Raw genomic sequence first — 112,885 nt, 5'->3', positions numbered from 1 at the left:
CCCGCTGTGCAGGGAAGCGTAGACCCGAATGGCAGGAGGGGAAAGTTGTGCATTGGAGGGGATGTGACAAAAGGTCGCGAAGTGTCGGTGGGTGAAAGGGCGATTATTCGTCCCAGGGGGTGATCACCGTCACGCCGCTGGATTTGAAGTCACTGACATTGCGTGTGATCACGGTCAGTCCGTGTACCAGTGCGGACCTGCTGGCAGGGCTAGCAAGACAGCGCCCAAAAAGCGTTGGCGAACACCAGACCAGATCTATTTATGCGTGAAAACTCTTCATGGATTGGAACCGTCTAGGTCTTTTTCCCACATAGGAGAAGCAAATAGGCAGTAGGACTTCCAGTTAAGGAGAATTTGATGAGTGTCAACGCAACGTCCAACAACGCTATGCACGCCATGCAGCCGGCGTCGCAACGTTCGGCAAGAACGGACACCGACAAGCCGTTCGCGCGAATGAGTGAGGCGGAATTAGCCAAGCATCTCTACGCTAATTTCGACAGGTTTACTGACCCTGATCAGCCAGGTGTTGTCACGCGTCAATCCCTTGAGCGCATCGCGTATAGCTCCACGCAGTCGGGTGTCAGCACCGAAGACTCGCAGTTTGCACGTGCGCTGCTGGAAAGCCATGGCCTCATGGGCAAGCTCGACAGCTATGGCAAGTTCAGACACGACGGGAAAATTGAACGGGAAAGTGTCCTTAACGTTGCCTCCCCTGAGCACCAGCGGTTCAGTAACATGAACGATAAGGACATGGCGGCCTACTTGATCGCTCATTTCGATACGTTCAAGGAGCGCCCGGACACGTTTAACGCGTCCGGGTCAGATCTGGGGGTGACTATTTGGTCACTTGAAGATGTAGCCCGTTCGCAGGCGTCGTCTCCTGAGGCGAAGATGTTTGCGCGTGAGTTGCTGGATCGCCCCGAGCTGATGAATCGGCTGGGATTGAAGGATCGGGGCAGCCGAGTGACCCAGCAATCTCTCGTGATCTCTCAGTCCATTGGCCCGTAAGTGCAAGAAGCAATGCTTGCCGGTGTGATTGAAGCCACTGCGTCCTGATAAAAAAGCCCCGCTAGTATGCACCGTGCGGGGCTTTATGGTGGGCGAGGGCTGGTTACTCCTGCGTCTTCTGGTCCCCATGGGACAGGCTGTAAACATAAGCCGCCAACAAGTGCACTTTGTCATTGCCCTGCAGCGCTTCCTGCGCCGGCATCTGGCCTTGGCGGCCGTGGCGGATGGTCTGCTGCAACTGCGCCAGGCTGGTGCCGTAGATATAGCCGGCCGGCTTGGTCAGGTCCGGGGCGCCCATGGCTTCCATGCCATGGCCTTCCGGCCCGTGACACGCCACACATGTGGTATTGAATGCGGTTTTACCCGCGCCCAGATCGGCCGAGTTGTCGGCCGGCAGTGGCAGCTTGGCCAGGTCGTGGCGCACGTAGGCGGCGACGTTCTTCACACCCTCGTCGCCAAGCATGTCACCCCAGGCCGGCATCGCCGCGTGGCGGCCGTTCAGGATGGTGGCCTTGATCGCCTCGGCCGAACCGCCCCAGCGCCAGATGTCGTCCGCCAGGTTCGGGAAGCCAAACGCGCCCTTGGCATCCGAGCCGTGGCACACCGCGCAGTTGGAGGCGAACAGGCGACCGCCCATCTTCAGCGCTTGCGGGTCCTTGGCCACTTCTTCCACGGGCATGGCCGAGAATTTGGCGAAGATCGGCCCGAACTTGGCGTCGGCCTTGGCCATTTCCTTGTCCCATTCCTTTGTCTGCGTCCAGCCGTCTTCATAGCCCGGCAGCACGCCTTTCCAGTTGCCCAGGCCCGGGTAGAGGATCAGGTAGCCGACTGCAAACACCAGGGTGCCGGCGAACAGCATGAACCACCACTGGGGCAGCGGGTTGTCGTATTCCTCGATACCGTCGAAGGCGTGGCCCATGGTCTGGTCCACGCTGCCCTTGGTCTCGCCCTTGCGGGTGCCCACCAAGAGCCAGGTCAGGCCGATCAGGCTGCCGAGGGTCAGTACGCAGATCCATGTACTCCAGAATAGGGTCATGGCCGATTGCTCCTTGTTGCAGGCTCTTCTTGAGCGTCGGATGGGGACGGTTCATCGGCGAACGGCAGCAGGCGTGCCTGCTCGAATTCCGCATTGCGCCGGTTGTTGAACACCCACAGCGACAGGCCGATAAAGGCGATGGCGACCACCAGCGTGCCGAGGCCGCGGATGGTGCCTGTATCGAATTCAAATCCCATGGCTCACCTCTTGCTCTTGATGGCAGTGCCGAGCACTTGCAGGTAAGAAACCAGCGCGTCCATCTCGGTCTTGCCCTTGAGGCTGGCCACGGCGCCACTGATGTCGTCGTCGGTGTACGGCACGCCGAGGGTGCGCATCACGTTCAACTTGGTCTCGGTGTGGCTGCTGTCGACTGGGGCGGTCACCAGCCACGGGTAGGCCGGCATTTTCGACTCGGGCACCACGTTGCGCGGGTTGTACAAGTGGGCGCGGTGCCAGTCGTCCGAGTAGCGCGCGCCGACGCGGGCCAGGTCCGGGCCGGTGCGCTTGGAACCCCACAGGAACGGGTGGTCCCACACGCTTTCGCCCGCCACCGAGTAGTGGCCGTAGCGCTCGGTCTCGGCGCGGAACGGGCGGATCATCTGCGAGTGGCACTGTACGCAGCCTTCGCGGATGTAGATGTCGCGGCCTTCCAGTTGCAGCGCGGTGTAAGGCTTCATGCCCTCGACCGGCTTGTTGGTCACGTCCTGGAAGAACAGCGGGACGATCTGGGTCAGGCCGCCGATGCTCACGGCGAGCACCATCAGCAGCATGAGCAGGCCGACGTTCTTTTCAATCGTTTCGTGTTTCATCACAGACTCCTCAGGCCATCTGCGCTGCAGTGGTGACTTCGGCCGGTTGCGCCGAACGCACGGTGCGCCACGTGTTGTAAGCCATCAGGAACATGCCGCTGAGGAAGATGGCACCGCCCACCAGCCGCACGATGAAGCCTGGGTGGCTGGCCACCAGGGTTTCGACGAAGGAGTAGGTCAAGGTGCCGTCTTCGTTGACCGCACGCCACATCAGGCCCTGGGCGATGCCGTTGACCCACATCGAGGCGATGTAGAGCACGGTGCCGATGGTGGCCAGCCAGAAGTGCGCGTTGATCAGGCCGAGGCTGTACATCTGCTCGCGCCCGAAGACTTTGGGGATCATGTGGTACAACGCGCCGATGGAGATCATTGCTACCCAACCGAGGGCGCCGGCGTGTACGTGGCCAATGGTCCAGTCGGTGTAGTGGGAGAGGGCGTTGACGGTCTTGATCGCCATCATCGGGCCTTCGAAGGTCGACATGCCGTAGAAGGCCAGGGACACCACGAGGAAGCGCAGGATTGGGTCGCTGCGCAACTTATGCCAGGCGCCCGACAGGGTCATCATGCCGTTGATCATGCCGCCCCAGCTCGGTGCCAGCAGCACCAGCGACATCACCATGCCCAGGGACTGCGCCCAGTCCGGCAGCGCGGTGTAGTGCAGGTGGTGTGGGCCGGCCCAGATGTACAGGGTGATCAGCGCCCAGAAGTGCACGATGGACAAGCGATAGGAATACACCGGGCGTTCGGCCTGTTTCGGCACAAAGTAGTACATCATCCCCAGGAAGCCGGCGGTGAGGAAAAAGCCTACCGCGTTGTGCCCGTACCACCACTGCACCATGGCATCCGTCGCACCGCCGTAGAGGGAGTAGGACTTGGTCAGGCTGACCGGGATTTCCAGGTTGTTGACGATATGCAGGATGGCCACGGTGATGATGAACGCACCGAAGAACCAGTTGCCGACGTAGATGTGCTTGGTGGTGCGCTTCATCACCGTGCCGAAGAACACAATGGCGTAGGCCACCCAGACGATGGTGATCAGGATGTCGATCGGCCATTCCAGCTCGGCGTATTCCTTGGAGCTGGTGTAGCCCAGTGGCAAGGTGATTGCGGCCAAGAGAATGACAAGCTGCCAGCCCCAGAAGCAGAACGCGGCGATTTTCGGCGCGAACAGCTGCGTCTGGCAGGTGCGTTGCACCGAGTAGAAGGAGCTGGCGAACAGCGCGCAGCCGCCGAAGGCGAAGATCACCGCGTTGGTGTGCAGCGGGCGCAGGCGGCCGAAGCTGGTCCACGGCAAATCGAAGTTGAGTGCAGGCCAGACCAATTGGGCGGCGAGAAAAACCCCGAGCCCCATGCCGACGATGCCCCACACCACCGTCATAATGGCGAATTGGCGGACCACCTTGTAGTTATAGGCGGTACTTAAAGTAGTGTTCATGGTTCCCCATCCACGGTTCAACCCAAGCAGATGCGGCACTTGGGCTGGAGTTATAGGCAGACTAAAAAGCGAGGCAAGCATGGGAGAAGAGCACAAGGCCAGTATTGACGGGGATCAATGGGCGCAGTGTGTGCGGGAACATGGGTGGTTGTGGGATGTCGCCTCGCCCGCTGCGGGACGCGAGCCTGTGACGCTGATCCTGGCCCACGGCGCCGGCGCGCCGATGGACTCAGCTTTCATGAACGACATGGCTGCACGCCTTGTCGGGCATGGCGTCAACGTGGTGCGCTTCGAGTTTCCGTACATGGCCCAGCGCCGTGTGGACGGCGGCAAGCGCCCGCCGAATCCGGCGCCGAAACTGCTGGAAGCCTGGCGCGAGGTGTATGCGCAGGTGCGACGTCATGTCGCTGGGAAACTGGCGATTGGCGGCAAGTCCATGGGCGGGCGCATGGCCAGTTTGTTGGCGGATGAGCTGGGTGCCGATGGGCTGGTGTGCCTGGGGTATCCGTTCTATGCGGTGGGCAAGCCGGAAAAACCACGGGTCGAGCATCTGGAGGGGTTGAAGACGCCGACCTTGATTGTGCAGGGCGAGCGGGATGCGTTGGGGGATCGGGCGGCGGTGGAAGGGTATGCGCTGTCGCCGAGCATCGAAGTGATGTGGCTGGTGGCGGGCGATCATGACTTGAAGCCGTTGAAGGCGTCGGGGTTCAGTCATGAGCAGCATCTGGAGGCTGCGGCGGTGAAAGTGGCTGGGTTTCTTATGAGCACTGAGTAAAACCTGTGGCGAGGGAGCTTGCTCTCGCTGGAGTGCGAAGCGCTCCCAAGATTTTGGGGCCGCTGCGCAGCCCAGCGGGAGCAAGCTCCCTCGCCACAGTGGTTTACCGGTTGAAACGCTCTACCAGCGAATACTGGGTATTGGCGGTATGGGTCAGCTCTTCACTCAACTGCGCCGAGTTCAGCGCCTGCTCCGACGTCTGATCCGCCAGCAACGCAATGGTGCTGATGTTGCGGCTGATCTCTTCGGCCACCGAGCTTTGCTCTTCGGTCGCTGCTGCGATCTGGGTGGTCATGTCGGTGATATGGGCCACCGCTTCGCTGATGCCCACCAACGCCTGATCCGCTTCCGTCACCCGTGCCACACCTTCTTCGGCCTGGCGATGCCCGGCGTCCATGGTTTGCACGGCAGCGGCAGCCGTCTGCTGCAACTTGGCGATCAGGGCGTGGATCTGCCCGGTGGATTCGGCGGTGCGTTGCGCCAGTTGGCGTACTTCGTCCGCTACCACCGCAAAGCCTCGGCCCATCTCACCGGCGCGTGCCGCTTCAATGGCCGCGTTCAGGGCCAGCAGGTTGGTCTGGTCGGCAATGCCTTTGATCACGTCGACAACGCCGCCGATCTCATCACTGTCCTTGGCCAGTTGGGTGACGGTCACGCCGGTTTCACCCACGGCAACGGACAGGCGCTGTATCGCCTCGCGGGTTTCTCCGGCGATATCGCGACCACGGCCGGTCAGGCGGTTGGCCTCCTGGGTTGCGTCGGCTGTGCGCTGCACGTGGCTGGCGACTTCCTGGGTGGTCGCGGCCATCTGGTTGACGGCGGTGGCCACCTGTTCGGTCTCGACGCGCTGGCGTTCCAGGCCACTGGAGCTGTTGTGCGCGAGGGTGTTGGACTGTGCGGCTTGATCGTTCAGGTGCTCAGCCGTGTCCTGCAAGCGTGTGAGACACGTCTTCAGGCGTGCCTCCTGGCTGAGGATCGACATCTCCAGGCGCGCTTGTGCGCCACGGCTGTCGGTGTACATCTGCGCGATCAACGGGTCGGAGGTGGTCTGCTCGGCCAGGCGCAACAAGCGCTTGAGGCCGCGCTGCTGCCAGCTCAGGCCCAGCAGGCCCAACGGCACCGACAAACCTGCCGCCAGGGCAAAGCCCCAATGGGAGTTCAGCGACGCGCCGATCATGAAGCTCAACTGGCTGACCAGGATAAACGGCAGCCAGTCCTGCAGCACCGGCAGCCACTTGTCCCGCTGGGGAACGGCAGACTTGCCCTGGTTGATGCGTTGGTAGAGCGCTTCGGCCCGGCGGATCTGCTCGGCGGTGGGCTTGATGCGCACCGATTCGTAGCCGATCACCTGGTTACCGTCGAAAACGGGGGTCACATAGGCGTTAACCCAATAGTGATCACCGCTCTTGCAGCGATTCTTGACAATGCCCATCCATGGCAAGCCTTGTTTGAGCGTCGACCACATGTGCGCGAACACCGCCGGCGGAACGTCCGGGTGACGCACCAGATTGTGCGGGGCACGAATCAGCTCGTCGCGGGTGAACCCACTGATCTCGACAAACGCGTCGTTGCAGTAAGTGATGACACCCTTGGCATCTGTGGTGGAGATCAACCGTTGCTGAGCGGGGAAGGTACGTTCGCGCTGGGTAACGGGTTGGTTATTACGCATGATTGTTCAATCCACAAGGCTTTCAGGGGGTATCGGCAGGCGCGAGCAATTGTTGAGAAAATTTTCCAGCAGTGAATTGCGTCATGGCAATGCTTCGTAAATACGACAGCATATTCCTGTGGTGTGCGCTCTAAGTAAATGGATTGTAGGACTATTCCGAAAGTTGGTCGTGGGATTAAGGCGAGAAATCGACATGTTTCGTGAGAAGTTTAGATTTTTCGACGAAGAAGAATGCTTTTGCGGGGTGAGGGGTGTTTGTATTTTTCTAGACATACCCTGACATTGTGCTAAAAGATATCAGCGCTAATGTTTCGCAATAATATGTAATTCCCTGAAATAGCATCTTAGAACATTGATTCGCATGATGGCATAAAGACTCTACGCTAGTTCGCATGATGGCATAAAGACTCCACGTTAGTTCGCATTTCGAATGTGCGATGTCCTGTGGGTGAGACTTCGATCGAGATAATGTGAAAATGTGTAAAAAGGAGACGAATGTGACACTTGTTCCGGTCATTATCTGCGGTGGCTCCGGCAGCCGGCTTTGGCCTGTTTCACGTTCAGCACATCCCAAACCATTTATCGAGTTGCCGGACGGAGGCAACCTGATACGTAAGACCTACAGCCGCGCCCTGGCTTTAGCGACGGTCAATGAAGTTTTGACGATTACCAACCGTGATCTCTATTTCAAGACATTAGATGAATACGCTGCGCAAGCACCGCAGTTTACGAATATGAGCTTTGTACTTGAGCCTTTCGGGCGTAATACCGCCGCTGCGGTTTTTATGGCAGCTAAAGAGGTCGAGCGTGTACATGGGGCGGATGCCATCATTTTGATACTTCCTGCTGATCACCTTATTGAGAAGCAAGTGGAATTTTCCAGCGCGGTATCGGCGGCCTCAGAATTAGCAAAAAATGGCTGGCTGGTGACGTTCGGTGTACGCCCTGAGTATCCGGAAACCGGCTATGGCTATATTCAGAAAGACGGCGATAAACCCTTGGGCGCAGGCTTCGAAGTAAAACGTTTTGTAGAAAAACCAAGTATCGAGGTTGCCGAAGGATATCTGGCTTCAGGCCAGTACTTCTGGAACTCCGGCATGTTCTGTTTTCGTGCTGGCACATTGATTGAAGAAATGACGCTGTGGGCGCCAGAGGTGGCGAGTGCTGTGGATCGCTGTCTTGTTGCGTCAGGAGAGATGCAAGGTGAGAGCCATCGTTGCTTGCACCTGGAGCCCAATAGCTTCGCCAAAGTCCCGGATATCTCGATCGACTTCGCGTTGATGGAGCGCTCCAACAAAGTGGCTATGGTGCCCTGTGATATTGGTTGGAGTGACATCGGTTCATGGATAGCCATGAGCGAACTGTCCCCAGCCGATGAGCACGGTAATCGTATAGAGGGAGACGCTGTGCTGCATGCGTCCCGCAACAATTATGTGCGCGTTCAACGTCGGTTGGCCGCATTGGTGGGGGTTGAAGACCTGATCATTGTCGACACACCTGACGCCTTTCTGGTCGCTCACAAAGACCACGCTCAAGACATCAAGGTCATCACGGCCCAACTCAAGAAGAGTGGACACCGTGCTCACTTGGACCATATGACAGTTCGACGTCCATGGGGAACCTATACAACGCTGGAAGAAGACTTGCGTTTCAAGATCAAGCGCATAGTGGTTAAACCGAGGGCCTCGTTGTCGTTACAGATGCACCATCACCGCAGTGAACACTGGATCGTGGTCAGTGGTACGGCACGCGTTGTTAATAATGATCGTGAGTTTTTACTGAATACCAACGAGTCGACTTTTATTCCCGCAGGCAACACTCATCGTTTGGAAAATCCAGGTGTCATCGACTTGGTATTGATTGAGGTGCAGAGCGGCGATTATTTGGGAGAAGACGATATCGTTCGGTTTGAGGATATCTATGGCCGAGCCCATGTTTGAAAGGTACTGCTCAAGCGGCTAAAGCATTCGCGCAACGGTAAAGGCAGATATTGAAGACGGCTTTTGCTTCCAAATGGGAAGTGAGGGAGGTGTGAGCGCTTGCTTCTTTGAGAGAGGTGGTTGCTCAATTAGTTGAAAAATGGTGAAAAAATGAGTGGCAAAAAAGTAGCATTGATTACAGGTATCACGGGGCAAGATGGCGCGTACCTTGCTGAGTTTTTGTTAAAAAAAGGCTATTCGGTACATGGCATCAAACGACGTAGTTCCATGTTCAATACTGCTCGTATTGACCATCTTTACCATGATCCGAATTCGACAGGTTATGACCTGACATTGCATCATGGTGATCTGACCGATTCCAGTAGCTTGATGCGCATCGTCCAGAATGTACGACCGGATGAAATCTATAATTTGGCAGCTCAAAGTCATGTTGCCGTTTCTTTCGAGGAGCCTGAGTACACCGCCAATTCCGATGCCTTGGGGGCACTGCGCCTTCTTGAAGCAATACGAATCGTTGGGTTGGAAAAGAAAACCAGGTTCTATCAAGCATCAACTTCAGAACTGTACGGTTTGGTACAAGAGATCCCGCAGAAGGAAACCACACCTTTCTACCCGCGCTCACCGTATGCGGTCGCCAAACTTTATGCTTACTGGATGACCGTAAACTACCGTGAGTCGTACGGCATTTATGCGTGCAACGGTATCTTGTTCAACCATGAATCGCCTATTCGCGGTGAGACATTTGTCACTCGTAAGATCACCCGAGCATTGGCGCGTATCAAGCTGGGCGAGCAAGAGTGTTTGTACCTCGGCAACATGAACGCCCTGCGCGACTGGGGGCATGCCCGTGATTACGTTGAGATGCAGTGGCTCATGCTGCAGCAGGACGTGGCTGAAGATTATGTGATTGCAACGGGCGAACAGCACTCCGTTCGTGAGTTCGTCGAACTTGCGGCAAAAGTAATCGGCATCAATATTCGTTGGGAAGGCGCTGGGGTTGAGGAAAAAGGTTACGACCTCGCCACCAACCGATGCATCGTTGCCGTGGACCCGCGCTATTTCCGCCCCGCCGAAGTTGAAACGCTACTCGGGGACCCGAGCAAGGCCAAAACCCAATTGGGTTGGGCACCGACAACGACGTTCGCTGAACTCGTGGAAGAAATGATGCATGAAGACATGCGTGAGGCCGAGCGCGACCAATTGGTCCAGGCCCACGGATATAAATACTTCAAGGGCCAGGAATAGGGGGCGCGGATGATTCCGGTATACCAGCCCTTCCTGGGCGGACGTGAAAAGGAATATGTAAACCAGTGCCTGGATTCGACCTGGATTTCTTCTCGCGGAGAGTTTATCTCTCGCTTTGAAAACGAATTTGCCCGATACATTGGTGCGAACCATGCCACGACGGTGAGCAACGGTACCGTCGCCCTGCATCTGGCCATGGCCGCGCTTGGGCTAGGGCCGGGTGACGAGGTCATTGTTCCAACGCTGACCTATGTGGCGTCCGTCAATACCATCCTGCAAACCGGTGCCAGCGTTGTATTCGCCGAGTCATTGGCAGATACCTGGAACGTCAGTATCGAAGACATACAAAGCCGGATCACGGAAAAGACCAAGGCGGTGATGGTCGTGCACCTCTATGGTTTGGCTTGTGACATGGAGGCGGTCGTTGCCTTGTGTCGCGAGCATGACGTATTGCTGATCGAGGATTGCGCCGAAGCTTTCGGGTCTTTGTATAAAGGTCAGCATGTAGGGACGTTTGGAGATGTCGCGACATTCAGCTTTTTCGGCAACAAGACCATTACGACCGGTGAGGGTGGGATGGTTGTGTCCAAAGACAAGGCTTTGCACGACAGAGCCTGTCACCTGAAGAGCCAAGGCGTGTCCAAAACTCGGGAGTATTGGCACGATGAGCTGGCGTTCAACTACCGAATGACCAACATTTGTGCGGCCATTGGTCTCGCCCAGTTGGAGCGGGCAGACGAGATCATCGCGCTCAAGCGTCGAGTCGCCGACTGGTACCGCGAAGCACTCAAGGGGCTTCCCCTGCGGATGCACGCTGAGCAGCCCGGGACCCGCCATTCGTACTGGATGTGCTCGATACTGTTGGATGATTCGCGCCAGCGTCAGCCGTTGCGTGATCACCTGACCACGCAAGGTATAGAGACCCGCCCTTTGTTTGCGCCTGCGCACACCCTACCGCATTGCATGACAGACCAGCACTTCCCTATCGCACAAGATCTCAGCGCGCGCGGAATAAACCTCCCCAGTTATCCAACGCTGAACCGTGAACAAGTAGAGCGCATAGCAGAGGAGATCAGACACTACTTCGCCGATTAAACCGAAGGAGACCCGGGCAGCCGAGTAGCCGTTGCCCTCCAAGTGGAGTTCAGAGATTCAAGTGAGTACTGAATGTTTGGATCTAATACATTTACTCAGGTGAAGTGATGCTCTCTTATTTTACGCGTGTATGGGATGCCCGTTATTTTTGGATCCACCTTTCATTGGCAGATCTCAGATCGCGCTGGCGGCGCTCATTTTTGGGCATGGCGTGGTCGGTGATCCAGCCATTGGGCTTGACGCTGTTGCTGACGCTGGTATTCAGCAGGCTCTTTAATGCGGATATCGTGACGTACGCGCCTTACATTCTGTCGGGCATCATTGTGTGGGAGTGCATATCTGCTAATACCGTGGCGGGCTCACTGTCATTTGTCCAGGCGGACGCCTACATAAAACAATGCAATCACCCTTTGGCGATATATACGCTTCGAACGGTGGTAGGTAGCAGCATTGTTTTGATGTTAGCCAGCATATCCTTGTACGGATGGGTGGCCGTCGTGCTCCCGCAAAACTTTGGCTGGAGCTGGTTGGCTTCTCTTACCCTGTTTCCGATACTCGCATTGATCGCGTGGCCGGTGTCTACGTTGCTTTCTTACGTAAGTACCCGCTTTCGAGATATTCCTCATGCGTTAGGTCTGATCATGCAATCGTTGTGGTTTATCTCGCCAGTGTACTTTGAAGCGAAGATGTTCAAGAACGGCGGCCTGCACGCACTGGTTGATTACAATCCTATTTATCACATCTTGCAGTTAATACGGGCCCCCTTACTTCAGGGAGAATGGCCAACGTGGCAGAACTACGCGTTCAGTATCGGGACGGCCGTGTTTTTTGGAGCGCTGGCGGTAATGGTGGGTAGCAAGGTTGAAAGAAAAGTGATTTTTTACCTATGAAAAATAATCGAATTTCACTTAACAACGTCAACCTTCATTACGCCTCCGTTGCCTATAAGGAGCGTTCATTGAAGTCCCTCATGGCAGGTGTGTTCAGCCGTAAGGCGCAGCGTTCAAATGTCGCGGATATTCATGCGCTGAAAAATATCACTGTTGAAATAACGAGTGGTGAGCGTGTGGGACTTCTCGGACACAACGGGGCGGGCAAGAGCACGTTCCTGAAGATGGTAGCCGGGCTATATCCCGTGTCGAGCGGTGTGCTGAATGTAGAGGGGCAAGTTCGCTCTCTGTTTGATTTGAGCTTGGGCTTTGAGCCAGACGCTACGGGCAGGGAAAATATTTTATACCGAGGCCTGTTGTTGGGTCTGTCCCCCAAGTTCATGCGTGACAAAGCAGAGGAAATCGTCGAGTTCGCCGGGCTGGGAGAGTTTATTGACTACCCCATAAAAACCTATTCGGCCGGTATGCAAGTCCGGCTCGCGTTCGCAATATCGACCACCGTGGGAGGGGATATTCTGCTTCTGGATGAGGTCATCGGTGCTGGTGACGCGAATTTTATGGCTAAAGCCAGGGAGCGTATTACAGGCCTTATTGAGCAGGCAGAAATTCTGGTGTTGGCAACTCATGATTTCAGTGCGTTACGTTCGATTTGTAATCGTGGTCTGGTGTTCCATCACGGTGAACTGGTTTTCGACGGTGCCTGTGATGAGGCCGTTGCTGAATATAAAGTTATAAATGGATTGAAATAATTTTGAAAACACTAAGAGTCCTTTGGTTGCTTAACCATACGACATTACGGAAATTCGAAGTTGATCAGCTCAAGGCGCTGGGCGTGAATGAAATTTTCATGCCGAAAAGTTTTCCTTATGACGAGGGCAATCTTTCTGCCAGCGTCGATTTCAGTTTTGACGCCGCGTTGACCATCCCTAAGGATCAGCTGGATGTCTTGAATGCGCAGGATTGGTATGCGGGCCCATGCGAGGAGGCCTGGCGGATTGCCAATTTGTACTTTGATGTGGCGATTGTTGGTTTTTTTCCAACTCAAATTAAAAGTGCTGTGCGTCATTTCAAGGGTGCTATTGTTCTGCGAGTTTTTGGTTTGTCAAAGGGCTATTCTTATTCTCAGTTGTTTTACGAGGAAGCTGAAGAGTCCTTGGTCCGTAGTATCAAGGCAATGGGCGCGCGATTCTGGTTTGGCGCAGGCTACGACCATTTGAAAGACTCCGAACAGAATTTTTTAGCCAGTAGAAACTGCTACCTGCCTGTCGGTTTGAAGGGCGAGGCTGCGCCTGATTTATGGGAAGGGACGCTCAAGAAGATTTTGTTTGTCTGTCCAAGAATTGGGTCTTCTCCATACTTTGAAAATATTTATAAAAGCTTTATTCATGACTTTTCGGGGAGCGAGTACACCATTGGCGGTGCGCAACCGATTGCGGTGCCTGATAAAAATGTACTGGGATTTGTGTCCGCTGAAGAGCATGAGTACAACATGAGGCAACACAGGGTGATGTTTTATCACTCTACTGAGCCCAACCACATTCATTATCACCCCTTTGAAGCCATTCGTGCAGGCATGCCCTTATTGTTCATGGCGGGCGGCATGCTGGATAAAATGGGGGGGATCGGTTTGCCAGGTCGCTGTAAAACAGTGGCTGAAGCCAAGGCTAAAACTAAGCAGTTGATGAGCGGTGATCAAAAGCTGATCCAAAACATCCGCGAATCGCAAATGGTTTTGCTTGAGCCTATGAAAGCAAAAAATTGCGAGCAAGCCTGGCAAGCTGGCTTCAAAAAAGTGCTGGCGGAACTTGAGACAATCAAAAAAGAAAGTGTTGAGCGCCCTGTTCGCAGAAAGCGAATTGCCGTCATCGTTCCTGTAGAGTACAGGGGCGGAAGCCTGAGGGGAGCAAAGCTTGTAGCTAATGCCTTGTATCACGGCAGTCGCCAGATGGGGGAGGCTGTTGATGTCGTGTTCCTGCACTTAAACAGCGCCGAAAGCTATCCGCCTGAAGAGTTCATGGACCTTGAAAGCGAGATCTCGATTCGTTCATACAAATGGAACGTTTTGGATGCAATGCCCGCACGACGAGCCATGCGCTACTCCGGGCATGAAGGTTGGGAACCGAAGTGTCCGCGTTATCTGGTTATCGATGATGGAATAAATAACCTCCAGGATTGTGATGTCTGGCTGGTCATTTCCGATCGTTTAAATGGGCCGCTTCTGCCGATGCGACCTTCGATACTCATGGTGTATGACTACCTGCAGCGGTATGTGCCGATATTACCATTGGGTGCAGATCAGCCTTATATAGATGCGGCCAGGGCTGCGTCGAAGGTCCTGGTGACCACCGCGTTTACACAGCAAGACGCGTTGAATTACGCAGGGGTACCAACGAATAAGGTATTCAAGTTACCCATGCTGGCTCCCGACTTTTCCCGTGTAAAAGGCAGTTTTGCCGATCGCTCGAATTATTTCTTGTGGACCACCAATACGGCGATACACAAAAATCATTTGAATGCCGTGAATGCGTTGAAGTTTTATTATGAGGAGCTCGGTGGTGTATTGGAATGCCGGATTACGGGCGTCAATACCAAGGGCCTGTTTAAAAGTAAGTTGCCCCATCTCAAGCCGTTAAACGATGTATTGGGGAAAAGTCGATTATTGAAAAAAAATGTGAACTTGTTGGGTGAGCTGCCAGATAGAAATTATCAAAGTGAACTCGCAGGCGCTGCTTTTTTGTGGCATGCAGGTACGATTGATAATGGTACGTTCAGTGTCGTCGAGGCGGCGGGTCTAGGTGTTCCTTCATTAAGTAGTGACTACCCGGCCATGAGGGAAATTGATCAGCAGTTTTCCTTGGGGTTGAGTTGGATGAAGTCGGATAAGCCAAAGCAAATGGCCAGCCAACTTAAAGAGATGGAACTTTCCTATCTGGAACGCCGCAATGCGTTGCCTTCCAGTGACGTGTTGGCTGAGCAGAGTGTCGAGAAACTGGCGAATGCCTATTGGCAGGTTGTCAGGGAGTGCTTATGAAAAAGTTTGGTATCTATCTGGCCTACGCTCCAGGGCTGGACCTTCGGCACGAGGGGCTGGGCCGTTATCTTGCGGCATTCCTCAAAGGTGCGGAAGGGCGAGACGATGTGAAGTTTACATTGGTATGCCCGAGTTGGACTAAGAAAGCGCTGCATGATCTGTTTCAGAGTGAAGGCGTTCAGGAGGATGTGTTTGAAATCGTTTCACCTGCCAGTGTTCCCATGATCTTGCGGTGTTACGAGGAATACATAGCTCGGAAAAAGAAACAGAAAAAAGTTCCGTTTAGAGAGCGGCTGGCCAAAAAGCTATTTCATTGGAAGGCTATCGTGCTCGGTAAAATTGAGGAGCGTTTGATTACGGTTGATTCCTATACGGGACTGATCCGTTTAGGGCTCGAAGCGGTTGCCCTTTGTTTGTTGTTATTGTTGTTCAGCCCGTTGCTCATTTTACTGCCTGTTTATGCGCTTTATCTGAAAGTTCGTGTGATTGTGCGTAAACTTTTTCGTCCCTTAAAGCGGCTGGTGAGTCGCTTGCAGACGGCGGTAGGTGCGCCGAAAGAAGATAGTTTAGTGCTTCGTCTGTATCGTCGTTTGGAACAAGTTGAATCTGATCGTATGTTGCAACTTATCAATAAGATGACGGAGGTGAAGGCGTGGTATAGCCCAACTGCCTTCTGGCCTGCATTCAATCAAATTCAAGCGCCACGTCTGATGTGTGTGCCTGACGTCGTGCTGTCAGATTTTCCTATCGGCTTTTCGGAAGTAGGGGGCGAGCGATTTTTACAAGTTTATGAAAGGGTTGAAGCTGCCATTCACGGTGGTCAGCACTTTGTGACGTATAGCAAAAATGTTAAGTGGGAAACATTGGTCGAGCGGTACGCCCTAAGGCCGTCACTCGTTTCAGTTGTTCACCATGCGCCCAATGACTTGAGCAGCAATGTGGCTGTGAAGGGGTTGTCCGACGAAGCGGCGTCTTCAAAAAACTATTGCATGATTCTTTTCCAAAGGGCTTTGAAAAAGTCTTCAAATCCCAGCTATTCATCTGCATTTCTTAACGGTGATGCGCAGTTTATCTTTTATGCCAGCCAGTTTCGGCCCAATAAAAATATGATTTCTTTGCTGAGGGCGTATGAGTACCTTTTGCGAAACGATTTTATTCGCCACAAATTAATACTCACCGGGCACGCGGCGGGCTTTCCTCTTGTGAGGGAATTTATTCGCGAAAATCATCTGGAAAATGATGTGCTATGTATTCACGGCTTGACCGTACAGGAGCTGGCTGCGTGCTATAAGTTAGCGGATCTGGCCGTTAATCCGAGTTTGAGCGAAGGCGGCTGCCCGTTTACGTTTACTGAAGCATTGTCCGTTGCAACGCCCGTAGTAATGGCCCGTATACCGGTCACGGAAGAAGTGTTGGTAGATGAAACGTTGCAACAAATGACGTTTTTCAACCCCTATGACTGGCGAGACATCGCCAGCCGTATTCAGTGGGGCATCCTTAATCGTGATGAGTTACTGGCCGTTCAATTAAAGACCTATGCTTTGTTGTCCAGACGCAACTGGACGGATGTTGTAAATGAGCACATCGATATATTGGATACGATTTCGAGAGATATCAATTGAGTAGAGTAAGGCCTATGCCCCCCCTGACTGGTTTGCTCATCCTTGGCTTCGGTGGCCATGCCCGTGCCGTTGCTGATGTTGCGTTGGCAATAGGGATAAAGCAACTCTGCTTTATTGATATCAATGCCCGCCCAGGTGAAACCTTTGGAACGTTTCCCGTCTTGCCGAGTTGGGATAAAGGTCGCTTGGAGGGATGGTCTGTCATGCCTGCTTCAGGCGACTGCGTCCAACGGCATGCGCAATGCGAATGGGCTGCCCAGCTGGATTGGCCTTTAGCCACGCTCGTCTCGCCCACTGCAACACTGGGTTTTGGCGCGACGGTAGGGGCAGGGTCTTTCGTTGGCCACCACGCCCACGTAGGCCCTATGGCATCTGTTGGGCAGGGGTGCGTTATCAATACGGGAGCCATTGTCGAGCATGAATGCACGGTAGGTGACTTTACCCATATCTCTATAAAGGCGGCTGTTGCAGGACGATGCCAGATTGGAAAGGGTTGTTTCATAGGCGCTGGGTCAACGGTTATTGATGGGTTGATTGTGAGTGACGGCGTTACGTTAGGCGCAGGCGCCTGCGCTCACCGTAACTTGACCGAACCTGGAGTCTATGTGGGAGTGCCAGCGAAGCAGATAAGAAGGGAAGGGCAACGTTGAAAGTTCTCCATTTTTTCAAGACCTATTATCCGCGCACCATGGGCGGGGTGGAGCAGTTTATTTTTCAACTGTCGGAAGGTGGTCGTGCGCATGGAATTACTGCACAAGTACTCTCATTGAGTGAGCATGGCGCTTCCCGTAATGTCGAGGTGGGTGAGCACTTGGCTCACACATCAAAACTGGATTTGAATATTGCTTCGACGGGCTTTTCGTTGTCAGCGTTTAAAGACTTTCATGAGTTGGTCGAAGGTGTGGATATCATCAATTATCATTTTCCATGGCCTTTTATGGATGTGGTCCATTTTGCTACTCGTGTGCGCAAGCCAACGGTGGTGAGTTACCACTCGGATATCGTGAAGCAGAAGACACTGTTGAAGTTTTATCGCCCGTTGATGAATAAGTTTTTAAGCAATGTCGATCGTATTATTGCCACGTCTCCGAAGTATGTAGAAACCAGTCCGGTATTGCAGCACTTCCTGGATAAAGTAACGGTGATACCGATTGGCCTGGGGAGAGGGACTTATCCGCAGGTGTCGCCGGAAAAGTTGAAGCATTGGAACACTATATTCCAAGGACGATTTTTTCTTTTTGTCGGCGCCCTGCGTTATTACAAAGGTTTGGAGTATTTGCTCGAGGCTGCTCGTACAGTGCATTTTCCAATCGTTATCTTGGGGCAAGGCCCGATGGAGCTGCAGTTAAAAGCCCAGGCGATAAAACTCGGTCTTACGAACGTGCACTTTTTGGGAGGCTTGCCTGATGAAGATAAAACTGCGCTGCTGACGCTTTGCTTTGGCCTGGTGTTCCCTTCTCATCTGCGTTCTGAAGCATTTGGCGTTTCGTTGCTGGAGGCCGCGATGTTCAGTAAGCCTCTTATTTCTTGTGAAATCGGCACCGGAACGACGTATATAAACATTGCAGGAGAAACGGGGTTGGTGGTTCCACCGGGTGATACACATGCGTTGGCACAGGCAATGATCTGGTTATGGGAGAACCCTGTAGAAAGCCAAGCGATGGGGGTTCGAGCAGCCTTGCGTTTCGAAAAGGAGTTTACCGCGAATCAAATGGTCGACTCTTATGCTCAGGTCTACCGTTCTTTGCTGTCAACGGCCTGACGAAAGTCAGCAGAACGCCATGCGTCCGTTTCAATCTCCTGGCGTTCTGGGTCGCTCTCGGGGCATCAACTCAGCATCGGGTACGTGAACAACCCGAAGTGAAGCAGATTCAAACCGAAGTGTGTGGCGATCGCCGCCCCCAATCCGCCAAACCGATAAGCCAGGCCATAGCCGACTCCGGCGATACTCGCCAGCAGTACCCAATGCCAGCCCGCGCCCAGGTGCACCAGGCCGAACAGCAATGAGGCGAGCAAGAGTGCGAGGTTCTCCCCGTAGGGCAGGTGCTTGAAGCGTTGGCTCAAGCCCCCTTGGACGTAGCCGCGAAACAGCGCTTCTTCTACCAAGGTCACCAGCAACAGGTTGTTCAGTACCCATAGCCAGGCCTGTTCCGGCCATTTCGGCGCCCAGCTGACAATCCCCAGCAATGCCGCCCCACCCAGCGCCGCAACCGCCGTCAGGGCCAACGCCAGTGCTGCCACGCAAATGGACAGGCGCAACGTGCGCCGTGCCACGATCCACGGGCAGGCCAGCAGCAGCCAGAATCCGATCAGCGGCTTGTCCTGGTTCAGGTACATCGAGAACGGTACGGCGTCCGGGGTAAATCGTTGCGGGTCGATGCCGCGCCCGTTATAGAAACCCGGCAGCCAGTGCATCGCCAGGCCCAAGGCCAGGACGATGAACAGGCCATGGCCAAGGTAGCGCGCCCACGGCGTGCGTTGCTGGCGCACCGCGTAGCCGGCGATCAGCAACAGGCCGACCGAGACGGCCGCGAGCAGGCCCAATTGCCCGTAGATCAAGGCCACTGAGTAGCCAATGGAGAGAAGCACCAGGTACAGCCAGGGCAGAGCGATCATGTGAAATCCTTGGAAAAACCCGGCGGCATTATAGCGACCGGTGTTTTGCCGCCGCATGAAAACTCCTCCACGCAAAAAGACCCGGAGGAGTTATTGCAAAATATGTTTGCGGCTGGTTATAGTCGCGGCGTCTTCATCCCTTCAAAAGATCAGCACATGCCAGCTTCCCAGCGCATAGCGGTAGTCGATTCAGCGGTCAACGCTGTGGTCGTGCCGTGCGGGGAAAAGCAGCCTGCGCAGATCAGTCATTACCCGCCTCCTGTCAGCAGCACGTCGGTGTACGCAGTCGTATCACCGCCGGGTGTTGGCATTTCGGGCTGATCAGCTTCGCTGCTCCCGTCTGCCCGCCTGAAAAAAACCTAATGCATTTCAGCGTCTGCTGAATCGGCTTTTTTTGCCTGATGACAGGTGGTAACCATGTCTGTTCTTTCGAAACAATCCGTGGCCGCGGCGGCCTCGACGAGCCTGTTTGTCCTGCTGTGGAGCAGCGGGGCGATTTTCTCCAAGTGGGGGTTGGCCCATGCGTCACCCTTTGCGTTCCTGCTGATGCGCTTTGCCATCGCCCTCGCGGGCCTGGTGATCCTGGTGCCGGCTCTCAAGTTGAAGTGGCCGCGCCCCGGTAAACCCCTGCTGTATGCGGCGGCGACCGGGCTGGTGCTGCTGGGGGCTTATCAGATTTTTTACCTGCTGGCCCTCGACCTCAAAGTCACGCCTGGGGTGATGGCAACCATCATGGGCGTGCAACCGATCCTCACCGTGGTGCTGATGGAGCGCCAACGTTCCTGGCGCCGGATGTTCGGCCTGGGGCTGGGCCTGGCGGGGTTGATCATGGTGGTCTACCAAGGCATCGGCATGTCGGGGATGTCCTTGGCGGGGATGCTGTTCGGGCTGCTGGCATTGGCCAGCATGACCTTTGGTTCGATCATGCAAAAGCGCATCACCGATAACCCCTTGGGCACACTGCCGGTGCAATACCTGGCTGGATTGCTGTTGTGCGCGGTATTCGTGCCGTTCCAACCCTTCCACTTTGAGCAAAGCACGGGCTTTTTCGTGCCGGTGCTGTGGATGGGGTTGGTGGTGTCTTTGCTGGCAACGCTGTTGCTGTACCGCCTGATCGCCCGGGGCAACCTGGTGAATGTCACCAGCCTGTTCTACCTGGTGCCGGCCGTGACGGCGGTGATGGACTACCTGATCTTCGGCAACAAGCTGGCGATGTTGAGCCTGCTGGGGATGGGGTTGATCATCATCGGCCTGGTGTTCGTCTTCCGTAAAAACTGACACCACCCTCCACTGTAGGAGCCCGGCGTGCCGGCGATGGCGTCATTTAGATCGCTATCGCCGCGGTGCGACGATTCGACAAGCCGGGCTCCTACAAGATTTTTTTGGGGCGTAGCACCAGCCAAAGCGCCCCCGCAATTAACACCCCGCCATACAGATGCGCCATCGACAACGGCTCATCCAGCAACAACGCCCCCCACAACACGCCAAACGGCGGAATCATGAAGGTCACTGTCATCGACTTCACCGGCCCGATGGACGACAGCAGTCGGAAGTAAAGAATGTAGGCAAACGCCGTGCACACCAGCCCAAGCCCCAGCAACGACAACCACACCTGCCACCCACCCCAGCTGGCGGGCGGCTGTTGGATGGCGCTGTAGGCAAAGAACGGCAGCAGGAACAACGTCGCGCCGAGCATGCTGCCCAACGCTGACAGGCGACTGTCCAGGCCTCCGCGCTGATCCAGCCAGCGCCGCGCCAGGAACCCGGCAAAACCGTAGCACGTGGTCGCCAGCAGGCAGGCCAGCGCGCCCATCAACAATTGCAGGTCAAACGCCACCGGTCCGGCGCGGGTCAGCACGCCTACGCCAAACAGGCCCAGGGTCACCCCGGCGATCTTTGACGGGGTGAGGCGCTCGCTGAAGAACAGCCCGCCGATCAACACACCCATCAACGGCGTGGTGGCGTTGAAGATCGCCGAGTAACCCGCTGGCAGCACCTGGGCTGCCACCGAGTACATGGTCGCGGGAATTCCGGAGTTGATCACCCCCAGCAGCAACACTGTCTTGAACTTGCCCTGGAAATCCCAGTTCACCCGCATCGCCGCCAGGATCACCAGCAAACCGGCGGCGGCAATCGACACGCGAAAAAACGCCGTCGGCACGGTGCCGATCTCGGGCGCAATGATGCGCATGAACAGGAAGCTGGCGCCCCAGATAGCAGCCAGCCCCAGCAGGTACAGGGTGTCGACAGGTCTCACGAAATACTCCTACATCCATCAGGCGGCGAGTGTTGCACGACGCCTTGACGGATTACAGGACAAACCGTGTGACCAGCCCATTCAGGTCGACCGCCAGGCGCGACAGTTCCTGGCTGGCGGCCGAGGTCTGCGTGGCGCCGGCAGCCGTTTGGGTGGACAGATCGCGGATGTTCACCAGGCTGCGGTCCACTTCGCGGGCGACCAGCGCCTGCTGCTCGGCGGCACTGGCGATCACCAGGTTGCGCTGGCTGATCTGCGAGATGGCGGCGGTGATTTTTTCCAGGGCGCTGCCGGCGCTGTTGGCCCGCTGCAGAGTCTGGCCGGCGTGTTCGGCGCTGCTGTTGAGCGCCTCGACGGTGCCTTGGGTGCCTTGCTGGATACCGGTGATCATCTGCTCGATTTCTTCGGTGGAGTCCTGGGTGCGTTGTGCCAGGGAACGCACCTCATCGGCGACCACCGCAAAACCGCGCCCGGCTTCACCGGCGCGGGCGGCTTCAATCGCTGCGTTCAATGCCAGCAGGTTGGTTTGCCCGGCGATGCCACGGATCACTTCCAGCACCTTGCTGATGTCCTGGGCCTGCACGGCCAGGCCTTCGGCCTTGGTTGAAGCACCGAGCACTTCGTCCACCAGGTTCTGGATCGAACTGATGGTTTCGCTGATTTGGTAGTGGCCGTGCTTGCTGTCTTCATCGGAGGCCTTGGACGCCTCGGCGCTGGACACCGCATTGCCTGCCACCTCGTCCACCGCCGCACTCATCTCGTTCACGGCCGTGGCGGCTTGTTCGATTTCATCGTTCTGCGCCTGCAGGCCGCGGGTGCTCTGTTCCATCACCGAACTCATCTCTTCGGCGGCAGAGGCCAGCTGCTGCGCCGACTCGCTGATGCCACGGATGGTGGTTTGCAGTTGCACCTGCATGGTGGAGAGTGCGGTCAGCAATTGCGCCGGTTCGTCCTGCCCGTGCACTACGATCGGCTGGCTCAAGTCGCCCCCGGCGATGGTGCGGGCCACGGCCAAGGCTTGGCCGATGGGCGCAGTGATGCTGCGGGTCAGCAGCCAGGCCAGTAAAAGGGTGGCAATCAGGGCGCACACAATGATCAAACCGACTACCCACTGGGCGTTGGTGTACATCTGCGCGGCCAGGCCAGCGGCGTCTTCCACGCCTTTCTGGTTGAAGGTGATCATGTCCTCCAGGCTTTTATTGAGGACCGTGCCCTGGGGCGCCAGGCGGCTGGTGAGCAAGTCGATGGCGTCCTGCTGCTGGTCCTTGTCGACCAGGGCGACCATCTGCCCGACGATGGTCAAATAGGTGTTCACGTTGGCCTTGAGTTGCGTAAGCATCTCGCGTTCTTCATCGCCGCTGAGCAGGTCTTGATGGTGATCGAGCAGGGTTTGCAGTTCGCTGCGCTGGCGAGTGATCAGGCTTTTGCTGTTATCGCGTACCCGGGACTCGTCGGTGGTCGCCAGGCGCAAGGCCTCCAGGCGGATGCTGGCGATACAGGCGGCGGCGTCGTGGATGCTCTCGATGCTCGGCATCCACGAATCCTCGATGACCAGCGCACTTTCGCGCAGCTTGGCCATCTGCCCCAAACCAAACAGGCCGACAATCACCAGCATGCTGGCCAAAACCCCAAAACTCAGACTGGCACGCAATCCGATCCTCATGTTCCTCAATGACATCTCAATGCTCCTTGGGCGATTAGAACCTGTTCCCGGATCGGTCTTCAGACCTTGTTAGGGTGGGAGAGGGCGCGCTATATATCAAAGTGCCACTAAGGTGGTAATCAGGGTTTCCCTTACGCTGTATCAAGATGGTTACAAACGGTTAACCTCAGTGACATGGCAGGTTTTATTGCGCAAAAGCGCCAAGCCACGTCATTCCAGGCGTACAGGCGAAGGCGGGTAGCGATTCGTGCGACTTTTTGGTGCGTTTTCTGACCGAGTGGTCGAATTGTGAAAATTGAAAATAAATGTACGAAGTGCGCAAACCTGTACAACCTGCCGCGAAAAATCCTCCTTCTCCTGCTTCTATTCACTGGCTAAGCTCAAGGCTTCCAGATGCCCGCCAGAGGTTTCCCGCATGTCGCAATCTGCTCCCGCCATCGCCCGGATGATCCTCGATGGCTTCGACGACTACCGTGAGCATTTTCGCCAGATCACCGACGGTGCCCGCGAGCGGTTCGAGAAGGCTCAGTGGCAGCAAGGGCAGGCGGCGTCGGCGGCGCGGATCAACCTGTATGAAGAAAAGGTCGGTGAAGTCACGGCGCGCCTGCGAGCCAGCTTCGATGACGCGGTGCTGTTGGAGGTGGATGCCTGGCCCCTGGTCAAAAGCGCCTACATCGGCCTGATCGACTTGCGCTTTGACGATGAATTGTCCGAGACCTGGTACAACTCGATCTTCTGCGGCCTGTTCAGCCACGACCTGATCAGCGACGGCTGCATGTTCATCCACACCACCCGGCCCAGCCTGCGCCGGGCGCGGGCGGCGCAAACCCGCACCTACACGCCAAATGGCAAGATTGCCCAGATGCTGGCGCAGGTGTTTGCCGACTACCGCTTCAGCGAACCCTACGCCGACCTGCCGGCTGACTTGCGCCGCCTCGAAGCCCAGCTGCGGGAAAATCTGCCGGACTGGGTGTGCAAGGACCCGGATCTCAACGTCGAGCTGTTCTCTTCGGTGCTCTACCGCAACAAAGGCGCCTACCTGGTGGGCCGCCTCTATACCCGCGACGAACAGTGGCCGCTGGCGATCCCGTTGCTGCACCGCGAAGGGCACGGTATCCAGATCGATGCCCTGATCACCGACGAAGCCGACGTGTCGATTATCTTCTCGTTCACCCGTTCCTACTTCATGGTCGACGTGCCGGTGCCGGCGGAATTCATCGGCTTTCTCAAGCGCATCCTGCCGGGCAAGCACATCGCCGAGCTGTACACCTCCATCGGCTTCTACAAACACGGCAAGTCGGAGTTCTACCGCGCGCTGATCAACCACCTGGCCACCACCGATGATCGCTTCATCATGGCCCCGGGCGTGCGTGGCATGGTCATGAGCGTGTTTACCCTGCCGGGCTTCAACACGGTGTTCAAGATCATCAAGGACCGTTTTTCGCCGTCGAAAAACGTCAACCGTGCCACGGTGATCGAGAAGTATCGGCTGGTTAAAAGTGTCGACCGGGTCGGGCGCATGGCTGATACCCAGGAGTTCGCCGATTTCCGTTTTCCCCTGAGCAAGTTCGAACCCGACTGCCTGGCCGAGTTGCTGGAAGTCGCGGCCGGCACCGTCGAAGTAGAAGGCGATACGGTGCTGATCCGCCACTGCTGGACCGAACGGCGCATGACCCCACTCAACCTCTACCTCGACAACGCCAACCCCGCCCAGGTGCGCGAAGCCCTGGAAGATTACGGCCTGGCCATCAAGCAATTGGCGGCGGCGAATATCTTCCCTGGCGACATGCTGCTGAAAAACTTCGGCGTCACCCGCCACGGTCGCGTGGTGTTCTACGACTACGACGAAATCTGCTTTCTCACCGAGGCCAACTTCCGCCATATCCCCGCGCCGCGCACCCCTGAGGACGAAATGGCCTCCGAGCCCTGGTATTCCATCGGCCCGCTGGATGTGTTCCCCGAAGAATTCCCGCCGTTCCTGTTTGCCGACGCCAGCCAGCGCCAGCTGTTCGATGAGCTGCACGGCGAGTTGTACAACGCCGACTACTGGAAGGGGCTGCAGGAGGCGATCCGCGCCGGCAAGGTCATTGATGTGTTTCCTTACCGGCGCAAAGACCCTCTGTAATACCTACCCTTCTGTGGGCACAGGCTGGTGTGGGAGCGGGCCCGCTCCCACATTTGAGTCGGTTTATCCTTGATGCCGCTCAGCCGCCTGCCAGACGAGGCGCTTTTCTGCCACACTTGGCGGCCGTGCCTATACAGATGACCGCCAAGTAGCTGATGACTGACCAAGCGCCCACTATCGACCAACTGCTCAAAACCCTCGATCACGCCATGCTCGCCGACCGCCACCGCTTGCGGCGGCAATTGCTTGAGCTGCGCAAGAAGCCCGACGAGGACAAGTTGGCGCAATGGGTCGCGCGCATGCAGGCCTCCTGCGCTCAGGTCACGGCGCGGCGTGCCAGCCTGCCGGTGATCCGTTACGACGACAGCCTGCCGATTGCCGCCAAGCGTGATGAAATCAAAGAGGCCCTGAACAAGCATCAGGTGCTGATCATTGCCGGTGAAACCGGCTCGGGCAAAACCACCCAGTTGCCGAAGATCTGCCTGGAAATCGGCCGTGGCCAGTTCGGCCTGATCGGCCACACCCAGCCGCGCCGGATCGCGGCGCGCAGCGTGGCCAGCCGGGTCGCCGAAGAGCTGGGCACACCGCTGGGCGCGCTGGTCGGCTACCAGGTGCGCTTCGAAGACCAGAGCGATTCCAACACCCTGATCAAGCTGATGACCGACGGCATCCTGTTGGCGGAAACCCAGAACGACCGTTACCTGGAACGCTACGACACGATCATCGTCGACGAAGCCCATGAACGCAGCCTGAACATCGACTTCCTGCTGGGCTACCTGAAGACCCTGTTGCCGCGTCGCCCGGACCTCAAAGTCATCATCACCTCGGCGACCATCGACCTGGAGCGCTTCTCCAAGCATTTTGACGACGCACCGATTGTCGAAGTGTCGGGCCGTACCTTCCCGGTCGACACCTGGTATCGCCCGCTGACCCTGGAACAGGACGAGGAGGGCAACCGCGTCGAGGACGACCTCACCGTCGACCAGGCGATCCTCGCCACCCTCGATGAAATCGCCGCCTATGAGCGCAGTGAGCGGCGCAGCCCGGGTGACGTGCTGGTGTTTTTGCCGGGCGAGCGCGAAATCCGCGACGCCGCCGACATGCTGCGCAAGGCCCAACTCAAGCACACCGAAATTTTGCCGCTGTACGCGCGCCTGTCGCCGGCCGAACAGCAGCGCATCTTCCAATCCCACCCGGGCCGCCGCGTGGTGCTGGCCACCAACGTTGCGGAAACATCGCTGACGGTGCCGGGCATTCGGTATGTGATCGACAGCGGCACCGCGCGCATCAGCCGCTACAGCTACCGCGCCAAGGTGCAGCGCCTGCCGATCGAGGCGATTTCCCAGGCCAGTGCCAACCAACGTAAAGGCCGTTGCGGCCGGGTTGAGCCGGGCATTTGCGTGCGCCTGTACAGCGAAGAAGATTTTATCGGGCGCCCGGAATTTACCGACCCCGAGATCCTGCGCACCAACCTCGCCGCCGTGATCCTGCAGATGCTGCACCTGCGCCTGGGCGAGATCACCGACTTCCCGTTTATCGAGCCACCGGATGGCAAGGCCATCAGCGACGGTTTCAACCTGCTGCAAGAACTCTCGGCGGTGGACCGCAACAGCCAGCTCACGCCACTGGGCCGCCAACTGGCGCGCCTGCCGGTGGACCCGCGCATGGGCCGCATGCTGCTCGAAGCGGCCAAGCTCGGCAGCTTGCAGGAAGTGTTGATCGTGGCCAGTGCCATGTCGATCCAGGACCCGCGCGAGCGCCCACCGGAGCGTCAACAGGCCGCCGACCAGGCCCACGCGCAGTGGAAGGACGCCGACTCGGACTTCGCCGGCCTGGTCAATTTGTGGCGTGGTTTTGAAGAGCAACGCCAGGAATTGACCGCCAGCCCGCTGCGTAATTGGTGCCGCAAGAATTTCCTCAATTACCTGCGCCTGCGCGAGTGGCGTGACTCCCATCGTCAGTTGAGCCTGATCTGCCGTGATATGCAGCTCTCGATCAACAAGGACCCGGCCGACTACCCGAAACTGCACAAGGCCGTGCTCTCCGGCCTGCTCAGCCAGATCGGCCAGAAAACCGAAGACGGTGACTACCTGGGCGCGCGTCAGCGGCGCTTCTGGATTCACCCGTCGTCGGGCATCGGCAAGAAGCGCCCACAATGGCTGATGACCGCCGAACTGGTGGAAACCACCAAGCTCTATGCGCGCATGGTGGCCAAGATCGATGCCGACTGGATCGAACCGTTGGCCGGGCACCTGATCAAGAAGAACCACTTCGAGCCCCACTGGGAGAAGAAGCGCGGCCAGGTCGTGGCGTTTGAACAGATCACCTTGTTCGGGCTGATTGTGGTCGGGCGCCGGCCGGTGCATTACGGGCCGGTCGACCCGGTGGTGTCCCGCGAGTTGTTTATCCGTGAAGGCCTGGTGCGGGGTGAAATTCAGTCCCGCGCCAAGTGCCTGACGGCCAACCAGCAACTGCTGGAGCAACTGGACGAGCTGGAAGCCAAGGCGCGTCGCCGCGATATCCTGGCCGACGAAGAAACCCTCTACGCCTTCTACGACGCGCGGCTGCCGGCCGAGATCCATCAGACCGCCACGTTCGACAGCTGGTACAAGGTCAACAGCCAGAAGAACCCGCAGTTGTTGATCATGCGCGAAGAAGACGTGCTGGCCCGCGAGGCCAGTGAAGTCACCGCCCTGCATTACCCGGACACCCTGCACCTGGGTGACCTGGAGCTGGCGTTGAGTTACCACTTTGAGCCCAACCACCCCCGCGATGGCGTGACCTTGCGCGTGCCGGCGCCGCTCTTGCCAGCCTTGCCGCCAGAACGCCTGGAATGGCTGGTACCGGGCGTGATCGAAGCCAAGTGCATCGCCCTGGTGCGCAACCTGCCCAAGGCGCTGCGCAAGAATTTCGTGCCGGTGCCGGACTTCGTCAAGGCCGCGCTGCAACGCATCGAATTCGGCCAGGGCTCGCTGCCCCTGGCACTGGGTCGCGAGTTATTGCGCATGACTGGCGCTCGGGTCAGCGACGAAGCCTGGGCGGAAGCGGCGCAACAGGTGGAAAACCATCTGAAGATGAACTTGGAAGTGGTCGACGGCCAGGGCAAGTTCCTCGGCGAAGGCCGCGACCTGGCCGAGCTGACCGCGCGGTTTGCCGAGGCCAGCCAGGCTGCGTTGGCCGTGCCGCAAACCGCCAAGAGCCAGCAGCCGGTGGAGGCCAAGGTGTTCGCGGCAGTGGCCGAGAAGACCCAGCAAAAGATCGCCGGCCTGTCGATGACGGTGTACCCGGCATTGGTGGAAGAAAACGGTACGGTCAAGGAAGGGCGTTTCTCCACGGCTGCCGAGGCCGAATTCCAGCACCGCCGTGCGTTGCAGCGTTTGCTGATGCAGCAACTGGCCGAACCGGCCAAGTTCCTACGCGGCAAGCTGCCGGGCCTGACCGAGCTGGGCCTGATGTACCGCGAACTGGGGCGCATTGATGCGCTGGTGGAAGACATTCTGCTGGCCAGCCTCGACACCTGCGTGCTCGAAGGCGAAGCCAGCCTGCCACGTGATGGCGCCGGTTTGGCGGCCTTGGCCGAGCGCAAGCGCGGCAGTTGGACCGAACACGCCGAGCGCCTGGCGCGCCTGACCCTGGACGTGCTGAAACTCTGGCACGGCCTGCAGAAGCGCTTCAAGGGCAAGATCGACCTGGCCCAGGCCGTGGCCTTGAACGATATCAAGCAGCAGTTGAGCCACCTGGTCTATCCCGGTTTTGTGCGGGAAACCCCGGCGCAATGGTTCAAGGAGTTGCCGCGTTTTCTCAAGGCCATCGAACTGCGCCTGGAGAAGCTGCCGAGCCAGGTGCAAAAGGACCGGGTGTGGAGCGGCGAGCTGGCCGGCCTATGGACCCAGTACGAAAACCGCCTGAAAAAGCATGCCCAGGAAGGCAAGCGCGACCCCCAGCTGGAGCTGTACCGCTGGTGGCTGGAGGAATACCGGGTGTCGCTGTTTGCCCAGCAGTTGGGCACCAAAGTGCCGATTTCCGACAAGCGCCTGAGCAAGCAATGGAGCCTGGTCGAAGCCTGATACACAACACAAATTCCCTGTGGGAACGGGTTTGTGTGGGAGCGGGCTTGCTCGCGAATACGGTGAGTCAGTCAACAGATGTACTGACTGACACTCAGCTTTCGCGAGCAAGCCCGCTCCCACAATTGAATGCATGCCAAGGCAAACCGGTGTTTGTCCGCAGATAGCGCCAAATATTGAGGTTTGTGGCAAACTTCGCGCCTATAAATGCCGGGATCGTCGTGACAGGCTGGTGCGCAGCCACGGCGCGATGGAATAAAGCGTTGCCAGTTTGATGCCCGCTGGACGGCATCGAACGACTTAAAGTTTGGTACGACGGTACCAATATCTTCTGCCTGACAGATTTAGAGGAACGACCGTGCATAACGTCGTCATCAGCGGCACCGGCCTGTACACCCCGGCCAACAGCATTTCCAACGAAGAGCTGGTGCAGTCTTTCAATGCTTACGTGCAACAGTTCAACAGCGACAACGCCGCCGCCATCGAGCGCGGTGATGTGCAGGCGCTGACCGAATCCAGCGCGGCGTTCATTGAAAAAGCATCGGGTATCAAGAGCCGCTTCGTGATGGACAAGGACGGCATTCTCGACCCGCAGCGCATGGCCCCGCGCCTGCCCGAGCGCAGCAACGACGAGTGGTCGGTGCTCTGCCAGATGGCCGTCGGCGCTGCCGAACAGGCCCTGCAACGTGCCGGCAAGACCGCGGCCGACATCGACGGCGTGATCGTCGCCTGCTCCAACCTGCAGCGTGCCTACCCGGCCATCGCCATTGAAGTCCAGGAAGCCCTGGGCATCGAAGGCTTCGGCTTCGACATGAACGTGGCGTGCTCGTCGGCCACCTTCGGCATCCAGAACGCCGCCAACAGCATCCAGCTGGGCCAGGCCCGTGCGATCCTGATGGTCAACCCGGAAGTCTGCACCGGCCACCTGAACTTCCGCGACCGCGACAGCCACTTTATCTTTGGCGACGCGGCCACCGCCGTGGTCCTGGAGCGTGCCGACCTGGCGACCTCCGAGCACCAGTTCGACGTGGTGAGCACCAAGCTGCTGACCAAGTTCTCCAATAACATCCGCAACAACTTTGGCTTCCTCAACCGCACCGCGGAAGAGGGCATCGGCGCGCCCGACAAGCTGTTCGTGCAGGAAGGCCGCAAAGTCTTCCGCGACGTCTGCCCGATGGTGGCCGAACTGATCGGCGTGCACCTGGAAGAAAACCAGCTGAACGTGGCCGACGTTAAACGCTTCTGGCTGCACCAGGCCAACCTGAGCATGAACCACCTGATTGTGAAGAAACTGCTGGGCCGCGAAGCCACAGTGGAAGAAGCGCCGGTGATTCTCGATACTTACGCCAATACCAGCTCGGCCGGTTCGGTGATTGCCTTCCACACCTACCAGGACGACCTGCCCAAGGGCTCCGTCGCGGTACTGAGCTCCTTCGGTGCGGGTTATTCGATTGGCAGCGTGATCCTGCGCAAACGCTGATCCATCAGCCGGTCACGGTCCAATGCGGGAGTTGGCTGGCCTGCGATGACGAGGGTGAATTCACCGCCGCTATCGCAGGCCAGCCAGCTCCCACAGGTATCGGATTTCCACAGCAGGATTGAGGTAAACGATGGCAGCAGCGGACGACACGCACCTGCTTGAACGGCTGCTCAAGGGTGAGCAACGCGCCTACAAGGAGCTGGTCACCACCTACCAAAGCGCCATGCGTGCAGTGGCCTACGCCATCGTCGGCCAGCGCCATGCCGATGAAGTGGTGCAGGACGCTTGGCTGTCGGTGGTGCGCAACCTGGCCAAGTTCGAAGGGCGCTCCAGCCTCAAGACCTGGCTGCTGACCATCACCGCCAACTCTGCCAAGGGCCGCTACAAACAGAATCGCCGCGAAGTGCTGCTCGACGACTTGCCGTCACCCCACGGCACCATCGGCGATGACCGCTTCGTGCCGGACGACGGTCATTGGGCGGTCGCCCCGTATGCCTGGCACCAGGACACGCCCGAGGCCCTGTTGACCGAGGATGAACTGCGCAAATGCCTGGAACATACGATCCTGAGTTTGTCCGAATTGCAAAGCAGCGTGTTGGTGTTGCGTGAACGCCAGGGGCTGGAATTGGAAGAGATCTGTAATCTTCTGACGCTCTCGCTCTCCAATGTCCGTGTGCTGTTGCATCGAGCACGGCTTAAAGTCTTCGCCACGGTGGAGCATTTTGAGGAAACGGGCGAATGTTGACCTGTAAAGAACAAGTGGCGCGGTCCAGTGATTATCTCGACGGGCAATTGACCTTTCGCGAGCGTCTGCTGGTGCGTCATCACTTGATGTTCTGCCCCAACTGCCGGCGTTTTATCCGCCAGATGCGCCTGATGCAGGCGACGCTGAAGATCATGCCGGAGGAACCGGTCAAGGATGTGGATGCGCTGGCTGAACGCCTGGCGGCCGAGCGGCTGAAGGATCAGTAAAGGCGGGGGGTAAAGGCAGACTCGCGTGACGGAGTCGAACGGATGATGGGGACCGACCCATTCACGCGAGGCTGTGAAAGGCGCCTCGGGCCGTCCTGGCCCAAGGCGTGTTACGTGCTGAATCAGAACTTGGCTTCAGCATCCAACTGCAGGGTGTTGGTGTTGGCGTCGCGCTGAGTACGGCTGGAGAAGTCAGCCTTGGTCAGGAAGTACGTGGCGCCCAAGGCGAAGTTCTTGTCGATGTCGTAGCTGACCTTGAACTTGTGGCCACGGGAACCGGTGGTGCCGTTGGCGAAGTCAGAATCGGTGAAGGCACCCACGACCGCGTTACGCTGAATGTCGCGGTAGTTGTAGTCCAAGTTGAAACCGAACACCTTGGACTTGGCACCCAGCAACCAGGCAGTGTCCTGGTCGGTCACAGCGTCGTTGTTCTTCACGTACTGGCCGTAGAACGCCAGCGGCACTGCCAGGCCACCGATGTCAGCTTGGGCAAACCCTTCGTACAGACGGAATTCGTTGTCCGCCGAGTTGCCGTTGACGGCCAATGCACACGGCGTCGTGGTGGTGGTGCAGCGGCTGTCCTTGTCGTTCTGGTAGGCGTAGACGCTGCCGCCCAGGGTCAGTTTCAGGTTGTCGGTGACCGAGAAGCGGGTCCCCAACTGGCCGGATGTCAGGCGCAGGTCGTGACGGAATTGCACGCCGTCGCCGTCGACGTTGTCCTTGAGGTTGTAGTTACCGATGCTGCCGAACAGCTCGGCGCTGCTACCCAGAGGGTATTTGTAGGTCAGTGCCAGACCTTCAGGGTTGATGTCGCTATCCCAGATCACGTCGCCCATGTTGACCCACGGTTGCAGCATCTTGCCGCCAATCACGTGCAGGTTCTTAATCTGGTCAGGGTGGTAGTCGATGTAGCCGAGGTCCAGCCAGATCGACTTCTTGTCGAAGTAGTTGTCCTGGTCCTGGTTGGTGGAGCGAGCGTCGTCGCTGCTGCCGGTGGCGATACGGATGCCGGTATCAACTTGGGAGTTGATTTCGGTGTACGCGCCCAGGCGGGCACGGATGCGCTGACGGTCCTTGTCGCGGCCGCCGTTGTTGGATTCGCCCTGGATCTTCACGGTTTCCTGACGGAAACGCACGTCACCCTTGAACTGAGTCTTGGCAGCCCAAGCGAGCTTCTGGTCGAAGCTGCTCAGCTCGTTGGTTTTTTTCGCGGTGGCCGCGATCTGCTCGTTGGTCTCTTGTTGAGCTTGCTGTGCGATCTGCTTTTCTTTCTGGTCTTTGGCCAATTCCGCTTGCAGCTCGGTGTACTGCGAAGCGGTGATCTGGCCGTTGGCCTTGAGCATGTCGAGCAATTTAGCGTCGACTGCGGCGTTGGCCGGAATGCTCAGGGCCAGTAGCAGGCCGCCGCACAGGAGCGCCGCAGTTTTAGTGGAAGCAAGACGCATATCAATCTCCGAAAGTGAGGAGGGATGGCAAACCATCCAGGACACAACCGACCGATTTCGGACGGACAAGTAGCCGCTCGGTATAACCGGGCGCTCTAAAAACAGGCGTCAGTATCACGATCGTTTATGACGGAGCAGTGGCTAAGTGATGTCATGTAGATGACAAATTATTTAATAAGGAACTAACTGGCATGGGTTTTGTCGCGCCATTTGAAGGTGTGCGAACCCCGGCGATAAGCGATACTCGCCAGGCTTTCACGCCCCGACGTAGTGAGGATGCCGATGCCGTTGCAACGCCTGGACAGCCTGTCCGAAATCGCCCCGCAGGCCTGGGATGCCCTGGTGCCGCAGGCCCAGCCGTTTGTGCGGCATGCGTTCCTGAGCGCGCTGGAAGACAGTGCCAGCCTGGGCCCGCAATCGGGCTGGCAGCCGGAGCATTTGCTGCATCGGGAGGGCGAGCGCCTGGTGGCGGCGTTGCCCAGTTACCGCAAGTGGCATTCCTACGGCGAGTACGTGTTCGACCATGGCTGGGCGGACGCCTGTGAGCGCGCCGGTATCGACTACTACCCCAAGCTGCTCACGGCGGTGCCGTTCAGCCCGGTCAGCGGGCCGCGCCTGCTGGCGGCGAATGCCCAGGACGGTTTCGAGTTGCTCAAGGCGTTGCCGGGTTATCTGGAAATCGAAGGGCTCTCCAGCGCTCACATCAACTTCACCGATCCATTGGCTGACGAAGCGCTGGCACAACAGCCGGGCTGGTTGCAGCGCCTGGGTTGTCAGTTTCACTGGCAAAATCGTGGCTATCGCGACTTCCAGGATTTTCTTGATGCGTTGAGTTCACGCAAGCGCAAACAGATGCGCAAAGAGCGCGAGCAAGTGGCGGGGCAGGGCATCGCGTTTGAATGGCTGAAAGGCCATGAACTGAGCGAGGCGCAATGGGACTTTGTCTACGCCTGCTACGCCAATACCTACGCGGTACGTCGCCAGTCTCCCTACCTGACCCGCGCGTTTTTCAGCCTGCTGGCTGAGCGCATGCCCGAAGCGATCCGTGTGGTGCTGGCCAAACAAGGCTCGCGCCCGGTGGCGATGGCGTTCAGCCTGATTGGTGGCGACAGCTTCTACGGCCGCTATTGGGGTTGCCTGGCTGAGTTTGACCGTCTGCATTTCGAAACCTGTTTCTACCAGGGCATGGACTACGCCATCGCCGAAGGCTTGCAGCGCTTCGACGCCGGTGCCCAGGGCGAGCACAAGTTGATTCGCGGCTTCGAGCCGGTGATCACCCGATCGTGGCACTACCTGCGCCATCCCGGGTTGAAGAATGCCGTGGAGGATTTTCTCGAGCGTGAACGCGTGGGCATTCATGCCTATGCCGAAGAGGCGCGGGCAGCGCTGCCCTACCGACAGGCATAAGGTGAATGTAGTGAGCGGGCTTGCCCCGCGCCGCGGTGTGTCAGTTACATCACGGCGCGGGGCAAGCCCGCTCACTACAGCGCCCGTATGCTCAGGCCGGCTCCTCCTTGCCGAGCCATCGATAGGTCACGCCGCCAATCACCGCACCCAGGATCGGCGCGAGCCAGAACATCCACAACTGCTGGATCGCCCACCCGCCGACGATCAGCGCCGGGCCCGTACTGCGGGCCGGGTTGACCGAGGTGTTGGTCACGGGAATGGAGATCAAGTGGATTAACGTGAGGGCCAGGCCGATGGCGATGGGCGCAAGGCCCGGTGGGGCACGACGGTCGGTGGCGCCGAGGATGATCAGCACGAACATCGCCGTCATCACCAGCTCACAGACAAACCCCGCTGCCAGGGAATAACCTCCCGGCGAATGCTCGCCATAGCCGTTGGACGCCAGGCCGCTGGCCAGTTCGAAGCCTGGTTTGCCGCTGGCGATGAAGTACAGCAGCGCAGCAGCGACGGTGCCGCCGATGACCTGCGCGACGATGTACGCCGGTAATTCCCGGGCAGGAAACCGCCCGCCCACGACCAGCCCCACCGACACCGCCGGGTTGAGGTGACAACCGCTGATATGGCCGATGGCAAACGCCATGGTCAGCACCGTGAGCCCGAACGCCAGGGCCACACCCAGCAACCCGATCCCGACTGCGGGAAATGCTGCGGCCAACACCGCACTCCCGCAACCGCCCAACACCAGCCAAAACGTACCTAACCCCTCCGTCACTGAACGTTTGAACAAAGACATGAAGCCCGTCCTTGATAGATCGCTCTACCGAATCAGTAAATCAGTGATGCTCCCTGCAGATTTACTTCAGCACCCCTCTGGGCACTGCTGTGAGTACAGCATGGTTACGCCACAATTCCAGGCCATAAAAAAGCGCCAGGCCCTTTAAAACCGGGACCTGGCGCTATTTAAACTGTAGGAGCCGGCAAGCCGGCTCCTACAGGGGTCAGTCGATGCCGACGAACCCCCCGGTCTGGTGATGCCACAATCGCGCATACAGCCCGCCATGGGCCAGCAGATGGGCATGGCTGCCGCTCTCGGCGATCTGGCCTTTCTCCAGCACCACCAGGCGGTCCATGCGCGCAATGGTCGACAACCGGTGCGCAATCGCTATCACCGTCTTGCCTTGCATCAGGGTTTCCAGGCTCTCCTGGATCGCCGCTTCCACTTCCGAGTCCAGGGCCGAGGTGGCTTCGTCCATGATCAGGATCGGCGCGTCCTTGAGCAGCACGCGGGCGATGGCAATGCGCTGGCGTTGCCCACCGGAGAGTTTCACCCCGCGTTCGCCCACGTGGGCGTCCAGCCCGGTGCGGCCTTCGGAGTCGGACAATAATGGGATGAACTCATCGGCCCGCGCCTTGTGCACGGCGGCCCAGAGTTCTTCGTCGGTGGCGTCGGGCTTGCCGTACAGCAGGTTGTCGCGAATCGAACGGTGCAGCAGCGAGGTGTCCTGGGTGATCATGCCGATCTGCTCGCGCAACGACTCCTGGGCGACTTCGGCAATGTTCTGGCCGTCGATCAGGATACGTCCGCCTTGCAGGTCGTAAAGGCGCAGCAGCAGGTTGACCAGGGTTGATTTACCGGCGCCCGACGGGCCGATCAAGCCGATCTTCTCGCCGGCCCTGATTTCAAGGTTCAGGCCGCCAATGATCCCGCTCTTCTTGCCATAGTGGAAATCCACCTGCTCAAAACGTACTTCGCCGTGGGGCACGCTCAGGCGCGGCGCGTTCTCGCGGTCGATCACCGCCAGTGGCTGGGCGATGGTCTTCAGCCCGTCCTGCACCTGGCCGATGTTTTCGAAAATGCCGTTGACCACCCACATGATCCAGCCGGACATGTTGACGATACGGATCACCAAACCGGTGGCTAGGGCGATGGCGCCCACGGAGATCAGCGACTGGGTCCACAGCCACAAGGCCAGGCCGGTGGTGGTCACGATCAGCAGGCCGTTCATGCTGGTGATCACGATGTCCATGCTGGTCACCACGCGGCTGGCCAGCTGGGTTTTCTCGGTCTGCTCGACGATCGCTTCCTTGGCGTACTCCTGCTCATAGCTCGTATGGGCGAATAGCTTCAGGGTGGTGATGTTGGTGTAGCCGTCGACGATGCGGCCCATCAGCTTGGAGCGCGCCTCGGAGGAAATCACCGAGCGTTCCTTCACGCGAGGCACGAAGTAACGCAGCGCCAGGCTGTAGCAGATGATCCAGGTCACCAGCGGGATCATCAGGCGCCAGTCGGCTTCGGCAAACAGCACCAGGGAACTGATGGCGTAGATCGCCACGTGCCAGATCGCGTCCACGGCGGCCACGGCGGAGTCGCGCAGGGAGTTGCCGGTTTGCATGATGCGCTGGGCGATACGCCCGGCGAAGTCATTCTGGAAGAAGTTAAGGCTCTGTTTGAGCACATAGCTGTGGTTTTGCCAGCGAATCAGGCTGGTCATGCCCGGGCTGATGGTCTGGTGCACCAGCAGGTCGTGCAGGGCGCCGAAGATCGGGCGCAACAACAGGGCGACCACGGCCATCCAGATCAGCTCGCTGCTGTGGATCTGGAAGAAGTCCGCAGGCGGCGTGCCCTGGGCCAGGTCGATGATGCGGCTCAGGTAGCTGAACAGCGCCACTTCGATCAGCGCGCCGATCAGGCCCACCACCAGCAGGGCGGCGAAGTGCGGCCATACTTGGCGCAGGTAGTAGAGGTAGAAGGGCAGGACTTTATCGGGAGGGGCCGCGCTGGGAGCGTCGCGGAAGATATCGATCAGTTGTTCAAAACGACGATAGAGCATTAGGGTTGACGCCCGCCTGGCGGGCTCTCCTGTTCAAATGCGCGCGGTGCCTTGTGGGCACCACGCGAAGCTACCTGCAGACCTCAGTCGATGCGCTTGGCCGACTTGATCACGACAGGATCGATTGGCACGTTCTGCATGCCCTGCTTGGTGGTGGTCTGGGAGTTGACGATGATGTCGACCACGTCCATGCCTTTGACGACCTTGGCGAACACGGCATAGCCGGCGTCGCGGCCCGGGTCGAGGAAGGCGTTGTCGGCCACGTTGATGAAGAACTGGCTGGTGGCCGAGTTCGGGTCATTGGTGCGGGCCATGGACAGGGTGCCACGTACGTTATGCAGGCCGTTGCTGGCTTCGTTCTTGATCGGCGCTTCGGTCGGCTTCTGTGACATCTGAGCGGTGAAACCACCGCCCTGGACCATGAAGCCCGGGATCACGCGGTGGAAAATCGTGTTGGTGTAAAAGCCCTTGTCGACATAGGCCAGGAAGTTCTTGGTGCTGATCGGCGCCTTGACCGGGTCCAGTTCGATTTCGATGTCACCGTTGGTGGTGGTGATCAGCACGTGGGGCGCCTTGGCAGGCTCGGCGGCCATCAGGTTGGCAGCGAACAGAACGGAACCGGCGAAGAAGGCGATTTTTTTCAACATGGGTCAGTGATCCTGGGTAGTGGTTTCGACTGTCTTTAGAAAATCGAGCAGGGTAGCGTTAAAGACTTCGGGTTGATCCAAGGGCGTGGCATGGCGGGAATCCTCGATCACCACCAGCCGCGCATCGGGCAGCAGTTTTACATAGTTTTCTTTCTGCGCCACGGGGGTGTAGTCGTGGTCGGCGCTGATGACCAGCGTAGGACAGGCAATTCGGGAAAGTTGTTCCTGCACGCCCCAGCCCACAATCGCATCGAAGCTGGCGAGATAAGCTCGTTTGTCGTTTTTTGCCCAGCGTTCGGCCATCTTGCGGCGCAGGTCGGCCTGCTCCGGCTTTGGAAAAAGCCGGTCGCCCAGGGCCTTGCCAATGGTGGCTAGGCTGAGCACCCGCGCCAGGCTCCAGCGCTTGGCCCATTGCCAATAATCATCGGCGCTGCGCACCTTGACCTCGGGGGCGCTGTTGACGATGCACAGGCTCTTGACCTGGCTCGGTTCGTCCACCGCCAATTGGAATGCGATCATGCCGCCCATGGACAAGCCCACCACATGGGCGGGTGGCAGGTTCAGGTGTTCGATCAGGGCCAACAGGTCAAAGGTAAAACCCTGGATGCTGTAGCGTTCGCGGGGTTTGTCGGAGCGCCCATGGCCGCGCACGTCCACCACGATCAGGCGGTAGTGCCTGGCGAGTACGGGGATCTGCAGTTCCCAGTCCTGGCTGCTGGAGCCCAGGCCGTGGATCAGGATCAGCGGCGTGCCGTGGCCGTATTCCTCGTAGTGCAGGCTGCAGCCTTCATGGTCGAACCAGGCCATGGGTGAACTCCGTTTCAGGCTTGTTGTGGCGCGGCGAAAGGTGCATCCAGGGGCGCGGTGTCAAAGGTGCGCAGCAGATCAATCAGGATCTGCGTGGCCGGGCCCAGGGGTTTGTCCTTGTTCGAATACAGGTAGAAGGTCGGGTTGCGGCTGCCGCCTTTTTCCAAGGGTAGCTGCTTGAGCAGGCCCTCGCTGAGTTCGCGCTCGATCATGTGCCGGGGCAACCAGGCAAAGCCCAGGCCGCTGCTGACGAAGGTGGCGGCGGTGGGCAGGCTGCCGACGGTCCAGCGCTGCTCGGCGCCCAGCCAGCCGACGTCCCGTGGTTGCTGGCGGCCGGAGTCGCGGATCACCACCTGCATCTGGCTCTCCAGGTCCTGGAAACTCAGCTCGCGGTTGAGGCGGTGCAACGAGTGGTCCGGGTGGGCCACGGCGATAAATTCCACATCGCTCATTTCCGTGCCCAGGTAACCCGGGATGATGAACCCGCTGATGGCCAGGTCGGCCATGCCATCGAGCAACAACTCCTCGACACCCGACAGCACCTCTTCACGCAGGCGCACACGGCAGCCCCGGCTTTGCGGCATGAAGGCAGTGAGGGCGCGCACCAGGCGCGCGTTGGGGTAGGCGGCGTCCACCACCAGGCGTACTTCGGCTTCCCAGCCCTGCTCCATATGGTGAGCAAGGTCTTCCAGCTGGCTGGCGTTCTTCACCAGTTGCCGGGAGCGGCGCAACAGCACTTCACCGGCGTCGGTCAGCACGGCCTTGCGCCCGTCGATGCGCAGCAGCGGCACGCCGAGCTGGTCTTGCATGCGGGCCACGGTGTAGCTCACCGAGGACTGCGAACGGTGCAGCGCTTCAGCCGCCTGGGCGAAGCCACCGTGGTCGACCACGGCTTGCAGCGTGCGCCATTGATCAAGGGTAACGCGGGGCGCTTTCAAGATGAGCTCCTCTTGTCCTAAGCTGGCGGTCCTTATTGGAGACTGCCGAATGAGAAAATTCTGTTGTGTGTTGCTGGCGATGCTGCCGCTGAGCGCTTTTGCCTACCCCATCGACGTGACGAAAAAGATCGACGGCGTGAAAGTGGACTACACCGCTTCCGACGTGGACGGCGACATCAGTTCGATCCAGCTCAATAACTACGGCACCAACGATGCCGTGTGTTCGGTAACCTTCACCAATGGCCCGGAATCGCCGCGCATGCGTAAGGTCACGGTGCCGGCTGGCAAAAGCACCAACACCACGGTCAAGTTCAGCCGCGCCATTATCAAGATGCGGATCGCCTTGGCTTGCGCACCGAAATAAAGCAGTGGCGGAGCATGCCTACAGCAATACTCCGCTTATAAACAAATTTATAGATGGGTTATAGCAGTTTTTTGCGCTTTTTTATCGAATAGGCCCTGGTTAATCTTTTCTCCATCGACTTACAGCAATTACAGATGGAGCCTACGTAGCCATGTCCAACGTTCTGATCATCGAAAGCAGCGCCCGCCAGCAGGATTCAATCTCCCGCCAACTGACCCAGCAGTTCATCAGCCAATGGCAGGTCGCCCACCCGGCGGATCAGATCACCGTACGTGACGTGGCCCTCAACCCGGTCCCGCACTTGGACGCCAACCTGCTCGGCGGCTGGATGAAACCGACTGAACAGCGCAGTGCTGTGGAACAGGCTTCCTTGGATCGCTCCAACGAATTGACCGACGAACTGCTGGCTGCCGACGTATTGGTGATGGCTGCGCCGATGTACAACTTCGCCATCCCCAGCACCCTCAAGGCCTGGCTGGATCATGTGCTACGCGCTGGCGTCACCTTCAAATACACCGCCACCGGCCCCCAGGGTTTGCTCACCGGCAAGCGTGCCATCGTGCTCACGGCCCGCGGCGGCATTCACACCGGCGCCAGCTCCGATCACCAGGAACCCTACCTGCGCCAGGTCATGGCCTTTATCGGTATTCACGACGTCACCTTCATTCACGCCGAAGGCGTGAACCTGAGCGGCGACTTCCAGGAGAAGGGCATCAACCACGCCAAGGCGCTGTTGGCGCAGGTCGCGTGATCCTTTAATCGTCAGATAATCGCGCGGTGTTTATCTAAGCCCACGCAAACCCTTCAAGTACGCGTAAGAACCTCCCTTTGCACTTGTTGCTCCTGAGTGCTCCTGCCCGACTGACGCTATAGCGAGGTCGGGTTTTTTTTGCCCCGAGTTTCGTGCAACGCCGAAAACCTTTAATGTCCCGCCCATTCGAAACGAGGCGCGCATGGGCTATCTACTGGTTGTCACCCTGATTCAGGCATTTTCCTTCAGCTTGATCGGCGAATACCTCGCCGGTCACGTCGACAGTTACTTCGCGGTGCTGGTGCGCGTGGTGCTGGCCGGCCTGGTGTTTATCCCCCTGACCCGTTGGCGTTCGGTGGAACCGGCCTTCATGCGCGGCATGCTGATGATCGGCGCGCTGCAATTTGGCGTGACCTATGTGTGCCTGTACCTGAGCTTTCGCGTGTTGACGGTGCCGGAAGTGTTGCTGTTTACCATCCTCACACCGTTGCACGTGACGCTGATCGAAGACGCCCTCAACCGGCGCTTCAACCCGTGGGCGCTGGTGGCGGCACTGGTTGCCGTCGCGGGGGCGGCAGTGATTCGCTTCGACCAGATCACCCCGAACTTCCTCGGCGGTTTCCTGCTGCTGCAACTGGCCAACTTCACCTATGCCGCAGGCCAAGTGATGTACAAGCACCTGGTGGCGCGTTACCCGAGCGACCTGCCGCATTATCGTCGCTTCGGCTACTTCTACTTGGGCGCCTTGATCGTGGTGCTGCCGGCATTCCTGATGTTCGGCAAAGCCAACTTCCTGCCCGAAGCTCCGTTGCAGTGGGGTGTGCTGGTGTTCCTTGGCTTGGTGAGTACCGCGCTGGGCATGTACTGGTGGAACAAAGGCGCGTGCCTGGTACAGGGCGGCACCCTGGCGGTGATGAACAACCTGCACGTGCCGGTGGGGTTGCTGCTGAACCTGCTGATCTGGAACCAGCATGAGCCGCTGGGGAGGCTGGCGTTGGGCGGGTTGGTGATTGTGGGGGCGGTGTGGATCAGTCGGTTGGGTGTGCGCAAGCAGCCAACCTCACACTGAAACCCGTGTGGGAGCGGGCTTGCTCGCGAATGCGGGGTGTCAGAGAAGGATGTGCTGACTGATACACAGCCTTCGCGGGCAAGCCCGCTCCCACACAAGCTCGCGCCTACAGTGGGCTTGGTGGCGTCAGGCTGATTTATTTTCCAGGGACGGCAAATGGCTGGCGCCCAATACCGCAGGCAACACCCCCGCACGCAAATCATTGCCACTCGGCTGCTGATACAGGCTCAAGCCAAACTCCGGCAGCACCGCCAGCAGATAGTCAAAAATATCCCCCTGAATGCGCTCGTAATCGGCCCACGCGGTGGTGCGGGTGAAGCAGTAGATCTCCAGCGGCACGCCCTGGGCGGTGGTCTGCATCTGGCGCACCATGCAGGTCATGTTCGGCTGGATGTCCGGGTGGCTTTTCAGGTACGCCAGGGCGTAGGCGCGGAAGGTGCCGAGGTTGGTCATGCGGCGGCGGTTGGCCGACAGTTGTGCGCTGTGGCCCTGGGCTTCGTTCCAGGCCTTGAGTTCGGCCTGCTTGCGCCCGATGTAATCGGTGAGCAGGTGCACCTGGGTCATACGCAACTCTTCATCGTCCCGCAGAAAGCGCACGCCGCTGGCGTCGATGAAGAGGCTGCGCTTGATCCGCCGCCCACCCGAGGCCTGCATGCCGCGCCAGTTCTTGAACGACTCGGACATCAGACGCCAGGTTGGGATGGAGACGATGGTCTTGTCGAAGTTCTGCACCTTGACCGTGTGCAGGGTGATGTCCACCACGTCGCCATCGGCCCCCACCTGGGGCATTTCGATCCAGTCGCCGACCCGAAGCATGTCGTTGCTGGTCAGCTGCACGCTGGCGACGAACGACAACAGGGTGTCCTTGTACACCAACAAAATCACCGCCGACATCGCACCCAGGCCCGACAGCAGCAACAGCGGCGAGCGGTCGATCAGGGTGGCGACGATGATGATCGCGGCAAACACGAACAGCACCATCTTGGCCAGTTGCACATAGCCCTTGATCGAGCGGGTGCGGGCGTGCTCGGTGCGCGCGTAGATGTCCAGCAGCGCGTTGAGCAGGGCGCTCACCGCCAGGGTCATGAACAGGATGGTGAAGGCCAGGGCCACGTTGCCGATGAACAGGGTGGCGGTCTTGCTGAGGTCCGGCACCAGGTAGAGGCCGAATTGAATCACCAGGGATGGCGTCATCTGCGCCAGGCGGTGAAACACCTTGTTGTGCCGCAGGTCGTTGAGCCAGTGCAGGGGCGGTTGCCGGCCGAGCAGTTTGACGGCGTGGAGAATGAGGTAGCGCGCTACCCGTCCAAGTAGCAGCGCCACCACCAGCAACACCAGCAAGCCCAGGCTGGAATGCAGCAGGGGGTGTTCATCGAGGGCGCCCCAGAGGTCTTGGACGTTGAGCCAGAGCTGTTTGATATCCATGGGTGAAACCGGTTCTTCTGTAGGACAAGACGGGGCGATTAGAGCATTTAAGTGCAACAAAGTTGATGTTTTGGACAAACGCACTGACAAAAAAGCAGCTGATTAGCACCGTTCGCGTAAAGAAACTCGGTTTGGACGCCCGAAACCGGTAACCTATGGCGCTGATATTTTGTATTTCTTCGAGGTAGCACCCGTGTTTTCCCAATTCGCCCTGCACGAACGCCTGCTCAAAGCCGTGGCCGAGCTTAAATTTGTCGAGCCTACGCCTGTGCAAGCAGCGGCCATCCCGCTCGCGCTCCAAGGGCGTGACCTGCGGGTGACAGCTCAAACCGGCAGCGGCAAGACGGCGGCTTTCGTCCTGCCGGTGCTGAACCGCCTGATCGGCCCGGCCAAGGTTCGTGTCAGCATCAAGACCCTGATCCTGCTGCCGACCCGTGAGCTGGCCCAGCAGACCTTGAAGGAAGTGGAGCGCTTTTCGCAGTTCACCTTCATCAAGTCCGGCATCATCACCGGCGGTGAAGACTTCAAGGTGCAGGCGGCCATGCTGCGCAAGGTGCCAGACATCCTGATCGGCACCCCTGGCCGCATGATCGAGCAACTCAACGCCGGCAACCTGGACCTCAAGGAAGTCGAAGTGCTGGTGCTCGACGAAGCTGACCGCATGCTCGACATGGGCTTTGCCGATGACGTGCAGCGCCTGGTGGGCGAATGCGTCAACCGCCAGCAGACCATGCTGTTCTCCGCCACCACCGGTGGCTCGACCCTGCGCGACATGGTCGCCAAGGTGCTGAACAACCCTGAGCACTTGCAGGTCAACAACGTCAGCGACCTGAATGAGACCACGCGTCAGCAGATCGTGACCGCCGACCACAACGTGCACAAAGAGCAGATCCTCAACTGGCTGTTGGCCAACGAGACCTATCAGAAGGCCATCGTGTTCACCAACACCCGCGCTGCCGCCGACCGCATCTACGGCCGTCTGGTGGCCCAGGAATACAAGGCGTTCGTGCTGCACGGCGAAAAAGACCAAAAGGATCGCAAGCTGGCCATCGACCGCCTGAAGGCCGGTGGCGTGAAGATCCTGGTGGCCACCGACGTGGCTGCACGTGGCCTGGACGTTGATGGCCTGGACCTGGTGATCAACTTCGACATGCCTCGCAGCGGCGACGAATACGTGCACCGTATCGGTCGTACCGGGCGTGCTGGCAACGATGGCCTGGCCATCTCGCTGATCTGCCACGGCGACTGGAACTTGATGTCGAGCATCGAGCGCTACCTCAAGCAGTCGTTCGAGCGCCGCACCATCAAGGAAGTCAAAGGCACCTACACCGGGCCGAAGAAGGTCAAGGCGTCGGGCAAGGCCGTCGGGGTGAAGAAGAAAAAGACCGACGCCAAGGGTGACAAGAAGAAAACCGGCGCCAAGTCGCCGACCAAGCGCAAGATCGCCAACCGCCCGAAGACCGACAACCTGTCGCTCGTCAGCAAGGACGGCATGGCCCCGCTCAAGCGCCGCAAGCCAGAGGCACCCGCTGCCGAGTAAGGCAGGGGTGAAATAAAAAAACCGGACGATTGTCCGGTTTTTTTATGGCCTCAGCTTTTGGCCTTGGCTGCGGCTTCCTTGAGTTCTTTCAGACGTGCGTCGATCAGCTGGCACTTGTCGGGGAAGTCCGCGCTTTCGGTGTCCAGGTCCATCTTCTGCAGTTCGTCGTTCATCTCCTTGGCCTTGGTCGGGTTCTGTTCGGTCAGCTTGGCCACTGCCTGGGCCAGTTCCTCGCGCTTGGCCGTCGCCTCATCGGGCGTGCAGGCCCAGGCGGGCAGTGCGGCGGTTAACGTGGCGACGATGGCCAGGTTCATCAGGGTTTTCATGGGCAGACCTCCTTGGCGGTTATGTGTTGTTGAGGCCGCGAACGTCTGGAAAGTTCAGAGAAATGACGTCCGTCTATTCGGCTGAACGGCCAGCGACGTAGCCTGTCCACCCTTTGACAGGCCACTTTTCCACCGGCCTGCAGGAGGAATCAGGATGACGACTTACAACTGGGATCTGATTGAACGACTGTTGCATGAAGTGCAGAACGGCGAAGGCAGCTTTGCGCCGCGCAAATACGCCGAGCAGGAAGCGGCCGAGAAGGCCACGGCGGGAGAGTCCACCGGTAACCTGGACGCGCTCAAGAAGACCGCTGCGGATTATGAAGCGCTGCTATTCAAGCGCGGCTTCATCGAGTCGCGGCCCGAGGAAGAGGGCGGCAATGGCGAGAATTTCATCCTGACGGCACTCGGTGCGCAGTTGCTGGCGCTGATCGACAGCTCGATTCCCGGCAATGATCACCCGCGTCAGGTGCTGGACGAACAGGCCGATGCGCTGGACCCGGCGACCTTTGCCGAGGTAGCTTCAAAGGCCCAGATCGCCTGAGCATTCCCTGTGGAAGCTGGCTTGCCTGCGAAAGCGGCGGCAGGGTCGATAGAGCTGTTGACTGGCCTACCGCACTCGCGGGCAAGCCCGCTCCCACAGAAGTCTGTTCCCGCCCGGCCCGTTTTAGTTTGAAGCGTTCTTCAGGCATTTAAGTGCCTTGAAGTCGCTGCGCACGCCGTCGATTTTCTGCGTCAGTTTCACGCGCTGTTGTGCGGTGCTTTCGGCCATCAGGTCCACGATCAGGCTGCGCGCCGCCGCCTCGGTCTGTGCATACGCAATTTTGTATTGCGGCGTCCAGAGGCTTTCCCGATCCACCAGCAATTGTTGCATTTTCTGCGGGAAGTCGGCGCTTTGCCGTTGTTTCACCGCGTCGATAAATTGCGCCTGCCAGCGGGCGCGGTTGCCGATCCATTGCTGGTTTTGCTCTCCCAGGCTGATGGACCAGGCCGTGACCCGGTTTTTCTGGCTGTCGCTCAACGGCCCCATCCAGGCGTCCAGGCGTTTATTCATGCGTTCGGCGCGGTCCTGGATTTGCTTGGCCAGCGGAGGCTTGAGGTATTCGTCCTGGCGCTTACGCAGGTCCTTGGCCAGCGCGTCGTTCATTTCCTTGACCTGCTGATCGTCCAATCCCTGCAACAACTCAATAGCCGACGGGGTAATTTCACGGGCGACGTCGGCAATGGCTTGTTTGGCTTCGGCCGTGCGGGTCTGCAAGGCGGCGTCGGTGACCTGATTGTCGTCGACCATGTGTTGCAGGCGATCGAGCCAGTCCAGGTAGCCCGGCAATTGGGTGGTGCAATGCCAGGCCAGGTGTTCCTTGAGTTTGTCGTTGAACCAGCTCTTCTGCCCGGCATGCATGTCCAGGTAGTCGCTGAGGGTCCAGGGGATGATCACATCGAGGTTGCGATAGGCCAGGCCCACGCGGCTGCAGGCGGTGAGCGCCAGGCTCAGGGTCAGCAAGATCACCAGTAGTTTGAGCCGACGCAGCATGGGCGGGTCCTTGCGCAGAGGAAGTTAATGCATGTGAACCCGCGTCGGGCGCGACAGTTCAGATCCTCAATAAAACGACCGTGCAGCCTTCAGGGTCAACAGCCCATCGCATTGCGAATTGTGTCCGGAATAAGCCGAGCAGTCGCCGCCGCTGAGGCTGGAGTCGCTGTAGATCAGGTTCAGGTCCACGCCCATCCACTCTCGGGAGAATTGCACCGACCAGTCGCTGAAGCTGCGGATGGAGCCGCCGTCCACCGAGACCGGGGTGCCCAACTGATGGGTGGTGTACTTCATGCTGACGCCGATGCCGAATGGCTGAGTACCACCCAAGTCGGCAAACAGGGTGCTGTCTTGGCGGTCCGGGTCGTTGCTGAACGAGGCGCCGAAACGATTGCCCAGCAGGTTGAGGCCACCGTAGAACTCCTGGCTGTCGAGGGGACTGAGCTTGGGGTAGCTGTAGTGGATCAACCCGACTTCATAGCCCAGGGTCTGGTCGAAGGGGTGCTTGAAGCCCATGTACGAGTCGACCTCCAGGTTGCTGGTGGAGGACAACCCCATATTTGGCGAAAACTGGCCGATGTACAGGCCGCTGTCGTGGCTCAGGTCCAGCCCGCCATGGAACGAGTCGCTGCCTGGCGAGGTGGGCTTGACCAGGCCCTGGGCCATGCTGCGGCTGGGGGTAGTGCCCAGTTTCAGGTCGAAGTCACCCAGTTCGCGCTGGAAGATCTGTGCTTCGGCGAGGGGGCTGGCTGCCAGGGCAGTGACCAGGAAAATGCAGGGTTTGAACATGCTTCACTCCATGAAAAGCGAGGAGCAGTGACGGAAAAAATCGAGCAGATGCCCGTGCTAGACGTGTGCAAGCATACCGGCGAATGCGGGGTGTTGAGGCCCGTTCGTCGATTGGCGCATCAGGGAATTAAGCAGGAGGGTGTTTCGGGCTCTAGTCCTAGCGCCTTGAAGGCAAGGCGCTTAGGGACCAGGTGCAATGCGCAGGTATTACTTTTTGCCCAGGCTGATCTGCTTGGACGGGCCGAAAGTCTGGCCGCTCACGCCCTTGGCAATTTGCTGGATTTCGCCGCCGGACTTGAGGAAAGCCGCGATCTGGCTGTTGATCGATTCGCTGGTTTCAACGGCGGGAGCTGGCTTTGCTTTGCTGTTGGATGCTTTTACGCGCATGGCGGCCACTAACCTGTAGAAAATTAACTTGGCCAGGCATCGTACAGGAAATACTTGACAATTGCTTGGCAAATATCCCTCTGGAATAACGTGCGGCGTTGGAAATAACCCAAGTTCATCTTTGAAATAAGCCCCTAACTTACTGTTTTAACTCGAAACCACGGGGGAATAAGGCGATTTTTCGATCACGCAATCGAGCCCGATGATCGGACGAGCGGAGCGGTGCCAGTGAAAGGCCACGCCAGCCCGCGATTTTTCAGGCGCACGCGCGTGTCGGGCGCAACTCGGGTAGAATGCCGCCCACGTAACGAGGGTATCTGGAAATGGCTTTAGTCGGTCGCTACAACAGCTTGCAAGTGGTTAAACACACTAACTTTGGTTTGTACCTGGACGGTGCGCAAGACGGTGAAATCCTCTTGCCCAATCGGTATATCCCCAAAGATATTCCCAGTGAAGATGAAGACTGGCTTAACGTTTTCATTTATTTGGACAGCGATGACAAACTTATCGCCACCACTGAAAAACCAAAAGTTCAAGTGGGCGAATTTGCCAGTTTGAAAGTAGTGGAAGTCAACAGTATTGGTGTATTCCTCGATTGGGGCCTGCCCAAGGACTTGCTGCTGCCGTACTCGGAAGAGAAGCGCCAGTTGAGTGCCGGTGAATATTGCGTGGTGCACGTCTACCTCGACAAGCACACCAAGCGCATCACCGCCACCGCGCGCCTGGACCGCTACCTGGACAAGACCCCGGCCAACTACCAGGTGGGCCAGGAAGTCGACCTGCTGGTGGCCGAGGCCACGGACATGGGCTTCAAGGCGATCATCAACAACAAGCATTGGGGCCTGATCCACAAGAACGAAGTGTTCAAGTTCCTGCGCCCGGGCAAGGAGGAGAAAGGCTTTATCAAGGAGATCCGCGCCGATGGCAACATCAGCCTGAGCCTGCAGCCGGTCGGCCAGGAAGCGGCCTCAAGCCTCAACTCGAAGATCCTTGCCAAGTTGCGCGAAAACAACGGCACCCTGCCGGTGAGCGACAAGAGCGACCCGGCCGTGATCAGCAACTTGTTCGGCGTGAGCAAAGGCAACTTCAAGAAGGCCATTGGTGCGCTCTACAAGCAGGGCCAGATTGTGATCCATGCCGATCGCATTGAACTAAGCTGACCACGCGCGCCTCTTTGTAGGAACGGGCTTGCTGTGGCGAGGGAGCTTGCTCCCGCTGGAGTGCGAAGCGCTCCCAAATCGTGGGGCCGCTTCGCCGCCCAGCGGGAGCAAGCTCCCTCGCCACAAAAGGCCGGCTCCTACAGAGGGTGTGCGATGTCCAGGAAAGTTATTTACGCCTACCTAGGCACATTGCTCGCCTTCCTGGTACTTGACGGGCTCTGGCTGGGCGTCCTCATGGGGCCGACCTACAAAAGCTTTCTCGGGCCGTTGATGCTGGATCAGCCTCGCTTGCTGCCCACCGTTCTGTTTTATCTCCTGTATGCCCTCGGTTGCGTGGTGTTCGTGGTGCTGCCCAGCGTCAGCTGGCAGCGCGCGGCGCGCCTGGGGGCCTTGCTGGGCCTGGTGGCCTATGGCACCTACGATCTGAGCAACTGGGCCATCCTGCGCGGTTGGTCCAGCGGGCTGGCCGTCATGGACATGGCCTGGGGCACATTCCTCACCGCGGTCTGCTGCACCGTGGGCTACCTGTGTGCACAACGAGTGCAGAGGTGATTGTGTACAGGATTTGTATGCACCGTTGCTGAGCACCTCTCCCGTGTTTAAAGCGCTATAACCGCCTTTGGAGCGCCGTACCACGGGGATTGTGTGCTATTGGCACGCAATCTGCTGAATGCCTCGTATACAAACTCTGCCGCCTCCCGTATGCACACTGCTACGACGGGGCAGGCCGGTATTTCGAGGAGCCCAGCGATGACCGAACAATTGCCCAAAGGCTACAGCCCGCGCCTGTACAACAAGGACCTGGGGCCACTGCCGCAGAAATGGACCTGGTACAACATCTTCGCTTTCTGGATGAGCGACGTGCACAGCGTCGGCGGCTATGTATTCGCCGCCAGCCTGTTTGCCCTTGGGCTGGCCAGCTGGCAGGTGCTGATCGCCTTGCTCGCCGGCATCTGCATCGTGCAATTGATCGCCAATCTGGTGGCCAAGCCGAGCCAGCAGGCCGCGGTGCCGTACCCGGTGATTTGCCGGCTGGCCTTTGGGGTGTTCGGTGCAAATATTCCAGCAGTGATCCGGGGACTCATCGCGGTGGCCTGGTATGGGATTCAGACGTACCTGGCGTCGAGTGCCTTGATCATTGTGGTGCTGCGGTTTTTCCCACAGATGGCGGTGTATGCCGAGCCGCACTTCGCAGGCCTTTCCTATTTGGGTTGGTTTGGTTTCCTCAGCCTGTGGGTGTTGCAGGCGGCGGTGTTCTGGGCGGGCATGGAGTCCATCCGCCGCTTTATCGATTGGGCAGGGCCGGTGGTCTACGCAGTGATGTTCGCCTTGGCGGGCTGGATCGTGTGGAAGGCGGGTTGGGCCAACATCAGCTTCACCCTGGCGGAAAAATCCTTGTCGGGTTGGCAAGCATTCGGCCAGGTGATCGTGGCGACTGCGTTGGTGGTGTCGTACTTCTCGGGCCCGACGCTGAATTTCGGTGATTTCAGCCGGTACTGCCGCAGTATGCATGACGTACGACGCGGCAATTTCTGGGGGCTGCCGGTGAATTTCCTGGCGTTCTCGCTGGTCACTGTGGTGATCGTCTCGGGCACCTTGCCGGTGTTCGGTGAAATGCTCCACGACCCGATCGCCACCGTGTCGCGCATCGACAACAGCATGGCCGTATTGCTCGGCGCCTTTGCCTTCGTGACCGCCACCATCGGCATCAATATCGTGGCCAACTTCGTTTCACCCGCCTTTGACTTCGCCAACGTCGCGCCGAGCAAGATCAGCTGGCGCGCCGGCGGGATGATCGCTGCCGTGGCCTCCATCTTCATCACCCCATGGAACCTGTTCAACAACCCGCTGATGATCCACTACACCCTGGATATTCTCGCCGCCTTCATCGGGCCGCTGTTCGGGATCCTGCTGGTGGACTTCTACCTGATCAAAAAGCAGAAGATCGACGTGGATGCCTTGTTCGATGACCGCCCAAGTGGGCGTTACTACTTCGACGGCGGCGTGAACTGGACAGCAGTCAAGGCGCTGGTGCCAGCGACGCTGGTGGGCGTCGCCATCACCTTCACTCCGGCGTTGCAGGGCATGGCCAACTTTGCCTGGTTTACCGGGTGTTTCCTGGGAGGGCTGTTTTTCCTGGTGCTCGCTCGGCGCGAGCAGGTGCGTCTGCCCGCGCCGCTGGTTGCCGGTTGACCAGCACCGCACCCGCCAACACCAGCCCGCAGCCGGCCACTATCAACGCTGGCTGCAGCCCACCGCTCAGGTGGCTGCTCACCGAGGCCAGCAACGGCCCGCTCAATTGGCCGATGGCAAAGCTGGCGGTGAGCAGGCCGGTGCTGCGCTGGTAGCCGTGAGGCGCCACGTCACGCAAGCGCGCCATCACCAGTTGCATGCACGCCAGGAAAGGCGCGCCACACAGCAACACGCCCAGCGCCAGGCCCCAGCCATTGCCCAGCAGGCAAGCGAATACCCCGGCCGCTTGCAGCCACAGTGTAGTCATCAGCCAGCGGCGGGTGGTGTGCGGGTCCTTGCGGCGCAGGCTCGCCGCCACCACGCCCAGCGCTGCCGCCAGGCCGAAGCACGGCCAGAACAGATCGGCTTGCCAGGCGCCCTTGAACTGCGCGCTGGCCATCTGCGAGAGAAAGGTGGCCGGGATGATGTAACCCAGGCCGTACAGGAAGTAGATCCAGCACAGGTGCGCGATGCTCTCGTTGCTGCCGGCCTCGGAGGCGTGGGGCACCGTGAGGGTCGGCTGTGGCAGGAACGGCAGGACCATCAGCAGCATCACCAGCGCCACAATCCCGTACACCAGCCACAGTGTCGCCGAGTTCTGCCCCAGCAAGTTGGAGCCCAGGGCCAGCAGCCCGGTCAGCAGGATCCCCAGCCCAGGCCCTGCAAACACCAAGGCCCCCAGGCGCGGGCGGCCGATGCTGACCGCCAGCGGCTGGCTCAGGCTGGTGATCATCACCAACGCCCAGGCACTGGCGACACCGGTACCAAAGCGCAGCAATAAATGTGGCCAGAACCCGTGGGCCCAGTACGAAGCCAGGGTCAGCAGCACACACAGCCACAGCCCACCGTACAGGCGGCCGCGTACGTGGTGATGGCTGCGGGCGAAGATCGAATCCACCGCCCCCACGAAGTAGCCCAGATAGTTGGCGGCCGCAATCAAGCCGGCGCCGGTCAGGTCGATCTGCCCCTCACTGAGCAGATGGGGCATTTGCGGGGTGAGGGCGAAGCGGCCAATGCCCATGGCCATCATCAGGGCGATAAAGCTGGCGAGTAAGCGAATGCGGGGTGACATGGTCAAGTTCCTGCTGGTAAGCGAATGACCTTCAGGCTAAAGCCGATTGACTTTCTGTAAAAATGAATAATAGTGAGTAACTTGTTCAGTTTTGGAGAAAGGTATGGAGTTCAGTCAATTGCGCATTTTCCAGGCCGTGGCGGAAGAGGGCTCCATTACTCGCGCGGCCGATCGCCTGCATCGTGTGCCTTCGAACCTGTCGACACGGCTCAAGCAAATGGAAGAGCAGCTCGGCGTCGAACTGTTTGTACGTGAGCGCCAGCGCCTGCAGCTTTCTCCCGCCGGCAAAGTGCTGCTGGACTACAGCACGCGCCTGCTGGCCCTGCACGACGAAGCCCATGGCGCGGTTCAAGGCGGGCAGCCGGCCGGTGAATTTGTGCTGGGCAGCATGTACAGCACGGCGGCCGTCCATCTGCCGAAGTTGCTGGCGCGTTATCACAAGGCTTACCCGATGGTGAACTTGCAGGTGCAATCGGCCCCCAGTGGCGAATTGCTCGAAGGCCTGATCACCGGTCGTCTCGACGCGGCCTTCGTGGATGGCCCGATCACCATTGCCTCCCTGGACGGCGTGCCGTTATGCGAAGAGCGGCTGGTGCTGATATGCGAGGCTGATCACCCACCGGTGCGCGGCCCGCAGGATGTTGCCGGGCGTTCGGTGTTCACCTTCCGCCGCAGTTGCGCCTACCGCACGCGGCTGGAGACCTGGTTTTCCCATGAGCACGTGGCGATGGGGAGGGCGATCGAGATCGAGTCCTACCAGGGCATGCTCGCCTGTGTGATCGCCGGTTCCGGGGTGGCGTTGATGTCCGAGTCGATGCTCGACAGCCTGCCAGGCAAGGACAGCGTGTCCGTTCATCCCCTGACAGGGCCATTTGCCATTGCGACCACCTGGTTGATGTGGCGAAAGGGTATGCTCGGCGCTAACCTCAACGCATGGATCGACCTGCAGCAAGAAGGCAAGGCCGAATTCGTGCAAGACACCCGTGCGATTGCTTGAGCGATCCGTCAGGATTCACATCAATCTGGTAACAGTTCGTTGTGGTTTCGTTCAAGCATTACGTAGGACTTAGGGCTACTATCAGTGTAGGAAAAGTCGACAGGTATCTCGCCGGCTCGCATCACCCTCAAAGGGGGCAAACCATGAAAGAGAAAATTCAAAACTGGCTCCATGACCTTGGCGTTGCGCTGGGCTTGATCGAGCCGCCGCTGCAGCCGGTGCCAATCCGCACGGATGACGAGCAACGCCGACCACGGCGCAGGTAAGCGTAAGGCGCTCATACGATCAGCTATTGAACGTGCGGGCGCTGATGCTACAGGTATTGTTTCAGGGCAGCTCCGGTTCCCTGTGATCTGAGCGCACCTCCCTTTTCGTAACGCCTCCCCCGTTTATCGTCTGACGATGCACGTGCCATCGTCAGACCCTTCTGCTTATCCCGTCATCCACGCCATTTCCCAGTTTCAGTCTCTATATTTTTGTCTTCCCAAGGATGAAAAGGCATCGAAATGTCGAGCATTGATAACGAAGGCATGTTGATTTCCAGCAAGGTCGAACTCCGCCGTTTCCCAGCGATCGAGCAGGGGGATCTGCGTAGCGTGCGCGCCCTGGTGGTCCACCAGACTGACGCCCCGACGGCGCAGCACACTTTCAACAGTTACCGAAATAAGGGCAACGGCGCGCACTTTCTCATCGAAAAGGACGGTGCGATCTACCAGACGGCCAGCATGAAAAAACGCTGTTATCACGTCGGGAGATTACTGCGTTCCAAGTGCCAGGCGGTGGATAAGTCAACGTGTGACGCCGTTAAGATCAAGGCCATTGAATCACTTACCTGGGAGTTGCAGTTCCGCGCGTTGGATCGGTATGAACGCACCAAGAACTACCCTGAGCGTTACCCCATGAATGCCGATTCATTAGGTATCGAGCTGGTCGGAAAACACTTGGATGAAACGCATTATGAGAAGGTGACGGCGATGCAAAATCAATCGTTGCAATGGTTGGTCGCTGAGCTCTACGGTCATTTCAGCCTGACGTCGAAAGACGTCTACACCCACCCGCAAATTTCCTATAAAAACGTGGATGAAGCCGGCAGCGCGGTGTGGCAATGAGATTTAGGCAAGCGGCGTTTGCGGTGTTACTTGTGGGCTGTTCGCCTGTCAGCGACGTGTCGATTACGCGTTTTGAATCCCTGGAGCCTGAGTCGTGCCGAGCATCGGACGTTGCACTTGATGAGCGGCAAATCGCCTCTTTCTTCAAGCGTGCCGAACGCATTGATGGGCGCACACTGCATGACGACTACGAATGGGCACCTTGTCACCTTGAGGGCACCCTGACGTATCAGGGGAAGGCCTGTACCTGGTATGTGCGCGCAGGGCGCACGGGCACAATCGAATGCCCGGGGGTACTGCAGTTTTTTGGCTGCAAGACCTGCGACGACCTGTTTGGAGGGGGCGAGCTCTACAGATAACCAGAACAAAAAAACGGGCACGACATCCGACGTCGTGCCCGCTGAAGAAACTGCTCTAAATCCTGTTACACATCAAACCGCTCGCGCCGCCATCGCCTCCGGTTTGCGCGACAGCAAGCTCACCAGCACGAAGCTCACCAACCCGACCGCCAGGCTGTAGTAGATCGGCGTGTTGGCATCCAGGCCATCCTTGAACATGAACACCAGTGCGGTCACAAAGCCCAGGGTCATGGAGGTGATTGCGCCGGAGGTGGTCGCCCGCTTCCAGAAGATCGCGCCGATCAGTGGGATCAGCATGCCGCCCACCAACAGGTTGTAAGCCAGGGTCAGTGCGCTGATCACGTCGTTCACCACCAGCGCGATACCCAGTACGGCAATACCGGTGAGCATCGTGAACAGGCGGTTGATCGCCAGGCTCGACTGCTTGCCGCCGCGCAGGCGTGGCAGCAGGTCTTCGGTCAGGACGGTGGAGGCGGCCAACAGGCCAGCGCTGGCGGTGGACATCATCGCGGCCAGGGCCGCCGCAATCACCAGGCCACGGATGCCGTCCGGCAGCGACAGTTTGACGATGGCGGCGAAGGCGTTGTTGACGTTGTCCAGGTTCGGGATCAACACATGCGCAGCCATGCCGATCAATGCGCAGGCCAGGCCGTAGAGAATGCAGTAGAAACCGGCGAAGGTGCCCGCGTACTTGGCGACCTTTTCATCACGGGCAGTGAACACACGCTGCCAGATGTCCTGGCCGATCAGGATGCCGAAGAAGTAGATCATGAAGTAGGTGATGATCGTGTCCCAGCCGATTTCGGTGAAGCTGAAATTCGACGCCGGCAGCTTGGCCACCAGCTCATCCCAGCCGCCGACGCGGTACAGGCAGATCGGCAGCAGGATAAACATCAGGCCGACGGTCTTGATCACGAACTGCACGATGTCGGTGAGGGTCAGCGACCACATGCCGCCGATGGTCGAATACACCACCACCACGCCACCGCCCAGCAGCACCGAGATCCAGAACGGCAGGCCGAACAGCACTTGCAGCACGGTGCCAATGGCCAGGATCGAGGTCACGCCGATCATCAAGGCGTAGGCCAGCATGATCACCGCGCTCGCTTGGCGGGCCATGGGGTTGTAACGTTTTTCCAACACCTGGGTCACGGTGAAGATCTTCAGCTTCAACAGCGGCTTGGCCAGGAACAGGTTCAGCGCAATGATCCCCATGCCCAGCGCGGCGCACAGCCAGAAGCCGGAGATGCCGTGCACATAACCCAGGCGCACGGTGCCGACGGTGGACGCACCGCCCAATACCGTGGCGGCCATGGTGCCCATGTACAGTGAAGGGCCCAGGTTGCGACCGGCCACCAAGTAGTCTTCGTGGGTCTTGGCGCGGCGCATGCCGTAATAGCCGAGCACGAGCATGCCGGCGGCGTAGATGAGTACGACGAATAAATCCAAAGCCATGACGGCGGGTCTCCGATTATCTTTTTTATGAGCGATCAGGCGGCGTGTTGCAGCGCCGGTTTAACGCGCGCATCCGTGCGCTTGCTGCGAGGGTCCGCCGGGCCGTAGACAGCGGCCGGTTCCGGAAACACGCGAAGCAAGGTCAGGTACACCACCGACGCCAGTCCCAGCGTCACCGGCAGGCTGATGTCGATGCCATCGGCCAGGTTGCCCAGTGGCCCGACAAACTGCCCCGGCAGGTTGACGAAGCACAGCCCCACCAGTGCGCTCGGGATCCAGGCCCCCAGCCCGCGCCAGTTCCAGCCATGGCTGAACCAGTAGCGACCACCGGTTTCACCGCGGGTGAACACCTGCAGGTCATCCGGGCAGTAGTAACCACGGCGCACGATCAGGCCGATGATCATCATCACCATCCACGGTGTGGTGCAGGTGATGATCAGCACGGCAAAGGTCGACACGCTCTGCACCAGGTTGGCGGCGAAACGTCCGATGAAGATGAAGGCAATCGACATCACCCCAATCAGCAACGTGGCCTTGACCCGCGACAGCAGGCGCGGGAACACGCTGGACATGTCCAACCCCGTGCCATACAGCGAGGTGGTGCCGGTGGACATGCCGCCGATCACTGCGATCAGGCACACCGGCAGGAAGAACCAGCTCGGTGCCACGGCCAGCAAACCGCCGACGTAGTTGTTGGCCGCGATGTAGTCCGGTGCCTTGATTGCCACGATGGTCGCGGTGGCCAGGCCGAACAGGAACGGGATCAGGGTGGCGATCTGCGCCAGCACCACCGCCAGCATGATGCGCATTTTCGGCGTTTCACGCGGGATGTAGCGCGACCAGTCACCGAGGAACGCCCCGAAGGAAATCGGGTTACTCATGGCCACCAGCGCGGCACCGATAAACGCCGCCCAGAAGCCAGTCTGGCCCAGTGCGACGGTGCCGGCGAAGTGGCTGTCGAACGCCGGTGCGAAGGCAAAGATGCCCAGCAGGAACAGCAGGCTCGCCGCCCACACCGCAATGCGGTTGACCCACAGCATGAAGCGGAAGCCGTAGATGCACACCGTGAGCACGAGCAGGGCGAACAAACCATAGGCCAGGCCCAGGGTCAGGTCAGTTTCCGGCAAGCCCACCAGACGTTTCGCACCGCCTACCAGCGCGTCGCCTGAACTCCACACCGACAGTGAGAAGAAGGCAATCGCCGTCAGCAATGACAGGAACGAGCCGACAATCCGCCCGTGCACGCCGAAATGCGCACCGGAAGACACGGCGTTGTTGGTGCCGTTGATCGGCCCGAACAGGCCCATGGGCGCCAGGATCAGCGCACCCACCAACACGCCCAGCACAATCGCCCAGACACCGGCCTGGAACGACAAGCCGAACAACACCGGGAAGGAACCCAGCACGGCGGTGGCAAAGGTATTGGCACCGCCGAAGATCAGTCGGAACAGATCCTTGGGGCCGGCAGTGCGTTCGTGGTCCGGGATCTGTTCGACCCCGTTGGTTTCTATTTTGCGAATACTGTTTTCGTTGTTTTTATTATTCATGATCAGCTCCGATCACATTGGCTAAGGGGGCGGCAGCCCTTCCGGCATTGCGGACAAATGTTCGTGACAGGCCAGCCACAGGCCTTGTTCTTGTTGTTCGCTCGCCCCTTGTCGCTTGAAGACAATGGTCTCGCGTTCCTGGCTAAAAAATTGCTCCCCGTTCATGCGCAGCTCGGTGGCCACGTCATGAATAAAAATCGCCACGTCGCCTTGCAGGCTGACAACGGCGTTGCTCGACGTGCAGGACAGCACCTCGAACCCCTCGTCCTGGCGCCAGCTGTCCCACAACGCCTGGTAGGCGTCGCGGCTGAGCAGCGGCTGGGGGAGGGTGTAGAACACAAAGCTGGCATCGGCCGTGAACGCGCCGAAGTAGGCGGCGCGGTCATTGCGGGCGAAGGCCGACACCAGGTCGGCCGCGGCTTTCAGTAGGTCTTGGGTGCTCATCAGCGGTGGGCCACGCCGGGCAGTACGCAGAGCATCTCGTACAGCAGGTTGGCGCCGAGCAGCGAGGTGTTGCCGGTGGTGTCGTACGGCGGCGAAACTTCTACCAGATCACAACCAATCAGGTCGAGGCCCTGGCAGCCCCGGATGATCTCGATGGCCTGGATGGTGGTCAGCCCGCCGATTTCCGGAGTGCCGGTGCCAGGCGCCCAGGCCGGGTCGATACCGTCGATATCAAAGCTCAGGTACACCGGACCGCCGCCGACTTTTTCACGCACCTCGGCCATCAGCGGGGCCAACGACTGGTGCCAGCACTCTTCGGCCTGCACCACACGGAAGCCCTGCTTGCGGCTCCAGTTGAAGTCTTCGGCGGTGTAGCCCTGGGCACGCAGGCCGATCTGTACCACGCGGTCGCAGTCCAGCAAGCCTTCTTCCACCGCACGGCGGAAGGTGGTGCCGTGGGCGATTTTCTCGCCGAACATGTGGTCGTTGACGTCGGCGTGGGCATCGATGTGCACCAGCCCGACCTTGCCGTGTTTCTTGTGGATCGCCCGCAGGATCGGCAGGGTGATGGTGTGGTCGCCACCCAGGGTCAGGGGGATCACATCGTGCTCGAGGATCTCGTCGTAGGCTTCTTCGATGATGCGCACGGCGTCGAGCAGGTTGAAGGTGTTGATCGCCACGTCGCCGATGTCGGCCACCGACAGCGAGTCGAACGGTGCAGCGCCGGTGGCCATGTTGTACGGGCGGATCATCACGGATTCGGCGCGGATCTCGCGGGGCCCGAAGCGGGTGCCGGCGCGCAGGGAGGTGCCGATGTCCAGGGGCACGCCGACAAAGGCGGCGTCCAGGCCCTTGGCCGTTTGCAGGTGGGGCAGGCGCATCATGGTGGCGATGCCGGCGAAGCGCGGCATTTCGTTGCCGCCCAGTGGTTGGTGGAAAATCTTGTCCACGGGAGTGCCTCATCGTTGTTTTGTTTATTAGGGGCCGATAATGCGAAATACCTGGAAACGAAAGAATCGGCAGGGGCAAATACTTAGTTCAGATTTTTCTAAACTAATGCCAGCAGGTAGACTGTCTGAAAAGGTTCTGTGGTGATTGGACTCTGTAGTGAGCGGGCTTGCCCCGCGCGGCGATGTATCAGCCGCCACGAGCCAACCTGATATACCGCCGCGCGGGGCAGGCCCGCTCACTACACTCCAACCCTTGCGGAGATCCGATGGCCAACGCCTTGCCCGACCTGAAACTCCTGCGCATCTTCGTCAGCGTCGTGCGGCACCAAGGGTTCGCCAACGCCCAGCATGAACTCAACCTGTCCACGTCGGCTATCAGCACCTACATGAGCCAACTGGAATCGGCGTTGGGCCTGGTGCTGTGCCATCGCGGCCGGGGTGGATTCAGCCTGACCAGTAAAGGCGAGCTGTTCCATCAGGAAACCCTGCGGTTGCTGGGTGAGCTCGAAGGTTTCGAGCAATACGCCGCCGCTCTCAAAGGCGAGTTGCGCGGCACCCTCAAGCTCGGTGTGCTCGACTCCACCGTCAGCGACAAAGCCTTGCCGTTCGCTGAAGTGATCGGTGCTTACAGTCTTGAACACCCGGCCGTTCACCTGCACTTATCGGTGATGAGCCCGTACGAACTGCAACTGGGCGTACAGGACAATCGCCTGGACCTGGCCATCGGTGCCTTTTCCAACCGCATGAGCGGCCTGATCTACATGCCGCTGTACCGCGAACAGCACTGGTTGTATTGCAGCACGCGCCATCCTTTATTCAACGAGCGGCGTATCCCCGAGCAAGTGATCACCCAGCAACGCATGGTCGGGCGCGGTTACTGGAGCCAGGCGGAACTCGCCCGCCACGGCTTCAAGCACAGCGCCGCCACGGTGGAAAGTATGGAGGCTCAGCTGATCCTGGTGCTCTCCGGCGCCTATATCGGTTACCTGCCCGAACACTACGCCCAGGCCTGGGCCGACAAGGGCGACCTGCGCGTGTTGCTGCCGGCGACCTTCGGCTACCAGGCGCCGTTCTCCATGATCATGCGCCGTGGCCGCAGCCGTGAACCGCTGATCCAGACCTTCCGCGATTTGCTCAAAGCCCAGCTCAACCAGGCCTGAAAAACCATGTCCAGACCCCAATGCTCCCGTTGCCTCAGGCCCGTCGCCCATTGCCTGTGCCCGTTGATCCCAAGCCTCGACAGCCGTACCCGGGTGCTGCTGTTGCAACATCCGAGCGAGGTCAACCATGCGCTCAATACCGCACGGTTGGCGGCGCTGGGGCTGAACAACGCGCAGTTGGTGGTGGGGGAGGTGTTTGAGGATTTGGCATCGTTACTGAGCTCGCCGGGTTATCAGGCGCGGTTGCTGTTTCCGGCTGACGACGCCCAGCCGTTGCAGGCCTATTCACCGGGCGATCAAGCGCTGTTGCTGGTGGTGCCCGATGGCACCTGGCGCAAGGCGCGCAAACTGCTGCACCTCAATCCGCTGTTGGCGGCGTTGCCACGGGTAACGCTGGCGGAAGGCTCCGTGTCCCGTTATCGGTTGCGCAAGGCACCCGGCGCGGGCGCGTTGTCGACAGTGGAAGCGATCGTGCAGGCATTACAGGTGTTAGAGGCGCCGGCTTCATTCGAACCGTTGCTCAAACCTTTCGAAGCCCTGATCGAGGGACAGATTGCGGCGATGGGGGAGGAGGTGTTTCGCAAGAATCATGGCGACGGGCGAATGGGGTAGCAGGGGCACCCTCCCAGCCAACACATCACCTACTTATTCCTTTAAGCCATAAGCACCGCACTTTGCGTGATATGGCCCGCGGGCCTTTCCCGGTATGATGTGCGCCCCGCAGTCTGGATTGCGAATACGCCATGACCTTGCAGTACCCTACAATCGCCGATTGCGTCGGCAACACGCCCCTGGTCCGCTTGCAACGCATGGCGGGTGAAACCAGCAACACCCTGTTGCTCAAGCTCGAAGGGAACAACCCGGCCGGTTCCGTGAAGGACCGCCCGGCGCTGTCGATGATCACCCGCGCCGAGTTGCGCGGGCAGATCAAGCCCGGCGACACCCTGATCGAAGCTACCTCGGGTAATACCGGGATCGCCCTGGCCATGGCCGCGGCGATCAAGGGTTACAAGATGATCCTGATCATGCCCGATAACGGCAGCGCCGAACGCAAGGCGGCGATGACCGCCTATGGCGCCCAGTTGATCCTGGTCACCCAGGAAGAAGGCATGGAGGGCGCGCGCGACCTGGCCGAGCGCCTGGCCGCCGAAGGCCGTGGCTTGGTGCTGGACCAGTTCGCCAACGGTGATAACCCCGAGGCGCACTACACCACCACCGGCCCGGAAATCTGGCGCCAGACCGGGGGCACCATCACCCATTTTGTCAGTTCCATGGGCACCACCGGTACCATCATGGGCAACTCGCGCTACCTCAAGGAGCAGAACCCGGCGATCCAGATCGTTGGCCTGCAACCGATGGAAGGCGCGGCCATCCCCGGTATCCGCCGCTGGCCCGAGGAGTATCTGCCCAAGATCTACAACGCGACCCGCGTGGACCGCATCATCGACATGGCCCAGCGTGAAGCCGAAGACACCACCCGCCGCCTGGCCCGTGAAGAAGGCATCTTCTGCGGCGTGTCCTCGGGCGGCGCCGTGGCCGGCATGTTGCGCTTGTCCAAGGAAGTGGAAAACGCGGTGATCGTCGCGATCATCTGTGACCGAGGCGACCGCTACCTGTCGACCGGCATCTTTGACGAACCCAACTGATGGCCAAGCACGAGAGAGGCCTGCGCTTCCAACCGACGGGCGGCAGCCGGGCCCCACAGATTCCTGTAGGCAAGAAGCAAAAACTGACCATCGAGCGCCTGGCCAATGACGGCCGAGGCATTGTGTTCTTTGAAGGTCGTACCTGGTTTGTGAATGGCGCGCTGGCCGGCGAAGACGTCGAGGCGCGGGTGCTGGGCGCGCACGGCAAAATCGTCGAGGCGCGTACCGAGCGGGTGTTCAAGGCCAGTGAACTGCGCCGGCCGGCGCCGTGTGCCCACGTTGGCCGTTGTGGCGGCTGCAGCGTGCAGCATTTGCCCCATGCCGAACAACTTGCCCTGAAACAGCGCATGCTCGCCGAACAATTGTCCCGCGTGGCGGGTGTCGAGCCGCAAGAATGGGCAGCCCCCTTGAGTGGGCCGGAATTCGGCTACCGTCGCCGCGCCCGTGTAGCGGTGCGTTGGGACGCCAAGGCCAAACATCTCGAAGTAGGTTTCCGCGCCGTGGCCAGCCAGGACATCGTTGCCATCGACGATTGCCCGGTGCTGGTACAGGCCTTGCAACCGATCATGCAGCGCCTGCCGAACATGTTGCGACGCCTGAGCAAACCACAGGCCTTGGGGCATGTGGAGTTGTTCAGTGGCACGTCCATCGCCGTGTTGTTGCGGCATATGGCGCCGTTGTCCGACGCGGACCTGGCGGTGTTGAAAGAATTCTGTGCGTTCCATGAAGCCCAGTTGTGGCTGCATGGCGAAGGCCAACCGGAGCCTGTCGAAGCCGACGCGGTGTTGGGCTTTCGGTTGGAGCAGTGGAATCTGGCGTTGGCTTACCGCCCGGGCGACTTCGTGCAAGTCAACGCTGGCGTGAACGAGGCAATGGTCGCCCAGGCCCTGGAATGGCTGGCGCCACAGCCCGATGAGCGCGTGCTGGACCTGTTCTGCGGCCTGGGTAACTTTGCCCTGCCACTGGCCCAACAGGTGCGCGAAGTGGTGGCGGTGGAGGGCGTACAGACCATGGTCGACCGGGCGGCGCTCAATGCCGTCAGCAACAATTTGCATAATGCGCAGTTTTTTCAGGCCGATTTGTCCCAGCCTTTGACCGACGCAGAATGGGCCAAACAGGGCTTTTCTGCGGTACTCTTGGACCCACCCCGCGATGGTGCCCTGGAGGTCGTGCGCAAGCTGGCGACCCTCAAGGCCAAGCGCCTGGTGTATGTGTCCTGCAACCCGGCCACGCTGGCGCGGGACACGGTTGAGTTGGTCAAGCAAGGCTACCGGCTAAAGCGTGCCGGGATCCTCGACATGTTTCCGCAGACAGCGCATGTCGAGGCCATGGCGTTATTTGAAGCGGGCTAGGATGCCCGTTTAATCCGACTGGCCTGCATTCTCCAAGGCCGTGACCTGCCAGGGAGCGTGTGTAAGCTTTAATAGTTAAAGCAGGTCAGCGATGATTTTTGGCGCATCGAAGGTGCGTCGTAGGGAAGGTAAGCAAGATGGTACAGGTGAGAGCACACCAGCCGATCAACACCGACGGCAGTATCAATCTCGAGGCATGGCTGGATCATGCCGTCAGTGTCGACCCGGCACTGGACCGTGAAGCCTTGAAGGCCGCTTGCGAGTTCGCTCGTGAGTCGGAGCAGCAAAACAATGCGGCCAAGAACCTGTGGGCCGAAGGCACTTCAAGCTTTCGCACCGGGTTGGAAATCGCCGAGATCCTCGCCGATCTCAAGTTGGACCAGGACTCGCTGATCGCCGCCGTGCTCTATCGCGGCGTGCGTGAAGGGCATATCGCGTTGCCGCTGGTCAGCCAGCGTTTCGGCGCCGTGGTCGCCAAGCTGATCGACGGCGTGCTGCGCATGGCGGCCATCAGCGCCAGCCTCAGCCCGCGCCAATCCATGGTGCTGGGCACCCAGGGTCAGGTCGAGAACCTGCGCAAGATGCTCGTGGCCATGGTCGATGATGTGCGTGTTGCACTGATCAAGCTGGCCGAGCGCACCTGCGCGATCCGCGCGGTGAAGACCGCCGACGACGAAAAACGCAATCGCGTTGCCCGCGAAGTCTTCGATATCTACGCGCCGCTGGCGCACCGCCTGGGCATCGGCCACATCAAGTGGGAGCTGGAGGACCTGTCCTTCCGCTACCTCGAGCCCGACCAATACAAACAGATCGCCACGCTGCTGCACGAGCGGCGCCTGGACCGTGAGCGCTTTATCACCGACGTGATGAACCAATTGCGCTCCGAGTTGCAGGCCACCGGCGTTGAAGCCGACATCAGCGGCCGTGCCAAACACATCTATTCCATCTGGCGCAAAATGCAGCGCAAGGGCCTGGCCTTCAGCCAGATCTACGACGTGCGTGCGGTGCGCGTGCTGGTGCCGGAAATGCGCGACTGCTACACCGCGCTGGGCATCGTCCACACCCTGTGGCGGCACATTCCCAAGGAATTCGACGACTACATCGCCAACCCCAAGGAGAACGGCTATCGCTCGCTGCACACGGCGGTGATCGGCCCCGAGGGCAAGGTGCTGGAAGTGCAGATCCGCACCCACGCCATGCACGAAGAGGCGGAGCTGGGGGTGTGCGCGCATTGGCGCTACAAGGGCACCGACGTCAAGGCCGGGTCCAACCAGTACGAAGAGAAAATCTCCTGGCTGCGCCAAGTACTGGAATGGCACGAAGAGCTGGGCGACATCGGCGGCCTGGCCGAACAGTTGCGCGTGGATATCGAGCCGGACCGGGTCTACATCTTCACCCCTGACGGCCATGCCATCGACTTGCCGAAGGGCGCCACGCCGCTGGACTTTGCCTACCGCGTGCACACCGAGATCGGCCACAACTGCCGGGGCGCCAAGATCAACGGGCGCATCGTGCCGCTCAACTACAGCCTGCAGACCGGTGAACAGGTCGAGATCATCACCAGCAAGCACGGCACGCCGAGCCGCGACTGGTTGAACCCGAACCTGGGCTACATCACCACGTCGCGGGCACGGGCGAAGATCGTCCACTGGTTCAAATTGCAGGCCCGCGACCAGAACGTCGCGGCCGGCAAGACCCTGCTCGAACGTGAATTGGCGCGTCTTGGCCTGCCGCAGGTGGACTTCGACAAGTTGGCCGAAAAGGCCAACATGAAGATCGCCGAAGACATGTTTGCCGCCCTTGGAGCCGGCGACCTGCGCCTGGCGCAACTGGTCAACCTGGCCCAGCAACTGGTCGAGCCGGAGCGCGGCAGCGAACAGCTGGAGCTGATCCCACGCAAGGCCACGGGCTACAAGCCGGGCAAGCGCGGCGACATCCAGATCCAGGGCGTGGGCAACCTGATGACGCAAATGGCCGGTTGCTGCCAGCCGTTGCCGGGCGACGCCATCGTCGGCTACATCACCCAGGGGCGTGGCGTGAGCATTCACCGCCAGGACTGCGCCTCGGTGCTGCAGCTGGGCGGGCGCGAGCCGGAGCGAATCATCCAGGTCAGCTGGGGGCCGGTGCCGGTGCTCACCTATCCGGTGGACATCGTTATTCGTGCCTACGACCGTTCCGGTTTGCTGCGTGACGTCTCGCAAGTGCTGCTTAACGAGCGGATCAACGTGCTGGCGGTCAACACCCGCTCGAACAAAGAGGACAACACCGCGTTGATGTCCCTGACCATCGAGATTCCGGGGCTGGACGCGTTGGGGCGGTTGCTGGGGCGCATTTCCCAGTTGCCGAACATCATCGAGACGCGACGTAACCGCACCCCTTGATTAGCTGGATGAGCGAGGTCTGAAATGTGGGAGCGGGCTTGCTCGCGAATGCGGTCTATCAGTCAAAAGTTTGTGGCTGACACATCGCATTCGCGAGCAAGCCCGCTCCCACATTTGATTTTCAGCGGATAGAGATCAATGTATTCACTAGATGACTTGCTGTACTTGATGAACCGCCTGCGCGACCCGCAATACGGTTGCCCGTGGGACATCAAGCAAACCTACGCCACTATCGTTCCACATACTCTGGAAGAAGCCTACGAGGTTGCCGATGCCATCGAGCGTGGTGACTTCGATCACCTGCAAGGCGAGCTGGGCGACCTGCTGTTCCAAGTGGTGTATTACAGCCAGCTGGCGCGGGAAGAGGGACGTTTCGAGTTCGCCGGGGTGATCGACAGCATCACCCGCAAGCTCATTCGCCGCCATCCCCACGTGTTCCCCACCGGTGATCTGTACGCGCCCTTGGATATCCCGCAGTTGAGCGAGGAGCAGGTCAAGGAACGCTGGGAGCAGATCAAGGCCGAGGAGCGTGCGGAAAAATCCGACGCGCCGGAGCAATTGTCTCTGCTTGATGATGTGCCCACCGCCTTGCCGTCATTGTCCCGTGCCGCCAAATTGCAGAAGCGCGCCAGCCAGGTCGGTTTTGACTGGCCATCCGCACTGCCGGTGGTGGACAACGTGCGCGAAGAGCTGGATGAAGTGCTCGAAGCCATGGCTGATAACGATTCTGTGGCCATCGCTGATGAGGTCGGCGACCTGCTGTTTGCCGCCGTCAATTTGGCCCGCCACCTCAAGGTCGACCCGGAAACCGCGCTGCGTGGCGCCAATGCCAAGTTCGAACGACGTTTCCGATTTATCGAACAGGCATTGCGCGATACGCACAAACCCATAGAAGATTGCACCCTCGAAGAGTTGGACGCCCTGTGGGGCGAAGCCAAACGTCAGGAAAAGAATGTGTCCAGCTGCGGTTGAGCAGTTGCCTAAGTGAGTAAGCACCATGAGCCTTTCCCTTCGCGACCAGTTGCTCAAAGCAGGTCTGGTCAACCAAAAGCAGGCCAAGCAGGTCGGCAAAGAGAAACAGAAGCAGCAACGCCTGGTCCATAAAGGCCAGATCGAAGCCGATGACACCCAGGCGCGCCTGGCCCAGGAAGCGCAGGCCGAGAAGGTCAAGCGCGACCAGGAGCTGAACCGCCAGCAGCAGGAAAAAGCCGAGGCCAAGGCCCGCACCGCGCAGGTCAAGCAACTGATCGAGACCTCGCGCCTGCCCAAGTTGACCACCGAGGACTACTACAACTTCGTGGACGACAAGAAGGTCAAGCGCCTGTCGGTCAACACCTTGATGCGAAACAAGCTGAGCAACGGCTCCCTGGCGATCGTGCATCACGGTGGCGGCTACGAGGTCATCCCGCGTGAAGCAGCGCTGAAGATCCAGGAGCGTGCACCGGAGCGTATCGTGCAGCTCAATGTCCTCACTGAAAGCCAGGTGCCCGATGAGGACGATCCATACGCCGCCTACCAGATCCCGGACGATCTGATGTGGTAAGCCCGTAAACACAACAAACCCCGCCGTTGGCGGGGTTTGTAGTGAGCGGGCTTGCCCCGCGCCGGCTGCCTAGCGCCCCCCTTCAATACAAAACCCGCTCAAAAGGCGGGTTTTGTGTTTTCAGGCATCAAGGCTGCGTGGGCCAGGGACCCGAACCGTGCGAATACTCAGGAGCTTTGCGCCTGGCGTTTCAGTTCGAGAGATTCGAGCTCGTTTTTATAATTGTGGGCTTCGTTCTCGTTGTGAAACATGCCGACCAGCTGATCTTGCTGATGTACATCCCAGATATGAATCCCGTGGGCTACTGCTTCGTGGGACATATGTTCGTCGTCGCGTTCAGTTACTTTTACAGTCATCTGCTTGCTCCAATCTCTGGTTGATCTGCGGCAAGTCGTCGCAGGCCTCTTTTATATGTTTTGTTAGCTTGCTAAGTAAACCGATTTTCTGCGCAACAATTCATTGCATAAAACGCAACTATCCTGCAGGCCGCGTAAACCGTGGGATTGCGTCGCAGGTCGTTGAGTTTTATGACAGAAGTTTCATGTTCGGGTCAGGCTTTTGGGGCTGTGTTGGCCATGCCGGCGATAGCGGTAGAAGCTTCAACGCAAAACCAACAGGCAAAAAAAAGCCCCGCATTCCGCGAGGCTCTTCTCTGGCTCACCCGCCCATCAGCTGCCTTTGACAGCCTTGCCGTCAACGGTACCGTCGAGCAGCATGATGTTGTATTCCTTGCCGTCGGTTTCAACCTGGCGCAGGGCAACCAGGATGCCGCCCCAGTCCTTGGCAAACCACATCTGGGTGATGCGCTTGCTCTGCGACGGGTCGCGTACACGCTCGACCTTGATCGCATCGATGGAGCCGGCCTTGGTCTGGACCTTTTCCGGGCCGATCACACGGAAGTCGTAGGTGTCGACGTCAGTGCCTTCGACCACGCGGTAGCTCATGCTTTTCTTGCCGGCGGCCACGTCACGTTGCAGGGCCAGCTGGTAGGTCGACTTGTCGAGCATGCCACTTTCGAGGGTGACGTTGACCGGGTCCTTGTTTTCGAAACCGGTGACCTTGTTGGTCGTGCGGTCGAAGTCCAGGTTGATCTTCTTCGCCTTGCCCAGGCCGCCGCGTTCGAAGGTGTAGCTCTTCGGTTGCAGGGCGTCCTTGTCGAACTGGATCACGCTGGTTTCGGTGAGGCTGGCAATCATCATGGAAGCCTTGAAGTTCAAGGTCCAGGAGCCATTGTCGTTCTTGGTCAGGCTGCGTTCAGCCGAACCACTCATGGGCAACTGTTTCCAGTCGGCGGTGTAGCTGGCGGAGAAAGGGTGAAGGTCTGCTGCTTGCACGGCAGGCAAGGCGAACAGCGCAAAAGCGAAGAGCAAGGCGCGACGCATAAAATCTCCTAGGTTCGAATCAAGTGGCCGCTGGCCGCGAGTAACTGACCGTCCAATAATGCACCCTGTTCACCAAGAATCAACCGCCCCTCGGCAAACCAGCGAACAGCCAGCGGGTAAATCCTGTGTTCCTGGGTGTGAACCCGTTGCGCAAGCGTCTGCGCCGAGTCTGCAGACTCTACCGGAACCACTGCCTGTACGACCAGAGGCCCGCCATCGAGTTCCTCGGTGACAAAGTGCACGCTGCAGCCATGCTCGCTGTCGCCGGCGTCGAGCGCGCGCTGGTGCGTGTGCATGCCTTTGTACTTGGGGAGCAGGGAAGGGTGGATGTTCAGCAGGCGCCCTTCATAGTGGCGCACGAAGTCAGCGCTGAGGATGCGCATGAAGCCGGCGAGTACCACGAGTTTGGGGTTGAAGGCGTCGATCAGTTCGACCAGGGCGGCATCGAAGGCTTCGCGGCCTTCGAAGGCCTTGTGATCCAGCGAGCGGGTTTCGATACCCGCGTCCCTGGCGCGTTGCAGGCCGTAGGCGTCGCTGCGGTTGGAGATCACCGCAGCGATGCGCACCGGGCTGTCGCCGGTGCGCGTGCTGTCGATCAGGGCCTGCAAGTTACTGCCGGTGCCGGAGAGCAGCACCACGACATCACAGGTCTGAGACATTAATGAGCCTTGAGGTTCTTCAGTTCAACCTGGGCTGCGCCTTCCGGGGCAGTGGCGATCTGACCGATGACCCAAGGCTGCTCGCCGGCTTCACGCAGCACGTTCAGCGCGGTTTCAACGTGCTCTTGTGCCACGCAGATCACCATGCCCACGCCGCAGTTCAGCACGCGGTGCATCTCGGTTTCGTTGACGTTGCCTTTCTCTTGCAGCCAGTCGAAGACCGCAGGGCGCTGCCAGCTGGCCACGTCGACAATGGCCTGGGCGCCTTTAGGCAGGACGCGCGGGATGTTGTCCAGCAGGCCGCCACCGGTGATGTGGGCCATGGCCTTGACGGCGCCGGTGTCCTTGATCAGCTTGAGCAGTGGCTTGACGTAGATGCGGGTCGGGGCCATCAGCAGGTCGGTCAGCGGCTTGCCGTCGAGCTGGGTGTTCTCGATGTCGGCGCCGGACACTTCGATGATCTTGCGGATCAGCGAGTAACCGTTGGAGTGCGGGCCGGAGGACGGCAGGGCCAGCAGGGCGTCGCCCGCGGCGACTTTGGAACCGTCGATGATTTCAGCTTTTTCTACAACGCCAACGCAGAAGCCGGCCAGGTCGTAGTCTTCGCCTTCGTACATGCCTGGCATTTCAGCGGTTTCGCCGCCTACCAGGGAGCAACCCGACAGTTCGCAGCCAGCGCCGATACCGGTGACCACTTGTGCTGCGGTGTCGACGTTCAGCTTGCCGGTGGCGTAGTAGTCCAGGAAGAACAGCGGCTCGGCGCCGCACACCACCAGGTCGTTGACGCACATGGCAACCAGGTCGATGCCGATGCTGTCGTGTTTGTTCAGGTTCAGTGCCAGGCGCAGCTTGGTGCCCACGCCGTCGGTGCCGGAGACCAGTACGGGCTGCTTGTAGCCGGCCGGGATTTCGCAGAGGGCGCCAAAACCGCCCAGGCCGCCCATGACTTCGGGGCGCGCAGTGCGCTTGGCGACGCTCTTGATGCGTTCGACCAATGCTTCACCGGCGTCGATGTCTACACCGGCGTCCTTGTAGCTCAGGGAGGGTTGCTTGCTCATGATCCAGGCCTTTAGGGGGGATTTCTGGGTAACGACCGAGCGGGCAGGCGCTTTTTGTAAAAGGCCCAGCCGTTGACGGTCTGCGAAGGCGCGCGATTTTATCAGGCTTGAGGGGCAGCGGCCATCCTCGGGCCGACGGGCAGGGCCATATCCGTGAAAAAAGCCGGTTAAAAATTGCTGACCGAGTCTGCCAAGGCGCGTATTAAGGTATAGCCTTGAACCCGCTATCGTTATGACAGTACGAAAACTTACCAAGACCCTGTGAATGTTTTACCAGTCGCTGTGGTCACAGCCTTGGCAAACCGAGTTCACACGGTCTGTTCCAGCCGCTAATTTTGTCGTTCGGGAATCTTTCATGCGTCTGTGCAAATTCTTCTTTGTAGGCTGCTTGTCGTTGGTCAGCCTGGCGAGTCATGCCGAAACCCTCAATGGTCTTTACCAAGTACTTGAACCGGTCAGCAGCCAGTCGCCCCAGGAGCGCGACCAGGCCACCCAGCGCGCCGTGCAGACCCTGGTAATCCGCCTGACCGGCGACGCCAAGGCTGCCGATGGCCCGGGCCTGGCAGCCGTCCGTAAGGATCCGCAACAAATCATCAGCCAGTACGGCTACGACGCCGGCCCTCCGGAAAGCCTGCAAGTGGATTTCGACCCGGTGAGCACCGACCGCGCCTTGCGTGAGGCGGGCCTGTCGATCTGGGGCAGCAATCGGCCGTCGATCCTCGGTTGGTGGCTGAACGATTCCACCGAAGGCAGCAGCCTGGTCGGTGATGGCCAGGCAGTTGCCCAGGCATTGCGCCGAGCCGCACAGCACCGTGGCTTGCCACTGCGCCTGCCGTTGGGTGACCTGGACGAGCAGGTGGTCGCCACCGCGCCGAACCTGGAAAGCGCTGACGCCACGCCCCTGCGCGCCGCGTCCGAGCGTTACGGCGCCGATGCGTTGCTGGCGGTGCATGCGCGCCAGGAAGGCAATCAATGGCAAGCCAAGTGGCGCTTGTGGCTGGGTGACAAGAGCGAGCAGGGCACCGCCCAAGGCGCTGATACTGGCGCCGTCGCCGATGCGGTGATGCTGGCGGTCAGCCAGAAGCTCGCGCCACGCTTCGCGGTCAAGCCGGGCGTGAGTACGGAACAATTGCTGGAAGTGCAGGGCATGACCCTTGAGCGTTATGCCGCATTGGGCCATCTGCTTGAGCCGTTTGGTGGGCAGCCCCTGTTGGTCGATGGCAATCGCATCGTGTATCGCGTCAATGGCAGTGCCGATCAGTTGCGTACTCAGTTGAGTCTGGCCAAGTTGCAGGAGGTGCCAGCGGGTGAGGCACCTGCACAGCAGCCGGCAGTGGACGGCACTCAACCGGCCCCTGCTCCCGAGCCTCAGGCGCAACTGCGTTTTCGTTGGTAAATGTTCTTCCTTATATAGAAGCAGCTAGAGATGGAGTGGTTTATGGCGGATACGCGTCGTTGGGTGTGGCTTGGCGGGATTGTCCTGCTGTGCGGTTTTGTGTTTTTGCTGCATTCGATCCTGACGCCATTCCTGGTTGCGTTGCTGCTGGCTTATCTGTTCGATCCTGTGGTGGATCGCCTGGAAAAAGTCGGCCTGTCGCGCACCTGGGGCGTGGTGGCGGTGTTCGCCTTGTTCACCTTGATCATCACGGCGTTGGTGCTGGTGCTGGTGCCGATGTTGGCCAAGCAGCTGTTTCGTCTCTATGAGCTGGCGCCGCAGATGCTCGACTGGCTGCAGCACACGGCCATGCCGTGGGTCCAGGCCAAGCTGGGACTGTCGGATGGGTTCTGGAAGTTCGACAAGGTCAAGGCGGCCATCAGTGAGCACATGGGCCAGACCACCGATATCGTTGGCGTGGTGCTCAGCCAGGCCACGGCGTCCAGCCTGGCGTTGATTGGCTGGCTGACCAACCTGGTGCTGATCCCGGTGGTGGCGTTCTACCTGCTGCGTGACTGGGACATCATGATGGCCAAGATCCGCAGCCTGCTGCCGCGCAATCGTGAGGAGCGCATCGTCTCCCTCGCCGAAGAGTGTCATGAGGTGCTGGGGGCGTTTGTACGTGGCCAGTTACTGGTGATGCTGGCGCTGGGGATCATTTACGCAGCGGGCCTGATGGCGATCGGCCTGGAATTGGGCCTGTTGATCGGCCTAATCGCCGGCTTGGCCGCTATCGTGCCTTATATGGGGTTTGTGATCGGTATCGGCGCGGCGCTGGTGGCGGGGTTGTTCCAGTTTGGTGGCGACCTGTATCCGATGCTGGGTATCGTTGCGGTGTTCATGGTGGGTCAGGCGTTGGAGGGGATGGTGCTGACGCCGCTGCTGGTGGGGGATCGGATCGGCCTGCACCCGGTGGCCGTGATCTTCGCGATCCTGGCGGGCGGTGAGCTGTTCGGCTTTACCGGCATCCTGCTGGCGCTGCCGGTGGCGGCGGTGATCATGGTGCTGGTGCGCCATGTGCATGATCTGTACAAGGATTCGGATGTGTACACGGGGGTGGAAGACCCCGACCTGTAACCCCTTCGTCACAAACCCGGCCCAGGCCGGGTTTGTGGTTTATGGCACCGGGGTGTCAAACAATTTGCGCAAATCGCCCAAGTTAACGCAAACCTTTGATTTTGCTTGTGGTCTGCTGCATTGTGCGCCCGGCGTCACGGGTATAAACTTTGCAAACTTTACACAGAGGCCACTAACGGTTCGTTTGGAGCCGTTCAGTCAGCATGAAACCGATTCAGCTGCCCTTGGGTGTGCGTCTGCGTGACGACGCCACCTTCATCAACTACTACCCAGGCGCCAATGCCGCTGCACTCGGCTATGTCGAGCGGCTTTGCGAAGCCGACGCCGGGTGGACTGAAAGCCTGATCTATCTGTGGGGCAAACACGGCGTGGGGCGTACCCACCTGCTGCAGGCCGCGTGCCTGCGTTTCGAGCAGATGGGCGAGCCGGCGGTTTACCTGCCCCTGGCGGAGTTGATGGATCGCGGGATCGGTATCTTCGACCATCTCGAACAATACGAGCTGGTGTGCCTGGACGATCTGCAAGCGATCGCCGGCAAGGCCGAGTGGGAAGAGGCGTTGTTTCACCTGTTCAACCGCCTGCGTGACAGTGGGCGACGCCTGTTGATCGCGGCATCCACCTCGCCACGCGAGTTGCCGATCAAGCTGGCCGACCTCAAGTCGCGCATGACCCTGGCGTTGATCTTCCAGATGCGCCCGTTGTCCGACGAAGACAAACTGCGCGCCTTGCAGCTGCGCGCTTCCCGTCGCGGCCTGCACCTCACTGACGAAGTGGGGCACTTTATCCTCACGCGCGGCACTCGAAGCATGAGTGCGTTGTTCGACTTGCTCGAACAACTCGACCAGGCCTCCTTGCAGGCCCAGCGCAAGCTCACCATTCCCTTCCTCAAGGAAACCCTCGGCTGGTAGCCAACCCTTGTGTTTCGGGGCTTCTGGCAAATTACAGGCGCCAGAAAACCTGCGTTTGGGCCGGTTTGGCCACGCAAAAGGCACGTATAGGGTGTTAAGGGCTTAGATGTCATAGTCCAAACAAGAAGTCACATAGATCACGATTGAATTTGCAAATCGATCTGATAGCGGGCATAGTCTCGACTTCTTTACATATCAGCCACGGTCGTGCCCATGCTAAATCGCTTCGCACCCCTCGTGCCCCTCGCACTCGTTACCCTGTTGTTTGGTTGCGCCTCCCACCCTCAGCAAGTGGCAGAGCAGCAGAAAACCCAACAGCAGTCCCAGGCAAAATTCGTTGCATCGCAGTCTTCCACTGTCTATGAGGAAGAAGTTGCAACCGAGAAGGAACTGGCCGACTTCGCCGGCAACAAGCCTTATCAGCTTCCAGTTCTGGCCGACAGCATTCTTGAACGCGGCATGTCCCTGATCGGTACCCGTTACCGTTTTGGCGGTACCTCTGAAGCCGGTTTCGACTGCAGCGGTTTCATCGGCTACCTGTTTCGCGAAGAAGCGGGCATGAACCTGCCACGCTCCACCCGCGAAATGATCAACGTGGATGCACCGTTGGTCGCGCGCAACAACCTCAAGCCGGGTGATCTGCTTTTCTTCAGTACGGCGGGTCGTGGTCGCGTAAGCCATGCCGGTATCTACTTGGGCGACAACCAGTTTATCCACTCCAGCAGCCGTCGCAGTGGCGGTGTTCGAGTCGACAACCTGGGTGACAGCTACTGGAGCAAAACCTTCATCGAAGCCAAGCGCGCACTCGCCATGGCCCCGACGACGGTTACCGCTAGCAAGTAAACTTAAAGTGATACTTGAAGTTTGACGTGTAAGCGCTAGAATCCCTGGATATTGTTGTAATCCGTTCGCGCGAGCTTTGCTTGCGCGTTCTGGTTTTCAGCGTTCGGCAGCGAAAAGCCGCATCCAGACCAGGATTGTTCTGCCCATGTCGACCTCAGCCCGCCTCATTCTTCTCGTTTGCGCCGCGCTCCTCAGCGCCTGCGCAAGCCGTCCACCGCCCCCTGCGTTCGTGGCGGCCAAGCCCAAGCCCGTGTTCAACTATTCCAGTCAGAGCTTCTCGCCTGCTGCCGAAGACGTGCTCTTCCGTGCGCTGGGCCTGGTTGGCACGCCTTACCGCTGGGGCGGCAACACACCGGACTCCGGTTTCGACTGCAGTGGCTTGATCGGCTTTGTCTACCGTGACGCGGCAGGCATCTCGTTGCCGCGCACCACCCGCGAGCTGATCGTGATGCGTGCCCAGGACGTCAGCGAAGAGAACCTGCAGACCGGCGACTTGCTGTTCTTCGCCACCGGTGGCGGTTCACAGGTCAGCCATGCCGGGATCTACGTGGGGGAAGGGCGTTTCGTACACGCGCCGCAAACCGGCGGTACGGTCAAGCTGGACACCCTGTCCAAGGCGTATTGGCAGAATGCTTACCTGAGCGCCAAGCGCGTGTTGCCAGCAAACCTGGCTCGCAACCCATAACACCCGTAGGAGCCGGCAAGCCGGCTCCTACGGGTTTTGTATTTATTTGGCTGGCGACACCCGCCACACCTTGTTCCCCACATCATCGGCCACCAGCAAATCCCCCTGCTGATCAACCACCACACCCACCGGCCGCCCCATGGCCTTCTCGTCTTTATCAAGAAACCCCGTCAGCACGTCCACCGGTTGCCCTTTGGGCTGGCCACCCTCGAACGGCACAAAGATCACCTTGTAGCCACTGTGGGGCTTGCGGTTCCACGATCCATGCTGGCCGATAAATGCCCCGTTGCTGAACTGCGCCGGCAGTTTGTTGCCCTCTGCGAAGGTCAGTCCCAACGACGCCGTATGCGGGCCCACGGCATAGTCCGGTGCAATGGCCTTGGCCACCAGGTCCAGGTTCTGCGGCGAAACGCGCACATCCACGTGCTGGCCGTAATAACTGAAAGGCCAGCCGTAGAAGCCGCCATCCTTGACCGACGTGATGTAGTCCGGCACCAAGTCGCTGCCGATCTCGTCACGCTCATTTACCGCCGTCCACAACTTGCCCGTCTGCGGCTCCCAAGCCATGCCATTCGGGTTGCGCAGGCCGGAGGCGAAGATGCGGTGCTGACCCGAGGCGCGATCCACTTCCCAGATCGCCGCCCGACCTTCTTCCGCTTCCAGGCCGTTTTCGCCGACGTTGCTGTTGGAGCCGACGCTCACATACAGCTTGCTGCCGTCTTTGCTCGCTACTACGTTCTTGGTCCAGTGGTGGTTGATGCTGCCGCCTGGCAGGTCGACCACTTTGGTGCCGGCTTCCTTGATCGTGGTTTCGCCCGGTTGATAGGGGAAGCGCAGCAGTTTGTCCGAGTCCGCCACGTACAAATCGTTGCCGACCAGGGTCATGCCGAACGGTGAGTTCAGGTTCTCCAGGAACACTGTGCGCGTCTCGGCAACGCCGTCGTGGTCGGCATCGCGCAGCAGTGTGATGCGGTTCGGGCTCGGCACACCGGCGCCGGCACGGCCCATGACCTTCTCCATGACCCAGCCGCGAATCCCCTTGGCATCATCCGGTTTGGGCGGCGCATTGGTTTCGGCCACCAACACATCGCCGTTGGGCAGCACATACAGCCAGCGCGGGTGGTCCAGCCCTTCGGCGAACGCGGCCACCTGGGTGCCTGCGGCGGCCGTTGGTTTTGCGCCATCAGGCCAGCCGATCGCCGGGGCGATGTTGACGGTGGGGATCAGTGTCTTGTTCGGTTCGGGCAACTTGGGCGAAGGACCGGTGCCGTCCGACACCTGCAAACTTGAGCTTTCACCGCAGGCGGCGAGGGTGCCTGCGAGCATGATCAGTAAGGCGAGTCTGGTTTTATGCATGGTGTTCTCCTGAATACCTGTAAGGGTAGAGGAGTACGGCGGTCCGATGGTTCAAGTGCGAGGCCGGCTTTAATTGACGCTCCACCCCCAACCCACTAACCTTCGCGGCTTGTTCCAGGTGCTCTGTGGCGTATGCGTCGACAGGGTGAAACAGGGAAGCCGGTGAGTGAGCGCACTTGTACACAGTGCTGCCGCGATTCCGGCGCTGCCCCCGCAACGGTAAATGAGTCAAGACGCTGCCTTTTGCCACTGTATCGCGCGCGATATGGGAAGGCGCAACGTCGGCCTGCTCGCTCTTTTCACAAGGGCAGGGCGCCACTCATGAGCCCGGAGACCGGCCCGGAGCATCCAACAGCATCACGGTGGGCGATGCTTGGCTGTCTGTATTTTCTTTTTCCTGCCCGCCGTTTTTGTCCAGCCCCAACGGAGAGCTGCCATGACCGATTCCCCCGACCGCGACGAACGCCACCTGGCGCGCATGCTGCGCAAAAAAGCCGTGATCGACGAGCGCATCGCCAACTCCCCCAATGAATGCGGTTTGTTGCTGGTATTGACCGGCAACGGCAAAGGCAAGAGCAGCTCCGCATTCGGCATGCTGGCCCGGGCCATGGGCCACGGCATGCAGTGCGGTGTGGTGCAGTTCATCAAGGGGCGTAACAGCACCGGTGAAGAGTTGTTCTTCCGCCGCTTCCCCGAGCAAGTGCGTTTCCACGTCATGGGCGAAGGCTTCACCTGGGAAACCCAGGACCGCCAGCGCGACATCGCCGCCGCCGAAGCCGCCTGGGCGGTGTCCCGCGAACTGCTGCAAGACCCGGCCATCGGCCTGGTGGTGCTGGATGAGCTGAATATCGCCCTCAAGCACGGCTACCTCGACCTGGACCAAGTGCTCAGCGACCTGCAAGCCCGCCCGCCGATGCAACACGTGGTGGTCACTGGCCGTGGGGCCAAACCCGAACTGATCGAAATGGGCGACACCGTCACCGAAATGGGCATGCTCAAGCACGCGTTCCAGGCCGGTATCAAGGCACAGAAGGGCGTCGAACTTTGAATCAGCCCCGTCATTGCCCGGCCGTCTTGATCGCCGCACCGGCGTCCGGCCAGGGCAAAACCACCGTCACCGCCGCGCTGGCGCGTTTGCACCGCAACCTGGGGCGCAAGGTGCGTGTGTTCAAGTGCGGCCCGGACTTCCTCGACCCGATGATCCACGAGCGTGCCAGCGGTGCGCCGGTGTACCAGCTGGACATGTGGATGGTGGGCGAGCAGGAAAGTCGCCGCCTGTTGTGGGAGGCGGCCGGTGAGGCCGACCTGATCCTTATCGAAGGCGTGATGGGCCTGTTCGACGGCACCCCCTCCAGTGCCGACCTGGCGCGACACTTCGGTGTGCCGGTGTTGGGCGTGATCGACGGCACCGCCATGGCCCAGACCTTCGGTGCCCTGGCCCTGGGCCTGGCGCGTTATCAGCCGGACCTGCCGTTTGCCGGCGTGCTGGCCAACCGCGTCGGCACCTTGCGCCACGCGCAGTTGTTGGAAGGCAGCCTCACTGAAGGCTTGCGCTGGTACGGCGCGTTGTCTCGCGAAACCGGGATCGAACTGCCCAGCCGACACCTGGGGCTGGTGCAAGCCAGCGAATTGAATGACCTCGATGTGCGCCTGGATGCCGCCGCTCAAGCACTGGGCAGCAGCTGCGAAGTCGCCTTACCGCCTCCGGTCACCTTTGCCGCGCCCGAAGTGATCGTGGCCGAGCCGTTGCTCGAAGGCGTGCGTATTGCTGTGGCCCGCGACGAAGCCTTCGCCTTTACCTACGGCGCCAGTCTCGACCTGCTACGCGCGATGGGTGCCCAGTTGCACTTCTTCTCGCCGATCCATGACCACCAATTGCCTGATGCCGACAGCCTCTACCTGCCGGGTGGCTATCCGGAGTTGCACCACCAGGCACTGTCGCAAAACACGCCGATGCTCGAAGCCATCCGCGCTCACCATGCCGCCGGCAAACCCTTGCTCGCTGAATGCGGCGGCATGCTGTACCTGCTCGACTCGCTGACCGATGTCGATGGCGTCCGCGCCGAACTGGTGGGCCTGCTGCAAGGCGATGCCGTGATGCAAAAGAAACTGGCGGCCTTGGCGCTGCAAAATGTCGAGCTGCCCGAAGGCACGCTGCGCGGCCATACCTATCACCACTCCCTCACGACCACCGAGTGGCAGCCGATTGCCCGTGGCCTTAGCCCCAACGGTGGGCGTGGTGCCGAGGCGGTCTACCGGCAAGGCCGCATGACCGCGTCCTACGTACATTTCTATTTTCCATCCAATCCCGTGGCAGTGGCCGCCTTGTTTGCGCCAGACCGGGAGGCCGCCATCGCAGGCAAGCCAGCTCCCACAATGTACCGAGTTGAAACCCCATCCAATGTGGGAGCGGGCTTGCCCGCGAAGAGGCCATGACTGACAACGCCTTCCCCGAAGCCGACCGCCAGGCCATCTATCGCGCCATCGCCGAACGCCGCGACATGCGCCACTTCAGCGGCGGCACCGTTGCCCCTGAGTTGCTGCACCGTTTACTCCAGGCTGCCCATCAGGCCCCCAGCGTCGGCCTGATGCAACCCTGGCGCTTTATCCGTATCAGCAACCGCCAACTGCGTGAGCAGATTCAACAACTGGTGGAAGAAGAGCGCGTACGCACCGCCGAGGCATTGGGCGAACGCTCCGATGAGTTCATGAAGCTCAAGGTCGAAGGCATTCACGACTGCGCCGAAGTATTGGTCGCGGCGTTGATGGATGACCGCGAGCGCCATATCTTCGGCCGTCGCACCTTGCCGGAAATGGACATGGCTTCGCTGTCCTGTGCCATCCAGAACCTGTGGCTGGCGGCCCGCGCCGAAGGCTTGGGCATGGGCTGGGTCTCGCTGTTCGAGCCCCAGGCCCTGGCCGATCTGCTGGGCTTGCCGCCTGGCGCAAAACCCCTGGCGGTGCTGTGCCTGGGGCCGGTGGCCGAGTTCTATCCGGCACCGATGTTGCAGCTCGAAGGCTGGACCGAGCCTCGGCCGCTGAGTGACATGTTGTATGAGAATGCGTGGGGAGTGAGTCAATGAGTGTGGCCTTGCTGTGTGTCGCTGCGGTGGCGCTGGATGCGCTATTGGGCGAGCCCAGGCGCTGGCATCCGCTGGTGGCGTTCGGCAATTTCGCCGGGCGCATCGAGCAACGTTTCAACACCGGTGGGCGCGGTTGGCGCAGCCATGGCGTGACCGCGTGGTTTATCGCGGTGGTGCCGCTGACCCTGCTGGCCACGGCGCTGTCGTGGGCGCCGTATATCGGTTGGGTACTGGAAATTCTCGCGTTGTACTGCGCCCTAGGCATGCGCAGCCTCGGCGAGCATGTGATTCCGGTGGCGCAGGCCTTGCGCAGCGATGACCTGGACGAAGCGCGCAAACGCGTCAGCTACCTGGTGAGCCGCCAGACCAGCGAATTGGACAGCACCGAAGTCGCCCGCGCCGCCACCGAATCGGTGCTGGAGAACGGCAGCGACGCGGTGTTTGCCGCGCTGTTCTGGTTTGTAGTCGCCGGCGTGCCGGGCGTGGTGCTCTACCGCTTGAGCAACACCCTCGACGCCATGTGGGGCTATCGCAACGAACGCTTCGAGCGTTTCGGTTGGGCTGCGGCCAAGATCGACGACGTGCTCAACTACATTCCCGCACGCCTGGTGGCGTTGACCTACGCCGTGCTCGGCAAGACTCGCCTGGCGCTCAAATGCTGGCGCACCCAGGGCCCCACCTGGGATAGCCCCAACGCCGGCCCGGTGATGGCGGCGGGTGCCGGCGCCTTGGGTGTGGAGTTGGGCGGCGCTGCGATCTATCACGGTGAAGTGCACCATCGCCCGCAATTGGGCGAAGGCCCGGCGGCGGATGCCGATTCCATCGACCGGGGCTGGCAACTGGTGCAGCGCGGCGTATGGTTGTGGCTGCTGATCCTGTGCGCGGGGGCGCAATTCTATGCTTGAACACGGTGGCCGGCTGCGCAAGGCAGCGATTCAGTACGGGATTGCCGAGGCCGATTGGCTCGACCTGTCGAGTGGCCTCGCGCCCTGGCCGTGGCCGATCCCGGAGATCCCGTTGCGCGCCTGGGCCCGCTTGCCCGAAACCGATGACGGCCTGGAGCAGGCCGCCAGCGAATACTACGGCGCTGCGCACCTGTTGCCGGTGCCCGGTTCCCAGGCGGCCATCCAGTTGCTGCCACGCCTGCGTCGTGCCGGCAAAGTCGGCGTGTTGTCGCCGTGCTATGCCGAACACGCCGAAGCCTGGCGTCGCGCCGGCTATGTGGTGCGCGAGGTGCAGGAGCAGGAAGTCGACTTCTTTCTTGATGGCCTCGACGTACTGGTGGTGGTCAACCCCAACAATCCCACCGGCCTGAGCCTGACCCCACGACGCCTGCTCGACTGGCACTCACGCCTGGCCCAGCGCGGCGGTTGGCTGGTGGTGGACGAAGCCTTCATGGACGTCACCCCTCAATTGAGCCTGGCGGGCCAGGCCCACCAGGTTGGCCTGATCGTGTTGCGCTCGTTTGGCAAGTTCTTCGGCCTGGCCGGGGTGCGGTTGGGGTTTGTGCTGGCTGAACGCAAGCTGCTCAAGTTGCTGGCTGAACAGGTCGGCCCCTGGGCAGTCAGCGGGCCGACGCGCGTGTTGGGTCAGGTGTGCCTGCGCGACACTGCCGGTCAGGCGCGCCAACGCACACGTTGCATCGAGGCGGGCCAGCGTCTGTTTGCCTTGCTGGAACGCCACGGCTTCCAGCCCCAGGGCGGCTGTGCGTTGTTTCAATGGCTGATCACGCCCCACGCTGAACGCATGCACGAATTTATGGCCCAGCGCGGGATCCTGCTGCGGCTGTTTGTCCATGACAGCAGCCTGCGCTTCGGCTTGCCCGACACCGAGGCCGACTGGTTGCGCCTCGATGAGGCCCTGGCCGCCTACAAGGAAGCTTCATGAGTACATTGATGGTGCAAGGCACCACATCCGATGCCGGCAAAAGCACCCTGGTGACCGCCCTGTGCCGCTGGCTGGTCCGCCAAGGGGTGGCGGTCGCGCCGTTCAAACCGCAGAACATGGCGCTCAACAGTGCCGTGACCGCCGAGGGCGGTGAAATCGGCCGCGCCCAGGCCGTGCAGGCCCAGGCCGCCAACCTGGCACCCCACACCGACATGAACCCGGTGTTGCTCAAGCCCAACAGCGACACCGGCTCCCAGGTCATCATCCATGGCCGCGCGGTCACCAGCATGAACGCGGTCGCCTATCACGACTACAAAGCCATCGCGATGCAGGCGGTGCTGGCCTCGCACGCGCGGTTGAGCCAAGCCTACCCGGTGGTGATGGTGGAAGGCGCCGGCTCCCCGGCAGAGATCAACCTGCGTGCCAATGACATCGCCAACATGGGCTTCGCCGAAGCCGTGGATTGCCCGGTGCTGCTCATCGCCGACATCAATCGCGGCGGCGTGTTTGCCCATTTGGTCGGCACGTTGGAGTTGTTGTCGCCCACCGAGCAAGCGCGGGTCAAGGGCTTCATCATCAACCGTTTTCGTGGCGATATCGCCTTGTTGCAGCCGGGCCTGGATTGGCTCGAGGCCCGCACCGGCAAACCGGTGGTGGGCGTGTTGCCCTATGTGATGGACTTGCACCTGGAAGCCGAAGACGGTATCGACAAGCGCCAGATCGACAAGGCCGCACAGGTGCTCAAGGTGGTGGTGCCGGTGTTGCCGCGTATCAGTAACCACACGGATTTCGACCCGCTGCGCCTGCATCCCCAGGTGGACTTGCAGTTTGTCGGCCCGGGTCAGCCGATTCCGGCTGCCGACCTGATTATCCTGCCGGGCTCCAAAAGCGTGCGCGCCGACTTGGCGTACCTGCGTGCCAATGGCTGGGACAACGCCGTGGCGCGGCATTTGCGCTACGGCGGCAAAGTGCTGGGCATCTGCGGCGGTTTGCAGATGCTCGGCGAGCAGGTGCACGACCCGCTGGGGCTGGAAGGGCCTGCCGGTTCCAGCGAAGGGCTGGGGCTGCTGGCGTTCAGCACGACCCTCGAAGCAGAAAAGCAGCTGCGCAACGTTCGTGGCCGTTTGCTGCTCGAAGACGCCGAAGTCAGCGGCTATGAGATTCACGCCGGCGTCACGACGGGCGATGCCCTGTTGCACGCCGCCGTGCAACTGGACGATGGCCGCAGCGACGGCGCCAGGAGCGCGGACGGGCAAATTCTCGGCACTTACCTGCACGGGCTGTTTGAAACGCCCGCGGCGTGCAGCGCCTTGCTGCGCTGGGCCGGGCTGGTGGATGTGCAGGAGGTGGATTACCACGCGCTGCGCGAACGTGATATCGAGCGCCTGGCGGACCTGGTGGAAAACCATCTGAATACCGAGTTGCTGCGCACGCTATGTGGGATTTGACGGTGCGCACACGACCCAAATGTGGGAGCGGCGGTGCGACGATTCGACTTGCTCGCGAATGCAGTCTCTCAGTTACAGATGCTTTGACTGAACCAGCGCGTTCGCGAGCAAGCCCGCTCCCACATAGGAATGGGGCAGTTTCGAAAATCCAATCGGCGAAACAAGGCCTAACTCCATGCACCAACTGATTTTGGGCGGCGCCCGCTCCGGCAAAAGCCGTCTGGCCGAAAAACTCGCCAGCGACAGTGGCCTGCCGGTCACCTATATCGCCACCAGCCAGCCGCTGGATGGCGAGATGAATGAACGTGTCGCCCTGCATCGCCAGCGCCGCCCCGATCACTGGGGCCTGATCGAAGAACCGCTTGAACTGGCGCGCGTACTGCGCGACCACGCGGCCGCTGGGCAGTGCCTGCTGGTGGATTGCCTGACCCTGTGGCTGACCAACCTGCTGATGCTCGAAGACGCCGGGCGCCTGGCGGTCGAACGCGATCACCTGCTGGACACCCTGGCTGCGCTGCCGGGGGAAATCATTTTTGTCAGCAACGAGACCGGTCTGGGTGTCGTGCCGCTGGGCGAATTGACTCGCCGCTATGTGGATGAAGCCGGTTGGCTGCATCAAGCCTTGGCCGAGCGGTGTCAGCGCGTTGTCCTGACGGTCGCCGGCCTGCCCCTGACTTTGAAAGGTACTGCGTTATGACTGACTCCTGGTGGCTCAACCCCTGCAAAACCCTCGACGCCTCGGCGCACGCCCAAGCGCTGGCGCGCCAGCAGCAATTGACCAAACCCGCCGGTTCCCTCGGCCAGCTGGAAGCCTTGGCGGTGCAATTGGCCGGCTTGCAGGGCACGGTCAAGCCGTCGGTGGATTCACTGTGGATCGCGATCTTTGCCGGTGACCATGGGGTGGTGGCGGAGGGTGTGTCGGCTTTCCCGCAGGAGGTCACCGGGCAGATGCTGCACAACTTTGTCAGCGGCGGTGCGGCCATCAGCGTATTGGCGCGGCAACTGGATGCGCAGTTGGAAGTGGTCGACCTGGGCACCGTGACGCCTTCGCTGAACCTGCCGGGTGTGCGCCACCTGAACATCGGTGCGGGCACTGCCAATTTCGTCAACGGCCCGGCAATGTCCGAGGCTCAGGGACGGCTCGCCCTGCAAGCCGGCCGCGACAGCGCACACCGTGCGCTGGAAAGCGGTGCCCAGCTGTTTATCGGCGGTGAGATGGGGATCGGCAACACCACGGCGGCAAGCGCGCTGGCGTGTGCGTTGCTGGCGTGCCAGGTCAGCGACCTGACAGGCCCAGGCACCGGCTTGAACGCCCAGGGTGTGAGCCACAAGGTGGCGGTGATCGAGCGTGCATTGGCCCTGCATGCGGGGCAGCGCGGCGATGCGTTGCAGACCCTCTTCAACCTGGGTGGTTTTGAAATCGCCGCGTTGGTTGGCGCTTACCTGGCCTGTGCCCAGGAAGGCATCGTGGTACTGGTGGACGGGTTTATCTGCAGCGTGGCGGCGCTGGTCGCGACTCGCCTGAACCCCGCATGTCGCGAGTGGCTGGTGTTTGGCCATCGGGGGGCCGAACCGGGCCATCGTCATGTGCTGCAAAGCCTTGAGGCGCAGCCGTTGCTGGAATTGGGCCTGCGTCTGGGCGAGGGCAGCGGCGCGGCGCTGGCGGTGCCGTTGTTGCGCCTGGCGTGTGCGTTGCACGGGCAGATGGCGACCTTCGCCGAAGCCGCCGTGGCAGACCGCCCGGCATGATCTTGCACCTGGACCTGCTGCGTCACGGCGAAACCGAACTGGGCGGCGGCCTGCGCGGCAGCCTGGACGATGCGTTGACGGCGACCGGTTGGACGCAGATGCGTGCCGCCGTGTTGCAGCAAGGGCCGTGGGACCGTTTGGTCAGTTCGCCGCTGCAACGCTGTGCGCGTTTCGCCGAGGAATTGGGTGAACGCCTGAACCTGCCGGTGAGCTTGGAGCCGGACCTGCAAGAGCTGCATTTCGGCGCCTGGGAAGGGCAGAGTGCTGCGGCGCTGATGGACACCGATGCTGAAGGGCTTGGGCTGTTCTGGGCCGATCCTTATGGCTTCACGCCGCCTGATGGGGAACCGGTGAATGACTTTTCCCGCCGGGTCCTGGGCGCCGTCGCACGCTTACATCAGGCCTATGCCGGGCAGCGGGTGTTGTTGATCAGCCACGGCGGGGTGATGCGTTTACTCCTGGCGCAAGCGCGGGGTTTGCCTCGTGAACAGTTGCTGAATGTCGAAGTCGGCCATGGCGGATTGTTTCGCCTGCAGGTCGCGGCAGGCGGCCAGCTCAAGGAAGTGGAGTAGACATGCTGCCGTTCTGGATCGCCTTGCAATTTCTCAGCAGCCTGCCGATTCGTCTGCCGGGCATGCCGCAGCCTCAGGAAATGGGGCGTTCACTGCTGTTTTATCCGGTGGTCGGCTTGCTGTTCGGCGTGCTGCTGTGGGGGCTGAATGCGGCGCTGATGGGCGCGCCACTGTTGTTGCACGCCGCGTTGTTGCTGACCGCCTGGGTCCTGCTCAGCGGCGGCCTGCACCTGGACGGTCTGGCCGATAGCGCCGACGCCTGGCTCGGCGGCTTTGGTGACAGCGAGCGCACGCTCACCATCATGAAAGACCCGCGCAGTGGCCCGATTGCCGTGGTTACCCTGGGGTTGGTGTTGCTGCTCAAGTTCACTGCGTTGGTGGCGTTGATCGAGCAGCATAACGGCGCGGCGTTGATCCTGGCTCCGCTGATCGGGCGTGCATCGCTGTTGGCGTTGTTCCTCACCACGCGTTACGTGCGGGCCGGCGGATTGGGTCAGGCGCTGTCGGATCATTTACCCAGGCTGGTCGGTCAGCAGGTGCTGATTCTCAGCGGCCTGGCGTGCATCCTGATCGGTGGTTTCAGCGGCGGGATTGCCGTGCTGCTCGCTGCCCTCTGCTTCGTGGGGCTGCGCCAATTGATGGTCAATCGCCTCGGTGGCACCACCGGCGACACAGCCGGCGCGCTGCTGGAGCTACTGGAAGTGGCGGTGCTGGTCGGCTTGGCCCTGTAACACTTTCTTGCATTTCCTTAATCCCGGGTATATACACGCTCCATGCTTGCCTCCCAATGTTTATGCACAAACCTGCGTCGCGCCGCCCGTGGCGTCAGCAGGTATTACGACGGCGCTCTCGACGGCTTCGGGATCAACGTTGCCCAGTATTCTTTGCTGTGTAACTTGCAGCGTCTCGACCAGCCGAGTATTTCCAGCCTGGCCGAAGCCATGGGCCTGGACCGCAGCACCCTGGGTCGAAACCTGCGGGTGCTGGAAGGTGAGGGCCTGGTGCAGCTGGTTGAAGGCGATGATTTGCGCAACCGCCTGGTGCTGTTGACGGACGCCGGCATCGAACGGCTGGCGGCGGCATTGCCGGCGTGGGAAGCGGCGCAGCAGAAATTGATCGATCAACTGGGCGCGGAAAAACGCGAAACCCTGTTGGCCTTGCTGGACGAACTCGCTTGAAGGCGGGTTTGTTCGAACACAAGCGGGTATATACCCGCGGCGGAGAATAAGAAATGACCTCGATGTGGCGCACCAGTGGCTGGGTTCTTTTGGGGAGTGCGCTGATCCTGGCGTTGTCCTTGGGCGTGCGGCACGGCTTCGGCCTGTTCCTGGCACCGATGAGCAGCGAATTTGGCTGGGGTCGCGAAACCTTTGCTTTCGCCATCGCCTTGCAGAACCTGATCTGGGGCCTGGCGCAGCCGTTCACCGGTGCCCTGGCCGATCGATTCGGTGCGACCAAGGCGGTGTTTGTCGGGGGCGTGCTGTACGCCGCAGGCCTGGTGTTGATGGGCATGTCCGACTCGGCGTGGTCGTTGTCTTTGAGTGCTGGTTTGTTGATCGGTATCGGCCTTTCCGGCACATCGTTCTCGGTCATTCTGGGCGTGGTGGGGCGTGCCGTGCCACCGGAGAAGCGCAGCATGGCCATGGGCATTGCAAGCGCGGCCGGTTCTTTCGGCCAGTTCGCCATGGTGCCGGGCACTCTCGGTTTGATCGGCTGGTTGGGCTGGTCGGCGGCGCTGTTGGCGCTGGGCATGATGGTCGCGCTGATCCTGCCGTTGGTGGCCATGCTCAAGGACCGGCCGCTGCCCGTGGTGGTCGGTCAGCAGACGATGCGCGAAGCCTTGAAAGAGGCCTGCTCCCATTCCGGGTTCTGGCTGCTGGCCTTCGGCTTTTTCGTGTGTGGTTTCCAGGTGGTGTTCATCGGCGTGCACCTGCCGGCTTACCTGGTGGACCAGCACCTGCCGGCGACCGTCGGCACCACAGTGTTGGCGTTGATCGGCCTGTTCAACGTGTTTGGCACCTACACCGCGGGTTGGCTGGGCGGGCGCATGTCCAAGCCGCGCTTGCTGACCGCGTTGTACCTGCTGCGCGCGGTGGTGATCGTGTTGTTCCTGTGGGCGCCGGTGACCGAAGTCACGGCCTACCTGTTTGGCATGGCCATGGGCTTCTTGTGGCTGTCCACCGTGCCGCTGACCAACGGCACGGTTGCGACGTTGTTTGGTGTGCGAAACCTCTCGATGCTCGGTGGGATCGTGTTCCTGTTCCACCAGTTGGGTTCGTTTCTCGGCGGCTGGTTGGGCGGGGTGGTCTATGATCGAACCGGCAACTACGATTTGATCTGGCAGGTGGCGATCCTGCTGAGCCTGCTCGCTGCCGCGTTGAACTGGCCAGTGCGTGAGCGGCCAGTGGCGCGCTTGCAAACCCAACTGGAGGCGGCATGAGTGTAGCGTTGCGGTTCCTGCTGCCAGTGGCGGCCGTGCTGTTGCTGCTCCTCGCTTGGTGGGGTTGGCAGCACGGCGGGCTGGCGTTGATGCAACTGGGTATGTCGATCTGTTAAGTTCATTGCCTGAACTCTTGCAAGGACACTCCACATGCTGAAGCGTTGGCTCGCTGTACCCGTCCTGATGGCTGCGTTTGGCGGCGTGGCCATGGCCGCCGATTGCCCGCCGTTGCTGGAAGGCCAACTGCCCAAGTTGCGCGCCAAGGAATCCATCGACCTGTGCCAGCGCTTCGCCGGCAAGCCGCTGGTGATCGTCAATACCGCCAGCTTCTGTGGTTTTGCGCCGCAGTTCAAAGGCCTCGAAGCCCTGTACCAACGCTACAAGGGCCAGGGGTTGGAAGTGATTGGCGTGCCGTCCGATGACTTCAAGCAGGAAGCCAAGACCGGCGAAGAGACGGCCAAGGTGTGTTACGTGAACTACGGCGTGACCTTTACCATGACGGAGCCGCAGAGGGTCAAGGGGCCGGATGCGGTGCATCTGTTCAAGGTGCTGGCGCAACAGACCAGTGCGCCGAAGTGGAATTTCTACAAGTACGTGGTGGATCGCCAGGGCAAGGTAATCGCCAATTTCTCCAGCTTGACCAAGCCGGACAGTCCGGACCTGATACAGGCGGTGGAGCAGGCGTTGGCTTCAAAACCCTGATCATCGACCACTAAAAAGCCCCGCCTCCTTTGCAGGAGAGCGGGGCTTTTTTACACCGGTCTGAATCAGAAGGTGTAGGTCATGCCCAGGCCGAAACCGTTGGCACTGTTTTCGTATTTGGCGCGGTAGCTGGCGGTCGACGGAGCAGCAGCAGTCTGATTGACCTTGACGTCTTCTTCCTTCAGGTAGGAGTAGGCGAGGTCGATGGTCATGTTATCCATGACTTTGTAGCCCAGGCCCACGCTGAAGATTGTACGGTCACCGGTAGGAATGCGCGGCGAACGATCAGTGTTGTTGGTAGGCGATTGGTCGAAAGTCAGACCCGTACGCAGCACCACCTGTTTGGTCAACTGGTACGAAGTACCCACGGCGTAGGCCCAGGTGTCGTGCCAGTCCTGTTTCTCGGTGATCGCCGTCAGCTGGCTTGGTGCCAGGCCACCGCCTGCAGCAGCGGTCACACCTTCGTTATTGACGGTGATTTCCTTCAGGCGGCTCCAGCGTGTCCAAGTGGCACCACCGTACAGTTTCCAGGCGTCGGTCAGGTCTTGAGTGACCGACAGATCGTAGGATTCAGGCGTTTCGATTTTCAGCGAAGCGTCGTAACGGTTGTTGCGCAGGAACGGCTGTGTAGCGGCCGGACCGCTGACGGTGGTGTGACCGTCCAGCTTGTAGTTGACCTTCGAGTGGTAGGTCAAGCCCACGCGTGTGGTATCGGTTGCTTGAACCAGCACGCCGACGTTGAAGCCCAGGGCTGTATCGTCACCCTTGATTTTGACATTGGTGTCGCTGAAGGCCGGGTTGAGGGTCTTGTCCGACTCCAGCACGCCGGAAATCCGGTTGATGGTTGGGCCAAAGCCGATGGAAACCCGGTCGTTGAATGCATAGCTGACAGTCGGCTGGAAGGTGATGACCTTCACTTCGCTCTTGCTGCCGAAGCCACGGCCCTGGAAGCCGCTTTCATAGTCGGTCACCAGGCCGAACGGTGCGTAGACACCGAAGCCGATGGCCCACTGATCATTGAGTTTGTTGGTGTAGAAGCCAAATGGCACCGCGGTGAACGGAACCATGTCACCTTTGTTGGAACCGCGAGAGTTGCCGCCGGTGTCGCTGATGTCAGTCGAGGCATCGATGGCTGCAACACCGCCCGTGATCTGCTGGCCATTCAGGCGAGCCATACCGGCAGGGTTACCGTAAACAGTGCTTGCATCATCGGCAGAAGAAGAGCGACCTGCGAAACCCGTACCCATCCCGCTGACGCTCTGTTCGTTCAGTGCGAAACCGCTTGCGAACAGGTGGGAGGATGCCATGGCAACGGCGAGGCTAAGTGTGGTCTTGAGCATTACTTTTTTCATTATTAGAACTCCGTGGTGATCACCGCTGCGGAAAGTAACAATAAATTTAAGTTCGCGCTATAGGCTGTAATGCAGGAGATAGAGCGGTTTTGTAGGACAATCCGACCAAAATCAACGTTTTTAGCCGAATCTTGCAAAACGCCTGATCAACAAGTGACCTGATTCATGGGTGAAACACAGGTTTGCCAGGCTTGAGTGAAATCGCGCAGCCTTCCTTGTGGATGAAAAATTTCTTTCCAGATACGCGCCATCGCCAATACATCACCAGGCAGTGGAAGGGCGGGACTATGTTGTTCGACCAGCAGCCAGGCGATGGCGGTGGCGTAACGCAGGTTGACGGTGAGCTCAAGTTGGGGTGCGCTGAGAAATGCATGCTGGCTGGCCAGCCCCCGCACAAGGCTGGCGCGTTCGGGGTCCAGGGCCAGGTAGTCGTCCCAGAGTGCGCGGTGACGAGGTTCGGTGATGCTGTACAGGCCATGGCCGCGCCGATCGTGCAGGGCGGAACCCAGTTCCGATTGGCTGGCAGCAATGCCCAGCAGCAAGGATTCGGCCGCTTGATCATCCCGGCCCAGGTACTTCAGCGTGGGCCTGATCACATAACGACACAATTCACTGGCAGCGATACCCATACAAGCCTCAATCCGTGAAAGTGGTCGACGAAGCCTGAGAGGGGGCTTGGCAGCAGGGGATCGGATCTCAGGCTCGTCGCAAGCGGATCATGCCGCTTGAGTTGAAGTGTAGTGTCATATTTGTGATGTAAAGGACTGTTTTTAAAACATCTTATTCATTTAGTTATAACGTTTATATCAATTTGGCCTTAGTACAAATGCTCAAACCTTGAATTCCGGGCAATAAAAAACCCTGCTTTTCAGGCAGGGTTTTTGTGTTTCAGCAACTCGGGTCGGTCAGGCAGTCAGGGCCTGACGGGTACGCTCGATCACGGCCTGCAGCGGTTCTGCGCTGGAGTATTGATCGGGGTACAGGCGTTCGCTGTGACGAGCGATGCCGTGTTCGTTGACCAGGGTGAAGCTGAAGCAGCCTTTGCGAGCGGCCATGATCAGGCAGTTCATTGGGGCAAAAGCGTTGGTGAGGGTGCGAATGGCATCCTGAGTGTGGATTTGAGCGTTCATGTTATGGGTGTTCCTACAAATGACACGGATTAAGAACCGTGCAACGTTAAAACGTTCCAGTAACGTTGATCACCATTGATCAAACGAAGAACCCGACTGGAACAAAGCAGCCAGTTTGAAGCGCTGATAAGTTAGGCGCGCTTGGGCTGGCAGGTAGGTACTTAGGAGGGCAGGCAACACAACAGGGGCAAAGGTTCTGGGCCCGGGGTGAAGATCCTGATCAATTTGCAGGTTGGTTCGGTCAGAGTATTGAGACTTCGCGACACCCTTTGCTTGTTCAAAGGCTGTGTCGTCGCAAGGAATACCTGGAAACCATCGAGGTGGTCGATCCCGTGTTGTTCAGGGGACTTGTTCGACCAGAATTGACTTTCAGCTTGGTACTAACGCGGCGGATAGTAACGGATTGAAACAAGGAAAGAAAGTGTGCTAGTCAAAATAATTTAATCAGGCGCCCAGTAACCCGCGATAGACCAGTACCGTGATCGCCGCTGCCAGCGAGCAGCCCAGCCCGTAGGCGGCCAGGGTCAGGCGCAAGGATTGGCCGGTCTCGACCACCTTCATCACGTCGCGCATGTCGTTGATTCGGCCGTCACCCAACTCGATGCACAGGCTCGCGGCGGTAAATGCGGCTGACAGCAGGATGGCAATCGCGAACAAGGCGCCATCGGGGGAGGGCAGCACGGCATTGATGCCCAGCGATATCGCGCAGACCGCCAGCAGCAACAGGGCGAATAACAGAATTCCTTTCATCGAGTCGCACAGGGTTGTGTGGGTGAAGCAGTGTGGCGAGCCGGCGCGGATTTGAAAAGCACCTCGGTTTGGTCCGCCGGTAACATTTTCCACCGTGTCGGATCAAAAAACGCCGACGATATAACCATCAGGTGGGTACTTGTGCACATTAGTTGCGGCGTGTGTAACCACGCTGTCAAGTACGATGAAGGGCCGCCAATTGCCTGCAAAGGAAATTTAAGTCAATGAAAAATCTCGCTTTTTTTTATTGGTGAAAAAATCGTCAGTTTGACTGCGGCCCCCATTTCATGGGCCTTTGCGAGAGTTAAAGGGGGGTTGTCCACTGAGTTATCCACAGCTTCTGTGGATTGTCCCGAGCGCTTGCTCTAGAACGGGCGTGCAGGGTTTTTTCAGCTTTACCTGTACGAAAAAAAGAGTAGAGTGGCGCGCCTTCCGTTCTGTCCCACAGTGCTTTATGAAGTTTCGCTCAGTATCACCTTCTGTTACCGACACTCCTCAAACTGTTACCGCACCCAAGCGTTTCTCCTTGGAAGTTGCCTTGTGGTTGCTCGACAGCCCGCGCCTGGGCCATAACACCAACGTCAAACACTTCGCCGGGCGCTTGCTCAAGCAGCCGGCCCGTGAAGGTGTGGTAGCTGCCCAAAGCCGCCTGGGCCAGTTGATGTGCCGTGAATGCGGCAACGCCCGCGACCGCCGCATCGGTCACGACCTGCTGCGCCTGGCCGCCCGCGCCGGTGATCGCCGTGCCCAACGCGAGCTGGGCCAGGTCGAAGACTGAGCTGTCCTCTCGCCCCGCGCTTGGTTAACCTTGCACTTTTTCGGTAATGGCAGAAATGGCTATGGCTTTTGACTGGACCAGTATTGCCTTGGGTCTTGCTGGCGCAGCGGTGCCGTTGTTGGCCCTGTGCTGGCAGCTCCAGCAACGCCTGAGCGCGCGCATGAGCGGTTGGGAGCTGCTCGAAGAGCGCCTGGCCATGGCGCAAATGGCCCAGGAAGGGCTGGCGGCCCAGTTGGATGCCAGCCGTGACGAGATCAGCGACCTGAGCCAGGCCAACGCGGCCAAGCAGGCAGACCTGGCCGCTGTGCGCCGCGAGGTCGAGCTGTTGCAGATCGACCGCGATAACGCCCGCGACGCGGCGCATGCCTGGAACCTCGACCGCAGCGCCAAGGACACCGAACTGCGCCGCCTCGACGCGCTGGCCGCGGCCCTGAGCGCCGAACTGCGCGAGCAGCAGGAAAGCCATCAACAACGCCTCACCGACCTGCAAGGTTCACGGGACGAGCTGCGCGCACAGTTCGCTGAACTGGCCGGCAAGATCTTCGATGAGCGCGAGCAGCGCTTCGCCGAAACCAGCCAGGAACGCCTCGGGCAGCTGTTGGACCCTCTGAAGGAGCGCATTCAATCCTTTGAAAAGCGCGTCGAAGAGAGCTACCAGAACGAAGCCCGCGAGCGCTTCTCCCTGGCCAAGGAACTCGAACGTCTGCAGCAACTGAACCTGCGCCTGTCGGACGAAGCCACCAACCTCACCCGTGCCCTCAAGGGCCAGAAAACCCAGGGCAACTGGGGCGAGCTGATCCTTGAGCGCGTGCTGGAACACGCCGGCCTGGAAAAGGGCCGCGAGTACCAGACCCAGGTCAGCCTCAAGGGCCCGGACGGCGAGCGTTTCCAACCGGACGTGCTGATCATGTTGCCGGGTGACAAGCAGGTGGTGGTCGACTCCAAGGTCAGCCTCACCGCCTATCAACAGTATGTGGGCGCGGATGATGAGGTGATTGGCCAGGCGGCGCTCAAGCAGCACGTCCTGTCCCTGCGCAATCACGTCAAAGGCCTGGCCGGCAAGGATTACAAACGCCTGGAAGGCCTGCACAGCCTGGATTTCGTGTTGCTGTTCGTCCCTATCGAGGCTGCGTTCTCCGCCGCCTTGCAAGCCGAACCCAACCTGTTCCAGGAAGCGTTCGACCGCCATATCGTGATCGTCAGTCCCACCACCTTGCTCGCCACGCTGCGGGTGATCGATAGCCTGTGGAAGCAGGAGCGCCAGAGCCAGAACGCGCGGGAAATCGCCGAGCGTGCCGGCTGGCTGTATGACAAGTTCGTCCTGTTTATCCAGGACCTGGATGAAGTGGGCAACCGCTTGCAGCAGTTGGACAAGGCCTACAGCGCTGCGCGAAACAAGCTGACCGATGGGCGCGGAAACCTGGTCAGCCGTACCGAGCAACTGCGGCTGCTGGGTGCCCGCGCGAGCAAAAGCCTTCCTGCCGATCTGCTGGAGCGTGCCATGACCGACGCCGACGGCGTCGCCCATCTCCCCGAATAAACAATGCGGTCGATGTGGGAGCTGGCTTGCCTGCGATAGCGGTGGATCTGTCACGACCGCTATCGCAGGCAAGCCAGCTCCCACATTTGACCGAGTCGGACCGGTCTATAGGGGTAAATGCCGACTCAACAACGCACGCAACGCCGCGGGTTTGACGGGTTTGGCGAGGTAATCCAAACCTGCGGCGTGCACTTCAGCGACCATTTCCGGGCGGCCGTCAGCACTGATCACCACGCCCGGAATCGGCTCCGCCAGTTGCGCGCGCAGCCACCCCATCAGTTCAGTGCCGGTTTCACCCTGGTCCAGGTGGTAATCCACCAGCGCCAGTTGTGGGCGCATCCCCTCGGCCAACAGCGCAGCGCATTGCGCCTGGTCGGTGGCGGTCCAGACCTCGCAGCCCCAGCGGGTGAGCAGGCTGCGCATGCCAATCAGGATACTTTCTTCGTTATCCACGCACAGCACCTGTGCGCCGCTCAATGGCAGGCCGTTTTCCTGCGCCGCCTTGACCTGCAGATTTGCCTGGTTGCGCGCCAACGGTACGCGCACGCTGAACACGCTGCCTTTGCCCGGCCACGAACGTACGCTCAAGCGATGGCCGAGCACCCGGCACAGGCCGTCGGCAATCGCCAAACCCAGCCCCAGGCCTTTCTCGGCACGGGTCTGGTGGCTGTCCAGGCGCTTGAATTCTTCGAAGATCACCTTCTGTTTATCCAGCGGGATGCCAGGGCCACGGTCCCACACTTCCAGGCACAGTTCGCCCTTGCGTCGACGTACGCCGAGCAGTACCGGGCCGTCGGCATAGCGGAAGGCATTGGTGAGAAAATTCTGCAGGATGCGGCGCAACAACTTGATGTCACTGTCCACCCGCAAACGGCTGCCACGCAGGCGGAAGCGCAAGCCTTGCTCCTGGGCCAAGGCCTTGAACTCCGCGCCCAGGGTGTCGAACAGCTCGTTGAGCACAAAGGGCTGACGCTGCGGATTGATCTTGCCGTTCTCCAGGCGTGAAATGTCCAGCAGGTCGCTGATCAGGTCCTCGGCCGAGCGCAGCGAGCTGTCCAGGTGCTGTACCAGTTGCCGGGCCTCGCTGGACATCCCGTCGTTCTGGTGGGAGAGGGCGGCGGAGAACAACCGGGCCGCGTTCAACGGCTGCATTAAGTCATGGCTGACGGCGGCCAGAAAACGGGTCTTGGATTGGCTGGCGGACTCGGCCACGCCCTTGGCGTCAGTGAGTGCCACATTGAGCTGCGAAAGCTCGTGCGTGCGCTCGGTCACCCGTTGCTCAAGGCCTTCGTTGGCCTCGGTGAGTGCCTGCTCGGCTTCACGGAACGCGGTGATGTCGGTGAAGCTCATGACAAACCCACCGCCCGGCATCGGGTTGCCAATCAGCTCGATCACCCGGCCATTGGGAAACAGACGCTCGGACGTATGCGCACGGCCCTGGCGCATCCAATGCAGGCGCCGCGCCACATGCACTTCGGCTTCGCCCGGCCCGCACAGGCCACGCTCAGCGTTGTAGCGAATGATGTCGGCAATCGGCCGGCCCACGCTGATCAGGCCTTCGGGGTAGTTGAACAGCTCCAGGTAACGGCGGTTCCACGCCACCAGCTTGAGCGACTGGTCGACCACGCTGATGCCCTGGGTGATGTTCTCGATGGCGCCTTGTAGCAGCGCCCGATTGAACTGCAGTACTTCCGACGCTTCGTCGGCAATGCGTACTACGTCTTCGAGCTGCATTTCCCGCCCTTCAATGGCGGCTTTCACCACTGCGCGGGTCGAGGACGCACCGAGCACACCTGCCAATAAGCGTTCGGTGTGGGCGATCCAATCGTTATCGGCATTCTGGTTGGGGTTGAAACCTTTGCCTTGGCGATAGGCGAACCGGATAAAGCTCTGTTGGGCGCGCTCCTCGCCAACGAACCGTGCAGCCAAACTGAGCAGGTCGCTGATTTGCACCGACAGCATCGAGCGGGCACTGGCACGCTGGCTGATTTCCTGGCCGATGAAGCGCCCGGCCTGCCAGTGTTCGGATACCCGCGTGCGCGACAGCATCGACACCCATACGAACAGTGTGAAGTTGCCTGCCAGGGAGAACACCGTGCCGAGGGTCAGTGAGGTGACGGACAAGCCCAGCGGGTGTGAGTGCATCCACGTCAGCCCTGGGAAAAGGCTCAGAGACCATCCCAGGCTTTTCGCCGTCACCGGTAGGACCAATGTGTAGAACCACAGGAATGTTCCCGCAGCCAACCCGGCAAATACACCGCGCCGGTTGGCCTGTTTCCAGTACAGTGCGCCGAGCATGGCCGGTGCCAGCTGGGTCACGGCGGCGAAGGCGATCTGGCCGATGGTTGCCAGGCTCGCGCTGGAGCCGAGCAAGCGGTAACTCACATAGGCCAGCAGCAGGATGATCACGATGCTGACCCGGCGTACCGACAGCATCCAGTGGCGGAACACCTCGAACGGCCGCTCGGCGCTGGAACGGCGCAGCAGCCACGGCAGCAGCATGTCGTTGGACACCATGGTGGACAAGGCGATGCTTGCCACGATCACCATGCCGGTGGCCGCCGAGGCGCCGCCGATAAACGCCAGCACCGCCAGTGCCGGATGCGCTTCGGCCATGGGCAGGCTGATCACGTAGGAGTCCGGCAACACCGAGCCCGGCAGCATCATCTTGCCGCCGAGGGCGATGGGGATCACAAAGAGTGCGGCGAGGATCAGGTACGCCGGGAACACCCACTTGGCCAGACGCAGGTCCTGCGGGTCGATGTTCTCGACCACCGTCACATGGAACTGCCGGGGCAGGCAGATGATCGCCATCATCGCCACGCCGGTCTGTACCACCATCGAGGGCCAGTTGATGGTTTCTTTCCAGTACTCCTCCAGCCGAGGCGCGAGCATGGCCTGGCTGAACAGATCACCGAAACCGTCGTAGAGGCCGTAGGTCACAAACGCGCCGACGGCGAGAAACGCGAACAGCTTGACCAGGGATTCAAATGCGATGGCCAGTACCATGCCGCGGTGGTGTTCCGTGGCGTCGAGGTTGCGTGTACCGAACACAATGGTGAACAGCGCCAGCACCAGCGACACGATCAGCGCGGTGTCCTGGGCGCGGGTGCCGGTGGTGTCGGGGCCGGAGCCGATCAGCAGGTTCACGCCCAGCACGATGCCTTTGAGCTGCAAGGCGATATAAGGGAGCACGCCGACCAGGCAGATCAGCGCCACCACCACAGCCAAGGATTGGGACTTGCCGTAGCGCGCGGCGATAAAGTCGGCGATGGAGGTGATGTTTTCCTGCTTGCTGATCAGAATCATCTTCTGCAGCACCCAGGGCGCCAACACCAGCAACAGCACGGGGCCGAGGTAGATCGGTAAAAACGCCCACAGCTGCTCGGCCGCCTGGCCTACGGCGCCGAAGAAGGTCCAGCTGGTGCAGTAGACCGCCAGCGACAGGCTGTACACCCAGGCACGCATACGCGGTGGCAGCGGCGCACGGCGGCGGTCACCGTAGAAGGCGATGGCAAACATAATGGCCATATAGGCCAGGGCAACGGCGGCGATCAGCCCGCTGGACAGCGTCATGGTAACTCCGAGCATAAAAACACCCAGGCATTCCAGGCCCGGTTGCACAGTCTCGCATGATGCTTGGGGTTAGTCAGTGTCGACCAAGGTCGTGTGCAGGGCTTGTGTGGGGACTGGTTCCTGCAAAAGCCGGTGTCTACCGTGGGCGGGGTGGCAGGGTTTTCTGGCGCAGGATGTAGATCGTCACCAGCACCGCACTGGTCAGCATGAAGCCCCGGGCCCAGGGCAGTGGCACCAGGTAGCAGGACAGGCCGATGCTCAGCCACATCAAGCCGATGGCGTAGACCTTGCCTTTGAGTGGGATGCCGTTGCCGTCCAGGTAATCACGGATCCACGGCCCCAGGCGTGGGTGTTCCACCAGCCAGTGGTAGAAGCGCGGAGAGCTTCGGGCGAAGCAGGCGGCGGCAAGCAGCAGGAAGGGCGTGGTCGGCAATACCGGTAGGAAAATGCCGATCACTCCCAGCGCCACGCTCAGCCAGCCGATGGCCAGCAGGGCGTAACGCAGGAGCAGAGGACGGTTGCCCATGGGTGTCACGGGCAAGCGACTCAGTGGTGGCGGGGCTTGAGGATCGCCGGTTTTTCGTCAGGGGCGTTGCACAGCAGGTACAGGGCGGTCAGGGCTTCCGGGATCTGAACGATCATGTCGTCCATCAGATTGGCGTCGGCCGCGATGTCGGAGAACTCCGGCTGGTCGTCGAACAGGCCCGAACCCACCATGATCGGCAGCAGCATTTCGCTGACTTCTTCCTCGGCGGTTTCGAACCAGGCGGCTTCGCGCAGGAACACACCTTCCATGAAGCCGATGCACCAGCCGCGCAGGTCGGAATCGTCGGGCTCATCACCCAGGTCCAGCTCGCATGGCAGCTCGAACTCCTCGTCGGAAGCCAGCTGGCGACCGATGTGGGCCTTGAGGGCCAGCAGGGTGGATTCGATTTCTTCACGCTGGGCAGCGTCGGTGTAGTGCGGTTCTTCGGCGAACAGCGCGTCGATCCATTCGCGGTCGGGCACGACTTCGGAGCAGATCGACAGGGCGGTCAGGTAGCCATGGGCGGCCACGTAGTCCAGCGCCTCGTCATGCAGCTCATCGGCGTCGAGGAAGGCTTGCAGGCGGGTTAGTTGCTCAGCGAAGGACATTGAAGGACTACCTTGGGAATAAACGATGCTGAATTCTAGGCCTTCTTGAGCGCCCAGGCCAGCCGCACTGCATATTTGCCAGGTTTTAGAGAGTGGTCGCTATTCGTCAGCGGCGCCCTTTGCCGGGTGTCGCTCGGGTATACTGCCGCGTTTTGTGATGTCCCGGCAGGCCAAGGCCAATCCGAGAAAACTTCGCTTACGGATTATTTGCCGTGCAGACGCGTTTTCTCAGCCAGCCTGTACAGTGGGATTTCGGCACCATTTTGGAGTTTTACATGCTCGAGCAGGCTCAACGCGTCCTCAAGGACATCTTCGGCTACGACAGTTTTCGTGGCCGCCAGGGTGCGATCATTGAGCGCGTGGCCAGTGGCGGCGATGCCCTTGTACTGATGCCTACCGGTGGCGGCAAGTCCTTGTGCTTCCAGGTGCCGGCCCTGTTGCGCAACGGCCTGGCCGTGGTGGTGTCGCCGCTGATCGCGTTGATGGACGATCAGGTGGCCACCCTTGAAGAACTCGGCGTCGCTGCGGCCTCGCTGAACTCCACCCTCAGCCCCGAACAACAGCGCGACCTGGCCGCGCGGATCAAGCGCGGTGAAGTGAAGATGTTGTACCTGGCTCCCGAACGCCTGGTGCAGCCACGCATGCTGGCGTTCCTGCAGAGCCTGGAAATCGCCCTGTTCGCCATCGACGAGGCTCACTGTGTCTCGCAATGGGGTCATGACTTCCGTCGCGAATACCTGCAACTGGGGCAGTTGGCGGAGCTGTTTCCCGATGTGCCGCGCATCGCCCTGACCGCCACCGCCGACAAGCGTACCCGCGAAGAAATCGTCGAGCGCCTGCATTTGCAGAATGCCGAGCGCTTCCTGTCGAGCTTCGACCGGCCGAACATCTTCTACCGCATCGTGCCCAAGGAGCAGCCACGCAAACAGTTGCTGGCGTTCCTGTCCGAACGGCGCAGCGATGCAGGTATCGTCTACTGCCTGTCACGCAAAAAGGTCGATGAAGTGGCAGCCTTCCTCTGCGAGCAGGGCTACCCGGCGTTGCCGTATCACGCGGGGTTGCCGAATGACCTGCGGGCCTACCATCAGAAGCGTTTCCTCAACGAGGAAGGCCTGATCATGGTTGCCACCATTGCGTTTGGCATGGGGATCGACAAGTCCAACGTGCGTTTTGTGGCCCACATGGACCTGCCCAAGTCCCTTGAGGCCTACTACCAGGAAACCGGTCGCGCCGGCCGTGACGGCCTGCCGGCCGATGCCTGGATGGTCTACGGCCTGCAGGACGTGGTGATGCTCAAGCAGATGCTGCAGAACTCCGAAGGCGACGAGCGCCACAAGCGCCTGGAGCAGCACAAGCTCGATGCCATGCTGTCGTTGTGTGAAGAGACCCGCTGCCGTCGCCAGACCTTGCTGGCGTATTTCGACGAAGACATGCCCGAGCCCTGTGGGCATTGCGACAACTGCATCGATGGCGTGCAGACCTGGGACGCCACCGAACCGGCGCGCCAGGCGTTGTCGACCATTCACCGCACCGGCCAACGCTATGGGGTGGGCCATCTGGTGGATGTGTTGCTGGGCAAGGACAACGAAAAAATTCGCAGTTTTGGCCACGAAAAACTTTCGGTCTATGGCATTGGCAAAGCCCGTGCGGAAGGCGAGTGGCGTTCGTTGTTCCGGCAGATGGTTGCACGCAATCTGGTCGACATTGACATCGAAGGTTATGGCGGGCTGCGCTTGAACGACAATTGCCGGCCGTTGCTCAAGGGTGAAGTGAGTCTTGAACTGCGCCGCGACCTCAAGCCGCAAACCACCGTCAAGAGCAGCACCAGCCAGGCTAGCCAGTTGGTACGAGGCGAAGAGCGCGAACAGTGGGAAGCCTTGCGTACCCTGCGGCGCAAACTGGCGCAGGAACACAGCGTGCCGCCCTACGTTATTTTCCCGGACTCCACCTTGCTCGAAATGCTGCGCGAACAGCCCACCACCATGGCCGAGATGGCCCGGGTCAGCGGCGTGGGTGCACGCAAGCTGGAGCGCTACGGCCAGGCGTTCCTGGAAGTGCTCGGCGGGCAGGCCGAAGCACCGAAGGAAGTCGCCGATATCCGCCACGAGCTGATCAGCCTGGCACGCGCCGGCATGACCCCGATCCAGATCGCCGGCCAGTTGCAATGCTCGGAAAAAAACGTCTACACCCTGTTGGCCGAATCCATCGGCAAGCAGCAGCTCTCCCTGGAGCAGGCCCTTGATTTGCCGGAGGATTTGCTCGGTGAAATCCAGGACGCTTTCCTTGACGGAGAAGGCGAATTGCCACCTGTCGCGGAGGTTGCGCCACTGTTTACGGGTCGTGTTCCTGAGGGCGTTTTGTACTGTGTACGGGCGGCTTTACAGTCTGAATTCGAAATTTAGTGCGCCAATTACGACAATGTAACGAATCAGTACATAGCAACTCTTGCCTACTGGCATGGCTCATGCTTAGCTGACTAATAATTAGCCACACTTTATTTTCAGTCTAAACCATGAGTTTTTTATGCCGTTAACCGATCAACACCGCTTTGGCATGCAGTTGGCGCAAATGTCCCGAGGTTGGCGTGCCGAACTGGACCGCCGTTTGGCGGGGCTGGGCTTGTCCCAGGCACGTTGGCTGGTGCTGTTGCACCTGGCCCGTTTCGAAGATGCCCCCACCCAGCGGGAACTGGCACAGAGTGTCGGTGTAGAAGGGCCGACCTTGGCGCGGCTGCTCGACAGCCTCGAAGGCCAGGGCCTGGTGCAACGCCAGGCGGTGTTGGAAGACCGCCGTGCCAAGCGCATCCTGCTGTGTGACACAGCCCGTCCGTTGATTGAGCAGATCGAAACCATCGCCACGGCCCTGCGTCATGAACTGTTTGTGGGGGTGGACGAAGCCGATTTGAGCGTGTGCATGCGTGTGCATGCGCATATCCTGGCGAACCTGGAAAAGTCCTGACCCCTGATTCCGTGAAGATCAAAATGTGGGAGCGGGCTTGCTCGCGAATGCGGAGTATCAGTTACCTTTTCAGTCGCTGACACACCGCATTCGCGAGCAAGCCCGCTCCCACATTTGGTTTGGTGTTCGGCTTTTCTAGAACGTCTGGCCCAGGTTCAGGTACACCGCCTGCTGGTTGTCATCGTTGAAGCCATAGCTGAAGTTCAGCGGCCCCAGCGGCGTATCGAACCCCAGGAAAATGCTCGCGGCGTTGATATACCCGCTGTCGAACTCATTGTCGTTGTTCCACGCCCGGCCCCGTTCCAGCGATGCCCCGAGGTACAGCGGGAAGTCCAGCGGCAAATACGAACGCGGCGTGAGGCGACGGTAGTACACCGCGCGCATCAGGCTGATGTTCTGGCCCGAGATCGCATCCTCGCGAAAGCCCGACAGCTGTCGCGCCCCGCCGAGCAGGAAGCTGGAAATCACCACGTCGGATTTATCCAGCGTGCGCCCGTAGCGCCCGCCCAGCACCAGGGTGTCCGGGCCATTGCTCATGGCCTTGTCCAGCTTGAACTCCCACTGGCGGTAGCGTTGGTCCGAACCCAGCCCCGGTTCGAACTCCCGGTAGGCCAGGCCAATGTCTTCGCCGGCATGGGGGAAGTACACGTTGTCCAGGGAGTCGAACGAGTACTTCAGCTCATAGAAGCCCTCACTGAAGCTCACGCTTGGCGAGTCGCGGTCGCCGATACGCACGTCGGCCTTGCCCCAGGCCTCGCCGACGCCGAAGCGGATCTCGCCGCTGTTGCCGATCTGGCGCCCCACGTTCAGGCCGAAGCCGTAGCGTTCCAGGCGGTATTCGGAGATGGGGTCGTTGTCCAGAATCAGTTCAACGTTCTGCGCCTGGGCACTGATATAGGGCGCGACGAAGTAGCGTGAGCCGGTGTCCATCGGCTGGTAGAACTCGCTGTACAGTTCTTGGCGATCACCGATCTGCACCCGCGTCAGCCATTCCGCGCCAAGGCGGTTGATACCGTTGATGCGGTAGCTGGCGCCGAGGTTGAAGGCGCTGTCGCCGCGCATGTCATCCGACAGGTTCAGGCCCAGGCGCAGGTAATCGGTGCCGGCGCGTTTGCCGCGTGCGCTGATCACCAGGGTGTTGTCCTGGCCCTTCTTCACCACGCGGTATTGCACCTGCTCGAAGTAGTCCAGGCCGTACAGCGTGCCCATGTCGGTCTGCAGGCGCCCCAGGTTCAGCGGTTCACCCAAGGGTTGGCGGATGTAGTAGCGGATCACGTCTTCGCTGACTTTCGAATCGTTCTCCACCTTGATCGCGGTGATCACCGGGGTGCGTTCACCTGCAGTGCGCGCGGCCACCAGTTGTGGGTCCACAGGCTCGGTGGGGCGTAAATGGGCCAGGCGCACGTCGAGGGCGCGGGTGGCGCGGTAGCCGGCGTCGATCATGTCTTTGGCGCGGCCGAAATCCGTCACGCCGTAGGCGGCCAGGGGCGGTTGGATCAGCACGTCCTTGGGGTGCAGGGCCTTGAGTTGTTCTTCGGAATTGCGTCGGGTCATCAGGGTGATGGACTGGTTGAGCACATCGACCACCGTGGCCAGTTGCTTGCGCGAGCGCAGCGGGGTGCCGATGTCGACCACAATGGCAATATCCACGCCCATCTCCCGCGCCACATCCAACGGGATGTTGTCGGTCATGCCGCCGTCCACCAGCAGGCGGCCATCGATCTCCACCGGCGCGAAGACGGCCGGGATCGACATGCTGGCACGAATCACCTGAGGCAGGTGCCCCTTGCTGAACACCACTTTCTCACCGGTGGTGATGTCGGTGGCCACGGCCCGAAACGGGATGGGCAACTTGTCGAAATTACGCGTGTTGCTGTTGTGGGCGAACATGCTTTCCAGCAACAGCGCGAGGTTCTGGCCCTGGATCACGCCCAGTGGCAGGCCCAGGCTGCCGTCGTCGCGGAAGCTGAGTTTCTGTTTGACCAGGAAGTCCCGGTCATCCTGCTTGCGTCGAAACGGCACGTCCTCCCGGGGCGGCGCATCGGACAGGGCCTGTTGCCAGTCGATATTCAGCGCCAGCTTTTCCAGTTCATCGATCCTGTAGCCCGAGGCATACAGCCCGCCGATCACCGCGCCCATGCTGGTGCCGGCGATGGCGTCGATGTGGATGCCTTGTTCTTCCAGCGCCTTGAGCACGCCGATATGGGCCAAACCCCGGGCGGCGCCGCCGGAGAGTACCAGGCCGACTCTGGGCCGTGGAGGCTCGACGGCGTCAGCAAGCAGGGGGACAAGGCACAGGAACAGGCAGGACAGCAGGCGGCGCATCATCAATCTCGAGGCTGGGCGGTAAAGGCCGGTATTATAGCCACCCGATCCTCCGAGCCCGTTACGCCAGGAACCTCTCAAATTATGTCCACTAACAAACCCGAGATCGTCATTACCTATTGCACCCAGTGCCAATGGTTGCTGCGTGCCGCGTGGCTGGCCCAGGAGTTGTTGAGTACGTTCTGCGACGACCTGGGGCGCGTGGCATTGGAACCGGCTACCGGCGGGGCGTTTCGCATCACCTGCGATGGCGTGCAGATCTGGGAGCGCAAGGCCGATGGCGGTTTTCCGGAAGCCAAGGTGCTCAAGCAACGTGTGCGCGACCAGATCGACCCAGCACGCGACCTGGGCCACAACGATCGTACGCAATGACGGTCACCGCCGCAGAGCAGCGGTGACCGTTAAGGCTATTTGGCCGCCAGCTTTTGTTTGATGAACCCGACCACCCAAGTCAGCACCAGGCCGCCAACGCCGCCGCCCACGATATTGCTGCCGACTGCCGCCACATCCAGCGCTTCACCGCCGGACGTTCCAGTGAACTGCGAGACAACCTGGCCCAGGACCAGGCCGCCAATACCGCCGAGAAGCGTATTGAGCCCAGTCCCCAGGCTCTGCTTGGTCATGCCGGCGACGTTTCCGCCGACGGCACCGCTGATGATTTGAACCAGCAAGCTGATGAGCATTTCCATGATGAAACCCCTGCATAGCGTTATGGGAGTGACCACTCGCTTGCAGCAACATCAAAGGGCAGGGCTGTCGTCGAGTGGCCTTATCCGTTGAACGACGACAGACTGTTGCGGATGCGCAAAGTATAGATCAAGCCGCCGCCGCAGGCTGTTTGGCCTGGCTGGCGCTGCCCATCAGGCCGGACAGCACGATGGCGATGATGATCAAGACGCCGCCCAGCAACATACGCAAGGTCGGGGTTTCGGCAAACAACAGCCAGGCCACGGTAATGCCGTAGACCGGCTCCATGGCAAATACCACTGAGGCGGTGCGCGCCTTGATCACCGCCAGGCTGGCCACGAACAGGCTGTGGGCCAGTCCAGTGCAGAACACGCCGAGCAGGCCAATCCACAGCCAGTCAATGGCACGCACATCGGCCAAACCAGGCGCCGCCACCGGTAGCAGGCATGCCGCAACCACGACGTTCTGGCACAGCGCCGCCTGCACGGCCGGGATGCGCCCGGAGCTGGCGCGGTTGTTCAGGGACAACAACGAAAACAGCAGCCCCGAGGCGATGCCCCACAGCAAGCCGCCCGTGGCTTCGCTCGCCAAATTGAAATCGGGTGTCACCAGCACCAGGCCGACACTGACCAGCGCCACCAGCACCACTTCATTGGCGCGGATACGCTCGCGGAAGATCAACCCTTCAAGGATCACGGTAAAGGCCGGGAACGCGGTGAACCCCAGGGTCGCCACGGCCACGCCGGCCACTTTGACCGCAATGAAGAAGGTCACCCAGTGCGCAGCGAGCAGCACGCCGCTGATGAGCAGCCGGCGCCAGTCACGCAGTTCAAGGGTTTTCCAGGTGGTGTTGCTGGCAAAGCGCGCGAACACCGCGAGGGCCAGTACAGCGAAGGCGGCGCGGCCAAACACGATGATGGCGGGCGAGGCGGCTGCCAGCTTGCCGAACACGCCGGTGAGGCCAAACATCAATGCGCCGATATGCAGGGCGCCGAGGGCTGAGCGGGGAGTCATTGCGATCCTTGAACCAACAGGTTTATCGAGGCGCAGTGTAGAGGGTTGCAAACGAGCGTGTCTGTCGTCCGACTCGCGCCCGTTGTCGCGAGACTCTTCCTACAGTGAGCGGCGCAACGCCCCCGGTGATGCGCCGAACTCCCGCAGCATCGCCGCTGCGAACGCACTCTGCGAGCTGTACCCGACGCGGTCGGCGACTTCACCGATGGGCAACGGCGTCTCGCGCAGCAGCTTCAAGGCCATCTGCAGCCGACGGCTGCGGATATAGTCCATCGGCGTCTGCCCGCATTCGACGATAAAACGTGCGTGCAGGCGTGCGACCGACAGGTCGGCGATGCGCGCCAAGTCAGCCACTTGCAGCGGGTGCGCGACATGCCGCTCGATGTGGGCGTTGAACGCGGTGTAGGGCAAGCGTTTGCCAGGCACGGGTTGGGCCTGGGGGTGATTGAGGCTGGCGAGCAGCAGCACCGCACCTTGCTGGACGATCAGCGGGTCATCCACCGGGCTGTGGGCCAGCCATTGCACCAGTTGGCTTTGCCGGGTGTCGAGGGTCAGGCGCGCGGGTTCGTCGAGCAGGCGGCGGCTGGCATCGGCGTGTTCGCCCAGCGATTGCACTACCCAGTGTTCGGTGGGCACATCCAGCACCAGACAACGGCTGCCATCGCGGCTGCCGCAGGCATGGTGGGCCGAGAACGGCAGCACCATCACGCTGCTTTCATGCACCTGGCTGCCTCGGCCATCCACTTCAAGGTCCAGGTGGCCGGACAGGCCGAACACCAGCTGCGCATGGTCATGGCTGTGGGCGAGGGGGGCTTCGATGTAGTGGCGTAGTGTGAGCGTCGGTCCCATCACGGTCTCCTGGGCAGCATCTGCGCAGTCTACAACGCTTCGCGGGCACCGGGCGCTGTCATCAGACTGACGCACAGTTGTCATGGGCTATTAATCGCCGTGGCGCAAGCTCGCGAAAACACCGTCGAGGGATGCCCATGACCAGTGCCGAGTTCGCCAAGCCCAGCCGCAAGCAACGGGTTCGTACCCTGTGGATTTCCGATGTGCACCTGGGCACCCGGGATTGCCAGGCCGAACATCTGTCGCATTTCCTCAAGGGCTACCACGCCGATAAGGTCTACCTGGTGGGCGACATCATCGACGGCTGGAAAATGCGCGGCGGCATGTATTGGCCCCAGGCCCATACCAACGTGATCCGGCGCCTGCTGACCATGGCCAAGCGCGGTACCGAAGTGATCTACGTCACTGGCAACCATGACGAATTCCTGCGCCGTTACTCCAAGCTGATCCTGGGCAATATCCAGTTGGTGGACGAAGCGGTGCATGTGACTGCCGATGGCCGGCATCTGTTGGTGATCCACGGTGACCAGTTTGATGTCATCACGCGCTACCACCGTTGGCTCGCGTTCCTCGGTGACTCGGCCTACGAATTCACCCTCACGCTCAATCGCTGGCTCAATCACTGGCGCGCACGCTATGGCTACGGTTACTGGTCGCTGTCGGCTTACCTCAAGCACAAGGTCAAGACGGCGGTGAGTTTTATCAGCGACTTCGAAGAAGCCATCGCCCACGAAGTGACCAAGCGTGAACTGCATGGCGTGGTGTGCGGGCATATTCACCATGCGGAGATTCGCAAGGTGGGCGAGGTGGATTACCTCAATTGCGGGGATTGGGTGGAGTCGTGCACGGCGTTGATCGAACACTGGGATGGCAGCATCGAGTTGTATCGGTTGGCGGATGCCCAGGCGAAAGAAGCACAGCTCAAAGCCGAGATGGTGGCGGGCTGAAGGATTCACACGGACAAAAATGTGGGAGCTGGCTTGCCTGCGATAGCGATGTTTCAGTCGACATCTCTATTGGATGTGACACCGTTATCGCAGGCAAGCCAGCTCCCACATTTAGATTGAGTTTCGTCAGTTGCAGACGTCAGCAATGGCCTCGGCCAGCAACGCCAGCCGCGTGGCATCAGCCCCCGCCACGTTGGCCCGGCCCGAACTCACCATGTACACGCTGTGCTTCTCGCGCAGTTGCTTGACCTGTTCGGCGCTCAGGCCGGTATAGGAAAACATCCCGCGTTGCGCGCCAATGTGTGCGAACTGCTCGGCCAGCCCGTGTGGCGCCAGCGCCTCCACCAGCCCGGAACGCAACTGCGCGATCCGCGAACGCATGGCTTCGACTTCACCGCTCCACAACGCCTTGAGCTCGGCATCGCCGAGGATGGTCGCGACCACGGCCGCACCATGATCCGGCGGCGTTGACCACAGGTTGCGCGCGATGTTTGCCAGTTGGCTGCGCACATCGGTCAGCTTCTCGGCATCCGCCGCGCACACGATCAACGCGCCGACACGGTCGCTGTACAGCCCGAAATTCTTCGAGCACGAACTGGTGACCAGCAGTTCTGGCAACTCAGCCGCGAACAGACGCACCGCCCAGGCATCCTGCTCCAGGCCGTCGCCAAAGCCTTGGTAGGCAAAGTCGATCAGCGGCAGCAGCCGGCGCTCGCGCACGATCTGCAGCACCTGGCGCCAGTCGTCCTGGGACAGGTCGAAACCGGTTGGGTTGTGGCAGCAGGCGTGCAGCAGCACCACATCGCCCTCTGGCACCTTGGACAGCGTGGCCAGCATCGCCTGCACATCCAGGCGGTTGTCAGTGCCCACGTAGGGGTAATGGCTGACCTTGAGCCCGGCCTTGGCAAAGATGGTTTCGTGGATCGGCCAGGTTGGGTTGCTCAACCACACGCCACGGCCCGGCAGGTGCTGGGCGATGAAGTCGGCGCTCAGGCGCAGGGCCCCGGTGCCGCCCGGGGTCTGGCTGGCGCCGGCACGGCGTTCGCGAATCAGCGGCGAGTCGGCGCCCAGCACCAATTGGCTGATCAGTGTGCCGAAGGCGGCATTGCCGTGGCCGCCGATGTAGGTCTTGGTGGTTTGCGTGTCCACCAGGCGCTGCTCGGCGAGCTTCACCGAGTGGGGGATAGGTGTCAGGCCCTGGTCGTCCTTGTAGACGCCCACGCCCAGGTCGAACTTGTTCGGGTTGCTGTCCTGGGCATACAGGTCCATCAAACCCAGGATCGGGTCGCCGGGCACACGGCCAATGGCATCAAAATGCATTACTTGCGGCCCTCGGCGTCCTTGGCCACGTCGTCGGTGCGCGCGGCCATGATGAAGTCATTGCGGTGCAGGCCCTTGATGGAGTGGCTCCACCAGGTCACGGTGACTTTGCCCCATTCGGTGAGCAGGCCTGGGTGATGGCCTTCGGCTTCGGAGATCTCGCCCATGGCGTTGGTGAAGGCCAGGGCAAACTTGAAGTTCTTGAACAGGAAAACCTTTTCCAGCTGCATCACGCCATCGCGTACTTCGATGTTCCAGTCGGGGATCTGCTTGATCAGTACCGGCAACTCTTCATCGCTGACTTGAGGGGCGTCGGCGCGGCAGGCTTCGCAGTGGGCTTGGTTCAAGGTGGTCATGTAGGTGTCCTGAATTCGAATGTATGAAGATCAGTAGCGTCACCCTAAAGCAACGCGCGGCCAGGGAACAGGTTCACCTGGCTTCAAAACGTAAGGTTCACGCAGCTTTGGGCTTGGGTGGGAATTTTGGCGCGTGCAAACCGAGCTGCATGCCGCGCTCCACCATGCCCATGATGTCTTCCTGCGCCACGTCGAACAGGCGCTTGAGTTCAGGCAGGACAAAGTACAGCGGTTGCAGGATGTCGATGCGATACGGTGTGCGCATCGCTTCCAGCGGGTCGAAGGTTTGGTGCTCGGGCTCGGACGACAGGCTGTACACCGTCTCCTTGGGCGACGACAGAATACCGCCCCCATAGATGCGCCGGCCCTGCGGTGTGTCCACCAGGCCAAACTCGATGGTCATCCAGTACAGGCGCGCCAGGTACACCCGTTGCTCCTTGGTGGCCGCCAGGCCGAGCTTGCCGTAGGTGTGGGTGAATTCGGCGAACCAGGGGTTGGTCAGCAGCGGGCAGTGACCAAAGATCTCGTGGAAAATGTCCGGCTCTTGCAGGTAGTCCAATTCTTCGCGGGTGCGAATAAAGGTCGCGACCGGAAACTGCTTGCTGGCGAGCAATTCGAAGAAGGTCTGGAAGGGGATCAGTGCCGGCACGCGGGCCACTTGCCAACCGGTGGTCTCGGCCAGCACTTTGTTGATTTCACCCAGTTGCGGGATACGATCCAGGGGCAGGCCAAGCTTGTCGATGCCGTCCAGGTATTCCTGGCAGGCGCGCCCCTCGATCACTTTCAACTGGCGAGTGATCAGGGTGTTCCACACCGCATGTTCTTCCGGCGGGTAGTGGATAAAACCTTGCGCATCGGGCTCGCGGGCCACGTACTGCGTCTGCTTCATACGGCTCTCCTGCTAGGCATTCGTTCTTGTTATGTCCTGCTATGAGCCTATTGATACCCCTTGGTGGGAGAGATTCCATCTACCTGCCGCGTGTATCCGTAGGAAAAGTTACCGATATTCGTAAAGTTTTCGTTACGTTTGTGGCGCTCATCGTTGGATTGGGCTGGGAAAAGCACACAAGCTGTCACATAATCTTGACGACTATCTGCGCCCAGCGGCAAAAAGACGCGGCGCCTTCCCACTTTTCGGGCCTTTTCATGCGTATCAAAGTGCACTGCCAGAACCGCATCGGCATCCTGCGGGACATCCTCAACCTGTTGGTGGAGTACGGCGTCAACGTCGCCAAGGGGGAGGTCGGTGGCGAACACGGCAATGCCATCTACCTGTTCTGCCCGAACCTGGTGAACATGCAATTCCAGGCGTTGCGCCCGCAATTCGAAGCGATCGCCGGGGTGTTCGGCGTCAAGCGGGTAGGGCTGATGCCCAGCGAGCGGCGCCACATGGAACTCAATGCGTTGCTCGGTGCCCTGGAGTTTCCGGTGCTGTCCATCGACATGGGTGGCTCCATCGTCGCCGCCAACCGTGCAGCGGCACAGTTGCTCGGCGTGCGGGTTGATGAGGTGCCGGGCATTCCATTGTCGCGCTATGCCGAGGATTTCGACCTGCCCGAGTTGGTACGTGCAAGCAAATCACGCATCAATGGCCTGCGAGTCAAGGTCAAGGGTGACGTCTTCCTGGCGGATATCGCGCCGCTGCAATCCTCCGAACACGATGACAGTGAAGCCATGGCGGGCGCCGTGCTGACCCTGCACCGTGCCGACCGCGTGGGGGAGCGTATCTACAATGTGCGCAAGCAGGAACTGCGCGGCTTCGACAGTATTTTCCAGAGCTCCAAGGTCATGGCGGCCGTGGTGCGCGAAGCGCGGCGCATGGCACCGCTGGACGCGCCTCTATTAATAGAAGGCGAGACGGGCACCGGCAAGGAACTGCTGGCGCGGGCGTGCCACCTGGCCAGCCCGCGCGGACAGTCGCCGCTGATGGCCCTCAACTGCGCAGGCCTGCCGGAGTCGATGGCCGAGACCGAGCTGTTCGGCTACGGCCCGGGTGCGTTTGAAGGTGCGCGGGCCGAAGGCAAGCTCGGGCTGTTGGAGCTGACGGCGGGCGGTACGTTGTTTCTCGATGGCGTTGGGGAAATGAGCGCGCGTTTGCAGGTGAAGTTGCTGCGTTTTCTGCAGGACGGTTGCTTCAGGCGCGTCGGCAGTGATGAAGAGGTGTACCTGGATGTGCGGGTGATCTGTGCGACCCAGGTGGATTTGTCTGAGCTATGCGCGCGTGGTGAGTTTCGCCAGGATCTGTATCACCGCCTGAATGTGCTGTCGTTGCACATCCCGCCGCTGCGCGAGTGCCTTGATGGCCTGGCGCCGCTGGTTGAGCACTTCCTCGATCAGGCCAGCCGCCAGATCGGCTGCCCGTTGCCCAAGCTAGCCCCGGCGGCGATGGAACGTCTCAGTCACTACCATTGGCCGGGCAACGTGCGGCAGTTGGAAAACGTGCTGTTCCAGGCGGTGTCGTTGTGTGACGGCGGTACGGTCAAAGCTGAGCACATTCGCCTGCCGGATTATGGCGTGCGTCAACCGCTTGGCGATTTTTCCCTGGAGGGTGGTTTGGAAGAGATTGTCGGGCGGTTTGAGAAGGCGGTGCTGGAAGTGCTGTACGCAGAACACCCCAGCAGTCGGCAACTGGGTAAGCGGCTAGGGGTTTCGCATACTACGATTGCCAACAAGTTGCGGGACCACCATGTGACCAAGTAATTGCTCCATAGGGTTGCGCGCTGAACACTGCGCAGGGGGGCGCAGTGTTCAAATTAGCGTGCGTGGGCGGTATCAGTGCGGGCGGTCTTCTACAAGACCAATAGGCACATAGTTGTGTCGATTGTCTTTGTCTTCCCATATGAGCAGGGGAATGCCATTCCCCATGTAATCAGGGAGTGAGACCAGTGAATAGTTTTTATCGTGCGGCAGCTGGTCAAGGCTCTTCTTTATTTCTGGAGAAAGTGCGCCGTGTGCGCCTTTTTTTAAGTCATCTGAAGTAACGCCAAGGTTGATGGAGTTTGCTTGGGTTTTAATTATTTCTGGTAAGCCCCATATGGGGTGGTGGTTGTTTTTCGTTAAAACTGGGTCGTCGTTCAGCGGTTGGGTCAAGGTAGGTTTGTTTCCGTCAGTGGGTATCCAGGCAGACTCCCAATTTTTTTCGCTACTTAGAATGACCAGCCGGTAGTTTTGGTCTTTGTCCAGCTTTTCAAGCTCCTTCATTGTCTTTGGTGGGAGCGCTCCATACTTGCCAGCCCGGATGTCATCGGACGTAATGCCATGGTCGATCTCTGCTTTTCGATTGGGTATACGGTCGAGCAATTGATCTATTGCCTCAATGGTCCGGGTGGTTTGAGACGTGTCGAGCCTAGGGCGCACGTCCCAGTCGCGACGAGAGTCGGACAGTCGACGGTCAGGGCGGTAGTCCCGGTCATGACGGGTTTCGGGCAGTCGCCGGTCAGGGCGGTAGTCCCGGTCATGACGGGTTTCGGGCAGTCGCCGGTC

At 60.1% G+C, this 112,885-nt stretch carries 106 protein-coding genes, 1 pseudogene and 1 riboswitch; of the genes and pseudogenes, 62 read left to right on the top strand and 45 right to left on the bottom strand.

Annotation, left to right across the window (positions count from 1 at the left end):
* Window positions 1–103: 103 nt before the first annotated feature.
* Window positions 104–196 (bottom strand): annotated as a pseudogene (locus M2394_RS14785) (VapC toxin family PIN domain ribonuclease); the annotation flags it as partial.
* Window positions 197–357: 161 nt separating this feature from the next.
* On the opposite strand from M2394_RS14785, the gene M2394_RS14780 reads away from it, so the two are divergent.
* Window positions 358–1,008: a hypothetical protein gene (locus tag M2394_RS14780; RefSeq protein ID WP_259172973.1), complete on the top strand. Its 651-nt coding sequence runs from the start codon at window positions 358–360 to the stop codon at window positions 1,006–1,008.
* A 103-nt stretch (window positions 1,009–1,111) separates the two neighbouring features.
* On the opposite strand, the gene ccoP is transcribed toward M2394_RS14780, so the two are convergent.
* Genes ccoP through ccoN form a run of 4 tightly spaced genes read right to left on the bottom strand, consistent with a single transcriptional unit; the run spans window position 1,112 to window position 4,288 of the window.
* Window positions 1,112–2,044, bottom strand: a complete 933-nt coding sequence (ccoP, locus tag M2394_RS14775; protein ID WP_259172972.1) for a cytochrome-c oxidase, cbb3-type subunit III — start codon at window positions 2,042–2,044, stop codon at window positions 1,112–1,114.
* Window positions 2,041–2,241, bottom strand: coding sequence for a cbb3-type cytochrome c oxidase subunit 3 (locus M2394_RS14770; RefSeq protein WP_259172971.1), 201 nt, complete (start codon window positions 2,239–2,241; stop codon window positions 2,041–2,043). The genes ccoP and M2394_RS14770 overlap by 4 nt, the downstream gene beginning before the upstream one ends.
* 3 nt (window positions 2,242–2,244) lie before the next feature.
* Window positions 2,245–2,853, bottom strand: coding sequence for a cytochrome-c oxidase, cbb3-type subunit II (gene ccoO, locus M2394_RS14765; RefSeq protein WP_178925580.1), 609 nt, complete (start codon window positions 2,851–2,853; stop codon window positions 2,245–2,247).
* A 10-nt stretch (window positions 2,854–2,863) separates the two neighbouring features.
* Window positions 2,864–4,288, bottom strand: coding sequence for a cytochrome-c oxidase, cbb3-type subunit I (gene ccoN / locus M2394_RS14760; RefSeq protein ID WP_259172970.1), 1,425 nt, complete (start codon window positions 4,286–4,288; stop codon window positions 2,864–2,866).
* Window positions 4,289–4,367: 79 nt separating this feature from the next.
* On the opposite strand from ccoN, the gene M2394_RS14755 reads away from it, so the two are divergent.
* Window positions 4,368–5,063, top strand: coding sequence for an alpha/beta family hydrolase (locus M2394_RS14755; RefSeq protein ID WP_259172969.1), 696 nt, complete (start codon window positions 4,368–4,370; stop codon window positions 5,061–5,063).
* A 103-nt stretch (window positions 5,064–5,166) separates the two neighbouring features.
* Here the strand turns inward: M2394_RS14755 and M2394_RS14750 are convergent, their stop codons facing one another.
* A complete protein-coding gene (locus M2394_RS14750) occupies window positions 5,167–6,732 on the bottom strand; it encodes a PAS domain-containing methyl-accepting chemotaxis protein (RefSeq protein WP_259172968.1) in 1,566 nt (521 codons plus the stop codon).
* Between the two features lie 497 nt (window positions 6,733–7,229).
* On the opposite strand from M2394_RS14750, the gene M2394_RS14745 reads away from it, so the two are divergent.
* From M2394_RS14745 to M2394_RS14705, 9 genes are all read left to right on the top strand, one after another.
* A complete protein-coding gene (locus M2394_RS14745; protein WP_259172967.1) occupies window positions 7,230–8,672 on the top strand; it encodes a mannose-1-phosphate guanylyltransferase/mannose-6-phosphate isomerase in 1,443 nt (480 codons plus the stop codon).
* 150 nt (window positions 8,673–8,822) lie between these two features.
* Window positions 8,823–9,917 (top strand): GDP-mannose 4,6-dehydratase, encoded by a 1,095-nt coding sequence (gene gmd, locus M2394_RS14740; RefSeq protein ID WP_259172966.1) that lies wholly within the window; start codon window positions 8,823–8,825, stop codon window positions 9,915–9,917.
* Between the two features lie 9 nt (window positions 9,918–9,926).
* On the top strand, window positions 9,927–11,012 hold the full coding sequence (locus M2394_RS14735; protein WP_259172965.1) for a DegT/DnrJ/EryC1/StrS aminotransferase family protein: 1,086 nt from the start codon (window positions 9,927–9,929) through the stop codon (window positions 11,010–11,012).
* A gap of 107 nt (window positions 11,013–11,119) precedes the next feature.
* A complete protein-coding gene (locus M2394_RS14730) occupies window positions 11,120–11,902 on the top strand; it encodes an ABC transporter permease (RefSeq protein WP_178925574.1) in 783 nt (260 codons plus the stop codon).
* Entirely contained in the window at window positions 11,899–12,651 is a 753-nt protein-coding gene (locus tag M2394_RS14725; RefSeq protein WP_178925573.1) for an ABC transporter ATP-binding protein, read from the top strand. The genes M2394_RS14730 and M2394_RS14725 overlap by 4 nt, the downstream gene beginning before the upstream one ends.
* A gap of 26 nt (window positions 12,652–12,677) precedes the next feature.
* Window positions 12,678–14,933: a glycosytransferase gene (locus M2394_RS14720; RefSeq protein WP_259172964.1), complete on the top strand. Its 2,256-nt coding sequence runs from the start codon at window positions 12,678–12,680 to the stop codon at window positions 14,931–14,933.
* Window positions 14,930–16,555, top strand: coding sequence for a glycosyltransferase (locus M2394_RS14715; protein ID WP_259172963.1), 1,626 nt, complete (start codon window positions 14,930–14,932; stop codon window positions 16,553–16,555). The genes M2394_RS14720 and M2394_RS14715 overlap by 4 nt, the downstream gene beginning before the upstream one ends.
* A 14-nt stretch (window positions 16,556–16,569) precedes the next feature.
* Window positions 16,570–17,205, top strand: a complete 636-nt coding sequence (locus tag M2394_RS14710) for an acetyltransferase (protein ID WP_259172962.1) — start codon at window positions 16,570–16,572, stop codon at window positions 17,203–17,205.
* A complete protein-coding gene (locus tag M2394_RS14705) occupies window positions 17,202–18,317 on the top strand; it encodes a glycosyltransferase family 4 protein (RefSeq protein ID WP_259172961.1) in 1,116 nt (371 codons plus the stop codon). The genes M2394_RS14710 and M2394_RS14705 overlap by 4 nt, the downstream gene beginning before the upstream one ends.
* 65 nt (window positions 18,318–18,382) lie before the next feature.
* Here the strand turns inward: M2394_RS14705 and M2394_RS14700 are convergent, their stop codons facing one another.
* The gene (locus M2394_RS14700) at window positions 18,383–19,171 is read right to left on the bottom strand and encodes a CPBP family intramembrane glutamic endopeptidase (protein WP_178925570.1); all 789 of its coding nucleotides are present in this window, start codon (window positions 19,169–19,171) and stop codon (window positions 18,383–18,385) included.
* Here M2394_RS14700 and M2394_RS14695 point away from each other — a divergent pair, their 5' ends adjacent.
* Window positions 19,172–19,492 carry a hypothetical protein gene (locus M2394_RS14695; RefSeq protein ID WP_259172960.1) on the top strand — a complete coding sequence of 107 codons (321 nt, stop codon included), beginning with the start codon at window positions 19,172–19,174 and terminating at the stop codon, window positions 19,490–19,492.
* A 96-nt stretch (window positions 19,493–19,588) separates the two neighbouring features.
* Entirely contained in the window at window positions 19,589–20,449 is an 861-nt protein-coding gene (locus M2394_RS14690; RefSeq protein ID WP_259172958.1) for a DMT family transporter, read from the top strand.
* A 91-nt stretch (window positions 20,450–20,540) separates the two neighbouring features.
* Here the strand turns inward: M2394_RS14690 and M2394_RS14685 are convergent, their stop codons facing one another.
* Both M2394_RS14685 and M2394_RS14680 read right to left on the bottom strand, forming a co-directional pair.
* On the bottom strand, window positions 20,541–21,428 hold the full coding sequence (locus M2394_RS14685; protein ID WP_178925567.1) for a DMT family transporter: 888 nt from the start codon (window positions 21,426–21,428) through the stop codon (window positions 20,541–20,543).
* A gap of 52 nt (window positions 21,429–21,480) precedes the next feature.
* Window positions 21,481–23,043: a methyl-accepting chemotaxis protein gene (locus M2394_RS14680; protein ID WP_372339951.1), complete on the bottom strand. Its 1,563-nt coding sequence runs from the start codon at window positions 23,041–23,043 to the stop codon at window positions 21,481–21,483.
* Between the two features lie 463 nt (window positions 23,044–23,506).
* Here M2394_RS14680 and aceK point away from each other — a divergent pair, with 463 nt between their 5' ends.
* The 5 genes from aceK to M2394_RS14655 all read left to right on the top strand — a co-directional run bounded on the left by aceK (window position 23,507) and on the right by M2394_RS14655 (window position 31,735).
* Complete coding sequence (gene aceK / locus M2394_RS14675; RefSeq protein WP_259172957.1) at window positions 23,507–25,216, top strand: bifunctional isocitrate dehydrogenase kinase/phosphatase; 1,710 nt, start codon at window positions 23,507–23,509, stop codon at window positions 25,214–25,216.
* Between the two features lie 155 nt (window positions 25,217–25,371).
* On the top strand, window positions 25,372–29,283 hold the full coding sequence (gene hrpA, locus M2394_RS14670) for an ATP-dependent RNA helicase HrpA (protein ID WP_259172956.1): 3,912 nt from the start codon (window positions 25,372–25,374) through the stop codon (window positions 29,281–29,283).
* 358 nt (window positions 29,284–29,641) lie between these two features.
* A complete protein-coding gene (locus M2394_RS14665) occupies window positions 29,642–30,763 on the top strand; it encodes a beta-ketoacyl-ACP synthase III (RefSeq protein WP_178925563.1) in 1,122 nt (373 codons plus the stop codon).
* A 130-nt stretch (window positions 30,764–30,893) separates the two neighbouring features.
* Window positions 30,894–31,508, top strand: coding sequence for an RNA polymerase sigma factor (locus M2394_RS14660; RefSeq protein ID WP_176996277.1), 615 nt, complete (start codon window positions 30,894–30,896; stop codon window positions 31,506–31,508).
* Window positions 31,502–31,735, top strand: coding sequence for an anti-sigma factor (locus M2394_RS14655; protein ID WP_178925562.1), 234 nt, complete (start codon window positions 31,502–31,504; stop codon window positions 31,733–31,735). The genes M2394_RS14660 and M2394_RS14655 overlap by 7 nt, the downstream gene beginning before the upstream one ends.
* A 122-nt stretch (window positions 31,736–31,857) precedes the next feature.
* Here M2394_RS14655 and M2394_RS14650 read toward each other — a convergent pair whose 3' ends face one another.
* Window positions 31,858–33,180 (bottom strand): putative porin, encoded by a 1,323-nt coding sequence (locus tag M2394_RS14650; RefSeq protein WP_178925561.1) that lies wholly within the window; start codon window positions 33,178–33,180, stop codon window positions 31,858–31,860.
* A gap of 282 nt (window positions 33,181–33,462) precedes the next feature.
* Here M2394_RS14650 and M2394_RS14645 point away from each other — a divergent pair, with 282 nt between their 5' ends.
* Window positions 33,463–34,587 carry a GNAT family N-acetyltransferase gene (locus M2394_RS14645; protein ID WP_259172955.1) on the top strand — a complete coding sequence of 375 codons (1,125 nt, stop codon included), beginning with the start codon at window positions 33,463–33,465 and terminating at the stop codon, window positions 34,585–34,587.
* A gap of 91 nt (window positions 34,588–34,678) precedes the next feature.
* On the opposite strand, the gene aqpZ is transcribed toward M2394_RS14645, so the two are convergent.
* The 5 genes from aqpZ to M2394_RS14620 all read right to left on the bottom strand — a co-directional run bounded on the left by aqpZ (window position 34,679) and on the right by M2394_RS14620 (window position 39,810).
* A complete protein-coding gene (aqpZ, locus tag M2394_RS14640; RefSeq protein ID WP_259172954.1) occupies window positions 34,679–35,380 on the bottom strand; it encodes an aquaporin Z in 702 nt (233 codons plus the stop codon).
* A 205-nt stretch (window positions 35,381–35,585) separates the two neighbouring features.
* Complete coding sequence (locus M2394_RS14635; protein ID WP_259172953.1) at window positions 35,586–37,418, bottom strand: ABC transporter ATP-binding protein; 1,833 nt, start codon at window positions 37,416–37,418, stop codon at window positions 35,586–35,588.
* Window positions 37,419–37,501: 83 nt separating this feature from the next.
* Window positions 37,502–38,065: a peptidylprolyl isomerase gene (locus M2394_RS14630; RefSeq protein WP_178925282.1), complete on the bottom strand. Its 564-nt coding sequence runs from the start codon at window positions 38,063–38,065 to the stop codon at window positions 37,502–37,504.
* A gap of 3 nt (window positions 38,066–38,068) precedes the next feature.
* Window positions 38,069–38,872: an alpha/beta fold hydrolase gene (locus M2394_RS14625; RefSeq protein ID WP_178925280.1), complete on the bottom strand. Its 804-nt coding sequence runs from the start codon at window positions 38,870–38,872 to the stop codon at window positions 38,069–38,071.
* Window positions 38,873–38,886: 14 nt separating this feature from the next.
* Complete coding sequence (locus M2394_RS14620) at window positions 38,887–39,810, bottom strand: LysR family transcriptional regulator (RefSeq protein ID WP_178925278.1); 924 nt, start codon at window positions 39,808–39,810, stop codon at window positions 38,887–38,889.
* A 49-nt stretch (window positions 39,811–39,859) separates the two neighbouring features.
* On the opposite strand from M2394_RS14620, the gene M2394_RS14615 reads away from it, so the two are divergent.
* The 3 genes from M2394_RS14615 to M2394_RS14605 all read left to right on the top strand — a co-directional run bounded on the left by M2394_RS14615 (window position 39,860) and on the right by M2394_RS14605 (window position 41,994).
* Entirely contained in the window at window positions 39,860–40,174 is a 315-nt protein-coding gene (locus M2394_RS14615; RefSeq protein ID WP_259172951.1) for a 3-phosphoglycerate kinase, read from the top strand.
* Window positions 40,175–40,325: 151 nt separating this feature from the next.
* On the top strand, window positions 40,326–40,925 hold the full coding sequence (locus M2394_RS14610) for an FMN-dependent NADH-azoreductase (protein WP_176996265.1): 600 nt from the start codon (window positions 40,326–40,328) through the stop codon (window positions 40,923–40,925).
* A gap of 202 nt (window positions 40,926–41,127) precedes the next feature.
* Window positions 41,128–41,994, top strand: a complete 867-nt coding sequence (locus M2394_RS14605; protein ID WP_259172950.1) for a carboxylate/amino acid/amine transporter — start codon at window positions 41,128–41,130, stop codon at window positions 41,992–41,994.
* Window positions 41,995–42,120: 126 nt separating this feature from the next.
* Here the strand turns inward: M2394_RS14605 and M2394_RS14600 are convergent, their stop codons facing one another.
* A complete protein-coding gene (locus tag M2394_RS14600) occupies window positions 42,121–43,419 on the bottom strand; it encodes a mechanosensitive ion channel family protein (RefSeq protein ID WP_259172948.1) in 1,299 nt (432 codons plus the stop codon).
* A 193-nt stretch (window positions 43,420–43,612) separates the two neighbouring features.
* Here M2394_RS14600 and M2394_RS14595 point away from each other — a divergent pair, with 193 nt between their 5' ends.
* The gene (locus tag M2394_RS14595) at window positions 43,613–44,959 is read left to right on the top strand and encodes a DEAD/DEAH box helicase (protein ID WP_176996262.1); all 1,347 of its coding nucleotides are present in this window, start codon (window positions 43,613–43,615) and stop codon (window positions 44,957–44,959) included.
* Between the two features lie 50 nt (window positions 44,960–45,009).
* On the opposite strand, the gene M2394_RS14590 is transcribed toward M2394_RS14595, so the two are convergent.
* Window positions 45,010–45,285, bottom strand: coding sequence for a hypothetical protein (locus tag M2394_RS14590; protein ID WP_178919852.1), 276 nt, complete (start codon window positions 45,283–45,285; stop codon window positions 45,010–45,012).
* 154 nt (window positions 45,286–45,439) lie between these two features.
* On the opposite strand from M2394_RS14590, the gene M2394_RS14585 reads away from it, so the two are divergent.
* Complete coding sequence (locus M2394_RS14585; RefSeq protein WP_017134854.1) at window positions 45,440–45,829, top strand: hypothetical protein; 390 nt, start codon at window positions 45,440–45,442, stop codon at window positions 45,827–45,829.
* A 123-nt stretch (window positions 45,830–45,952) separates the two neighbouring features.
* On the opposite strand, the gene M2394_RS14580 is transcribed toward M2394_RS14585, so the two are convergent.
* From M2394_RS14580 to M2394_RS14570, 3 genes are all read right to left on the bottom strand, one after another.
* Window positions 45,953–46,819 carry a DUF6279 family lipoprotein gene (locus tag M2394_RS14580; protein ID WP_259172947.1) on the bottom strand — a complete coding sequence of 289 codons (867 nt, stop codon included), beginning with the start codon at window positions 46,817–46,819 and terminating at the stop codon, window positions 45,953–45,955.
* A gap of 66 nt (window positions 46,820–46,885) precedes the next feature.
* Window positions 46,886–47,608 carry a TorF family putative porin gene (locus M2394_RS14575; protein WP_176996257.1) on the bottom strand — a complete coding sequence of 241 codons (723 nt, stop codon included), beginning with the start codon at window positions 47,606–47,608 and terminating at the stop codon, window positions 46,886–46,888.
* Between the two features lie 207 nt (window positions 47,609–47,815).
* Window positions 47,816–47,995, bottom strand: a complete 180-nt coding sequence (locus tag M2394_RS14570; protein ID WP_003193095.1) for a hypothetical protein — start codon at window positions 47,993–47,995, stop codon at window positions 47,816–47,818.
* Between the two features lie 323 nt (window positions 47,996–48,318).
* Between M2394_RS14570 and M2394_RS14565 the strand changes: the two genes are divergently transcribed.
* The 3 genes from M2394_RS14565 to M2394_RS14555 all read left to right on the top strand — a co-directional run bounded on the left by M2394_RS14565 (window position 48,319) and on the right by M2394_RS14555 (window position 51,348).
* Window positions 48,319–49,155, top strand: a complete 837-nt coding sequence (locus M2394_RS14565; protein ID WP_034099624.1) for a S1 RNA-binding domain-containing protein — start codon at window positions 48,319–48,321, stop codon at window positions 49,153–49,155.
* Between the two features lie 153 nt (window positions 49,156–49,308).
* Window positions 49,309–49,707, top strand: a complete 399-nt coding sequence (locus M2394_RS14560; RefSeq protein ID WP_259172942.1) for a DUF2177 family protein — start codon at window positions 49,309–49,311, stop codon at window positions 49,705–49,707.
* A gap of 198 nt (window positions 49,708–49,905) precedes the next feature.
* Window positions 49,906–51,348: an NCS1 family nucleobase:cation symporter-1 gene (locus tag M2394_RS14555; RefSeq protein ID WP_259172941.1), complete on the top strand. Its 1,443-nt coding sequence runs from the start codon at window positions 49,906–49,908 to the stop codon at window positions 51,346–51,348.
* Here M2394_RS14555 and M2394_RS14550 read toward each other — a convergent pair.
* The gene (locus M2394_RS14550; RefSeq protein ID WP_259172940.1) at window positions 51,260–52,459 is read right to left on the bottom strand and encodes an MFS transporter; all 1,200 of its coding nucleotides are present in this window, start codon (window positions 52,457–52,459) and stop codon (window positions 51,260–51,262) included. The genes M2394_RS14555 and M2394_RS14550 overlap by 89 nt on opposite strands.
* A gap of 103 nt (window positions 52,460–52,562) precedes the next feature.
* Between M2394_RS14550 and M2394_RS14545 the strand changes: the two genes are divergently transcribed.
* The 3 genes from M2394_RS14545 to M2394_RS14535 all read left to right on the top strand — a co-directional run bounded on the left by M2394_RS14545 (window position 52,563) and on the right by M2394_RS14535 (window position 54,565).
* Window positions 52,563–53,456 carry a putrescine utilization regulator PtrR gene (locus M2394_RS14545; protein ID WP_178919847.1) on the top strand — a complete coding sequence of 298 codons (894 nt, stop codon included), beginning with the start codon at window positions 52,563–52,565 and terminating at the stop codon, window positions 53,454–53,456.
* 143 nt (window positions 53,457–53,599) lie between these two features.
* Window positions 53,600–53,722: a PA1414 family protein gene (locus M2394_RS14540; protein WP_003193089.1), complete on the top strand. Its 123-nt coding sequence runs from the start codon at window positions 53,600–53,602 to the stop codon at window positions 53,720–53,722.
* A 240-nt stretch (window positions 53,723–53,962) separates the two neighbouring features.
* The gene (locus M2394_RS14535) at window positions 53,963–54,565 is read left to right on the top strand and encodes an N-acetylmuramoyl-L-alanine amidase (RefSeq protein ID WP_259172938.1); all 603 of its coding nucleotides are present in this window, start codon (window positions 53,963–53,965) and stop codon (window positions 54,563–54,565) included.
* Window positions 54,566–54,996: 431 nt separating this feature from the next.
* Here M2394_RS14535 and M2394_RS14530 read toward each other — a convergent pair whose 3' ends face one another.
* Genes M2394_RS14530 through speB form a run of 4 tightly spaced genes read right to left on the bottom strand, consistent with a single transcriptional unit; the run spans window position 54,997 to window position 59,320 of the window.
* On the bottom strand, window positions 54,997–56,379 hold the full coding sequence (locus tag M2394_RS14530; protein WP_176996250.1) for a sodium:solute symporter: 1,383 nt from the start codon (window positions 56,377–56,379) through the stop codon (window positions 54,997–54,999).
* Window positions 56,380–56,414: 35 nt separating this feature from the next.
* A complete protein-coding gene (locus M2394_RS14525) occupies window positions 56,415–57,926 on the bottom strand; it encodes a cytosine permease (RefSeq protein ID WP_176996249.1) in 1,512 nt (503 codons plus the stop codon).
* 21 nt (window positions 57,927–57,947) lie between these two features.
* Entirely contained in the window at window positions 57,948–58,370 is a 423-nt protein-coding gene (locus M2394_RS14520) for a nuclear transport factor 2 family protein (RefSeq protein WP_259172937.1), read from the bottom strand.
* Window positions 58,370–59,320 carry an agmatinase gene (speB, locus tag M2394_RS14515; protein ID WP_259172935.1) on the bottom strand — a complete coding sequence of 317 codons (951 nt, stop codon included), beginning with the start codon at window positions 59,318–59,320 and terminating at the stop codon, window positions 58,370–58,372. The genes M2394_RS14520 and speB overlap by 1 nt, the downstream gene beginning before the upstream one ends.
* Before the next feature lie 266 nt (window positions 59,321–59,586).
* Between speB and M2394_RS14510 the strand changes: the two genes are divergently transcribed.
* From M2394_RS14510 to M2394_RS14480, 7 genes are all read left to right on the top strand, one after another.
* On the top strand, window positions 59,587–60,480 hold the full coding sequence (locus M2394_RS14510) for a LysR family transcriptional regulator (RefSeq protein WP_017134867.1): 894 nt from the start codon (window positions 59,587–59,589) through the stop codon (window positions 60,478–60,480).
* Window positions 60,481–60,486: 6 nt separating this feature from the next.
* Complete coding sequence (locus M2394_RS14505; RefSeq protein WP_259172934.1) at window positions 60,487–61,092, top strand: tRNA-uridine aminocarboxypropyltransferase; 606 nt, start codon at window positions 60,487–60,489, stop codon at window positions 61,090–61,092.
* Between the two features lie 131 nt (window positions 61,093–61,223).
* Window positions 61,224–62,126 (top strand): cysteine synthase CysM, encoded by a 903-nt coding sequence (cysM, locus tag M2394_RS14500; RefSeq protein ID WP_178919840.1) that lies wholly within the window; start codon window positions 61,224–61,226, stop codon window positions 62,124–62,126.
* Complete coding sequence (gene rlmD / locus M2394_RS14495; RefSeq protein ID WP_259172933.1) at window positions 62,126–63,478, top strand: 23S rRNA (uracil(1939)-C(5))-methyltransferase RlmD; 1,353 nt, start codon at window positions 62,126–62,128, stop codon at window positions 63,476–63,478. The genes cysM and rlmD overlap by 1 nt, the downstream gene beginning before the upstream one ends.
* 137 nt (window positions 63,479–63,615) lie before the next feature.
* Window positions 63,616–65,859, top strand: coding sequence for a GTP diphosphokinase (gene relA, locus M2394_RS14490; RefSeq protein WP_176996244.1), 2,244 nt, complete (start codon window positions 63,616–63,618; stop codon window positions 65,857–65,859).
* Window positions 65,860–65,997: 138 nt separating this feature from the next.
* Window positions 65,998–66,831: a nucleoside triphosphate pyrophosphohydrolase gene (gene mazG / locus M2394_RS14485; protein ID WP_259172931.1), complete on the top strand. Its 834-nt coding sequence runs from the start codon at window positions 65,998–66,000 to the stop codon at window positions 66,829–66,831.
* A gap of 25 nt (window positions 66,832–66,856) precedes the next feature.
* Complete coding sequence (locus M2394_RS14480) at window positions 66,857–67,402, top strand: DUF2058 domain-containing protein (protein WP_176996243.1); 546 nt, start codon at window positions 66,857–66,859, stop codon at window positions 67,400–67,402.
* Window positions 67,403–67,569: 167 nt separating this feature from the next.
* Here the strand turns inward: M2394_RS14480 and M2394_RS14475 are convergent, their stop codons facing one another.
* The 4 genes from M2394_RS14475 to purM all read right to left on the bottom strand — a co-directional run bounded on the left by M2394_RS14475 (window position 67,570) and on the right by purM (window position 70,501).
* Complete coding sequence (locus M2394_RS14475; RefSeq protein ID WP_178919837.1) at window positions 67,570–67,758, bottom strand: hypothetical protein; 189 nt, start codon at window positions 67,756–67,758, stop codon at window positions 67,570–67,572.
* Between the two features lie 312 nt (window positions 67,759–68,070).
* Window positions 68,071–68,784, bottom strand: a complete 714-nt coding sequence (locus M2394_RS14470; protein WP_178919836.1) for a DUF3108 domain-containing protein — start codon at window positions 68,782–68,784, stop codon at window positions 68,071–68,073.
* 8 nt (window positions 68,785–68,792) lie between these two features.
* The gene (purN, locus tag M2394_RS14465; RefSeq protein ID WP_178919835.1) at window positions 68,793–69,443 is read right to left on the bottom strand and encodes a phosphoribosylglycinamide formyltransferase; all 651 of its coding nucleotides are present in this window, start codon (window positions 69,441–69,443) and stop codon (window positions 68,793–68,795) included.
* On the bottom strand, window positions 69,443–70,501 hold the full coding sequence (gene purM, locus M2394_RS14460) for a phosphoribosylformylglycinamidine cyclo-ligase (RefSeq protein WP_034099596.1): 1,059 nt from the start codon (window positions 70,499–70,501) through the stop codon (window positions 69,443–69,445). The genes purN and purM overlap by 1 nt, the downstream gene beginning before the upstream one ends.
* 355 nt (window positions 70,502–70,856) lie before the next feature.
* Between purM and M2394_RS14455 the strand changes: the two genes are divergently transcribed.
* From M2394_RS14455 to M2394_RS14435, 5 genes are all read left to right on the top strand, one after another.
* A complete protein-coding gene (locus tag M2394_RS14455; RefSeq protein ID WP_178919834.1) occupies window positions 70,857–71,897 on the top strand; it encodes a DUF2066 domain-containing protein in 1,041 nt (346 codons plus the stop codon).
* A 42-nt stretch (window positions 71,898–71,939) separates the two neighbouring features.
* Window positions 71,940–73,013 carry an AI-2E family transporter gene (locus M2394_RS14450; RefSeq protein WP_259172930.1) on the top strand — a complete coding sequence of 358 codons (1,074 nt, stop codon included), beginning with the start codon at window positions 71,940–71,942 and terminating at the stop codon, window positions 73,011–73,013.
* A 203-nt stretch (window positions 73,014–73,216) separates the two neighbouring features.
* Window positions 73,217–73,921, top strand: a complete 705-nt coding sequence (gene hda / locus M2394_RS14445; RefSeq protein WP_010208669.1) for a DnaA regulatory inactivator Hda — start codon at window positions 73,217–73,219, stop codon at window positions 73,919–73,921.
* Window positions 73,922–74,134: 213 nt separating this feature from the next.
* A complete protein-coding gene (locus M2394_RS14440; RefSeq protein ID WP_178919833.1) occupies window positions 74,135–74,764 on the top strand; it encodes a C40 family peptidase in 630 nt (209 codons plus the stop codon).
* Between the two features lie 145 nt (window positions 74,765–74,909).
* A complete protein-coding gene (locus M2394_RS14435; RefSeq protein ID WP_176996236.1) occupies window positions 74,910–75,449 on the top strand; it encodes a C40 family peptidase in 540 nt (179 codons plus the stop codon).
* 42 nt (window positions 75,450–75,491) lie between these two features.
* Here M2394_RS14435 and M2394_RS14430 read toward each other — a convergent pair whose 3' ends face one another.
* Window positions 75,492–76,805 (bottom strand): sorbosone dehydrogenase family protein, encoded by a 1,314-nt coding sequence (locus tag M2394_RS14430; protein ID WP_259172928.1) that lies wholly within the window; start codon window positions 76,803–76,805, stop codon window positions 75,492–75,494.
* 99 nt (window positions 76,806–76,904) lie between these two features.
* Window positions 76,905–77,163, top strand: a riboswitch (cobalamin riboswitch).
* A 78-nt stretch (window positions 77,164–77,241) separates the two neighbouring features.
* Here M2394_RS14430 and cobO point away from each other — a divergent pair.
* From cobO to M2394_RS14365, 13 genes are all read left to right on the top strand, one after another.
* Entirely contained in the window at window positions 77,242–77,853 is a 612-nt protein-coding gene (gene cobO / locus M2394_RS14425) for a cob(I)yrinic acid a,c-diamide adenosyltransferase (RefSeq protein WP_025855821.1), read from the top strand.
* Window positions 77,850–79,241 (top strand): cobyrinate a,c-diamide synthase, encoded by a 1,392-nt coding sequence (locus M2394_RS14420; protein ID WP_259172927.1) that lies wholly within the window; start codon window positions 77,850–77,852, stop codon window positions 79,239–79,241. The genes cobO and M2394_RS14420 overlap by 4 nt, the downstream gene beginning before the upstream one ends.
* Entirely contained in the window at window positions 79,238–79,888 is a 651-nt protein-coding gene (gene bluB / locus M2394_RS14415) for a 5,6-dimethylbenzimidazole synthase (protein WP_259172926.1), read from the top strand. Before M2394_RS14420 ends, bluB begins: the two co-directional genes overlap by 4 nt.
* On the top strand, window positions 79,885–80,793 hold the full coding sequence (gene cbiB, locus M2394_RS14410) for an adenosylcobinamide-phosphate synthase CbiB (RefSeq protein ID WP_176996231.1): 909 nt from the start codon (window positions 79,885–79,887) through the stop codon (window positions 80,791–80,793). The genes bluB and cbiB overlap by 4 nt, the downstream gene beginning before the upstream one ends.
* Window positions 80,786–81,775 (top strand): threonine-phosphate decarboxylase CobD, encoded by a 990-nt coding sequence (gene cobD, locus M2394_RS14405; protein WP_259172925.1) that lies wholly within the window; start codon window positions 80,786–80,788, stop codon window positions 81,773–81,775. The genes cbiB and cobD overlap by 8 nt, the downstream gene beginning before the upstream one ends.
* The gene (locus M2394_RS14400) at window positions 81,772–83,223 is read left to right on the top strand and encodes a cobyric acid synthase (RefSeq protein WP_259172924.1); all 1,452 of its coding nucleotides are present in this window, start codon (window positions 81,772–81,774) and stop codon (window positions 83,221–83,223) included. The genes cobD and M2394_RS14400 overlap by 4 nt, the downstream gene beginning before the upstream one ends.
* A gap of 175 nt (window positions 83,224–83,398) precedes the next feature.
* Window positions 83,399–83,920, top strand: coding sequence for a bifunctional adenosylcobinamide kinase/adenosylcobinamide-phosphate guanylyltransferase (cobU, locus tag M2394_RS14395; RefSeq protein ID WP_259172923.1), 522 nt, complete (start codon window positions 83,399–83,401; stop codon window positions 83,918–83,920).
* The gene (gene cobT, locus M2394_RS14390) at window positions 83,917–84,972 is read left to right on the top strand and encodes a nicotinate-nucleotide--dimethylbenzimidazole phosphoribosyltransferase (protein WP_259172922.1); all 1,056 of its coding nucleotides are present in this window, start codon (window positions 83,917–83,919) and stop codon (window positions 84,970–84,972) included. The genes cobU and cobT overlap by 4 nt, the downstream gene beginning before the upstream one ends.
* Entirely contained in the window at window positions 84,969–85,544 is a 576-nt protein-coding gene (gene cobC / locus M2394_RS14385; RefSeq protein WP_259172921.1) for an alpha-ribazole phosphatase family protein, read from the top strand. Before cobT ends, cobC begins: the two co-directional genes overlap by 4 nt.
* Window positions 85,545–85,546: 2 nt before the next feature.
* On the top strand, window positions 85,547–86,275 hold the full coding sequence (locus M2394_RS14380; protein ID WP_259172920.1) for an adenosylcobinamide-GDP ribazoletransferase: 729 nt from the start codon (window positions 85,547–85,549) through the stop codon (window positions 86,273–86,275).
* A gap of 42 nt (window positions 86,276–86,317) precedes the next feature.
* On the top strand, window positions 86,318–86,722 hold the full coding sequence (locus M2394_RS14375) for a MarR family winged helix-turn-helix transcriptional regulator (protein ID WP_178919822.1): 405 nt from the start codon (window positions 86,318–86,320) through the stop codon (window positions 86,720–86,722).
* A gap of 53 nt (window positions 86,723–86,775) precedes the next feature.
* Window positions 86,776–87,984 carry an MFS transporter gene (locus M2394_RS14370; RefSeq protein ID WP_372339900.1) on the top strand — a complete coding sequence of 403 codons (1,209 nt, stop codon included), beginning with the start codon at window positions 86,776–86,778 and terminating at the stop codon, window positions 87,982–87,984.
* A gap of 150 nt (window positions 87,985–88,134) precedes the next feature.
* Entirely contained in the window at window positions 88,135–88,686 is a 552-nt protein-coding gene (locus M2394_RS14365; protein ID WP_259172919.1) for a glutathione peroxidase, read from the top strand.
* Window positions 88,687–88,751: 65 nt separating this feature from the next.
* Here M2394_RS14365 and M2394_RS14360 read toward each other — a convergent pair whose 3' ends face one another.
* The 4 genes from M2394_RS14360 to M2394_RS14345 all read right to left on the bottom strand — a co-directional run bounded on the left by M2394_RS14360 (window position 88,752) and on the right by M2394_RS14345 (window position 91,918).
* Window positions 88,752–90,038: an OmpP1/FadL family transporter gene (locus tag M2394_RS14360; RefSeq protein ID WP_178919820.1), complete on the bottom strand. Its 1,287-nt coding sequence runs from the start codon at window positions 90,036–90,038 to the stop codon at window positions 88,752–88,754.
* A 146-nt stretch (window positions 90,039–90,184) separates the two neighbouring features.
* Entirely contained in the window at window positions 90,185–90,667 is a 483-nt protein-coding gene (locus M2394_RS14355; protein ID WP_178919819.1) for a hypothetical protein, read from the bottom strand.
* 276 nt (window positions 90,668–90,943) lie between these two features.
* The gene (locus M2394_RS14350) at window positions 90,944–91,168 is read right to left on the bottom strand and encodes a hypothetical protein (RefSeq protein ID WP_005790139.1); all 225 of its coding nucleotides are present in this window, start codon (window positions 91,166–91,168) and stop codon (window positions 90,944–90,946) included.
* 444 nt (window positions 91,169–91,612) lie between these two features.
* On the bottom strand, window positions 91,613–91,918 hold the full coding sequence (locus M2394_RS14345) for a hypothetical protein (protein ID WP_178919818.1): 306 nt from the start codon (window positions 91,916–91,918) through the stop codon (window positions 91,613–91,615).
* Window positions 91,919–92,372: 454 nt separating this feature from the next.
* Here M2394_RS14345 and M2394_RS14340 point away from each other — a divergent pair, with 454 nt between their 5' ends.
* Window positions 92,373–92,696 carry a sel1 repeat family protein gene (locus tag M2394_RS14340; protein WP_259172917.1) on the top strand — a complete coding sequence of 108 codons (324 nt, stop codon included), beginning with the start codon at window positions 92,373–92,375 and terminating at the stop codon, window positions 92,694–92,696.
* Between the two features lie 61 nt (window positions 92,697–92,757).
* Entirely contained in the window at window positions 92,758–94,236 is a 1,479-nt protein-coding gene (gene rmuC, locus M2394_RS14335; protein WP_372339899.1) for a DNA recombination protein RmuC, read from the top strand.
* A 105-nt stretch (window positions 94,237–94,341) separates the two neighbouring features.
* On the opposite strand, the gene M2394_RS14330 is transcribed toward rmuC, so the two are convergent.
* The 3 genes from M2394_RS14330 to M2394_RS14320 form a co-directional block, all read right to left on the bottom strand.
* Window positions 94,342–97,812, bottom strand: coding sequence for a PAS domain-containing hybrid sensor histidine kinase/response regulator (locus M2394_RS14330; RefSeq protein ID WP_178919817.1), 3,471 nt, complete (start codon window positions 97,810–97,812; stop codon window positions 94,342–94,344).
* A 136-nt stretch (window positions 97,813–97,948) separates the two neighbouring features.
* On the bottom strand, window positions 97,949–98,338 hold the full coding sequence (locus tag M2394_RS14325; RefSeq protein ID WP_178919816.1) for a YbaN family protein: 390 nt from the start codon (window positions 98,336–98,338) through the stop codon (window positions 97,949–97,951).
* A gap of 20 nt (window positions 98,339–98,358) precedes the next feature.
* Window positions 98,359–98,946, bottom strand: coding sequence for a YecA family protein (locus M2394_RS14320; RefSeq protein WP_178919815.1), 588 nt, complete (start codon window positions 98,944–98,946; stop codon window positions 98,359–98,361).
* 275 nt (window positions 98,947–99,221) lie between these two features.
* On the opposite strand from M2394_RS14320, the gene recQ reads away from it, so the two are divergent.
* Together recQ and M2394_RS14310 are read left to right on the top strand one after the other, a co-directional pair.
* Complete coding sequence (recQ, locus tag M2394_RS14315; RefSeq protein WP_178919814.1) at window positions 99,222–101,348, top strand: DNA helicase RecQ; 2,127 nt, start codon at window positions 99,222–99,224, stop codon at window positions 101,346–101,348.
* 121 nt (window positions 101,349–101,469) lie between these two features.
* Window positions 101,470–101,904 (top strand): MarR family transcriptional regulator, encoded by a 435-nt coding sequence (locus tag M2394_RS14310; RefSeq protein ID WP_178919813.1) that lies wholly within the window; start codon window positions 101,470–101,472, stop codon window positions 101,902–101,904.
* A 135-nt stretch (window positions 101,905–102,039) separates the two neighbouring features.
* On the opposite strand, the gene M2394_RS14305 is transcribed toward M2394_RS14310, so the two are convergent.
* On the bottom strand, window positions 102,040–104,229 hold the full coding sequence (locus tag M2394_RS14305) for a patatin-like phospholipase family protein (protein WP_259172916.1): 2,190 nt from the start codon (window positions 104,227–104,229) through the stop codon (window positions 102,040–102,042).
* 84 nt (window positions 104,230–104,313) lie between these two features.
* Between M2394_RS14305 and M2394_RS14300 the strand changes: the two genes are divergently transcribed.
* Window positions 104,314–104,601 carry a SelT/SelW/SelH family protein gene (locus M2394_RS14300; RefSeq protein ID WP_176996213.1) on the top strand — a complete coding sequence of 96 codons (288 nt, stop codon included), beginning with the start codon at window positions 104,314–104,316 and terminating at the stop codon, window positions 104,599–104,601.
* A 35-nt stretch (window positions 104,602–104,636) separates the two neighbouring features.
* On the opposite strand, the gene M2394_RS14295 is transcribed toward M2394_RS14300, so the two are convergent.
* The 3 genes from M2394_RS14295 to M2394_RS14285 all read right to left on the bottom strand — a co-directional run bounded on the left by M2394_RS14295 (window position 104,637) and on the right by M2394_RS14285 (window position 106,779).
* On the bottom strand, window positions 104,637–104,918 hold the full coding sequence (locus tag M2394_RS14295; RefSeq protein WP_259172915.1) for a hypothetical protein: 282 nt from the start codon (window positions 104,916–104,918) through the stop codon (window positions 104,637–104,639).
* 127 nt (window positions 104,919–105,045) lie between these two features.
* Window positions 105,046–105,930: a DMT family transporter gene (locus M2394_RS14290; RefSeq protein ID WP_178919810.1), complete on the bottom strand. Its 885-nt coding sequence runs from the start codon at window positions 105,928–105,930 to the stop codon at window positions 105,046–105,048.
* Between the two features lie 99 nt (window positions 105,931–106,029).
* Window positions 106,030–106,779 carry an AraC family transcriptional regulator gene (locus M2394_RS14285; RefSeq protein ID WP_178919809.1) on the bottom strand — a complete coding sequence of 250 codons (750 nt, stop codon included), beginning with the start codon at window positions 106,777–106,779 and terminating at the stop codon, window positions 106,030–106,032.
* 137 nt (window positions 106,780–106,916) lie between these two features.
* Here M2394_RS14285 and M2394_RS14280 point away from each other — a divergent pair, with 137 nt between their 5' ends.
* Window positions 106,917–107,726 carry a UDP-2,3-diacylglucosamine diphosphatase gene (locus tag M2394_RS14280; protein ID WP_178919808.1) on the top strand — a complete coding sequence of 270 codons (810 nt, stop codon included), beginning with the start codon at window positions 106,917–106,919 and terminating at the stop codon, window positions 107,724–107,726.
* Window positions 107,727–107,852: 126 nt separating this feature from the next.
* Here the strand turns inward: M2394_RS14280 and M2394_RS14275 are convergent, their stop codons facing one another.
* The 3 genes from M2394_RS14275 to phhA form a co-directional block, all read right to left on the bottom strand.
* Window positions 107,853–109,046: an amino acid aminotransferase gene (locus M2394_RS14275; protein ID WP_259172914.1), complete on the bottom strand. Its 1,194-nt coding sequence runs from the start codon at window positions 109,044–109,046 to the stop codon at window positions 107,853–107,855.
* Window positions 109,046–109,402 carry a 4a-hydroxytetrahydrobiopterin dehydratase gene (locus M2394_RS14270; protein WP_105523117.1) on the bottom strand — a complete coding sequence of 119 codons (357 nt, stop codon included), beginning with the start codon at window positions 109,400–109,402 and terminating at the stop codon, window positions 109,046–109,048. Before M2394_RS14270 ends, M2394_RS14275 begins: the two co-directional genes overlap by 1 nt.
* A 97-nt stretch (window positions 109,403–109,499) precedes the next feature.
* Complete coding sequence (phhA, locus tag M2394_RS14265; RefSeq protein ID WP_178919806.1) at window positions 109,500–110,291, bottom strand: phenylalanine 4-monooxygenase; 792 nt, start codon at window positions 110,289–110,291, stop codon at window positions 109,500–109,502.
* Window positions 110,292–110,548: 257 nt separating this feature from the next.
* Here phhA and M2394_RS14260 point away from each other — a divergent pair, with 257 nt between their 5' ends.
* The gene (locus M2394_RS14260) at window positions 110,549–112,102 is read left to right on the top strand and encodes a sigma-54-dependent transcriptional regulator (RefSeq protein WP_178919805.1); all 1,554 of its coding nucleotides are present in this window, start codon (window positions 110,549–110,551) and stop codon (window positions 112,100–112,102) included.
* Window positions 112,103–112,174: 72 nt separating this feature from the next.
* Here the strand turns inward: M2394_RS14260 and M2394_RS14255 are convergent.
* On the bottom strand, window positions 112,175–112,885 hold a 711-nt coding region (locus tag M2394_RS14255), incomplete at its 5' end, for a hypothetical protein (protein ID WP_259172912.1).

The sequence above is a fragment of the Pseudomonas sp. BIGb0164 genome (genome assembly GCF_024810135.1).
In the GTDB taxonomy this organism is placed as follows: Bacteria; Pseudomonadota; Gammaproteobacteria; order Pseudomonadales; family Pseudomonadaceae; genus Aquipseudomonas.
This window is presented reverse-complemented; position numbering and strand designations above follow the sequence as displayed.

Bases quoted from the DNA above. Each gene is read 5' to 3' on its own strand.
- hrpA (WP_259172956.1), top strand. From the start codon at position 25,372: ATGACTGACCAAGCGCCCACTATCGACCAACTGCTCAAAACCCTCGAT.
- M2394_RS14505 (WP_259172934.1), top strand. From the start codon at position 60,487: ATGTCCAGACCCCAATGCTCCCGTTGCCTCAGGCCCGTCGCCCATTGC.
- M2394_RS14370 (WP_372339900.1), top strand. From the start codon at position 86,776: ATGACCTCGATGTGGCGCACCAGTGGCTGGGTTCTTTTGGGGAGTGCG.
- M2394_RS14725 (WP_178925573.1), top strand. From the start codon at position 11,899: ATGAAAAATAATCGAATTTCACTTAACAACGTCAACCTTCATTACGCC.
- M2394_RS14365 (WP_259172919.1), top strand. From the start codon at position 88,135: ATGCTGAAGCGTTGGCTCGCTGTACCCGTCCTGATGGCTGCGTTTGGC.
- M2394_RS14300 (WP_176996213.1), top strand. From the start codon at position 104,314: ATGTCCACTAACAAACCCGAGATCGTCATTACCTATTGCACCCAGTGC.
- M2394_RS14550 (WP_259172940.1), bottom strand. From the start codon at position 52,459: ATGTCACCCCGCATTCGCTTACTCGCCAGCTTTATCGCCCTGATGATG.
- cobT (WP_259172922.1), top strand. From the start codon at position 83,917: ATGACTGACTCCTGGTGGCTCAACCCCTGCAAAACCCTCGACGCCTCG.
- M2394_RS14590 (WP_178919852.1), bottom strand. From the start codon at position 45,285: ATGAAAACCCTGATGAACCTGGCCATCGTCGCCACGTTAACCGCCGCA.
- M2394_RS14755 (WP_259172969.1), top strand. From the start codon at position 4,368: ATGGGAGAAGAGCACAAGGCCAGTATTGACGGGGATCAATGGGCGCAG.
- hda (WP_010208669.1), top strand. From the start codon at position 73,217: ATGAAACCGATTCAGCTGCCCTTGGGTGTGCGTCTGCGTGACGACGCC.
- M2394_RS14510 (WP_017134867.1), top strand. From the start codon at position 59,587: ATGGCCAACGCCTTGCCCGACCTGAAACTCCTGCGCATCTTCGTCAGC.
- M2394_RS14700 (WP_178925570.1), bottom strand. From the start codon at position 19,171: ATGATCGCTCTGCCCTGGCTGTACCTGGTGCTTCTCTCCATTGGCTAC.
- gmd (WP_259172966.1), top strand. From the start codon at position 8,823: ATGAGTGGCAAAAAAGTAGCATTGATTACAGGTATCACGGGGCAAGAT.
- M2394_RS14355 (WP_178919819.1), bottom strand. From the start codon at position 90,667: ATGGGTATCGCTGCCAGTGAATTGTGTCGTTATGTGATCAGGCCCACG.
- M2394_RS14690 (WP_259172958.1), top strand. From the start codon at position 19,589: ATGTCTGTTCTTTCGAAACAATCCGTGGCCGCGGCGGCCTCGACGAGC.
- aqpZ (WP_259172954.1), bottom strand. From the start codon at position 35,380: ATGTCTTTGTTCAAACGTTCAGTGACGGAGGGGTTAGGTACGTTTTGG.
- M2394_RS14735 (WP_259172965.1), top strand. From the start codon at position 9,927: ATGATTCCGGTATACCAGCCCTTCCTGGGCGGACGTGAAAAGGAATAT.
- M2394_RS14780 (WP_259172973.1), top strand. From the start codon at position 358: ATGAGTGTCAACGCAACGTCCAACAACGCTATGCACGCCATGCAGCCG.
- cobD (WP_259172925.1), top strand. From the start codon at position 80,786: ATGCTTGAACACGGTGGCCGGCTGCGCAAGGCAGCGATTCAGTACGGG.
- M2394_RS14350 (WP_005790139.1), bottom strand. From the start codon at position 91,168: ATGAACGCTCAAATCCACACTCAGGATGCCATTCGCACCCTCACCAAC.
- cysM (WP_178919840.1), top strand. From the start codon at position 61,224: ATGACCTTGCAGTACCCTACAATCGCCGATTGCGTCGGCAACACGCCC.
- M2394_RS14400 (WP_259172924.1), top strand. From the start codon at position 81,772: ATGAGTACATTGATGGTGCAAGGCACCACATCCGATGCCGGCAAAAGC.
- M2394_RS14320 (WP_178919815.1), bottom strand. From the start codon at position 98,946: ATGTCCTTCGCTGAGCAACTAACCCGCCTGCAAGCCTTCCTCGACGCC.
- M2394_RS14635 (WP_259172953.1), bottom strand. From the start codon at position 37,418: ATGCTCTATCGTCGTTTTGAACAACTGATCGATATCTTCCGCGACGCT.
- ccoO (WP_178925580.1), bottom strand. From the start codon at position 2,853: ATGAAACACGAAACGATTGAAAAGAACGTCGGCCTGCTCATGCTGCTG.
- M2394_RS14450 (WP_259172930.1), top strand. From the start codon at position 71,940: ATGGCGGATACGCGTCGTTGGGTGTGGCTTGGCGGGATTGTCCTGCTG.
- M2394_RS14555 (WP_259172941.1), top strand. From the start codon at position 49,906: ATGACCGAACAATTGCCCAAAGGCTACAGCCCGCGCCTGTACAACAAG.
- ccoP (WP_259172972.1), bottom strand. From the start codon at position 2,044: ATGACCCTATTCTGGAGTACATGGATCTGCGTACTGACCCTCGGCAGC.
- M2394_RS14660 (WP_176996277.1), top strand. From the start codon at position 30,894: ATGGCAGCAGCGGACGACACGCACCTGCTTGAACGGCTGCTCAAGGGT.
- M2394_RS14715 (WP_259172963.1), top strand. From the start codon at position 14,930: ATGAAAAAGTTTGGTATCTATCTGGCCTACGCTCCAGGGCTGGACCTT.
- cobO (WP_025855821.1), top strand. From the start codon at position 77,242: ATGACCGATTCCCCCGACCGCGACGAACGCCACCTGGCGCGCATGCTG.
- M2394_RS14535 (WP_259172938.1), top strand. From the start codon at position 53,963: ATGTCGAGCATTGATAACGAAGGCATGTTGATTTCCAGCAAGGTCGAA.
- M2394_RS14435 (WP_176996236.1), top strand. From the start codon at position 74,910: ATGTCGACCTCAGCCCGCCTCATTCTTCTCGTTTGCGCCGCGCTCCTC.
- bluB (WP_259172926.1), top strand. From the start codon at position 79,238: ATGACTGACAACGCCTTCCCCGAAGCCGACCGCCAGGCCATCTATCGC.
- M2394_RS14630 (WP_178925282.1), bottom strand. From the start codon at position 38,065: ATGTTGAAAAAAATCGCCTTCTTCGCCGGTTCCGTTCTGTTCGCTGCC.
- purM (WP_034099596.1), bottom strand. From the start codon at position 70,501: ATGAGCAAGCAACCCTCCCTGAGCTACAAGGACGCCGGTGTAGACATC.
- M2394_RS14580 (WP_259172947.1), bottom strand. From the start codon at position 46,819: ATGCTGCGTCGGCTCAAACTACTGGTGATCTTGCTGACCCTGAGCCTG.
- M2394_RS14625 (WP_178925280.1), bottom strand. From the start codon at position 38,872: ATGGCCTGGTTCGACCATGAAGGCTGCAGCCTGCACTACGAGGAATAC.
- M2394_RS14605 (WP_259172950.1), top strand. From the start codon at position 41,128: ATGGGCTATCTACTGGTTGTCACCCTGATTCAGGCATTTTCCTTCAGC.
- M2394_RS14325 (WP_178919816.1), bottom strand. From the start codon at position 98,338: ATGGGCAACCGTCCTCTGCTCCTGCGTTACGCCCTGCTGGCCATCGGC.
- M2394_RS14770 (WP_259172971.1), bottom strand. From the start codon at position 2,241: ATGGGATTTGAATTCGATACAGGCACCATCCGCGGCCTCGGCACGCTG.
- M2394_RS14520 (WP_259172937.1), bottom strand. From the start codon at position 58,370: ATGAGCACCCAAGACCTACTGAAAGCCGCGGCCGACCTGGTGTCGGCC.
- rlmD (WP_259172933.1), top strand. From the start codon at position 62,126: ATGGCCAAGCACGAGAGAGGCCTGCGCTTCCAACCGACGGGCGGCAGC.
- M2394_RS14480 (WP_176996243.1), top strand. From the start codon at position 66,857: ATGAGCCTTTCCCTTCGCGACCAGTTGCTCAAAGCAGGTCTGGTCAAC.
- M2394_RS14530 (WP_176996250.1), bottom strand. From the start codon at position 56,379: ATGGCTTTGGATTTATTCGTCGTACTCATCTACGCCGCCGGCATGCTC.
- M2394_RS14575 (WP_176996257.1), bottom strand. From the start codon at position 47,608: ATGTTCAAACCCTGCATTTTCCTGGTCACTGCCCTGGCAGCCAGCCCC.
- M2394_RS14540 (WP_003193089.1), top strand. From the start codon at position 53,600: ATGAAAGAGAAAATTCAAAACTGGCTCCATGACCTTGGCGTTGCGCTG.
- cobU (WP_259172923.1), top strand. From the start codon at position 83,399: ATGCACCAACTGATTTTGGGCGGCGCCCGCTCCGGCAAAAGCCGTCTG.
- M2394_RS14455 (WP_178919834.1), top strand. From the start codon at position 70,857: ATGCGTCTGTGCAAATTCTTCTTTGTAGGCTGCTTGTCGTTGGTCAGC.
- cbiB (WP_176996231.1), top strand. From the start codon at position 79,885: ATGAGTGTGGCCTTGCTGTGTGTCGCTGCGGTGGCGCTGGATGCGCTA.
- M2394_RS14345 (WP_178919818.1), bottom strand. From the start codon at position 91,918: ATGAAAGGAATTCTGTTATTCGCCCTGTTGCTGCTGGCGGTCTGCGCG.
- M2394_RS14375 (WP_178919822.1), top strand. From the start codon at position 86,318: ATGCTTGCCTCCCAATGTTTATGCACAAACCTGCGTCGCGCCGCCCGT.
- M2394_RS14565 (WP_034099624.1), top strand. From the start codon at position 48,319: ATGGCTTTAGTCGGTCGCTACAACAGCTTGCAAGTGGTTAAACACACT.
- M2394_RS14475 (WP_178919837.1), bottom strand. From the start codon at position 67,758: ATGACTGTAAAAGTAACTGAACGCGACGACGAACATATGTCCCACGAA.
- M2394_RS14650 (WP_178925561.1), bottom strand. From the start codon at position 33,180: ATGCGTCTTGCTTCCACTAAAACTGCGGCGCTCCTGTGCGGCGGCCTG.
- M2394_RS14340 (WP_259172917.1), top strand. From the start codon at position 92,373: ATGAAGTTTCGCTCAGTATCACCTTCTGTTACCGACACTCCTCAAACT.
- purN (WP_178919835.1), bottom strand. From the start codon at position 69,443: ATGTCTCAGACCTGTGATGTCGTGGTGCTGCTCTCCGGCACCGGCAGT.
- M2394_RS14585 (WP_017134854.1), top strand. From the start codon at position 45,440: ATGACGACTTACAACTGGGATCTGATTGAACGACTGTTGCATGAAGTG.
- rmuC (WP_372339899.1), top strand. From the start codon at position 92,758: ATGGCTTTTGACTGGACCAGTATTGCCTTGGGTCTTGCTGGCGCAGCG.
- M2394_RS14430 (WP_259172928.1), bottom strand. From the start codon at position 76,805: ATGCATAAAACCAGACTCGCCTTACTGATCATGCTCGCAGGCACCCTC.
- recQ (WP_178919814.1), top strand. From the start codon at position 99,222: ATGCTCGAGCAGGCTCAACGCGTCCTCAAGGACATCTTCGGCTACGAC.
- M2394_RS14570 (WP_003193095.1), bottom strand. From the start codon at position 47,995: ATGCGCGTAAAAGCATCCAACAGCAAAGCAAAGCCAGCTCCCGCCGTT.
- M2394_RS14330 (WP_178919817.1), bottom strand. From the start codon at position 97,812: ATGACGCTGTCCAGCGGGCTGATCGCCGCCGTTGCCCTGGCCTATATG.
- M2394_RS14750 (WP_259172968.1), bottom strand. From the start codon at position 6,732: ATGCGTAATAACCAACCCGTTACCCAGCGCGAACGTACCTTCCCCGCT.
- phhA (WP_178919806.1), bottom strand. From the start codon at position 110,291: ATGAAGCAGACGCAGTACGTGGCCCGCGAGCCCGATGCGCAAGGTTTT.
- M2394_RS14710 (WP_259172962.1), top strand. From the start codon at position 16,570: ATGCCCCCCCTGACTGGTTTGCTCATCCTTGGCTTCGGTGGCCATGCC.
- M2394_RS14615 (WP_259172951.1), top strand. From the start codon at position 39,860: ATGAGAAAATTCTGTTGTGTGTTGCTGGCGATGCTGCCGCTGAGCGCT.
- M2394_RS14380 (WP_259172920.1), top strand. From the start codon at position 85,547: ATGCTGCCGTTCTGGATCGCCTTGCAATTTCTCAGCAGCCTGCCGATT.
- M2394_RS14470 (WP_178919836.1), bottom strand. From the start codon at position 68,784: ATGCGTCGCGCCTTGCTCTTCGCTTTTGCGCTGTTCGCCTTGCCTGCC.
- M2394_RS14295 (WP_259172915.1), bottom strand. From the start codon at position 104,918: ATGGAAATGCTCATCAGCTTGCTGGTTCAAATCATCAGCGGTGCCGTC.
- M2394_RS14730 (WP_178925574.1), top strand. From the start codon at position 11,120: ATGCTCTCTTATTTTACGCGTGTATGGGATGCCCGTTATTTTTGGATC.
- M2394_RS14305 (WP_259172916.1), bottom strand. From the start codon at position 104,229: ATGCGCCGCCTGCTGTCCTGCCTGTTCCTGTGCCTTGTCCCCCTGCTT.
- M2394_RS14600 (WP_259172948.1), bottom strand. From the start codon at position 43,419: ATGGATATCAAACAGCTCTGGCTCAACGTCCAAGACCTCTGGGGCGCC.
- M2394_RS14290 (WP_178919810.1), bottom strand. From the start codon at position 105,930: ATGACTCCCCGCTCAGCCCTCGGCGCCCTGCATATCGGCGCATTGATG.
- M2394_RS14280 (WP_178919808.1), top strand. From the start codon at position 106,917: ATGACCAGTGCCGAGTTCGCCAAGCCCAGCCGCAAGCAACGGGTTCGT.
- M2394_RS14270 (WP_105523117.1), bottom strand. From the start codon at position 109,402: ATGACCACCTTGAACCAAGCCCACTGCGAAGCCTGCCGCGCCGACGCC.
- relA (WP_176996244.1), top strand. From the start codon at position 63,616: ATGGTACAGGTGAGAGCACACCAGCCGATCAACACCGACGGCAGTATC.
- M2394_RS14310 (WP_178919813.1), top strand. From the start codon at position 101,470: ATGCCGTTAACCGATCAACACCGCTTTGGCATGCAGTTGGCGCAAATG.
- M2394_RS14285 (WP_178919809.1), bottom strand. From the start codon at position 106,779: ATGGGACCGACGCTCACACTACGCCACTACATCGAAGCCCCCCTCGCC.
- M2394_RS14360 (WP_178919820.1), bottom strand. From the start codon at position 90,038: ATGAAAAAAGTAATGCTCAAGACCACACTTAGCCTCGCCGTTGCCATG.
- ccoN (WP_259172970.1), bottom strand. From the start codon at position 4,288: ATGAACACTACTTTAAGTACCGCCTATAACTACAAGGTGGTCCGCCAA.
- M2394_RS14655 (WP_178925562.1), top strand. From the start codon at position 31,502: ATGTTGACCTGTAAAGAACAAGTGGCGCGGTCCAGTGATTATCTCGAC.
- M2394_RS14275 (WP_259172914.1), bottom strand. From the start codon at position 109,046: ATGCATTTTGATGCCATTGGCCGTGTGCCCGGCGACCCGATCCTGGGT.
- mazG (WP_259172931.1), top strand. From the start codon at position 65,998: ATGTATTCACTAGATGACTTGCTGTACTTGATGAACCGCCTGCGCGAC.
- M2394_RS14545 (WP_178919847.1), top strand. From the start codon at position 52,563: ATGGAGTTCAGTCAATTGCGCATTTTCCAGGCCGTGGCGGAAGAGGGC.
- aceK (WP_259172957.1), top strand. From the start codon at position 23,507: ATGTCGCAATCTGCTCCCGCCATCGCCCGGATGATCCTCGATGGCTTC.
- cobC (WP_259172921.1), top strand. From the start codon at position 84,969: ATGATCTTGCACCTGGACCTGCTGCGTCACGGCGAAACCGAACTGGGC.
- M2394_RS14645 (WP_259172955.1), top strand. From the start codon at position 33,463: ATGCCGTTGCAACGCCTGGACAGCCTGTCCGAAATCGCCCCGCAGGCC.
- M2394_RS14610 (WP_176996265.1), top strand. From the start codon at position 40,326: ATGTCCAACGTTCTGATCATCGAAAGCAGCGCCCGCCAGCAGGATTCA.
- M2394_RS14525 (WP_176996249.1), bottom strand. From the start codon at position 57,926: ATGAATAATAAAAACAACGAAAACAGTATTCGCAAAATAGAAACCAAC.
- M2394_RS14680 (WP_372339951.1), bottom strand. From the start codon at position 23,043: ATGCTGGTGATTGTCGGCCTGTTTGGTTTGGGGCAGATGGCCAAGCTG.
- M2394_RS14440 (WP_178919833.1), top strand. From the start codon at position 74,135: ATGCTAAATCGCTTCGCACCCCTCGTGCCCCTCGCACTCGTTACCCTG.
- M2394_RS14260 (WP_178919805.1), top strand. From the start codon at position 110,549: ATGCGTATCAAAGTGCACTGCCAGAACCGCATCGGCATCCTGCGGGAC.
- M2394_RS14560 (WP_259172942.1), top strand. From the start codon at position 49,309: ATGTCCAGGAAAGTTATTTACGCCTACCTAGGCACATTGCTCGCCTTC.